Below are 115,343 nucleotides of genomic sequence, written 5' to 3' on the forward strand. Positions count from 1 at the left end.
GCGTCCGGACATGCGACGACCCCCGCCGGGGGGGAGAGCGGGGGTCGTCCCCACGGCCGACTCGGGGGGGGAGGAGCCGGACCGGGTTAGCACGGTCGCGAACGATCCGTGACTTCCATGGTGTACCCGAGCGCCTTCTCAGGCAAACCCGCCGACCGGATTTTACGCCGAATGGCGGGCCCCTATGCTCACCTTTGTGGAAAATAGCTTCTCGCCGCGCACGGCAGCCTTCTTCGACCTGGACAAGACAGTCATTGCGAAGTCGTCGACACTGACCTTCAGCAAGTCCTTCTACCAAGGCGGGCTGATCAACCGCCGCGCCGTACTGCGCACCGCGTACACACAGTTCGTGTTTCTAGCCGGGGGTGCCGATCACGACCAGATGGAGCGGATGCGCGAGTACCTCTCGGCCCTTTCCAAAGGATGGAACGTCCAGCAGGTCAAGGACCTTGTGGCCGAAACACTGCACGACCTGATCGACCCGATCATCTACGACGAGGCCGCAACCCTCATCGAAGAGCATCACACCGCTGGACGCGACGTCGTCATCGTCTCGACCTCCAGCTCCGAGGTCGTCGAACCGATCGGTGAACTACTCGGCGCCGACCGGGTCGTGGCAACCCGGATGGTGGTGGGCGAGGACGGATGCTTCACCGGCGAGGTCGAGTACTACGCCTACGGACCCACCAAAGCCGAGGCGATCAGAGCTCTCGCCGAATCGGAAGGTTACGACCTCTCGCGCTGCTACGCGTACAGCGACTCGGCCACCGACGTGCCGATGCTGGAATCGGTCGGGCACCCCCACGCCGTCAACCCTGACCGGGCGCTGAGGCGTGAGGCCACCCTGCGGGAATGGCCGATTCTCGTCTTCGACCGGCCCGTCCGCCTCAAGCAGCGCCTGCCCGCCTTTTCGATGCCGCCGCGGCCGGCGCTCGTCGCCGCAGCCGCCCTGGGCGCGGCTGCCGTGACGGCCGGGCTGGTCTGGTACGCCAACCGTCGCCGCGCCACCGCGACGGCCACCGCCGGCTGATACCGCCCCGCCTGGCGAGGTGCCGTTCCTCGGCAGGCCACCCACTCGACCTCAACCAACACCCGCCGGACGACACCAAGTCCCAAATGCCTGGCGGGATACTATTTGAACCAAAAAGTAAAGAAGTGAGACCAGGCCTTCCGCTTGCCCTCGCCCAGGAGTACAAAGGATGCAACGGCCCGCGAGACCAAGGACATCCGAGAGGATCACCTTTCACGCACAGACGGCCAGACGGACCGAGCATGAAAGCCGAGTACCCACGCGACGTCGACCCGTCGATTACGGGCCAGCCGCACCAGGTAACGGGCAGAGAACCTGACCTGATGGGCACACATCGAGGACGCTTGGTAACTGGGCGGACATGCCAGCGGCGGTACCGGAACCGGTACCGCCGCACACTTCTGCGGAAATCCGCCAGAGCATCCGAGCAGCTCCCGGCTCCCGGCTCCCGGCTCCCGGCTCCCGGCTCCCGGAAAAGCCTGCCTAGGCGGCGCCGCGCTGCATTGCCTCACACACCGCCGTGGACTCCCTGACACCCAGCTCCACCGAGCGCCCGCAGTGGGCGATCCAGGCCGCCATCCCCTCGGGCCTCCCGGACAGATACCCCTCGAACGCGGCAACGTAGGCCGCGCGCCCCTGTTCCGCGTGACCGACCTCGGCGGGGCAGACCGACTTGGGGTCGAGCCCACTGTTGATCAGCACGATCCGCTCGGCGGTCCGGGCGACCAAGCCGTTGTGCGAACCGAAGGGGCGCAGAGCCAGCAGTTCACCGTGCACCACCGATGAAGTCACCAGCGCGGACGCCGCGCCACCGGCAATGATCAGCCGCGAGAGGCCTTCGAGCCGCCCGGACACCTCGTCCGCGTCGGGGACAGGCGCCTCGATCAACGGTTCCTCGACGGACTCGCCCACCAGCCGAGGCCTGCCGACCGCATCGTCGGGAGTCGCGCCGCCCGCCGCCACGAGATGCAGCCTCGCAAGGACGCGGAGCGGTGACTGCCTCCAGATGGAGAGCAGCTGCCCTGCCTCAGCCGTGAGCCTCAGGGCGGCACCGATGGTGCGAGCCTCGCCCTCACCGCTGAAGTCGGTGCGACGGCGAACCTCTTCCAGGTTCCAGTCGGCACCTGAGAGCGCCGCCGACCCGCGCGCTCCACGCAAGGCCGCCTCCGCGGTGACCTCGTTACTGCGGCGCCGCATGACCCGGTGCCCGTAGACCCGGTCCACGGCCTTGCGCACGGAGTCCACCGCATCGGGGACCCCCGGCAGCTCTCCTAGGGCGGAAAGCGGGTCCGATGAAGTCTTACTCATAAGTACGGAGGCTACGCGCCCCCGGTACGGATACCGCCCGGGAGTGGCCTTCTTCACGAAGAGTGACAGCAGCGAGCGATCGAGCAGCTACCCTAAGTGAATATGAAGATCGCTTTCGTGGGGAAGGGCGGCAGCGGCAAGACCACGCTGTCCTCGCTCTTCATCCGCCACCTTGCTGCAAATGAAGCCCATGTCGTCGCGGTGGACGCCGATATCAACCAGCACCTCGGGGCCGCCCTCGGCCTGGACGAGGACGAGGCCGCCGGACTGCCCGCCATGGGCGCCCAGCTGCCCCTCATCAAGGACTACCTCCGCGGAAGCAACCCCCGCATCGCATCCGCCGCCACGATGATCAAGACCACGCCGCCCGGTGAGGGGTCCCGGCTCCTACGCGTTCGCGAGGACAACCCGGTCTACGACGCCTGCGCGCGCACGGTCCGCCTCGACGACGGAGAGATCCGGCTGATGGCCACCGGGCCGTTCACCGAGTCCGATCTCGGAGTCGCCTGCTACCACTCGAAGGTCGGGGCGGTCGAGCTCTGCCTCAACCACCTGGTCGACGGCTTGGACGAATACGTGGTGGTCGACATGACGGCCGGGTCGGATTCGTTCGCCTCCGGATTGTTCACCCGCTTCGACATGACCTTCCTCGTCGCCGAACCGACCCGGAAGGGCGTCTCCGTCTACCGTCAGTACAAGGAATACGCCCGGGACTTCGGTGTCGCGCTGAAGGTGGTGGGCAACAAGGTGCAGGGCCAGGACGATCTCGACTTCCTGCGCGCCGAGGTCGGCGACGACCTGCTGGTCGGCATCGGCCAGTCCGACTGGGTCCGGACCATGGAGAAGGGCCGGCCTGCCCCGTTCGAGTTGCTGGAGGCGGACAACAGGATGGCACTGCAGGCCCTGCAGAACGTCGCGGAGGACTCGTACGAGCTGCGCGACTGGGAGCGCTACACGCGCCAGATGGTGCACTTCCATCTGAAGAACGCGGAAAGCTGGGGAAACGAGAAGACGGGCGCCGACCTGGCTGCCCAGGTCGACCCCTCCTTCGCCCTGCACGAGCACTGTGCGGAGTCGGGCGCCGCTCAGCCGGCCTGAGAGTCGGACGGCGCGGCACCGATGAACGGTCGCTACTCCGCGCTCCCGTCGGCCCCCTTGCCCGCCGGCTGATCCGCCGGCTTGGCGGGCACGGGGCTGCCTGCGGGCTTGCCCGGGACCTTACCGGCGAGGAACGCGGCCCAGCCCGGTTCGGGTTTCTGGCCCACCTTCAGCGTCCCGAGCTTCGCGAGCGTCGCCGGGTCCTGCGCGTCCAGCCAGTCGGCGAGCTGGCGGAACGAAACGCATTGCACATCCCGCTGTGTGCACACCGTCTTCATGGTCTCCTCGATGGCGCGCATGTAGGTGCCGCCGTTCCAGGACTCGAAGTGGTTGCCGATGATCAGCGGGGCGCGGTTCCCGTTGTAGGCCCGGCCGAACGCCTGAACCAGACCGTCACGCATCTGGTTGCCCCAGTACTCGTGCTTCTCCGGGTCGCCCTTGGTCGTACCGGACTGGTTGAACATGAAGTTGTAGTCCATCGAGAGCGTCTCGAACGCGCGCCCCGGGACGGGGACGAGCTGCAGGGGGAGGTCCCAGATGCCGTTCTTCTTCGCCGGCCAGACCTGGTTTCCTACACCGCTGGAGTCGTAGCGGAATCCCATGGTCCGCGCCGCCTCCACCATGTTCTTCTGCCCCTCGAGGCAGGGTGTGCGGGCACCGATCAGCTCCTTGTCGTAGTCGAAGGGCAGGGGTGCTTCGCCCTTGAGCGCCGGAGCGTTGGTCTTCCAGCCCTTCACGAACGATTTCGCCTGACTGATCTCGCTCTTCCACTCCTCGACCGACCAGGTGCCGACGCCCCCGTCCGGCCCGCAGAAGTGCCCGTTGAAGTGGGTACCGATCTCGTTGCCGTCCAGCCACGCGGCACGCAGCTCCGTCAGGGTGTGCCGAATACCCTTGGTGTCGTTGAACCCGATGTCGGAGCGGCCGGCCGCGTGCTGGGGCGGGTCGTAGAGCTCCTTCTTCTCCTCCGGCAACAGGTACACGCCGCTGAGGAAGTACGTCATTCTGGCGTCGTACTTCTTGGCGACCGCGCGGAAGTGCGAGAAGAGCTTCTGACTGTCCTCACCAGCACCGTCCCACGAGAACACCACGAACTGCGGTGGCTTCTGACCAGGCTTCAGACGCTTGACCGCGGGGAGATTCGGCTGAACACCCGTAAAGGCGGTGGAGCCGTCCCCGATGAGATTCACCGGCCCTTTCGGCGCCGCCGCTGGAGAGTTCCCCTCCGCGCCCGGAGCCGTCTTCTTCCCAACCCCGGCCCCCGGGCCATCAGTCCCCGGCCCGGAACCCGAACAGCCGGCCAGTCCGGCGATCAGCGCCGTGACCACGGCACCCAGGGCAATCCGCTTCGCGGCGGCCATCATCCGTCCACCCTCTTCCTTGCAGAATTCGTGCGTCGAAGTCCCGACACGGCGCGGTCAACCTCACACGTAGCTCTGCCGGAATCAGTACGACAAGCCGAATGAAAAGATGCTTATTCACTTGAAGGGGTGACTGATTAGGCTATTTGCTCGAAAGCATGGACACGCTTCTTTACTCTCCATTACGATTCATTTACGGAGAGTTGAGAAATCCCGCCGCTTTACCCCCACCGCCGCACGCCGTGACCCACGGCCGCCGTCACTCACATACCGCGACCGCGCTGCCCCGGAGGAGACGGGAAACATGTCTGCCTGCGTCCCTACCCGCAACGACCACTCATCCCGAGGCTCGAGCCCTCCCCGCGCCTCGGGAATCAAGCGCCCACACGGTCCGCCACCACCGCCCCGCCGCGGACGTTTCCGCGTCTCGGGTGCGGATCTGTCCGCATCGATCACCGTCTTCCTGATCGCCGTCCCCATGTCGCTCGGTCTCGCCGTCGCCATGGACGCACCCCTCGCTGCCGGGCTGGTGTCCGCAGCGATCGGCGGCATCGTCGCCGGACTGCTGGGCGGTACACCACTCCAGGTCAGCGGCCCATCCGCCGGACTGACCGTAGTCACCGCCGAGTTGATCCAGCTCTACGGTTGGCGCACCACGTGCGCGATCACCGTCGGGGCGGGACTCCTGCAGATTCTGCTGGGCTCGCTGAAAGCGGCCCGCAGCGCCCTTGCGGTCAGCCCCGCCATCGTCCACGGCACTCTCGCGGGCATCGGTGTGGCGATCGCTCTCGCTCAGCTGCACATCGTGCTCGGCGACACTCCGCAGAGCTCCGCCTTGGAAAACGCCCTGTCGCTCCCCTCCCACCTGGCGCGGCTCGAGCCTGCCGCCCTTCTCATCGGAGCCCTGACGATCCTTCTTCTCGTCGTGTGGCCGCGCCTGCCCGGCAGGATCGGGGCGTCACTGCGCAGAATTCCCGCCGCACTTGCCGCAGTGGCCATCGCCACGGCTGTCGCCGCTGCGGCCACCCCCGGCATCGCCAGGGTGGACCTACCGTCATGGCGCTCGCACGCACTGCCTGAGCTGCCTCACGGCCCGGTAGCCGCGCTGGCGACAGCGGTGTTCACCGTCATGCTCGTCGCCAGCCTCGAATCCCTGCTCGCCTCGGTCGCCGTGGACAAGCTCGCCGCCGACCGTTCAGCGGCCGGCCCCAGGCAGGGGTCGGCGCCGACCGCGCCCGTGAAGCGATCCGACCTCGACCGTGAGTTGCGGGCCCAGGGTGTCGCCAATGCGGTGTCCGGACTGGCCGGAGGTCTTCCCGTGTCCGGGGGCGCCGTGCGCAGTTCCGCGAATGTGCGGGCGGGCGCGGAGAGCCGGGCCTCCACGGTGCTGCACGGCGTCTGGGTACTACTGGCGGCCGTACTACTGGTCACGGCCCTGGAGTGGATTCCCCTGGCGGCGCTCGGCGCACTGGTGATGGTGGTCGGCATCCAGATGGTCAACTTCGTCCACATCCGCAAGGTCCACAAACACCGGGAGTTCCTGGTGTACGGCGCGACGATCAGCGGAGTGCTTCTCGCCGGAGTCCTCGAAGGAGTGGCGATCGGCATCGTCGTGGCGGTGGCCGTCGCCCTGCACCGGCTGGCTCGCACGCGCATCACCGTGACGGAGCAGCATGACGGCCGATACCTGGTGGCCGCCCGCGGCCAGCTGACCTTCCTGGCCGTTCCGCGGCTCAGCCGCCTGCTCGGGAGGCTTCCACAAGGGGTCGACGCAGTCGTCGAGTTGGACGGCTTCTTCATGGACCACGCGGCGTACGAGACGATCCAGGACTGGTACGCGGCGCAGACCGCGATGGGAGGCCGGATCGAGTTCACGGGACGCTCCGGTGGGCGGATCGCCGAGCCGGCCTCGGCCGCTCACTCCTGCTGCCGCCCATGGACCCCGTGGCGCAACCATCACTGCCACGACCGCGGGCAGGAAGGGTCACCGGCCACCCCCGCCGCTGCCTCGCATATCGTGTCGAAGGCTGCTGCTGCCCCAGCCGCTCCGGCAAGCTCTCCGAGCCGCCGGCGCGGTGCCCATCGACTCCTCAACGGCCTCAGTTCGTTTCAGCGCACGACGGCCCCGCTGGTCCGGGAGGAGCTGGCCCGGCTGGCCTCCGAGGGGCAGCGACCTTCGCAGCTGTTCTTGACCTGCGCCGACTCCCGCCTGGTCACCAGCATGATCACCGCAAGCGGTCCGGGCGACCTCTTCACCGTGCGGAACGTCGGCAACCTGGTGCCGCCGCCTGACGCGGGGGGTGCAACGGGCAACGACGACTCCGTGGCTGCCGCCATCGAGTACGCGGTGGATGTGCTGGAGGTCGAGTCCATCACGATCTGCGGCCACTCCGGATGCGGGGCGATGCAGGCTCTGCTCGAGGCCGACCCGGAGACGCCCCGGACCCCTCTGTGGCGCTGGCTGCGACACGGACTCCCGAGCCTGGAACGCATGCGTTCCCGCGACCACTCCTGGGCTCGCATCGCCGGCCGACTGCCCACCGATGCCGTGGAACAACTCTGCCTGACCAATGTGGTGCAGCAGTTGGAGCACCTGCGTGCCCATGAATCGGTGTCACGTCGACTGGCCGCAGGCACACTGCAGTTGCACGGCATGTACTTTCACGTCGGCGAGGCACAGGCCTATCTGCTGACCGAGGGCGCCAGTTCCGGCACGGGGCCCGACGAGGTCTTCGCCCGGGTCGCGCCCGGCGCGGTATGGGGTGCGGAGCCAAGCACCGAAGCACTGCCCACGGCCCCCGGCACCACGGTCGGTGCCTGAACCACTCACCTTTGCGGTCCGTGAGACCTTGTGGTCCCGCCCTCGCGTCGCGCAGCGCCGCTCGCGGAGGCGGGACCTGTGTCTCCTCACGAGATACAGGTCTAAACCAATTCCCGGCAGACACTTGTCACCTGGCCCACGGCCTGATGAGCTGTCCCCGGGACACAACGGACACCCTGGGAATGGGAGATGTCGTGAGCAACGAAAGCCTGGCCAATCTGCTCAAGGAGGAGCGGCGGTTCGCACCGCCTGCCGATCTGGCCGCGAACGCCAACGTGACAGTGGAGGCGTACGAGAAGGCCGAGGCGGACAGGCTGGGCTTCTGGGCCGAGCAGGCCCGCCGCCTGACCTGGGCCACGGAGCCGACCGAGACGCTCGACTGGAGCAACCCGCCCTTCGCGAAGTGGTTCGCGGACGGCAAGCTCAACGTCGCGTACAACTGCGTGGACCGTCACGTCGAGGCGGGCAACGGCGACCGGGTCGCGATCCACTTCGAGGGCGAGCCCGGCGACAGCCGAGCCATCACCTACGCGGAGCTGAAGGACGAGGTCTCCCGCGCGGCGAACGCACTCACCGAGCTCGGTGTCGTCAAGGGGGACCGGGTCGCCGTCTACCTGCCGATGATCCCGGAGGCTGCCGTAGCGATGCTGGCCTGCGCCCGCATCGGCGCTGCGCACTCGGTGGTCTTCGGCGGTTTCTCCGCGGACGCCATCGCCGCGCGCATCCGGGATGCCGACGCCAAGGTCGTCATCACCGCCGACGGCGGCTACCGCCGCGGCAAGCCCTCGGCGCTCAAGCCCGCGGTGGACGACGCCGTCTCCCGCATCGACAGCGTCGAGCATGTGCTCGTGGTCCGGCGCACCGGGCAGGACACCGCCTGGACAGAGGGCCGGGACGTGTGGTGGCACGAGATCACCGGCAGGCAGTCGGCCGAGCACACCCCTGAGGCCTTCGACGCGGAGCACCCGCTCTTCATTCTCTACACCTCGGGAACCACGGGTAAGCCCAAGGGCATCCTTCACACCTCCGGTGGCTACCTGACCCAGACGGCGTACACCCACAACGCGGTCTTCGACCTCAAGCCCGAGACGGACGTGTACTGGTGCACCGCCGACATCGGCTGGGTGACCGGACACTCGTACATCGTCTACGGCCCGCTGGCCAACGGCGCGACCCAGGTCATGTACGAGGGCACGCCCGACAGCCCCCATCAGGGACGCTTCTGGGAGATCGTCCAGAAGTACGGGGTCACGATCCTCTACACCGCGCCGACCGCGATCCGCACGTTCATGAAGTGGGGAGAGGACATCCCCGCCGGGTTCGATCTGTCGTCGCTGCGTGTCCTCGGTTCGGTCGGTGAGCCGATCAACCCCGAGGCCTGGATGTGGTATCGCAAGCACATCGGCGCCGACGCCTGTCCGATCGTGGACACCTGGTGGCAGACCGAGACCGGCGCCATGATGATCTCGCCGCTTCCCGGGGTCACGGCGACCAAGCCCGGGTCGGCGCAGCGGGCCCTGCCCGGCATCAACGCCACCGTGGTCGACGACGAGGCGAACGAGGTACCGAACGGCGGGGGCGGCTATCTCGTCCTCACCGAGCCGTGGCCGTCGATGCTCCGGACCATCTGGGGCGACGACCAGCGTTTCATCGACACCTACTGGTCGCGCTTCGAGGGCAAGTACTTCGCGGGCGACGGGGCCAAGAAGGACGAGGACGGCGACGTCTGGCTGCTCGGCCGCGTCGACGACGTCATGCTCGTGTCCGGGCACAACATCTCGACCACCGAGGTCGAGTCGGCTCTCGTGTCTCACCCGTCGGTGGCCGAAGCCGCAGTGGTGGGTGCCAACGACGAGACGACCGGTCAGGCCATCGTCGCCTTCGTGATCCTGCGTGGCACTGCCACCGCTTCCGAGGAGTTGGTCGCCGAGCTGCGCAACCACGTCGGCACCACGCTCGGGCCGATTGCGAAGCCCAAGCGCGTCCTGCCGGTGTCCGAGCTGCCGAAGACCCGGTCCGGCAAGATCATGCGCCGTCTCCTGCGCGATGTCGCCGAGAACCGCGAGCTGGGCGATGTCACCACGCTCACGGATGCGGACAGCGTGCGGCGCATCATGGACGATCTGAACAAGTGATGCGGGCAGGGCCGGGCAGGAGGACTCCGACAACGCGTCGGGGTCACACCCGCCCGGCCCTTCTGTTCGCCCGCCTGCGCCCAGCTACGTACCGGTGTCCCGCTGTGCACGGGCAGGACACGTCCCCCGGCGACGATGCCCGACGCAGGGCCTGGCATTCACTGCCCGGCAGCCCGTCGCCCGGCCGCGCGTAACCGGGCCACTCCGAAGGGTCTCGGCACCGCGTCAGTGGTCCTGAGCCAGGATCCGGGCGAGTTCACGCGGCTGCGAGAACATCGGCCAGTGCCCGGTGTCCATCTGGACCAGCCTCCAGCGCTCGCTCTTCAGCAGTTCCGCGACGGTGTCGTTGGGCTCGGCGCCGTCGAGCAGACACTTGATGTACGTCGCGGGGAGCTCACCGAGAGGCCGCGCCAGGACCGCCGGCTCGGTGAGCGTCCGGCCGGGGTGCGGCGTGCAGCCGGCGACGATGCGGGCGACCTGGTCGTCGGTGAGCCCCTGTCCCTCGAATTCGGGGGCGGTCAGCGGGGCCCAGAACCCTCCGTTCCCGGCGAGCGCCTCCTCGAAGACCGCCTGCCCCTGCCACCAGGCGGAGGACATCGACGCCCCGTGCGTCGGCACCTCGGAGTCGACGAGTACGACCCGCTTCAGCCGGTCACCGATCCGCTCGGCCGCCTGCCCGACAGGGATGCCGGCGTAGCTGTGTCCGACGAGCACGACTTCACGCAGCCCCAGCCGTTCCACCTCGTCCACGACGTCCCGCACGTGATCCTGCTGCCCTGCGGGCTCTCCCTGCCGCTCCGCGAGTCCGGACAGTGTCAGCGCGTGTGCGCCGTGCCCGCCCGCCCGAAGCTCCCGGACGACATCGGCCCAGGCCCACGAACCGAGCCAGGCGCCTGCTGTGAGTACGAAGTCGGTCATGTCGCGACCGTAGCGGAGGGGACCGACAACGAGGATGTGCGGACGTCCCCCGCAACGGGCCTCCGGTTGTCTCGGTCACGGCTCGGCCTGCGTCACGTTCGCCATTCCGGCAGCCCGCGGTTCAGCCGGAGCGGCACTCGGCCGCAGGGCGGATACCGACGAATTGCGGCACACACCGCCTGGCGGCGGCCATGGGATCCGGATACGTTCGCGACAGCCCGGGTAGAGTGGTGATCACGTCAGCGGACCGTGTCAGCGCACTCAGGTGCACGCCGGTGCGCCGGCACGAGCACTGAGGACAACTACACAGATATCTCCACAGGGGCGCCGGGAAGTCTGGTCGGCATGCGTGTCCGCCATGCCACCACTGCCGTAAACCGACCCGAAGGTCTCCCCCGTGACCCCGCCGTTCCCCCCTTCCGGCCGCCGTACCGTGCTAGGCCGCCTCCCCCTCCCCGAGCGCAACTACGTCGCCGAGGCGCTGCGCACCGAGACGGTCGGCGGAGTCCTTCTGCTTGCCGCAGCCGTTGCCGCGCTGATCTGGGCCAATGCCTTCGGCTCGGCCTACGCCTCCGTGAGCGATTTCCACTTCGGCCCCGAAGCTCTGGGACTCCACCTCTCGGTGTCCCATTGGGCTGCGGACGGTCTGCTCGCCGTCTTCTTCTTCGTCGCGGGCGTCGAACTCAAGCGTGAGCTGGTAGCCGGCGAACTCCGTGACCCCCGGGCCGCGGCTCTGCCCGTCGCCGCCGCGCTCTGCGGCATGGCCGTGCCCGCGCTCGTCTATGCGCTGACCGCCGTGTTCCGTTCAGGGTCCCTCGCCGGCTGGGCGGTCCCCACCGCCACCGACATCGCGTTCGCGCTCGCAGTCCTCGCGGTCATCGGAACATCGCTCCCGGCAGCTCTTCGGGCCTTCCTGCTGACGCTCGCGGTCGTCGACGACCTCTTCGCCATCCTCATCATCGCGGTCTTCTTCACCGAGAACATCGACTTCCTGGCACTCGGCGGCGCCTTCGCCGGCCTGGTCGTCTTCTACGTGCTGCTGCGCACGGGAGTGCGGGGCTGGTACGTCTACCTTCCGCTCGCCCTGGCCATCTGGGGCCTGATGTACAACAGCGGCGTCCACGCGACGATCGCCGGCGTCGCCATGGGCCTCATGCTGCGCTGCACCCGGCGTGAGGGTGAGGCACGTTCCCCGGGCGAGCACATCGAGCACCTGGTGCGCCCCCTGTCCGCCGGCATCGCGGTTCCGCTGTTCGCTCTGTTCTCGGCCGGTGTCACTCTCAAGGGCGACGCCCTGGCAGGCGTCTTCACCCGGCCCGAAACGCTCGGGGTGGTGCTCGGTCTGGTGGTCGGCAAGACCGTCGGCGTCTTCGGCGGCACCTGGCTCGTGGCCCGTTTCACCAAGGCCGAACTGAACAAGGACCTGGCCTGGGCCGACGTCTTCGCCGTGGCCACGCTTGCCGGTATCGGCTTCACCGTTTCGCTGCTCATCGGGGAACTCGCCTTCGCCGGCGACGAGGACATGATCAACGAGGTCAAGGCGGCGGTCCTCGTAGGTTCCCTGATTGCCGCCGTACTCTCCGGTGTACTGCTCAAACTGCGGGTACGCAGATACAGGACGCTGTACGAGGCCGAGGAACTCGACGCGGACGCATCGGGCATACCCGACGTCTACGAGCAGGACGACCCCGAGTACCACCTGCGTATGGCCGCGATCTACGAGAGAAGGGCTGCCGAGCACCGCCGCCTTGCCGAACGGGCGGGGGCAGCGAGCAGCAAGCCGGACAGTCCGGCATGATCTGACATCGGATGTACGGAAGAGAAGAGGGAGTCAGGGATGAGCGACCCCGGCAACTATGCGGGCAGCACCGACCGTAGTCTCGGCCAGCTGTTCGCTTCGGCCACAGCCGAGATGTCCGCGCTGGTGCACGACGAGATCGCCCTGGCCAAGGCCGAGGTGCGTCAGGACGTCAAGCGCGGCGTGATCGGGAGCGTGGCGTTCATCGTCACGGGCGTGCTGATCCTGTTCGCGATCCCGGTGCTGAGCTTCGCCGCGGCCTACGGGATCCACAATCTCGGGCTCGGTCTCGCCTGGTCGTTCCTGATCGTCGGCGGTGCGTTCATCCTGCTGGGGATCCTGCTCGCCCTCTTCGGGCTCGCTAAGTTCAAGAAGGTCAAGCCGCCGGAGAAGTCCATCGCTTCGGCCAAGCAGACCGCGGCGGTCCTGCAGGGCGTCAAGCCGCATCCCCGCCCCGCCACCGGCGCGCGTGCGATCGAACAGGCACAGGGCAGCACGCTCGCGGACACGGCCGTCGAGAGCCGTCCTGTCCAGGACAAGGCGGTCTCTGTGACACGCTCGTCCACATGACCGACCCCGATCTCAGCACATCCGGCCCGATGGGGCCTCTGGGGCCGGCTGCCGGTTCCGGCGGCCCTGTCCGCCTCGACGGACCGTGGACCCACCGTGACGTGGCGGCCAATGGCGCGCGTTTCCACATCGCCGAGCTCGGCGACGGGCCGCTGGTGCTGCTGCTGCACGGTTTCCCGCAGTTCTGGTGGACCTGGCGCCATCAGCTGACCGCCTTGGCCGACGCCGGGTACCGGGCGGTCGCGATGGACCTCCGCGGGGTCGGCGGAAGCGACCGTACGCCGCGGGGCTACGACCCCGCGAACCTGGCGCTCGACGTCACCGGGGTCATCCGCTCGCTCGGCGAGCCTGACGCGGCTCTCGTGGGGCATGACATGGGGGGCTATCTCGCCTGGACCGCCGCGGTGATGCGGCCCAAGCTGGTCCGGCGGCTCGTGGTGTCGTCCATGCCGCATCCGCGTCGCTGGCGCTCCTCGATGCTCTCGGACCTCGCGCAGTCCCGGGCCGGCTCGCACATCTGGGGCTTCCAGCGGCCGTGGGTTCCCGAGCGTCAGCTCGTGGCGGACGAAGCGGCCCTGGTGGGCCGTCTGATCCGCGACTGGTCGGGCCCGCGCACCTCTGACTTCCCCGATGACCGGACCATGGACGTCTACCGGCGCGCGATGTGCATCCCGTCGACGGCGCACTGCTCGATCGAACCGTACCGCTGGATGGTGCGTTCCCTGGCTCGTCCGGACGGCGTCCAGTTCAACCGGCGGATGAAGCGCCCGGTACGCGTGCCGACGCTGCACCTTCACGGCTCACTCGACCCGGCGATCCGCACCCGTAGTTCCGCAGGGTCCGGTGAGTACGTCGAGGCGCCTTACAGGTGGCGACTTTTCGACGGTCTGGGGCACTTCCCCCACGAGGAGGATCCGGTCGGCTTCTCGGCCGAACTCATCAACTGGCTCAAGGACCCCGAGCCCGATCGGTAGGCGGCGGGCACAGGTGTCCGACGAACAGCCAATTGCCTTCCGCATAAGCCAATTGGCTGACTCGCGCACGATTACGGACCTTGGGTCAGGGGCAGACGTCGGGGTATGGGCTGGACGCGCGACTTCAATGACGCAGCACGCAATGACACAGCACGCAATCGCCGCTCGACCGCTCCCGCCGGTCAGGGCAGTCACGAGGGGGACGGCTCACGGAGCCGGGTGCGCGAGGTGAGCGATTTCCATGATCTTCGACTGGGCATTCCGCGCATCCTCCACCGCCGGGCCCGCTGGGTCTCGGCGCGGCTGCGCCATCCCCGTGGATGACCCGGAGATCGCCGGAGAACACGCCACGCGCCGGGTTTCCGGGGGCCGTTGAGCCACAGGGCCCGCACGTGGCCCCGTAGGGCGGCAACCTGTACTCACGGCCTGCGCCGCGCCCGGCCGCCGAGCCGGGCGCAGGATCTCAGAGCGCGCAGCCCTCGCTGTCGACCTCCTGGGCCGTGGACTTGCCGAGCTCGATGTCCTCGCGGATCTCGTCGGCCGTCAGCGCGTAACCCGTGTCCGGGTCGTCGAGCGACTTGGCGAACACCACTCCGTACACCTTGCCGTCCGGAGTGAGCAGCGGACCACCGGAGTTGCCCTGGCGGACGGTCGCGAACAGCGAGTACACGTCGCGGCGCACGGTGCCCCGGTGGTAGATGTCCGGGCCGTTGGCGTCGATACGGCCCCGGATGCGGGCGGGGCGTACGTCGTAGGCGCCGTTCTCCGGGAAGCCCGCGACGATGGCACCGTCACCGGTCCCCGCGTCCTGGTCGGCGTCCATGAAGCGCAGCGGCCGGGCGTCCAGGTCCGGGACGTCCAGTACCGCGATGTCGCGCTGCCAGTCGTAGAGGACCACCTTGGCGTCGTAGAGCCGCCCCTCGCCCCCGATCTGGACCGTCGGTTCGTCGACGCCGCCGACCACATGGGCGTTGGTCATCACGCGACGGTCGGAGAAGACGAATCCCGTGCCTTCGAGGACCTTGCCGCAACCGGGCGCCATGCCGACGACCTTGACGATGGACTTCTTGGCACGGGTGGCGACGGGGCTTCCGGCCAGCGCGGGGTCCGGAGGTTCGACCTCGGTGATGGGCTCGTTGGCGAAGGGGCTGAAGACCTGCGGGAAGCCGTTCTGCGCGAGGACAGAGGAGAAGTCCGTGAACCAGTTGGAGGCCTGATCGGGCATCACCCGGGAGACCCCGAGCAGGACCGAGGAGCTACGGACCTCCTTGCCTAGCGTCGGCAGTGACGTGCCGGCCAGCGCGGACCCGATCAGCCAGGCGACCAGGAGCATGGCCACCACGTTGACCAGCGAGCCGCCGGTGGCGTCCAGAGCACGTGCGGGTGACCACGTGATGTACCGGCGCAGTCTGTTGCCGAGGTGGGTGGTGAACGCCTGCCCCACGGAGGCGCACACGATCACGATCACGACCGCGACGATGGCGGCGGTCGAGGAGACTTCCGATCCGTCGGTCGCCCGGTCCCAGATGGTCGGCAGCAGGTAGACGGCCACGAGGCCGCCGCCCAGGAAGCCGATCACGGACAGGATGCCGACGACGAAACCCTGGCGGTAACCGATCACCGCGAACCACACGGCGCCCACGAGCAGCAGGATGTCCAGCACGTTCACCGTCTATAGCCTCGCAGATTCGTCACCTGGCCCGTCCGGTTCGACGGGGTCCGGGCGAGGCCCGGAACAGCGCAGCACGGGAGTCAGCCTGTCATGCGCGCCAGTCGAGCGGCACCTGTCTGGCCCTGTCCCAGGGGCGTTCCCACCCCGCGTAGTGCAAAATCCTGTCGATCACACCGGCGGTGAATCCCCACACCAGTGCGGATTCGACCAGAAATGCGGGCCCTTGGTGGCCGCTCGGGTGGACGGCTGTAGCGCGGTTGGCGGGATCCGTGAGATCCGCCACGGGGGCGGTGAAGACTCTGGCGGTCTCGGCCGGATCGACGACACCCACCGGACTCGGCGTCCTCCACCAGCCCAGCACGGGCGTGACGACGAAACCGCTCACCGGGATGTAGAGCCGGGGCAGCACCCCGAAGAGCTGGACACCGGCCGGATCGAGACCGGTTTCCTCCTCGGCCTCCCGCAACGCGGCCCTGAGCGGCCCGGTGGTCGTGTGGTCGCCGTCCTCGGGATCGAGGGAGCCCCCGGGGAACGACGGCTGCCCCGGGTGGGAACGCAGGGAGCCGGACCGCTCCATCAGGAGCAGCTCGGGGCCGCGCTCGCCCTCCCCGAAGAGCACCAGGACGGCGGACTGTCGCCCCGCACCGTTCTCCGGCGGCAGGAAGCGGCTGAGCTGCCGTGCCTGAACGGTCCGCGCCGCTCGGTCCACGGGCTCCAGCCAGGCGGGCAGGCCGTCGGCGGAGACGGTGAGCGCGCTGTCGTGGGTTGCGCCCGTCCCGGTGTCGGCCGCGTCGGCCGCGGCCCGTGTGCTCTGTGCGTGCGTCATGGGCACCCCCGTCGTTCCAACGCCTGTCGTCGGCCATTTCGTTCCGCCCGGCCCCGGGCCGCGAGCAGGGGCGGTACCGCTCGCCCCCCGGCCGCGCCGGACACCGGCGACGTCACGGCCCCCGACGCGGTGAACGACGCCGTACGACGGCCACTCACCCGGCTCCGAGCGGCGGGGCGGGGCTGCCCGGGTAGTCCGGGGGTGGGCTCAGGCGCTGGCCGGGGTGGCCGCCCATCTCGTACTTCAGGAGCTTCTTCGCCTTCTCGGGATCCGTCTCGCCCTCCCCGTAGGAGGGACAGAGGGCGGCGATCGGGCAGGCGCCGCAGGCGGGCTTGCGGGAATGGCAGATGCGGCGGCCGTGGAAGACCACGCGGTGCGAGAGCATCGTCCACTCGCTCTTCGGGAAGATCGCGGCGATCTCCGCCTCGACCTTCTCCGGATCCTCCTGCTCGGTCCACTTCCAGCGGCGGACCAGCCGCCCGAAGTGGGTGTCCACCGTGATGCCGGGCACCCCGAACGCGTTGCCGAGGACGACGTTGGCCGTCTTGCGTCCGACGCCGGGCAGTTTCACGAGATCCGCGAGCCGACCGGGGACCTCACCGCCGAAGTCGTCCCTCAGGGCGGCGGACAGCCCCATCAGGGACCGCGCCTTGGCCCGGAAGAAGCCGGTCGGCCGGATGATCTCCTCCAGCCTCTCGGGTACGGCGGCGGCCATGTCCTCCGGCGTCGGGTAGGCGGCGAACAGCGCCGGAGTGGTCTGGTTGACCCTCAGGTCGGTGGTCTGGGCCGAGAGGACCGTGGCCACCAGAAGCTCGAAGGGATTACGGAAATCCAGCTCGGGGTGGGCATACGGATAGACCTCGGCGAGCTCGCGGTTTATCCGGCGGGCCCGGCGGACCATGGCGAGATGCGATTCCGGCTTCGCGGGCTTGACCGACACTGCTCCCGTCGGACGATTGGCGGCTTTTTTCTTACTTCGTGCGACCTGTTCGCCCACAGCGGAATTCCTGTCTCCCGACACCCCATCAGCCCCCTCGGCCTGCGCTCTCACCGGCGTTCCGGACACTCGCCCAGCCTAGAGCCATGGACTGACATCCGCCCCGGTCACCGCGCATCCACGCCCGATCGGCCCCCTGCCGTAGGGTCCGGCACGCCCGTGCGTCAAACTGGTTTGTGATCGATCGCACGGTTTTACCGTCCGGCATCATGGAAACCACGCTTCCCTGAACAGGCCGACAAGGAGAGAACTCGTGGACGACGTTCTGCGGCGCGCCCCGCTTTTCGCGGCGCTCGATGACGAGCAGGCCGCGGAGCTCCGCGCCTCGATGAGTGAGGTGACCCTCGCGCGCGGCGACGCGCTGTTCCACGAGGGCGACCCGGGCGACCGCCTGTACGTGGTCACCGAGGGCAAGGTGAAGCTCCACCGCACCTCGCCCGACGGGCGGGAGAACATGCTGGCCGTCCTCGGCCCCGGCGAGCTGATCGGGGAACTGTCGCTCTTCGACCCGGGACCGCGCACCGCGACCGCGAGCGCGCTCACCGAGGTCAAGCTCCTCGGTCTCGGGCACGGAGACCTGCAGCCCTGGCTGAACGCGCGCCCCGAGGTGGCCACCGCGCTGCTGCGCGCCGTCGCCCGCCGCCTGCGCAAGACCAACGACCAGATGTCCGACCTGGTCTTCTCCGATGTGCCGGGCCGTGTCGCCCGGGCGCTCCTCGACCTGTCGCGCCGCTTCGGTGTGCAGTCGGAGGAGGGCATCCACGTGGTGCACGACCTGACCCAGGAAGAGCTGGCCCAGCTTGTCGGTGCTTCCCGCGAAACGGTCAACAAGGCACTCGCGGACTTCGCGGGCCGCGGCTGGCTGCGCCTCGAGGCGCGCGCCGTGATCCTGCTGGACGTGGAGCGGCTGGCCAAGCGGTCCCGCTGACGCCCCGGCCACGTACGCGGCAGCGGAGAAGGCTTCACCTTCCGGTGGGGCCTTCTCCGTACCCGCAGCAGGAGCGGCCCAGGTCAGATAAGGCCGTGTTCGGTCAGGTACTCCAGCTGGGCCCGCACCGACAGCTCCGCGGCCGGCCACAGGGAGCGGTCCACGTCCGCGTACACCGCCGCCACCACACCGGCGGGCGTCCGGTGTCCCGTCTCCACCGCCGTCTCGACCTGGGCCAGACGGTGGGCGCGATGGGCCAGGTAGAACTCGACGGCGCCCTGTGCGTCCTCCAGCACCGGCCCGTGCCCGGGGAGCACCGTGTGCACCCCGTCGTCGACCGTCAGCGAGCGCAGCCGCCGCAGGGTGTCGAGGTAGTCGCCGAGCCTGCCGTCCGGGTGGGCGACGAGGGTGGTGCCACGCCCGAGGATCGTGTCGCCCGTCAGTACGGCCCGGTCTGCGGGCAGATGGAAGGACAGCGAGTCCGCCGTGTGCCCCGGGGTGGGGACGACACGGAGCTCGAGCCCTCCTGTGGTGATCACGTCGCCCGCCGTGAGCCCCTCGTCGCCCAGGCACAGCGCCATGTCCAGGGCGAGCACCTTCGTCCGCGTGAGCTCCGCGAACCGGGCGGCGCCCTCCGCGTGGTCCGGGTGTCCGTGTGTGAGGAGGGTGAGGCCGACGCGCCTGCCCGTCCTCTCCACCGTGTCGACGACGGCCCGCAGATGTACGTCGTCGAGCGGCCCCGGATCGATCACGACCGCGAGGTCGGAGTCCGGTTCCGCCACGATCCAGGTGTTCGTGCCGTCCAGGGTCATCGCCGAGGCGTTGGGCGCCAGCACGTTGAACGTGCGGGTGGTGGCGGGCCCGGAGAGCACACCGCCGCGGGGCTGTCCGGGCAGTGCGGCCGCGTCGCTCACGAGAGGGTCCCGTCCGTGCCGTCGTCGGCGGAAGGGGACTCAGCCGTGGGAATGTGCTTGGTGAACTCGTCATGCCCCGGCCAGCTCAGCACCAGCTCGTCACCCTCCATACGGGCCTCTGCCAGCACAGGGGCCAGGTCCTGGGAATCCGCCGCCGCCAGCGCCTCCGCGGCCGTCCCGTACGGCCTCAGCGCCCGCAGAGTGGCCACAGTGGGCGGCATCATCAGGAGTTCGCCCTTGTCGTAGCCGTCCGCGGCCTCACCGGGACGGATCCACACCGTCCTGTCGGCCTCGGTGGAGGCGTTCCGGGTGCGCTGGCCCTCGGGGAGCGCGGCCACGAAGAACCAGGTGTCGTAGCGTCGCGGTTCGAAGGCCGGGGTGATCCAGCGCGCCCACGCGGCCAGCAGGTCGGAGCGCAGCACCAGGCCCCGGCGGTCCAGGAACGCGGCGAAGGACAGGTCCCGGGCCACGAGCGCCTCGCGGTCGGCCTCCCAGTCGGCGCCCGTGGTGTCGCTCACGACGGTGTCGGCGGTCGGACCGGCCAGCAGGACGCCCGCCTCCTCGTACGTCTCACGGACCGCGGCACAGACGACGGCCTGCGCCTCGGCGGCCGTGTCCACGCCCAGGCGGCCGGCCCAGGTGTCCAGGGACGGTCCCGACCAGCCCACGAGGTGGTCGTCGTCCCGCGGGTCGACCCCGCCACCCGGATAGGCGTACGCGCCGCCCGCAAATGCCATGGAGGTGCGTCGGCGAAGCATGTGGACGGCGGGACCGGCGGCGCCCTCCCCCGGCACGGCGTCCCGGAGCAGCATCACCGTGGCCGCCCGCCTGGGGGCCACGGCTGTCAGCTCGCCGCTGGCGAGGGCCCGGATCCGGGCGGGCCATTCCGGTGGGTACCACTGACCGTTCGACATGGCCGGAGGCTATCCGGAACCGCGCCGATGTTCGAGGGGCCCGGACATCAGTGTCCGCCCCCTACGCACATGACCCGAAGCGATCGTGCCGGACGCGAGATCCCGCCCGGTCCAGGACCGGGCGGGATCGGGGAGGTGCGCGGGTCAGGCGTCGACGAGCTCGACCTGGACCTCCACCTCGACCGGTGCGTCCAGCGGCAGCACCGCGACGCCCACGGCGCTGCGGGCGTGCACGCCCTTGTCGCCGAGGACGGCGCCCAGCAGCTCGCTCGCACCGTTGATCACCCCGGGCTGCCCGGTGAAGTCGGAGGCCGAGGCGACGAAGCCCACGACCTTCACGACCCGTGCGATCCGGTCCAGATCACCGGCGACCGACTTCACCGCCGCCAGGGCGTTCAGCGCGCAGGTCTTGGCCAGCTCCTTGGCCTCGTCCGGCGTCACCTCGGCGCCGACCTTGCCGGTCACCGCGAGCTTGCCGTCCACCATCGGGAGCTGGCCGGAGGTGTAGACGTACACCCCGGACCGCACGGCCGGCTGGTAGGAGGCCAGCGGCGGTACGACGTCCGGGAGCGCCAGGCCGAGTTCGGCGAGCCTCGCCTCGACGGCGCCCGCCACTACGGCTTCACCCGCTTCAGGTAGGCCACCAGCTGCTCGGGGTTGTTCGGGCCAGGGACGACCTGGACCAGCTCCCAGCCGTCCTCGCCCCAGGTGTCCAGGATCTGCTTGGTCGCGTGCACGAGAAGGGGCACGGTCGCGTATTCCCACTTGGTCATGAGCCGACTGTAATGCCTGGCACACACGGTCCCGTGCGTAGCCTGCCTGCTGACTGGTTAGGCTCGAAGACGTGAGCAGGTTCCAGGTCGTCAGCGGCAAGGGCGGGACCGGTAAGACCACGGTCGCCGCCGCACTCGCGCTCGCCCTCGCGACCGAGGGCAGGCGCACTCTCCTCGTGGAGGTCGAGGGCAGACAGGGCATCGCCCAGCTCTTCGAGTCCGATGCCCTCCCCTACGAGGAACGCAGGATCGCCGTGGCGCCCGGCGGCGGCGAGGTCCACGCCCTGGCGATCGACGCCGAGCGCGCGCTCCTGGACTACCTCCAGATGTTCTACAAGCTGGGCAGTGCGGGCCGGGCGCTGAAGAAACTCGGCGCCATCGACTTCGCCACGACCATCGCCCCGGGCGTCCGGGACGTCCTGCTGACCGGCAAGGCCTGCGAGGCCGTACGCCGCAAGGACAAGCAGGGCGCGTTCGTCTACGACTACGTGATCATGGACGCGCCCCCCACCGGTCGCATCACCCGCTTCCTCAACGTCAACGACGAGGTGGCGGGGCTGGCTCGCATCGGCCCGATACACAATCAGGCACAGGCCGTGATGCGGGTCCTGAAGTCCCCCGAGACCGCGGTCCACCTGGTGACGCTGCTGGAGGAGATGCCGGTCCAGGAGACCGCGGACGGCATCGCCGAGCTGCGGGCCGCCGAACTGCCCGTGGGCCGGGTCGTGGTCAACATGGTCCGGCCCCACCTGCTGGACGAGGACGCGCTGCGTACGGCGTCGGGAGGCCGCCGCAAGGAGATCGCGAAGGCCCTCACCCGGGCCGGCGTGACAGGTTCCGCCGGGCTGGTCCGGCCGCTGGTCGCGCAGGCCGCCGAGCACGCCCAGCGGGTCGGCCTGGAGCGTGAGCAGCGCGCGGTGCTGGCCGGCCTGGGGCTGCCCATGGCCGAGCTCCCGCTGATGGGCGAGGGCGTGAGCCAGTCCGCGCTGTACGAGCTGGCGGAGGAGTTCCGTAAACAGGGAGTCGGCGACGAGACCGCGGACGCGGCGGGGCAGACGCCCCGGGGCGGCAAGCGACGCGGCTCCGGACGAGGGGTGGTGTCATGACGCCGAGCACGGACGGCGCACCGGGGCTGGAGACCGACGCGCTGCTGGACGACCCGGAGATCCGTATCGTCGTGTGCTGCGGATCCGGCGGCGTCGGCAAGACCACGACCGCGGCGGCGCTAGGGGTGCGGGCGGCCGAGCGCGGCCGCAAGGTCGTCGTCCTCACCATCGACCCGGCCCGCCGGCTCGCCCAGTCCATGGGCATCGACCGGCTGGACAACATCCCGCGCCGGGTCGAGGACATCGCGGGCGAGGGCGAACTGCACGCCATGATGCTCGACATGAAGCGCACCTTCGACGAGACCGTCGAGGCGCACACGGATGCCGAGCGGGCGCGCGCGATCCTGGAGAACCCCTTCTACCAGTCGCTTTCGGCCGGGTTCGCGGGCACGCAGGAATACATGGCGATGGAGAAGCTCGGACAGCTGCGGGCCCGCGAAGAGTGGGATCTGATCATCGTCGACACCCCGCCGTCCCGCTCCGCACTGGACTTCCTGGACGCGCCGAAACGTCTCGGCTCCTTCCTGGACGGGAAGTTCATCCGGCTGCTGATCGCGCCGGCGAAGATCGGCGGACGGGCCGGGATGAAATTCCTCAATGTCGGCATGTCGATGATGACGGGCACGCTCGGCAAGCTGCTCGGCGGACAGTTCCTGCGTGACGTACAGACCTTCGTCGCGGCGATGGACTCGATGTTCGGCGGATTCCGTACCCGGGCCGACGCGACGTACAAACTGCTCCAGGCGCCCGGCACGGCGTTCCTCGTGGTGGCGACGCCGGAGCGGGACGCACTGCGGGAGGCCGCGTACTTCGTGGAACGGCTGGCCGCCGAGGAGATGCCGCTGGCCGGCCTGGTCCTCAACCGGGTGCACGGCAGCGAGGCCGCACGGCTCTCCGAGGAGCGGGCGCTGGCAGCCGCAGAAAATCTTGAAGGCGTCGGCATTGTGGATCAGACGGCAGGGAAGGCTGGCCTTGGTGACCCGGCGGACCCGGTGGCCGCCACCTCTCCCGAAGCCCCGGAGTCGCCGCTCCCTCCCGAGCCCAGCAACGGACCCTCCACGCACGAGCCGCCACAGCAGGAACCCCACGAGCACGACCGGACCCCAGGCACCCCAGCACCTCACGGCCGTGGCCGAAAGTCCCCTGACCCGTCCGGGCCACCCACGCACACGGAAGCAGACAGGCACGGCACGAACGCCACGGACGCCGTGTCCGTCGAGCAGTTGACCGCAGGTCTGCTGCGACTGCACGCCGAGCGGATGCAGGTGGTGGCACGCGAGCAGCACACCCGCGACAGCTTCACCACGCTCCACCCCGAGGTCCTGGTGACCGAGGTGGCCGCACTCCCCGGTGACGTGCACGACCTGGCGGGCCTCAGGGCCGTGGGAGAACTGCTCGCGACCGGTTCCGCTTCCGCCCCGGCCGGAGCTTCGTAGCGACCCTCCCGGCGCCCCGGGCGGCCCGTGCGGCTACCCCACGGCGGCGAACGTCTCGTGCAGTTCGTCGTCGTGCAGTCCGTCGTCGTCCAGACCCACCGCTGCCGGCAGCATGCCTGTGGACCGCTCGTACTCACTGCGTGCGGTCTCCAGCAGGCGGCGCCAGGACGTGACGGTGGGCCGCCGGCGCAGCAGTGCGCGGCGCTCCCGCTCCGTCATTCCACCCCACACGCCGAATTCGACGCGATGGTCCAGCGCATCGGCCAGGCATTCGGTCCGCACCGGGCAACCGGTGCACACCGCCTTGGCCCTGTTCTGCGCTGCCCCTTGTACGAACAATTCATCCGGATCGGTAGTGCGGCAGGCTGCCTGCGCACTCCAGTCGGTTACCCAGCCCATCCCGGCGCCGTCCTCTCCCGAATCGAGGCTCCCCCACGGCGACAGCGGCATATTCACCGTTGCCAGTTGAGGACGTTACGGAAGGTGGCGACAGCACAACACCCCCTTCGGGCCCAATCTTGAATGGCCCGAACGGACTATGCGTACGCGGCAGATCACCCAGAGGAGTGACGGGAGGACATGCGGGACCATCCCGACTGAATCGGGACAGAAACCCCAAGCCGCAACGGACATTCAGCTACACACGAGGCGAATTCGGGAGCGCCTCGGCAGGTGGCCGAATTGCGTTGAGGACTGTGCAGGGGGGTTGTTGCACATTCGGACTGCTGTGACAGTTGAGAGCAGCTTAGGCCAACGCCTGTACGCATGTCCGGCGAATGAGAACGTAGGCTGCCCCCATGCCAAAGAAGCGCTCAGGCGGGGGTCTCACGACGACCCAGCAGGCCGCCAAGTTCCTCGGTGTCGCCGCACTCTCCGGAGCTGTGCTGGCCGGCATCGCACTGCCGGCCGCCGGCGCACTGGGGCTCGCAGCCAAGGGAACGGTCGAGGGATTCGACGAGATCCCCTCGAACCTCAAGACCCCGCCGCTGAGCCAGCGGATCAAGATCCTCGACAACGAGGGCGGGCTGATCGCGACGGACTACTCGCGCGACCGGACCGTCGTCCCGCTCAAGAACATCTCGCCGTACATGCAGGACGCGATCGTCGCGATCGAGGACTCACGCTTCTACGAGCACGGTGCGGTGGACCTCAAGGGCATCCTGCGCGCGATGAACCGCAACGTGCAGGAGGGCGGCGCCTCTCAGGGCGCCTCCACGCTCACCCAGCAGTACGTGAAGAACGTTTTCGTGGAGGAGGCGGGCGACGACCCGGACAAGGTCGCCGAGGCCACCCAGCAGACCCTGGGCCGCAAGGTCCGTGAGCTGAAGTACGCGATCCAGGTCGAGGAAGAGCTCGGCAAGAAGAAGATCCTGGAGAACTACCTCAACATCACGTTCTTCGGGCAGCAGGCCTACGGCGTCGAGGCGGCCTCGCAGCGCTACTTCTCCAAGCAGGCCAAGGACCTGAAACTGGAGGAGGCGGCAATGCTGGCCGGCCTCGTCCAGTCGCCGACCCGCTACGACCCGGTCAACGACGCGGAGGAGGCGACCAAGCGCCGCAACATCGTGCTCCAGCGCATGGCGGCCGTCGGCAGCATCTCGCAGGACGAGGCCGACAAAGCCGTCGCGGCCCCCCTCCAGCTGAAGGTCAGCAAGCCGAACAGCGGTTGCATCACGGCCGTCAGCGGCGCCGGATTCTTCTGCGACTACGTGCGCAAGACCGTCCTGACCGACCCGTCCTTCGGAAAGACCCCGGAGGAGCGCTCGAAGCTCTGGGCCCTCGGCGGCCTGACCGTCAGGACCACCCTCTCGCCGCGCGCGCAGAAGGCTGCCGACGAGGCCGCGACCTCGAAGGTCAACAAGGACGACAAGGTCGCCGCCTCAGTGGTGCAGGTCGAGCCCGGTACCGGGAAGATCCTTTCGATGGGCCAGTCCAGGCCCTACGGCCTCGACCAGAATAAGAACGAGACGGTTCTGAACCTCGCCGCCAGCAACAAGATGGGCGGCAGCACCTACGGCTTCCAGGTCGGCTCGACCTTCAAGCCGATCACCGCCGCCGCGGCACTGGAGAAGGGCATCAACCCGGCGCAGAGCTACAGCTCCGACTGGAAGATCTCGGTGCCGATGAACTCCTACCGGAACTGTGCGGGATCGCCTGTCGGAAGCGGGAACTGGGATCTCCAGAACGAGATGGAGTCCGAGAAGGGCGCCTTCGACATGACGAGCGCGCTCGGCAAGTCGATCAACACCTACTTCGCCAAACTGGAACAGCAGGCCGGACTGTGCGAGACGGTCACCATGGCGAAGAAGCTCGGCTACGAGCGCGGTGACGGCAAGCCCCTCTCGGACAGCCACCCGTCGATCACCCTGGGCGGCACGGAGAGCACCCCGCTCGGCATGGCCGCCGCGTACGCGGCGTTCGCCAACCGCGGCACGTTCTGCACGCCGATCGCCATCGAGGCCATCACGGACGCGAACGGGAAGAAGATCGGCGTGCCCAAGTCCTCGTGCTCGCGGGCGATGAGCGAGAAGACGGCCGACACCATCAACCAGATGCTCAAGGGCGTCGTCGAGGACGGAACCGGCACCCAGGCCGGCTTGACGGACCGCGACAACGCGGGCAAGACCGGTACCACCAATGACCGCGTGGACGCCTGGTTCGTCGGCTACACCCCGAACCTGTCCACGGCCGTGTGGGTGGGTGCGGACGTGGGCAAGAAGGTGCCGATGTACAACATCACCATCGGCGGCCAGTACTACGACAAGGTCTGTGGTGGCTGCCTTCCCGGTCCCATCTGGAAGACAGCGATGACCGGTGCGCTGAACGCCTCGGAGACCCCGTCCTTCAACCCGATCTCGGTGCCGCGCGCCAAGGAGAAGGAGAAGGACAAGGGCAAGGGCCGCGGTGGGAACACGGGCGGCGGGAACGCCAACGACAAGCCCGGTGGCGACCCCATCGGCGGTATCACCCTGCCGCCCGGCTTCATCGGCGGGAACGACGGCGGGCGCGGTGGCGGGAACGGTCGCTGACCGTCCGGGTCACCCGATGACGTCGTGAAGTGAAGGAGGGGAGCCCCCGGCCGGGGGCTCCCCTCCTTCACGCATCGGCATCAGCCCGCGAGCAGCTTCTTCACCGTGGCGGCGACCCGGCCGCCCTCGGCGAGCCCTGCCACCTTCGGGTTGACGATCTTCATGACGGCGCCCATCGCACGCGGTCCCTCGGCGCCGGCGGCCTTCGCCTCCTCGACGGCCTGCGCGACGATCGCGTTCAGCTCGTCGTCGGAGAGCTGCTTGGGCAGGTACGCGTCGAGCAGCTCGCCCTCGGCCCTCTCCCGCTCGGCCTGCTCCGTCCGACCGCCCTGCGCGAAGGCCTCGGCCGCCTCGCGGCGCTTCTTCGCCTCCTTGGCGATCACCTTCTGCACCTCGTCGTCGGAGAGCTCGCGCGACGTCTTGCCGCTGACCTCCTCCTTGGTGATCGCGGTCAGGGTGAGCCGGAGGGTGGACGAGGTGAGCTCGTCACGCGCCTTCATGGCCGTGGTGAGGTCTTCCTTGAGCTTGGACTTGAGCGTGGTCATGCGGCGATTGTGACAGGTACGGGGCACCCGCCGCCCGCCTGTTTTCGTCCCACCGCATCGTTTCTGCGACGATGGGCCCATGCGCGCACGCTACGGAGTACCCCTGAAAGTCACGGCAGTCGGCGCAGCGGTCGGTGCCGCCGGTCTCGTGTACGCGGCCGGATTCGAGGCACGCTCCTTCCGCCTCCGCCGGATCGCGATTCCCGTACTCCCGCAGGGGGCACGCCCATTGCGCGTACTCCAGGTCTCCGACGTCCACATGGTGAGCGGCCAGCGCAAGAAGCGCGCCTGGCTGCAGTCGCTGGCGGGTCTGCGCCCGGACTTCGTGGTGAACACCGGCGACAACCTCTCCGACCCGGAGGCGGTGCCCGAGCTGCTCGACGCGCTCGGCCCGCTGATGGAGTTCCCCGGGGTCTACGTCTTCGGTTCCAACGACTACTACGGACCGAAGCTCCGCAATCCGGTCCGCTATCTCCTCGAGAAGACGCAGGGCAAGCACGGGCTCAACGGGAACGCGCCGGCGGTCGACGTCGTCCACAACCCCTGGGAGCCGATGCGGGACGCCTTCGACGAAGCCGGCTGGCTGAACCTCTCCAACACCAGGGGCCGGATCAAGGCCGACGGGCTGGAGATCGCCTTCACCGGCCTGGACGACCCCCACATCAAGCGGGACCGTTACGCCGAGGTGGCCGGTGGCCCCGAGGCTGGCGCGGACCTCTCGATCGGCGTGGTCCACGCCCCGTACCTGCGCTCCCTGGACGCCTTCACGGCGGACGGTTACCCCCTGATCCTGGCCGGTCACACCCACGGCGGGCAGCTCTGCATCCCCTTCTACGGCGCACTCGTCACCAACTGCGACCTGGACACGGACCGCGTGAAGGGCCTCTCCGACCACACGGTCGGCGAGCGGCGCGCCTACCTCCACGTCTCGGCGGGCTGCGGCACTAACCGCTACACCCCGGTCCGCTTCGCCTGCCCGCCCGAGGCGACCCTGCTGACACTGACGCCCCGCGACTGAGACATCCGCCCGGGCACAAAAACCGGATTTCGCCTCCGGGCGCCAGTGGGCTAAAGTAATCGATGTCGCCGGGACACTCGGTGGACATCGGGGTGTAGCGCAGCTTGGCAGCGCGCTTCGTTCGGGACGAAGAGGTCGTGGGTTCAAATCCCGCCACCCCGACAGCTGAAACACCAGGTCAGGGGCCTGATCCACTTAGTGGATCAGGCCCCTGAGTGGTTTCCGGGGGCGTCTTGGGAGCCGTTTGGGAGCCGAGTCCGCGAGGCGGCTCCCAAACGGCTCCCTGCTGGGCCGCTGGAGGCCAACCGCGGAGCCCTACTCCGATCGGACACGTCCTTCGACTTATGCCGCAGGGCGGGTGAGGGGCAGAGCGGCCCACCTCTTGATGGTTACCAAGCAGTAGCGTCGATTCCGCCCTCCGGGCTGACCGACGAAGGGCTGCGGCTCTCTCCGACAAACCAGGGCGCCCTACCTGGCCCTGTGGTGACCACTGGCAGGGCCGCGCGGCTGCTGCGGTATTCACCGCGCTCAGTTGTCCGGCTGCTCCTCGAAGTCGGACGGGGTAGGCGTCGGCAGAGCATCCTCCTCCCGGAGCAACTCCATCACGCCGATCGCGTCATCATCCTGCGCAAGGCCGGCGTCGCCGTAGTTCGGACCATCGGTCAGGTCGCCGTCTGACTTCTCGATCAACAAGCGCTCGCGATACGCGTCGCGCGCCGAAACAGCGATCCGATCAATGAGCATGTAGCTCAGCCCTGCGCCGACAGCCATGCCCGCGATGGGCACGAACTGCCCGAGCTTCCTCTTCGGCAGCTGCTGCGAGAACTTCGCCGCGAAGGTCTGGGCGATCTTGGTGAGGACCTTCTCGTTCAACTTGGCCCAAGGAGCATTCCTGACAAGCAACTGGGTGAGTTGCGACAGTTCGGCGTAGGCGGCCGTCTTCGCCGATGTACCCGTGGACATTCCTAGAGCAATCACGGACATCACGAAGAGTTCCTCTTCGGGATCGTTCGGGTGGTAGCCGTAGTAGAGAGCTGTGGCGGCGACCGTTCGAGTGGCAAGGCTGAGCATCATCGCAGTGTCGGCAACCATCGCCCCGGCTACGGTTCCGATTCCAGGTGCGGCGCCCGCGCCCGCGCCCGCGATTGTTCCGGCGCTGGCGAGCACCTCTCCCCCTGTCACGACTGCCGCCGACCCAAGCCCTGTAGCCGCTGCGGAGAGGGCGTGGCCGTACCGAACCAAGTTGTGTCTTGCGACTTCGTCGAGGACCCGCAAATCGAGCTCACGAATCTCGTCCAACCCGGCGATGTCGTGTCCGGCACGTCGATACTGCCCAACGACACGCTTCTCGCTCACTGTCCGGCTCGCGGTGCCTCCCACGGCCTTGCCGAGCCCCTTTGCGGCTCCGCCGTAGGCGGCAGCCACTTTGTCGGCGCCCGGGGCGCTCCTAGCCTTCTCTCCCAGCGAAGCGAGGCGTTCCCGGGCCTGCGGCGGGAGGAAGATCCTCGCCCGCTTGCTGAGAGCAGCTGCCTTTCGCTCCTGGAGCCGGTCCCACTCGCGTAGTTCGTAAGCAGAGAGAGTCATGTCGTCGCCTCGGTATCAGAGTGCTTGGGAGCAGTCCCGGGTGAACGCGGCCATGAGTCTGCGCCGCTGGACGAGGAAATCTTGTAGCTTCCCTCCGTGGCCTCGGCCAGATTCGCCGGGTCTTTGCGGTGAGAGGTGCAACCCCCGGACTGGAAGCGCTAGTTAGCGCCGACGAGCCTTCTGGGGAGGAACATCATGAAGCAGAATACGCGTCCGGCGAGGTCCGTGGAGGGTGCGAGGGACATCCTTAGGCTGTGGGTCGGCGAGGGTGGTGAAGGCACCAAGTACTGGCAGCAGGCCCTACTCGAAACTCAAAGACCGGGGGCCCGCGCTGCTCACCCGTCCTCCGGGGGGCCTGCAAACTCGCCCTACTCTCAACGCCAGTTGGGCGCGAGGGTTGCCCGTAGTTCACATTCACTCGCCGACAGGCTGGAAGAACAGCGCCACGGTCAGTCCGGAAGGCGAGGTGTGCCTGCGTGCGGCGCGAATGACGCCTCCTCCCTTGTGGCGTTGCTATCGTCAGCGCCACTGGCGAGCCCGAGTCCTTCCGGATGGCCCTGTGGATTCCGTGCGGCCGGTGCCGTCATACAGATCGGCCCTCCTGGCGAGCCCGGCCATCCATGAGAGGACTGCAGTGAGCAGCCAAATACCCCCGATGCCTGAACGACTTCCAGGTCCCAGCAAGGACGTCAGGAACCCGTGGAAGACGGCCACGTTCTGCCTGGCCGGCGCGCTGACGGTGACTGCTGCCGCCCTCGTCTATACCGCTACCGAAGGCCGAGGAGGTACTCCCCACGCCTCAGCCGACCCATCGCCCTCGATCTGGCAGGACGACCGCCCCCGCGCTGACACCACACCCGTCGCGACGACATCCCCCGCCCCGAGTCGACCGGCCGACTTCAAGATCGGTGACGAGGCCCGCAACGGCGGCGCCGTCGTCACGGTCGCCAAGGTCCGGGAGACCGAGTCGATCAACGTGGCCGGCGCGGTGAAGAAGGCAGGAGGCGGCGCCAAGTACGTGATCCTGGAGACCGTGGTGTTCAACGACACCAAGGCCAGCATGGACCTCACCTGTTCGCTGCCCATCGTGAACAACCTGCTCGACGAGCAAGACCGGCGCTACGACACCATCGATGACCTGTACGAAGTCGCGGGCAATCCCGAGTGCAACGAACAGCTCCAGCCGGGCTTCAAGGATGAAATGCTATTCGTCTACCGGGTCCCGGAGGACGCGAAAATCATCGCCTGGGAGTTCTCCGAGTACGACCTCACCTCTGAGCGGGAGCCATCGGCCATCGAACTAGACAGTGCTTGAGGCTTCAGGGGCTGGGACGACATGCCCAACTGGCGATTGTCCCCTGCTCCGGCCCCGGCTGGGCCGGGGCATCCCTGCCGTGCGAGCGCGGCCGTTCCCCCACCACATGAGCGATTGCGGTAGTCGCGGCGTCACTGTACGTTTCCGCGTACAGATCGGTTTGGCTCGGAGGGGGCGGGATGCCTGGGTACGGCCGCGCAGACAACGAGTGGGACATGTTGGTGGAGGCCGGGCGGGGATTCCTCGTCGAACGCGCGAAACTTGGCAAGCTCACCTCATACACAGAGCTCAGCGTCACTCTGGCCAGGCGAACCGGCTGCCGTGCATTCGACTTCGAGCGTGCTGATGAGCGGGCGGCCATGGGGCATCTGCTGGGACGGATCGTGGGCCAGGATCGGGAGATCGCACCCTCCGACCCTCCTGTCATGCTCTCGGCACTGGTGAATTACCTGGGTGCCAACGACGCTGGACCCGGTTTCTATCAGTTGGCCAAGGACCTGCAGCTTCTGCCCATGAGTGCCTCCTCGGACGAGAAGTTCGAGTTCTGGATCAAGCAGGTGAAACGGCTCTACGAACGCCATGGGGCCAGTCCGGCCGTGGCCTGAGCATGGGCCATTGCAGCACATGCGCAGCACAGCACCCAAGGTCGGCCGCAGGCCCAACTGCTTCCGGCGGAAGAGGACGGCGCCGACCCGTCGGTCAGGGCTGGCGCCGGTTCACTTCGGCTTCGAGCGACTGCCCGGCTTCGGAAACGTGCCGTAGGCCGAGTTCAACGAGGGCAACCATCGGATCGGTTCGGCAACTCGGCGCCCCATGAACCGTACGGGCGCCTCCGCGCCCGTACCGCCCGATGAAGCCGGGATCGGTACGAGCACATTAGAGGCCCGTCAGACGTCGGCTCCGCCGAAGCGCGCACGATAGGACTCCAGGTCCTCCTCCGAGATCTTCGCGAAGAGCACCGGCGGCACGGTGAAGGCTGTACCGGCCGGGACAGCGTCCAGGGACTTGGCCTGCTCGGCGGTCACCCAGGTCGCGGTGTCGCTATCCAGGGCGAAGGCACCGCGCATGGCGGCGGCCGAGGCCGGGATGAACGGCTCGGAGACGATCGCGTAGAGGTGGATGAGGTTCATCGCCGTACGCAGGGTCAGGGCCGCACCCTCCGGGTCGGTCTTGATCTCCAGCCAGGGGGCCTTCTCCTCCAGGTAGGAGTTACCTGCCGACCACAGGGCCCGCAACGCCGCCCCAGCCTTGCGGTACTGGAGAGCCTCCATGTGCTCCTCGTACTCAGCCAGCAGCCGCGCGATCTCCTCGCCCAGCCGTGCCTCCGCCTCGCCGGCCGCATTGCCCGCAGGGACGTCGTCCCCGAAGCGCTTGCGGGAGAAGGACAGCACCCGGTTGACGAAGTTGCCCAGAGTGTCGGCCAGGTCCTTGTTGACCGTGGCGGCGAAGTGCTCCCAGGTGAATGAGGAGTCGTCGGACTCGGGGGCGTTGGCGATCAGGAAGTAGCGCCAGTAGTCAGCCGGCAGCATCTCCAGCGCGGCGTCGGTGAAGACGCCCCGCTTCTGGGAGGTGGAGAACTTGCCGCCGTAGTACGTGAGCCAGTTGAAGCCCTTGACGACGTCGACCTTCTTCCACGGCTCGCGGACACCGAGCTCCGTGGCCGGGAACATCACCGTGTGGAACGGGACGTTGTCCTTGGCCATGAACTGGGTGTAGCGCACGGTGTCGTCAGCCTCGTACCACCACGACTTCCAGTCGCGGGTCTCGCCATCCGGGCCGGCGTCCGACCACTCCTTCGTCGCACCGATGTACTCGATCGGGGCGTCGAACCAGACGTAGAAGACCTTGCCCTCGGCCGCGAGCTCCGGCCAGGTGTCGGACGGAACCGGGACGCCCCAGTCCAGGTCACGGGTAATCGCCCGATCGTGCAGGCCCTCGGTGAGCCACTTGCGGGCGATGGAGGAGGACAGCTGCGGCCACTGCTCCTCGTGCCGCGCGACCCACGCCTCAACCTCGTGCTGAAGCTTGGACTGGAGCAGGAACAGGTGCTTGGTCTCGCGGACCTCCAGCTCCGTGGAGCCGCTGATCGCCGAACGGGGGTTCAGCAGGTCGGTCGGGTCGAGGACGCGGGTGCAGTTCTCGCACTGGTCGCCGCGGGCCTTGTCGTAGCCGCAGTGCGGGCAGGTGCCCTCGACGTACCGGTCCGGCAGAAAGCGGCCGTCGACCGGCGAGTACACCTGGCGGATCGCACGTTCCTCGATGAAGCCGTTCTTGTGCAGCTGGCGCGCGAAGTGCTGCGTGATCTCGACGTTCTGCTGAGAAGAGCTGCGTCCGAAGTAGTCGAAGGCCAGCTGGAAGCCGTCGTACACGGCCTTCTGCGCGTCGTGGGCCTGCGCGCAGAACTCCGCCACCGACAGTCCGGCCGCCTTGGCCGCCAGCTCGGCCGGTGTCCCGTGCTCGTCGGTGGCGCAGATGTACAGGACGTCGTGACCGCGCTGGCGGAGGTACCGGGAGTACACATCCGCCGGAAGCATCGACCCGACCATGTTGCCCAGGTGCTTGATCCCGTTGATGTAGGGAAGCGCGCTGGTTACCAGGTGTCGAGCCATCCTTGGATGCTCCATTTCGTACGGCGCCGGTGACAGTGCCACGGCGGGCCCAGGTCGGGAGAGTGCAGCAGGTGCGACCGCTCAGGTCGCTCAACCGTGTCACGCGTAGTGAGGTCGGCTCTGCAAGCCGTCGCAATCGTATGGCACCCGGGTGCTTCCCCGGCGAGCCGTTTTATCCCTCGGCCGGGCACGTACGGAAACGCGCTCGGCCGTCTGAGACAGGCGGCCAAGCGAGTCTCGGACGGCCGAGGCGGTCCTCATATTAGGGCCCGTATGTCCGTGGTTGCGCACCCCTTGTCCTCATGCGAGACCGAAGGGTGATTCATATGATCCGAGAAGCCTCTTCCAGCAAGCCAGGCGCTCCGGACCGGCGCCACCCTGCGAACAGCGAAGTCCGGGTGCCTCTCACCGCCCAGGCTTCGCCTCGGCCTGTGCTACCTGCGTGCACGCAGGAGGTCGTCGAGCACGTGCACGGGCGAGGTAGGGCGCATCGCCAGGCGGGCAGCGAGTGCTGCTTCCCACTGCTCGGTCAGGCCGAGCATGAGGCGCTTACGCATGCCAGGGGTGACGTGGGCATAGCGCGCCGAGACGGAGCCGTCGATGTGCCCCATGCGCTGGTCCATGAGGACCTTCTCGGTGCCGAGGTCCTCCATCACGGTCCTATGGGTGTGGCGCAGTCCGTGAGGGGTGAGGCCCTTGGCAATCGGGAGCCAGCAGGCGTCGGCCCGTTGGCCGGCGCCGCGCCCTCGCGCGGGGACTCCTGGCCACGGTTCGCCGAGAAGCGGCACGGGTCGTGCCTCCTGCGGGGCCTTCTTCGGATACCAGCCCGATACCGCTGGGGTGAACAGCCACGTTGCGAAACCGTTCCTGCGCCAGTGGGCCGCAGGTTCCACCACTGCGCCGCCTCGTACGAACCCGAGGTCCGTGATGGCCTCCTCCACCCGTATTCGCGTCGGCTCGGCGACGCGATCGGGGTGGTTGAGAACGTTGGACACCGTCCCCGTGGAGACTTCGGCACGGCGTGCAACGTCGACGAGTTTCGCACCGTGGTGGCCGCCCGTACGAGCCGTGCCCTGCCCGCGGAAGACGTAGGTCCTACCGTGGCAGGGGCAGGGCGTCGGCTTCGTGCGGGCGACGTGATTGGCGACCAGGGCGGACAGCCAGTCCATCGAGTCGAGGGTGCGATAGCTGTCGTCCTTGGGCGGGCAGCGCACCATCTCGCCCGAGTCCAGTTCGTACAGCTGCCATTCGACACGGACGGAGCCAGGTCGAGCGAACTCGGTCTCCAGGCCGACTATTTCGCCCCAGCGCATGCCCGTGTATCCCTTGAGGACTACGGCGACGAACTCGTCATCTCGGCCTGACAGCAGTGCTGCTCGTTCGGCGATCAACAGGATGCCGAGCGGATCGGTGACGACCTTCTCCGGGCCTCGGTCACGGGAGCGGCCCGCGCGCTTGCCCCGCCCACGCCGCCTGGTCGCCGGGTTCGACGTGATCAGCCCTTCATCGATCGCGTCCTCGTAGATCAGGTGGAACGTCGAGCGCCAGGTCTTGACGCTGGAGGCCGCGTACAGGGCCCTTTCCTTCTTCTCCCACCGGTCGACGTCCGAGCGCAGGATGCCGGCGAGCGCTTGGTCCCCGAAGTCGGGAAGCAGGTGTTCCTCGATGTGGCGCTTGTAGTTCTGCATCGTCGATGCGGCCAGGTCCTGGGTGTCGTACCAGCGGCTCGCGTACTCGCCGAAGGTCTCCTGGCCGAGTGCCGGGTCACGCCAGTCGCCGCGCCGGTACTTGTTCTCGGCCTCGCTCGCGGCGCGCTGAGCCTCGCCCTTGGTGGCGAACTTGATCGCCTTGCCGCCCTCGTCGACGACCGTGAGGTGCTTCCCAGGTGCGGTCTTGTACCGGCCACGCCAGTAGTTCGCACGCTTCTCCGCGAAACCCACGCTCCTCCTCTCCCTTGATACGCGGTCGCGTCAGACGACGATGCTGAACTGGCTCTGCCTGGCGCGGACCGGAGGCCGCGCCCGCAGACGGGTTGTGGGCGCGGCACGCTGCGGCGCGTTCGCCTGCTGGGCATCGGCCTTGACGGCGGTCCGAGCTGGGACGGGCTGGTGTGCCCGTGCGGGCCGTTCCTCGTGGAGGCGGATGATCTCTGCGAGGTGCTCTGCGGTGAAGCGGTACGCGCGGCCGACCCGGGTGAAGGGGATCAGTCGCCGGCGGGCCCTGTCCTTGACCCACCAGGCAGAGCAGCCGAGAACAGCAGCGATGTCCTCGGGACGGTAGAGGCGGGGCGGCGCTACGCCGGTGCCTGGCTGCTCAGCCATGCGAGATCGCCTCCTTCGCGGTACGGAGGCGGAACGTCAACAGGGCAGGGGGAATGGCCTCTCGGCGCAAGGAGGTTCCTTCTCTGGCGCGGCCGTCCGGAGACGGATACGCCGGTCTTGGTGGTTCAGGTACGGGCGAGGTCATGTGCGCAGCGACGGCCGGGTGTTGGCCCACCCGGGGAGCGCTGTTGGGGGGCTCGTTCCGCTAACTCGTCTCGGCGAGCAGGGCGAGCGGGGAGAGGCCGAGAGCAACTGCGATGGCGACGAGGTCGTCGACATCGCAGCGGCGCTGTCTGCGTTCGATACGGGACAGCATCGTGATGGTCATGGGTCGGCCGAGCGCGGTGACCCGTTCGGCCAGCTGGCGCTGGGCGAATCCGCGTGCTGTGCGGGCACGGGTAATGGCGCGGGCGGTCAGCACGCCGGCCGGACCAATTCCCAAGGGACTTTCAGGCATGGGTCAGTTGTAGCTCTGCATTGCCGGTTTGGGTAACCGGCGATGTGCTGCTATGTTGCGCATCTTTTTTGTCAGATCTGGTCCCCAGGCGCCTTGCGAGCGGCGCAACATAGACCGGAATTGGCGGATGACCAAATCACCTGATGCCGTCATGCTGGTAGCACGTACGTGGTGCTCGACGTGGGCATCTTGCATCGCGCGCTCACCAGCGCCGCCCATGGATTCGCTTGCCAACTGCCCGATTTATGCAACTTCTTGGTCAACCGGCGATTCGGGTCTACCGTTTTAAGGAAGCCGCGCACGACACGTTCGCCGACAGCTGTTTGCTTTCTCGGCGGAATGCTGGACTTGTGCGGGGAAGATGTGGCTGTCTTGGCCATGCGCCCGGAAACCCCTGCGGCTCCGGGCACATGAAGAAGCCCCCGGCGGGCCAACGCCGGGGGCCAAGAAGTCCCTACCGATATCGCCTGTACCTGAACGATCAAGACGGTGGCGGTCATAACGCCACCGGGTGAGGAACTGTGCATGCCCCAACAAGCTACTGCCTTCACGGCCGTAGTCGCATCCCCGTCGCCGAACTCGCCTGCTCGGCCCGCGAAGGCGGGGCGATAGACATGGCGCGGATACGTACCATCAAGCCGGAAGCCTTCATCTCCGAGTCGCTCGCCGCGGTGAGCGTCCATGCCGAGCGGACCTTCTTCGGCCTGCTTACGCAGGCGGACGACCACGGCCGCTTCCGCGACCAGGCTGCCGTCATCGCTGGCGCCCTGTGGTCCCTGCGCCCCGAGCACGGCCCCCTGGAGGTCGAGGACGACCTCACGCAGCTCGACAGTGCGGGTCTGATCTGCCGGTACGAAGGCGACGACGGCAAGCGGTACCTGCACATCGCCACCTGGGCCCGCCACCAGAAGATCAACCGGCCCAGCGGCAGCCGCTGCCCGGCCTGCCCGCGCCACCAGGGCAGCCGGTCGGACGAGACGACCTCGTCTGTTCACGGAGCCCTCCCTGAACAGGCCGTGAGCCCTCACGGTGGACGCCCTGGTGCGTCACGCGGACGCAGCGAGCCCTCCGTGAACCGGGAAACCGCAGGTCAGGGCAATTTCAGTGAGCCCTCACCACAACGCTGGGAGACTGCGCTGAGGACTCAGGGTCCGGATCTAGGACCTAGGATCCTGGATCTAGGATCACCTCCGGTGGGGAGCGCAAGCGCCCCCACGCCCCCTGCCGTCTCGGGTTCGGTCTCGGCCAAGGACCTGGTCGCCGAGCACGTCGCCGCATGCCAACACCGCCCGCCCAGCGACGTCCTCGGCCACCTCGGCAAGGTGGTCAGCAAACTGCTCGGCGAGGGATTCTCCCCCGACCACATCAGGGCCGGGATGGACCGCATGCGTAGCAAGGGGCTGTCCGCTGGGCTGCTGCCGAGCCTGGTCGACGAGGCCATGAACGCTCCACGGGCAGCTGCCGCCCCGCACCGGGCATGGACCAATCCGGCACCCGCTGACGTCGAGGCGGCCTACGGGGGTCAGCTGTGACCACAGCCATCACCAGCCGGGAGCCGCAGCGCATGAACACCCTCGCCGCCCGCCTCGGCACGATCCTCGCCGAACGGGGCATCGATCCAACTACGTCACCTGCCGAGGCTCCTTCGGAACGGGTGACCGCGCTGGAACTGGCCGCGGCCCGCATCCCGCCCCGTTACCGCCACGCGCTCGCCGGCCACCAGCAGGTTGCCGCCTGGGTCGACGAAGTGGCCCTCGCCGCACGGCCCGGCCCGAGCGGCACCCGGGGCATCGCACTCGGACCGTCCCTGCTGATCGCCGGGCCCACCGGCACCGGCAAGACGCACCAGGCGTACGGCGCGGTGCGCTCGCTGCTGACCGCCGGGGTACGGCTGCGGTGGGAGGCGGCCACCACGGCCGACCTGTTCGCCCGCTTGCGCCCACGCCCCGGCCACGACGCCGAGCGCGACCTCGCCACCCTCAGCACCTGCCCGCTGCTGATCCTGGACGACCTCGGCGCAGCCAAGCAGTCGGAGTGGACCGAGGAGATCACGTACCGGCTGATCAACCGCCGCTACACCGACCTGCTCCCCACCCTCCTCACAACCAATCTGCCGACCTCCGCGCTCCGTGACGCCGTCGGCGACCGCGTCGCCTCCCGTCTCGCCGAGATGACCACCACCGTCGTCCTCACCGGCGCCGACCGCAGACGCCAGCTCTCCGCCTGACCGCACGGCGCCGTCCCTCACCAGCTCACGTTCACCACACCGCCCGCCCGCGCCCACGCCTGCCCACACGGCGCGGCGGGCCCTTTGGAGACCCCTGCATGACGGAACTTGCCATGCCCGCACTCGGGTACTGGAACGCGATACCTATCGCGCTCGCCGCTCTCCTGGCCGCTCTCCTGGCCATCGGCACAGTGCTGCTGGTCAGGTGGCTGATCTACCGACACGCTCCCCGAAACCACGCCAAGCGACAGTCCGGAACGCCCGCGGTCAGGGTCGCCGCACTGGCCGCGGTCGGATGTACCGCCTACAGCGCCGACACCAGCTGGAGGTTCGCCGCCGACTACCTCGACATGAGCGGCACCACCGAGCGCACCGCGATGTTCGCCGCCGCGGAACTCGCCCTCTTCGCCTCGGCCCTGCTGGCGCGGCAGAACCTGCACGGCCCCAAGCAAGCACCCGGCCTGCCCGGCGTCCTGACCTGGGTGATCACTGCCGTACAGGTGATCCCCGCGTACGCCGAGTCAGGTGTGGTCGGCGGGACGGTGCGGGCCTTCGTGGGACCGGTCATGGCCGCACTGCTGTGGCATCAGGCCATGGGCATCGAACTGCGCATCCACACGCCCGAGGCGGCGTCCCACAGCCTCCTCGCCCGGATAAGTCGCGAAGCACGCGAACGCGGCCTCTCGCGCCTTGGGGTCGCCGAACACGATCGTGACGCCGCGCAGATCAGCCGCGACCGTGCCACCCGCAGGGCCGTCGCCCTAGCCGCGCACCTTGCGGAGCGAACCCCGAAGCAGCGCGCCGGCTGGCGAGGCCGGCGAACCGCGCGACGGCTTTCCCGCGCCGTCGCCCAAGCCTCTGTGGGAAGCGACCAGCGCCAGCGCGACGTGCTGCTGCACCAGCTTGCCGTCCGCCGTCACGCGACAGCGCTGGCCACGATCGAACTGCCATCGCCTTGGACCGCCTTCACCCCGAGCGAAGGCACCCTGCGCCATGTCGAGACCACTCCCCCGCTCGGCCGATCGGGGGCAGGCTTCGCCTTGACGAGCGAGGAAGCCACGGAACACGCCGACTCCAACCTTCGCCTTGAGTCCCTGCCTCCTCGTTCCGTGCAGAACCAACTTCCCCTGCACGATTCGGTCCCCGCTCGCGAGATCACCGAGCCGTCCCACGAGGGCGACGTCCCCACGACGCAACGCTACGGACGTCCTCCCGGTGCCGAAATGGACGAACTGCTCGCGATCGGCCGCGCGGCCATCGCCATGCACGGAACAGCGACCCGCGCCGTGCTACGGAACGCCATCCGCAGGGCCGAACTCACCATCTCCGAGGACCGGCTCACCGAACTCAAGGCCCTCCTGGCCGCAGAGCAGGGTTCCGAGACCGCCGTCCCCACGGGCTGACCGGATATCCGGTCAGCCCTGAACGCCGCACGGGGGCCGTGGACCAGCAACCCCGTCTGGTCCACGGCCCCGCCCCCTTCGCGCCGCTTGACCAGGCACGCACGGCCCTCCCCTACGGCTCTGCGCTCGAACCAGCGGGAGGCGGGGCTGCTGCCCGTACGTCGACCTGGTCCGCCGCCCTCCCCCCTCAACCAGGAGCTGCTCTCCATGCAGGATTCGTGCACCAACAGCCCAGAGCATCAGAACGTGAACCGAGCCACGCCAGCCCAAAGCGCAGCAAGTTGTCGGGTAAGGAGTCCTTACCCGGCGTCCGCCCCAGGGGAGGCGGAGGCTTCCGGCGCCGAGGCGGCACCGGAATCGGGCGGCCCGGGGGTGCCGACCGTGGTAGGGACCCGCGCCCCGTCGCCGCTCGTCCCGCACAAGCCCGCGCCGCGCCGTCGACTGCGTGATCGACAGCTGCGCAAGCGCCGCGTCCACCCTCGCTACAACGACCACGAGTTCGACCTCGTCCAGCGCGCTGCCGCCGTCAGTCAGATGGCACCCGGCGGCTACGTCGCCGAGAGCTCGCTGGCCGCCGCACGCGCCGACGACCCCACTGCGGCCGTGGCCGACTACCGCGCCACCGTAAAGGCGCTGCTCGCCGCCAACGGGCAGCTCGGCCAGGTCGGCAACAACCTCAACCAGCTCACCGGACACCTGAACAAGGACGGTGACATGCCCGCAGCCGACACCGTCCTGCGGATCCTCCACCGCGTCGAGGCATCCGTTCAAGCGCTGGATGGTGCCGTCGCCCGGGTGATGGAGGGGCGGTGAGACGGTGATACCCAAGATCATCCTCGGTCAGGGCGGCACCCGCGGTCTGATCCGCTACCTCTTCGGCAAGGGGCAGGCCAACGAGCACGTCGATCCACACCTGGTGGCGTCCTGGAACGACTTCGCCCCCGACCCTGGCCGCAGCCCGCATCGCGACCCCAAAGAGGTGGAGAGGCAGCTCGCCACCCAGCTCGACCAGCCCGTGCGGATGCTGGGCGAACGCGCACCGCAAACAACCTTTTGGCACTGCCCCATCCGCGCCGCCCCCGAAGACCCGAACCTCACCGACGCTCAATGGGCGGACATCGCCCGCAGGATCGTGGCCGCCGCCGGCATCGCCCCCGGCGGCGACGAGAACGCATGCCGGTGGGTGGCCGTGCGCCACGCGGACGATCACATCCACATCGCCGCCACCCTGGTGCGCCAGGACGGCCGCCGTCCCCAGCGCGACCATGACAAACGGGCTGTGCAGAAGGAAGCCCGGCAGATCGAAGTCGACTACGGGCTAAGGCGGTTGAAGGCGGGCGATGGAACCGCCGCCAAGCGGCCGACCAGCAAGGAACTCTTCAAGGCCAAGCGCCTGGGCCAGGACACCACGGCCCGCGAAGTCCTCCGCATACGTGTACGCAGGGCAGTCGCCGCCGCAGGTGACGAGGCAGAGTTCTTCACTCTGCTGGAGGCGACTGGCGTGACCGTGCGCCTCAATCGTGCGCCGTCCGGCGACGCACTCGGCTGCAACTTCGCGCTGCCCGGCAACACCAACGAGAACGGCGAACCCGTCTGGTTCGCAGGATCCACCCTGTCCCCCGACCTCTCCCTGCCCCGGATCCGCGAACGTCTCACCACCACCAGCCCTGAACCTGTCACCGTCCGGCCGTGCAACCCGTGGCACCAGGCCACCTCCGCCACCGAACGCATTCCCCACCACCTCTCCGCCGACGACGACCACGCCGCCCAAGGCCAGCTGGTGGCTCTCGGTGCGGCACTCGACCTGTTGCCGATTACCGCACCGACCGCAGCCAGGGCCGAACTGCAACAGGCCGCCGTCCTCTTCGAGCGCGCCACCCGCTCCCGCATCACCGCCGACCTCGACAGCACCCGGGTCCTTCGCCGCAGCATCCAAGCGATCTGGCGCGACCGCCCCCAGGACAAAGACGGTGCCGGGTTCGCCATGCTCCTGGACGCCGCATTCACCGCGGTGGCCTTCGCCGCCCACTGGCACCGCACTCGCCAACACGCCCAGCAAGCAGAGGCCGCCGAGCGGACCCTCCTGCACCTGCGGGCCGCCTACGAACAGGTCGCCGAGCCAGTCCTGGCCGGCCTCGCGCGACGCGCCCCCGCACAGCAGACGAAACACCGCCTCGCCCACCACCTCCAGCAGGCAGTACCGGAGTACGCCGAGCGCATCCTCAACGACCCCGCCTGGGACGCGCTCGCCACCGTCCTGGCCGAAGCAGAAACAACAGGACACAACGCGGCCACCATCCTCAGCCAGGCACTGAGCCAGCGCACCCTGGAGGACGCCCACAACCCCGCCCGAGCACTGACCTGGCGCATACGCCGCCTCAGCCAGCGCCACACACCCAGCCCCCGCGCCCAGGCGGCCAGGGCCCGCAGCGCCACACAACGCTCCGGTGTCCCAGCCCGTTCGCCGGCCGCAACCCCTCCCCCGCAGCGCTCACCGGATCGGCGGCGCTGACCCACAAGCGGGGCAACATAGCCGACGATCGCCGGTTAGCCAAACCGGCGATCTTCCGGAGAGTTGATGCCTCAACCCCCTCTCCGGAAGGACCCCCTGTATGGCCCAGACCGACATCCGACCCCGCGTAATCGTTCTCATCACCGACCTAGACGTCTCCCGCGGCGACGAGCCCGATCGGCTTTTCCATCACGATGGGCGCCCGTTCACCACTGCCGAATGCGATCTGATCACCACCTGCACCCCGGCGGAGATGGACATCGCAGTCGCGTACATGCGGTCGATGGGCGACTGGATGAGTGAACCCCAGACGGTACAAAAGGCCCTTATCGGCCTGTACATGAAGTACGCATACCAAGTCCCCGATGGCTTCTCGGGCAGCGTCTACGACCTGATGACTGACGAGGACTACGCGGAGTTCGACCGCCTGGTCGAGATCTTCAAGGCCGACGATGCCTTCGAAGACCGCGCCGGACACGAACAGGACTGACCGGCTACACGCCAACGGGCGGCGCTTCAGGGCTCCGTCCGTCGCACAGCCCCCGCAGGGCCACCCGTCAATCTACGTGAGCCCTGGCCCCGCACATGCCCGCAGGCCCGGCCGGAAACACCGGCCGGGCCTGCGGCATGCACACACGAACTCAAGTAGTCACACGAGCCGTCGCCACTGCCTTCCCGAGGTGGACATCGACCAGCGCGGAGCAGGACCTACCGACCGGGAGGCCCTGCTTCATAGCGCGGAGTACTGCTCAACTAGCCGGGGCACCCAAGAGCCGGTCCCGCGTGCTCTCCGGCAGCACCCGGCGGAGTACCGGTGCGGTGGAGCTGAGCGAGGAGGCGAACGCGGCAGCAAGGCTGTGGGGCATGCTGGCACTGAACGATGCGGCCCACAAATATCCGGCATGCACACCGAGTTCAGCCCACGCCTGCCAACCTGTTGCACCTGGTTCTTCCGCCTTGACGCTAAGGGCGCGGGGATCGGTGTCCTGAATGAGCGGTGGGACCTCACCGAAGCTGAGACGGGAAGTGAAGGTGGGGTGCATCGCCACCGAGTCGGGCTGGTCCGCGTCACGGAGCCAGCCGTGCTCCGCGACAACGTCCATAACGAGCTCGGGATCCATGAGCGCCGTAGTGGGCTGTTCGTCGGCGTCGAGCGCGAGGAGAAAGTCGGAGAGGACCTCACCAGGGATGCCGGTGGTGAAGTAGGCCGACCAGCTCGCAAGCGGGCTATCTGGGCACCCCCGGGCGGAAATCTGCCACGCGATCGGCAGTTCACCCAGGTGAAATGGCTCATCCGGCAGCACCCATTGGGCCCATCGGAGGGTGTCGGGGCTGATGTGGAGGACCGTGCTGCGCACAACTTGTCGGTCCTCCGGTGCCTCGTTCAGCTCCTGCCTTCCGCGGACGATCACGAGGCTCGTCCAGCCGAGGCCGGCGAGCGTGTCAGCGACAGCATCGTAAAGACGTCCGTCATCGCCGGCCAGGTGCCGGGGGCCGACCCAGTACGCAGGCAGGGCACCGCGTTTCGGGGTCGACGGGTCAAGCAGAGGGTCGGGATACAGGAGCGCCTCCAAGGGCTGGGTGCGGGTGTACGTTCCGCCAGCAACGCGGCGAGGGCGGCGCGGCAGCGGACGGGAGCCTGCGGTTCAGAGCTACGGCTACCTCGAGCGGCAGGCGCCCGAGCCAGCTGGCGGCATCTCGCTCTCAGCCAGACAGACGAGCGGAGCAACCGCGGCTAGTGGGAGCCGTGGGCACGCCGACCAGCTCTCTGACCTGGGCTTCTGGAAGGTCATCTACGTTGACATCCCTCTGCACCCGTTGGCCAGTCTTTCGCGACTCCTTCTTGTCTGCCCCCGGCGAACTGGGACGCGCGCGACGCTCCTACGTCGCCCAAAGCGCCGCATAGAAGCCGTCAACACCAGCCACGCCCCTCGGTGAGGCAGCAACGTGAGCCGCGTCAAATGTCACCGCCGACCGAGGCATGGCCAGGCCCAGGCCGCCCGCCGCCTTCTCGACCGCAGGCACATGCCCTCCGACCTAGCGCATGCCAAATGCAGCGGCAGCCGACCCCGGGGGCCAGCCTTGCCGGATCACCGAAGAAACCCCGTGCGCACGACAAGCAGAGTGCTGAATAGTTGCCGCATGGATGCGATCGACGCGGCGCGTGCCGTTGTAGAGGAACACCACCCTGACGCTCGGGCTGCGTTCCTGGGAGGCAGCGTCTTGACGGGCCGCCGCACGGCGATGTCGGACCTCGACATCGTGGTGCTCCTCCACGGATCCCCGGCCCCGTATCGGGCAAGCCTCCGGCACGGTGAGTGGCCGGTGGAAATGTTCGTGCACACCGAAACGACGTGGCACACGTTCGTCGAGCGGGAAGTACGCAAGCGCCGGTCCCCGCTGCTCTGGATGTGTGCCGACGGACTGCTGCTCTTCGACGCCGATGGTGTCGGGACGCACCTCGCAGCGGAGGCCCGCAAACTGACTGTCGCGGGACCGCCCACGGTGTCGGCTGAAGAGATCGACGACTGCCGCTACGCGATCACCGACCTCCTCGACGACCTCGCAGGGAGCACCGACCAAAGCGAACGGCTGTTCATTGCCACCGAACTGGTCAGACGAACTGGCGAGTTGGCGCTGGCTGTCGGCGGATCCTGGAACGGAGGCGGAAAATGGCTGGCACGCCGTCTTGAGACCACGGCGCCGGGGCTCAGCATGCGGCTGCACGATGGCCTGCGTGAAGTGTTGGAGGGGCGAATTGAGTCCCTCGCGGTAGCCGTGGACGAAGTGCTGGAGCAGGTCGGCGGCCGGTTGTGGGTCGGGTACAAACGCGGTGGGACTCCATGAACGAGGTCGCCATGGGGCGGCAGGCCCGCGCTGGAGTGGTCGCGCATCGCGCACGGACAGCTCGACCTCACCGTGTCGCACAGAAATCAAACGGGCCGGCGCCGACCCACCAATGTGGGCCGGCGCCGGGTTTCAGTCTCAGGCGTCGATGCGGGCCACCTTGCGACCCACCTTGAGGTACAGATCGGCGCCGTCGAGTGCCCCGACCTCGCTCACCACTGCGCCGAGCGCCTGCTGGACGGACGCCTCCGTGAGCTGAGTGGTCTGCTGCTCTCCGTCTGCCTCACGGATAAGGCGCAGGCCCTTCTGCTGAGCGACACGGCGCACGGCGGAGATGCTGGGGGCGAAGTCCAGCGTGCGGCTGATCAGGGCCCCGAGGGTGTCCTCGGAGTGCTCCTTCATGGATACGACGGGGAGGTTCTGGGTGTCCCCGAAGGACCGCTTGGAGAAGCGGGCCGTGAACTCCGCGCGGGCGGCGGCGGCAACATGCGGGCCGTGGAGAGCGGCTACGACCTCACCCGCGAGGATCCGCTTGACTGCCATCGGATGCGCGGTTCCCTCCTCCAGGCGCTTGGTCACCACGCGGATCTCGTCGTCCGTCCACTCGGTGAGGAGCTGGAGGTACGGCTCGGTCAGGTGGTCGGGGATGGACATCAGCCGACCGTAGACATCATCAGGCGTTGCCGTCAGACCCACGTAGTTGCCCTTGCTCTTGCTCATCTTGGAGCCTGTGCCGTCGGTCCCCTCGATGAGCGGGGTGGTGATGACGACCTCGGGCGTCTGCTCCGAGATCTCCATGACCTTGCGGCACATCTGGAGGTTCAGCAGCTGGTCGACTCCGCCCAGTTCGACGTCAGCCGTGATGGCCACCGAGTCCATCGCCATCACGACGGAGTAGACGAACTCGGCGATCGACAGCCCCTGTCCCTCTGCGAGCCGGGTGCGGAAGTCTTCACGCTGCAGCGACATGGAAACAGGCACTCGGGCGAGGATCTCGACGAGCTGCGGCAGGCTGACCTTGTTGAGCCACTCACCGTTGAAACGCAGATCGGCACGCTCGAAGTCGATGAACGGCGTGACCTGCTGCTGGTACGTGCTCAGGTTGCGGGCGATGTCCTCGTCGGTGAGAGCCGGCCGTTCCGAGGAGCGTCCCGAAGGGTCACCGATCTTCGCCGTCACGTCGCCGATGATGAAGACGACGTGGTGGCCCATGCGCTGCAACCGGCTGGCGATGATGATCGGCACCGCGTGGCCGAGGTGGACATCGGGTGAGGTCGGGTCGATGCCGTACTTGATGACGAACTGACGTCCCTCCGACCGCGCGGCCTCGATCTTCTCGGCGAGTACCGCCGCCGACGGAATGAGGTTGATGGCGCGCCCCTCGACCAGCGCGGCCTGCTCCTGGGGGGAGAGGTCGGAGAGGTCCAGGGAGCGCCGGGCTGTTGTCTCGTCGAGCAGCTGCGAGACCGTATAGTCCGCGCCCAGGTCCGCTCCATCGAGGATGTGCATGACACTGGTGACGGACTCACTCAAACGGCTCATGGCGCGTATACGCTCCTGCGTCGGACAACTGGCCTGGCCAGTAGGGATGGGAAGCGGCGATTTTATCACCGCTGCTCTGGGCGTGCGGCTGAAATGATCAAGAATGCGCCGACTCCCCTTGGCCCGTCGTGAGCTGAACCTGCGGCCGTCCCATGATGACACTGGAAAGCGACCGGACCCACGGAGCTAATGGGTCCCGCGCCCAGATGGTGTCCTTGAGCATCCCTGGAATCAGAAACAGGGCGGAAAGTTGCTCCCCTCGCTGTAACGAGGATTCCACTCCGTGCCTTGAAGCGAGTGCTCGAAAATGCCGCGAGATTCTTCCGAGCCGGCGGCCATTAGCCCATGGGGGAGGATTTCCACGCATCGCACGGAGCCGGTCCGCAAGCGCGAAGCACACCTCAGCCCGATAGTCCTGTGAGACCCCTGGCGTGCTCCGGTCAGTCATGCTGCGCGGGTGGACCCTGTAGAAGGTCACTGGGTCCTGGAGAACGAGACCTCGGCCGGCCTCGCGCAAGGCATGGAAGAAGATCTCGTTGCTCACCGGCAAGAGGCTGAGGGCCGCCTCTCGGTGCACAAGGAGAGTGCTTGTGTTGCCGCCCGGATGCGGTTCTTTCAACTTCGGGTGGCCGAGGGAGTCGACGACGTTCTCCCAGTGCTCGATGAACAGCGCTTCCCTCGCCGATGCCATCGCCTCCGCGCACGTGCGCAGCTTCGCCGGGTGGAACCAGTCGTCGGCGTCGAGCGGAGCCACCCAGTCGCCGCTACTGAGGAGAGCGGCGTCGGTCAGGGTTCGCCCGAAGCCTTGTCGACTTCTTCGGATTACTTTGATGTCGCCTTTTCGGCGGCGGCACACTTCTTCGGTCTCATCGGTAGAGCCGTCGTCGATGACGATGACTTCGTGAAGGATGTATCGCCCGGGCTCCTGTTCCAAGCAGCTGGTTACGGCCTGGTCGAGATACCTGCCGTAGTTGTGGCACAAGATCACGCACGAAATACGTGGCAGGGAGTTCACAAGCCGCTCCCGTACACAAGGGCGTAGTCGTCGAGGATCGTCTTGTGCTCGTGAGCTCGGTACTCCAGGAAGTCACGGTCAAGAAGTCGTGAGCCGGGGCTGAGACGAGCAGTCGCGTTTTCCAGGGCAGTCAGAAATTTCTCGCCGAACAGGTTCGGGTGTCCGTGCGACCAGTCGAACCATTCAGGTTCCTCAACCATGCCCTTGTGCCGCTCGTACTGCTCGGGCAGGTGCCCGGTGCGGGAACAGACCGGAAGCAGGTTCAGGTCGAATGCCAGCTCCAGCTGCCCGGAATGGCTCCCCCAGAGGTACGGAAGAAGGAGGGCGTCCGACGCCAGCCCGGCTTGGGCCACCTCCTCGTCTGTGGGGTAGGGACGCATGGTCAGCCGGATTCGAGGATCGCGCCGGGCAGTCTCCAGGAGTAGCGGGGCACGGCCGCCCTCGGCGAAGTCGGCGGGGCTGAAGGCGCGGAGCAAGAGCTGGAGCGTGCCGCGCGGGTCAGTTGTCCCGAGGCTCCAGTTCGCCATGGTGGACAGCTGGTCGCGGCTGGCTCGTGAGGCTCCGAACATGAGATACCGGCCTGCCGAGCTGGACGGCTCCCGTTCCAGGTCAACCAGCGACTCAGGCGCTGCGACGTACCCGTGCGGGATAACAGCCGCCTCCGGACACTCACCAATCAGCTCCGTCAGTTTCGTGACGGAGCCCTCTGTCAGGCACACCCAACCGACCTCGGCCGAGTGAAGCGTCCGCAGCCGGTCCACGAAGTCGCCGGCGCTACCGACCATGGGACGCGTGTCGTGGGCCGTGCAGACGACGTTGACGCCCTCCTCCAGGCACGCGTCGAGCAGGCGTTCCAGAGTGGTGACGTCTTCGAAATCGATGTGGTGCAGATGCAGGACATCGAGCCAGTTAAGAGGGCGGTGTTCGAGGAGCCACTGGGCACCGACTGCTGCCGGCACCGTCTCACCTCCCCGGATCTCCGTCTCGTTCAGGATGTGGAAGTCCCGACTCCGCAGCTTCCACGCATATGGGGTCCGGGCCGGCAGGTGCACCACTCGCATGCCCTTGCGTCGGGGAGGTGCCATCACGGTCGTCCCCCCTCTGCTCCTTCCGCGCCGACGAGGAGCAGCTGGGTGGACAGCCCGTTGGAGAAGTCGTCGCTTCTGGTGAGGCCGGTGTGACGGATCGCGAACCCCGACGCGCGAAGCAGCGCCTGGAACTCGTCGCTCGCCCACTCACGCACATGGCTGGGGTTACGGGGCGGGCCGGGAGTGTCATAACCGCTACGGCACTCGCGAGCCGGCGTGGACAGTACGGCTTCGGCGCTGCCTTCGTGCAGCAGGCCGCGGATCAAAGACAGAACGGGCATCGGATTCACCAGATGCTCGACCACGTCGGAGCAGATCACTAGGGATCGGCGTACGAGTGAGGGGGCGATGGGCAGCCCCTCGGTCGACTCGAGATCCGCCTCGACCCACTGCCCGAAGGAGTGGTTGTCTCGGCACCAGAGGAGGTTGTCTCCGAAGTCCACTCCGATGAAGGTCCATGCCGGGTACTCACTGGCTAACGACGCCAGCTTGCCCGCCCTCCCGCAGCCGATGTCGATCAGAACGTCGCGGCCGAGTTCCTTCGCCCGGGCGGCGGCGTAGGGGTAGACGTCGGGCTGCCAGGTAATAGCGTCGTCCGCCTCGTCCAGGAAGTACTCCACCTGGTTCCGACTGCGGTAGCCACTCCGGATGAAGAAGGAATCAGCGCCCCCGAGGGGCTGGCGGGAGATCGCCGTGTCAGCGTGCATGGGAAGGCTCCTTGCTTACTTGGGCCAGTGGGAGAACAGGTGGAGCATCCGCTCGACGAGCTGCTCGCGCACGGCGTGCCACTCGGTGCCTCCGGAGCGGCGCGCGGTTGAGGCACTGTCGTAGGCCCGTCCGTCGACCTCGGGCAGACAGGCGTACATCTGGAGCAGCGCCGAGCCGTCGTCGGTGGGCGCGCCGTCGGTGTCCGCCTCGAGCAGTGCCCGGATGTCCTCGACATACATAGAGGCGTCGATTCCGGATCCGGGGATGCTTTTGCTCATCTTCGGGAGGCCGCCGAGGCCGGGGATCATCTTGGTGTAGATGCCGGACAGCCGTTCTGCGGGAAGCCCCCAGCGCTCCGCCCCACGCCGGGCGAGGGCCACGTACTTGTGCTCGTCGACGCCGAGGGAGACCAGGACGTGGCGCCCATCGCGGAGAAGCTGCACGAAATCCGCGGCCATGAGCAGCGTGGCCTGCTTCATGCCGTAGTTGAGGTCATCGAAGACACCGTGGTTGCGGTAGAGCCCTGCGAGGTCCTCCTCCGCCCAGTGGAAGTCGTCGTCCTCCAGATAGCGCGACAGCAGGAAGGCGGTCGCCAGGACGTCGGTCTCGCCCTCCTGCCTGCGGAGAACACCGCGCCCGGCATCGAACCCGAGGCGCAGGACGAACTCCTCGTACTGGTCGGCGAGTCGCCGCACCGAGTCCATTGGCTTGCGTCGCGCGTTGAAGGAGTCGAGATCCCCCAGCACGATCTGTACGTCGAGGCCGCACTGCTGCAGTTTGACCGCGCGCAACAGCTGGAAGAGGGTGCCGGCGTGGGGCGGTCCCCCAAGTCCGATCCCGGTGGTGACGATGGCGGGCTGGTCGGCCGCGACCGCCTCAGCGAACTGGCGCGCTCCGGTGTGGCACACCCATTTCGTCTGCAGGTCGTCAGGGCTCATCCCTGCGAGAGGGAAGTCGATGGCTCCGAGGCCCAGCCGTTCGTAGTGGTGCTGGTCGATGACGTTCTCGTAGTACGCGGCGTCGAACTTCATGCGATCCCTTCCAACTGTGATTGCTCCCGGAGGTCGAAGGCCCGACGGACCAAGGGCTCGAAGCCATCGACCAGGAGGTTTCCGAGCGCCGCGTTGCGCGGCGCCGACACGCTGCCGAGGTCCGCTGTGACCGTTCCGTCCGCGAGGACCCAGACTCGGAATGGGTAGGGGTCCAGCGGAGCTCGCGTCGGCTGGGCGTAGATCGTCACGCCTTCGACGACGTCACGCACGCCCTCCACAGCCCGAACGAAGTCGTCTCGCTCGTAGCCATAGACCTCCGCCTTGCGTGTGCTGGCGCGGCCGATGGGGCGGTACTGGGAGATGAGCCAGTACTCGACCTCAGTCCGGTGGGCCACCCTGGCGATGAGCTGCGCGAGGCGGGGCAGTTCCTGGATCGAGCCGGCCGTGGTGAAGGTGTTGAACGCGAGTCGGCGCTGGTCGGCGGTGAGGAACTCGACATTGGACTGGAACCGCTCGAAGTAGCCCTTCCCGCGGAACCAGTCGGCCGTCTCCGGGTCCGGACCGTCGACCGCCAGGGAGTAGACGGTCACGTGGTCACGAACACCGGCGTAGCGGTCGCCCAGGAGCAGCCCATTGGTGTGGAGGTTCGTCTCGAAGCCGACCTCCTGGGCGTGCTGGAGGGCGACCTCCAGGTGGTTGTCGTACGGCATCACGGGGTCACCGCCGGTGAACACACACCGATGGGCCTCGGACTCGGAACGGACTCGCTCGATAACGCGGCGGACGGTGTCCTCGTCGGTCCTGACCCGGTTGCGCTCGCGATAGCAGAATCTGCACACGCCCGGTGAGGCACTCGTCGGCTCAAGGTCCCAGGCGTTGCAGTCGGTGTTGAGAACCAGGTGGATGATCGCGAGCTCGCCGTGCGTCAGCATGGAGCCTTCTCCCTCTTCCCCGGGCTGACCAGGACAGCGGCCGGAGCGGCCAAGTGCATGAGTGCACGCAGCCTGTGCGGAGCGCCGCCCGTGAGACGTACGAACTGCCGAAGCGTGTCCAGTCCCGCGCCGGCGTCGATGAGGTCGAGGGCCCTGTCGATGCCGGACTGGATGGTGGGGGCCGCCTCGGACATCACCAAAAGCAGTGCCGCATTGAGGGCGACCGCGTTGCGCGCCTGGCTTCTGTCCTGCCCGGCCAGGACGCGTATGGCAGCGGCGACGTTCTCCCGTGGGTCGTCGTACTGGGCGACGGACGTCAGGTCCTGCGGCATCGAGGCAGCGCCTCTGCGCACGTCGTCGTTGAACATCAGGTCCTCTTGGCCGGAGTTGATCCGACAGGCCCGCACCTGGCTCCCAGGGAGCAGTTCGTCGACCTGGGCCGCCCTACCGAGACTGGAGTTCATGACCGTCACGTCGGGCAATCCAAGCTTGGAGAGCAACCGGGCGGAGGCACCCACCGCAGGGTGCGAAAGGCCGTACGCGTAGGCGGGACAGGTAACCGGACTGAGGAGCGCGGGAAACGCCAGACTCAGGGCGTGTACCGCCTGGAACCTGCCTCCGTAGCGGCGGTCGAACTCGGGTACACGGTTCTCGATGGAGAAGAACCCGAAGCCGATCTCCGCCGTGATGTCGACCATCTCCCGGTGCGACACCGTGTCACTCGTCGCACCGATCTGGTCGATGAAGTCGCGCGACCCAGTCTTCGACGACGCACTGCGAGATCCGAGTTTCGCGATGTGTGCTCCGCCGGCAGCCGCCACCAGTGCGGCGGCGGTACTGAGGTTGATCGTCTTGAAGGTCTTCTTTCCGCTGCCGGTGTAGCCAACGAACCGCACGCCGGACGGCGGACGGTGAAAGTCCCATCCCTTCCGGTCCAGGTCTGTCGCGGCCCTGATCGCGGCCTCCACCTCCTCCAGGCGCGGCCCCCGCAGGAGCAGCCCCGTCAGGACGCTTCCCAGCATCACGTCGCGCGTCGGGCCTTCCGGTAACGCGAGGATGCGGGTGATCCCCTCGTGGACGTCCTGGGGTGCGATATCGGCCGGTGAGTTGATCTTGTGGGCCAGCAAGGGCACTGTGACCGCCACGGCGTGGGCTCCTTTCATCAGAATCCGGATGTGAGCAGGACCTTGAAGGGGCGATGGCGCGATCCATCTCGCAGGGCCGCAAGCCCCTGGGGCAGTTCACCGAGGGGGTACCGGTCCCGGGTCAGCAAGGCAGCCCAGTCGCCGCCCTTGGCGATGACGTCGATGGCGTCCCTGAAGTCGTCGCGGCCGTCCGCGCGGCAGTACGAGAAAGAGCCGCGAAGGGTGATCGAGTGACGGAAGACGTCCCGAAGGGGGACGGAGAGAACGACGCGTGGGGCGTACGCGTTCTGTACGAGGATCGTCCCGCCGTCACGGACGGCGTTCAGTGCCTGCCGTATTGGGGAGTCGCTGTGGCCGGACGCGGCGTCCACGACGGCGTCGCACTGCGGGAGGCCGGCGGTATGGAGGGTTATGCGCGGGTCGAGAGTGTGCCGCAGGTGATACGCCCGCGAGGGCTCCCTCACCATCATGTGGACGTCCCACCCCGCCTCGGCCGCACAGATGGCCGTGCACACGCCAACGACGCCGCCCCCGATGACGCCAAGCCGCCCCACGGGCGTACGAAGCCCGCATCGGACTCCGTGGACAGCCACCGCCATCGGGTCGGCGAGGACTCCGTGCGCGGGGTCGTGTAGATGGGGAAGCGGGACAACACTGTCGCGCGGCACTCTCACGGTGTCCGCGAGGCCACCCGGAAGATCCCATCCGATACGCCGAAGCCCCGGGCAGAGGTGGGCATGGCCCCGATCGCAGTATTGGCACGAGAGACAGGGCACCAGCGGGTCGACCGCGGCCCAGTTCCCGGTCTCCGTATCGATCCCGACGATCTCGTGCCCGGGGTACCAGGGTTCGGGTAACGGTCCCGGCCACGGGTGGTTGAGCTTCGCGACGTCGCTCCCGCACAGCCCGGCGTAACGGGTCTCAATGATCGTCGTGCCGCAGGCGGGAGACCTGACGTCAGGGGTGGGTAACTTCCGGAGGGAGCCCTTCTCGACAGCCCACGCGTACGTGTCGCTCATCGCGCCCCCCACCCGCCGAGCAATGAGGGGAGGAGCTCCACGGCGGGAATCGTCCTGCCGGACCAGTGAGCCTCGCCGAACGCCAGACCGGCCGGTCCGCCCCGGCGCGCCACGCGTAACGCTCGCATCCCGGCTCGTTCCGCGCCGGCCAGCTCGTCACCGCCGCCGTCTCCGCAGTACAGGACCTGACCGGATTCGGCAGCAAGCTTCCCGAGCATCCCCTGGAAGAGGCGACGATCAGGCTTCACGGCACCGGCCCGGCAACTGAATTCGACCGCGTCGAAATGCGATGCGAGCTCGCTGCGGTCCCACGCCTCGGCAATGTCAGGAGAGGCATCGCTGAGGACGGCGAGCCTGATCCCTCCCTGACGGAGCTCTTTGAGGGCCTGCAGGAGAGTCCTGTCGGCCTGCAACCGTTGGCGTGCCAGCCGAGCCAGGACCGCTTCAACTTCGTTCGTGCAGGCTGCGGAAGCACCACAGCGTTCAATGAGGTGCGTTGCGACGGCGGTACTGGAACGCAGCTGACCGTCGTGTCGCGGTTGCCAGCTACCGCACAGAGCAGCCTCCGCGATCGCCATTGGCAAGCGCATGGCCCAGGCCAACTGGGCTGACGCAGCGCTCCGTTCTGACGAGTCAGGGGCCGAGACGAGCGTGCCGAAGAGATCAAGAATCACGGCCGTCGGACGCGATTCCACCACTGCCGGGGCCCAGGGCGGGTAAGCGTCGGACACGGCGTCGCATGCTGCTCCGGTGCCGGGCGAGAGCCCACTCGTCGCCAGGTCAGTGTTCGTCGGCGGACAGCGCATGTCAGAGCTCCATCAGTAGGACGGCGATCCTGTGCGGATCCGAACTTTCTGGCCGAGCGGGCATCCACTCCCGAACGACTTCCTGGTCGTCGCGCAAGCAGGGAGCGGGGGGTGGCTATTTGCGGAACTGGGCTCCGAGCAGCGTGCGTTGTGTACGAACAATCGCAGCGAGGAGGACCAGGGAGCGGACAGACTGTCCTGGCTTTCTCACGCATAAGCCTTGACCAGTCGCATGCGCATTGGTAATGAGCCGACCCCGTATGCAGCCCTGCCGAGTAGACGCAAAAGCGGCTTTTATGGCGGTCTCAACACTTTTGGCGACTCGGGCAGCTTGATGTCCGACCCCTCACCTGCTGGCGGCGAGGCCGTTAACAGTTGGCGAGCGCATCCGCGAGGCTGGACATTGTCCGTACGCTGAACTGAGTGCTCCGTCGCGAAGGGATCGATCCACCGATGAGTGAAAACCTGACGCTGGGAGACCGCCTCCGTATAGCCCGCCGGACACGGAAGCTGTCTGCCGCCCAACTGGCGCAAAAGGTCGCGATATCGCCCAGCTACGTCCAGAAGCTCGAGTCCGGCGCCCGCAAGGCTTCTCCATCGCTGGCTCTGGCGCTCGCCAAAGCGCTCCATTTCGGCCCGGAGGTTCTGACCGGCCAGCCGTACTACGGTGAGCCGGAGGCCGAGGACGGAGTGCACGCCGTCGTGCCCGAACTCCGCAGGATCATGCTGTGTTACGACCTCCCGGACGAACTTGAGATCGCCCCGCGAGCACTGCCCGTACTTGCCTCCGAGGTCGACCAGATCGCAGCTCTACGCCGGGATGCGCGCTACGCACCCATGGGACCGCTCCTTCCGTCGATCATCACGGAACTGACGCATCTCGCCCTCGGTGGCCGCAATGGTGACCAGGCACAGGCGTTCTGGCATCTCGCGCGCGCCTACCGAGCTGTTAACTCACTGGCCCACAAGATGGGGCACCACGATCTGTCCAACACCGCTTTGGAACGCGTGCGTTGGGCCGCGGAGCGGTCGGGTGATCCGCTGATGAACTTCACCGCGGGCTACCTGGTCGCCGGCGCAATGCTCCGCCAGGGCGCCTACGCTTCGGCACGCCGCAAGCTCCACGGCCTGCGCCAGGAACTGGAACGACTACAGCCCGAGCGCTCTTTCACCAACGACGCCCTCGCGGTCGACGGCGCCCTACTGCTAAAGCTCGCTGTCCTGGAATCCAGGGAGAACAACCCGGACCGGGCAGACGACTATCTGCGCGAGGCTGAGGCCGTGGCCGCGATGGCCGGCAACCGTGACTCCCTCGCCTACGAGATGTCCTTCGGGCCAACCAACATTCGTATCCACGAAGTGCACGCCATGATCGACACGGGAGACACGGAGCAGGCCCTGGCGCGCCTCACGGAGTGGTCCGACGCGCCGGGCCAGGAATGGATGCCCCCGGCGGCAACCGTGGGTGAGAGGTCGAGCCACCACTTCATCGATGTCGCATCCGCGAAACTGGCGATGGCGGACAGGACAGGTGCGTTCGCGGACCTTCGCCGCGCGCGGAAGGTCGCTCCGAATCACACAAGGTTCCACCCGTCCGCCCGCGAGACGACGGCCGCGCTCCTGCGTGCGGGCACCCACCCCTCCAACGAGCTTTCCGGTTTCGCCAGTTGGGCGGGAGTTATCACAAGCTGAGACGGCGTCAAGGGTGTTCGCGAAGGGAACCCGCGGACAATCTGTCCGCTCGCGGGCGCCGACTGAATGGAATGGTCTCCTCACCGATGGTTACGAGGAGGCCGTTCTCATGTCCGATGCCAGCCCACGTTTTCCTGCCCTGCCGCCTCGTTGGATGCCCATAGGCGAGGGGCCCGAGCTGTGCTCAGCGGGTCAGTGGTGGGACGCAGTACGCGCCGTTGAGGTCATCGGCCGGCGCGCGATCGAGCTCCTCCACGACGGCGGTGTACCAGTCGGCCCGGTCGTCCTTGATCCTGGAGGTCCGGAGCCCCGCCTGTACTTCCTGGTGCCGCCCGGTACGGCCGACGGCTGGGAGGAACCGGGAACGGTACCGCTGGGGCAGAAGTGCCACGTCGTCGTTCCGCCATCCACAGCCACGGAGCCGCCTGGGCTGCACTGGCACGTCTTCCCACGCGGGCCCAGGTCACTGACACAACCCGGTCCGCTGCGTAGGGCACTCGCCCAAGCACGCCAAGAGCTGCGCGGACCCGAACAAGCCACGGATTCCGGATACCTCTGAGGATCTACCTCATTCTGTTTCTCGGGATCGCCCTGACGGTCCTGATCCGAGGCGGCTCCCTGAAGGGCGCCCCTGCGGTCATGAGGACCCGAGCGCTCGAGCAACCGCGCGCGCGACAGTCTTGTTGACGTCGCCAACGCAAGCGCTATCGGATTCAATCGCAATTGCGTGTACGGTGGAGATATGAACGAATCGACTCCCCAGGCTTCCGAACCACTGATCACCGGTGCAGAGATTGCCAGGCTGGCGGGGGTGACGCGCGCCGCTGTCTCCAACTGGAGACGGCGGTACGGCGACTTCCCGACACCCGCCGACGGCGGAGCGAGCACGCCCCTCTTCTCGCTGGCCGAGGTCCGTTCCTGGCTGGCAAAGCAGCAGAAGGGTAAAGACTTTTCGGACGATGTCCGTCTGTGGCAGGCACTGCGGGGCGCCTTTGGCGACGACATAGTTGCAGGCATCGCGGGCGTTGCCCGCTTCCTCGCACGCGATGACGCTTCCGCGCTGGACGACAACCTGACTGAGCTGGTTGCGAGGCTAGAGGCGAAGGAATCAGCAGCCCACGCCATCGACCAGTTGGTCGAGCGTTTCCTGGACTCCTCGCGACGTGCCGGCTCCGACCAAGTCACGTCGTCGCGGCTCGTCAAGGCCGTAAGCCACTTCGCGGGGCCAGTACCCGACGACTCCGTGATCTTCGATCCGGCCTGTGGCATCGGGACGCTCCTCCTCTCCATCGGACCGGCCGAAGGGCCGATACGTCGGGGTCAGGAGATCGATCCAGCGGCTGGGGAACTAGCCCAGGCGCGAGCCGAGCTCGCCGGATCGCAGGACACCGCCATCGAGACCGGGGACTCCCTCCGCGAGGACCGCTGGCCTGACCTGCGGGCCGACCTCGTCCTGTGCGACCCCCCTGCCGCCGGTCCGGACTGGGGCCGGGAGGAGCTGCTGCTCGACGCCCGTTGGGAACTGGGTACACCTTCCAAGGCGGAGGGGGATCTGGCCTGGCTCCAACACTGCTACGCCCATACTGCTCCCGGCGGCCGGGCACTGGTAGTCATGCCCGCTTCCGTGGCCTACCGCAAGGCGGGCAGACGCATCCGGGCCGAGATCGTCCGCCGCGGCATCCTGACGGATGTCGTCGCACTTCCGCCCGGCATGGTGGCATCACACGCTCAACCCGTACATCTGTGGATGCTGCACCGCCCGGATGACGTCTCCGGCAGCGTGACTTCGGTTCGGATGGTTGACCTCACCGCCAGCGCGCCCGACGGCCCCATGGAGCCGACAGCCGAGCAGGTCGCCGACGTACCGCTGATCGACCTCCTGAACGACTCTGTCGACCTCACGCCGAGCGCGCACGTGGACGCTTCCCGACAGGACTTCCCTGCTGAGTACCGCGCCTTGCAACGAGGCATCGAGGAGCGGCTCAATCGGTTGACCGCATTGCTGCCCGCCCTCACAGCGGGCGAAGGGCCGGGGACGATGGACAGCGCGACGATCAGTCTGGCCGAGCTCTCCCGCGCCGGGCTCGTCGACCTCGCCGATGCTGAACCAACTTCTAACAGCGCACAGTTGGACACCGAGTATCTACGGGGGTTCCTGCGCAGCGCTTCCAACAACCGCCGTTCAACGAGTAGCAGCGGCTCCTATCGCCTCGACGTCAAGGGGGCGCGCATCCCGCAGATGCCCGTGGAGGAACAGCGCCGTTACGGTGCCGCCTTCCGCGCGCTCAAAGAATTCGAGGAGCACATCGGCGAAGTGACCCGGCTTGCAGAGCAAGCCAGCACTCTTGCCCGTGACGGCCTCACCAGCGGGGCACTTATGCCTCCCGAGGACGGCGCCTGACAGGTTCCTCAGCTGCCCGCGTCGTGACCGCGCCTTCGGCCATCAAACGGGCGATGGACGCGATCGAGGCGAGCAGTTCATCGGGCGATTGCTCCAAAGCCAAGGCGTGCTGGTGGATGCGGATTCCCGCGTGCCGCACCCGGTGCGTCGTGCTCGGCTCGTAGCCCCTCGCATAGACGAGGTGGCCGTCGGAGAGGCCGAGCGCCGTGCAGTAGGCGAGCATCTGATAAAGGTCGGCGTCCGGAAATCCTTCGGGCTTCTCCGCTTTGTATTTTGCGTCCGCGACAGCTTGTGGGAGGCCATGGTTGCCGTACCAGACCAGGTCCGGACGCATCCGAACAGCCTCGGCCTCATCGAGGTGTACGCCCCGCGCCTGAAGTGCGCTGCGCCCCCCGTATTGCGCCAGCGCCTCGCGCAGTGCGGTACATACGAAGTCCTCGAAGATCTTGTGCGTGTCGAAGAGGTATCCGTCGATAGTGATCCGACCGCTCAAGTGCTCGACGGACAAGCCGCGCAGCACCATCTCGGCCAGCCGTAGCGCGGGCTGGTAGCGGAGGTTGAGTCGACTCGCCCTCCACAGCGGCAGATCACGACTGCCGGGGATCAGCGGCTGTGCGTCCAGCAACCGGCCACGGTGGTGGCGCAGCCGACGGCGTACCCTGTCGGGCGCCCTGGGCAGGGTCAGCAGCCGCTCCGCGGCAGCGCGCAGCAGCCGGTTCTCCGCGATGTCGGTCCCGTAGTCGTCGTAGGCGACCTCCACCGGGAACGCCCGCCCATGGTGCCGCCGGACCTGATCCGCCTCCCTAATACGTCCTCGGACGACCGGTGCGGCCTCTTCCGTGTGCCGGTATCCCTGGAGCACTCCCTGCCGCAGGGCACGTTCGAGAGACCTCTCGAATCCCTGCGCCAGCGCGGGAAGCAGCTCGTCCTGCTCGGCAACGCTCACCTCCCCGTCCCGGTGGATGTGGGGGTTGGATGCGTAGCCGATGAGGAAGAACAGCCGCGCTACCGGCACCTTGGGGGCGATGCGGAGGGTGACAGGACTGTGCCCCGGTGACCTCAGGGCCACCGCGCCGACCTTGCCGCCGGCGCGCAGCCGCCAGCAGCCCGACCGGTAGGGATCGGGGGCAGCCTCGACGATCCTGGAGGCAGCGAGCGAGCGCCCGACTTCGTCCGCGAGAGGAACGGTGACGGGCGGGCCGTACTCGGTCAACTCGACAGTCGTCACAGCGAGGGCTCGTACGATTCACCGTCGCCGATGGACCGGGCCAAGGCGTCGAGACCATAGCGCTTCTCGATGTCGAAGGACTCCCCGTAATGATGCTCCTCCAGCAGCGGCAGGATCTTGGTCCGCCAGGTGCGCTCCAGACCGCCCTGCCGATGGGCCCCCTTCTTCATCAGGTAGGAGGGACCGATACGGAATTCCGCTTCCTCGATACGGGAGTTGAGCGCGTCCAGCAGGTCCGCGGCCCGGATGTCGAGCCCCTCCCGGTCGAGCCAGCGCCGTAGCAGGCCGCTGGTGGGCTCGGTGCGGGGTGACAGCTCGACGAATGCGAAGCGCCGTCGCATCGCCGCGTCCACCAGGGCGATCGACCGGTCGGCGGTGTTCATCGTGCCGATGACGAAGAGGTTCGGCGGGAGTGCGAAGTCGTCGCCGGAGTACGTGAGCCGTACCGACTTGTTGCGGTACTCCAGGAGGAAGTACAGCTCGCCGAAAACCTTGGCCAGGTTGGCCCGGTTGATCTCGTCGATGATCAGGAAGTGCGGGATGTGCCGGTTGCCCTCGCGGGACGCCAGGTCGGCAAGCTCACGCAAGGGGCCGGCAGTGAGGCGGAAGGCGACTTCCCTTGTATCCGGGTCCTCGCGAGGGCGGAACCCCTCAAAGAAGTCCTCGTAGGCGTAAGAGGGGTGGAACTGCACGAGCTTCACCTGCTCGGGCCCGCCGCCGAGGTATTCGGCCAGCTTGAGGGCCGTGTACGTCTTGCCGGTTCCGGGCGGGCCATAGAGGATCAGCTGCCGTTCGTCCCACAGCAGGTCGCGGATCTCCCGCAGCCAGGCCACGTCGTGCACCAGCAGTTCGTCGGCGAGGCGCTGTTCCGGCACGGGTAGTTCCAGCTCACGTCGGGCGGTGAGGGCGGGTGTCGTGCCGCTGGGGTCACGCTCTATCGCCTCCGCCTCGTCGGCCAGTTCCTCATCGGAGAGGCCGAGCCCTTCGATGAGCGGCTGGACCGCGGTGAGGTCCACGACGTCGTGCTGGACGGAAAGCCGCTGCTGGATCTCCTCGGGCAGTACGTCGTACGGGTGGCCGGTGCTCTGCCACTCGACGGGCCGCCGCAGATTGGACCTGCCGTTGTCGGAGGCGGTCTGCTCGGCAGGGCCGGTGATCTCACCCACGTAGAACCGTCCACCCGAGAGTGTGCACACGGTGTCTCCGGGCTTCATCCGGGATAGGAACGCGTGCAGCTCCTCGACGAGTTCCAGCTTCTGGTTGTACGTGGCCGTAGCGCCCCAGTCCTCCTCGACGACCGCGCGCAGGCGCTCCTTGCTCGTCCCCTGGCCGATCCCCTGGCGCAGGCGAGGGGCGGCGAGAGAAACCCGCTCCTCGGGAAGCCACAGCTTCTGGACGAGATCGGCCCCGGATACGTTGGAGCCCCGGACGAGCCAGGCCCTGGCGGGGCCCGACCAGACCCCCTCCATGAAGTCCGAGAGCGGCGCCCCCGCTTCCGTCTTCCAGTCGACCCAGCCGTTGCGTGGTGCGCCGACCAGCACGCCCGCGGCGAAGGACGGAGAGCCGCAGTCGACGTCTTGGGCCAGCTCCAGCCATCCGGGCCACCGGGTGGACGGGCGCAACACGTCCGTCTTCTTCATCAGCTCGCGCACTTTGGTCGTAGCGGAGAAGTGCTTGGAGAAGGACGGCATCTCCCGGTCTCGGGCGGGCGAGCCCGCCAGGATGCGGAACTTCCGGCTCCCGTTGGTCCCCACCTCATCCAGCAGCACCCCGCGCGCCCGATCGACCCCGCTCGCCCCCGGCAGTCGCAGCAGGAACTGCGGCGGCTCCCCCGAGCCGGGAGTCCCGTCTTCGGTCTCGGTCATGTCCGCTCCCCCGTTCCGGGCGGCACAGGCATTGCCGCCTTTCCCAACAACCCTATTTTTTGGCGTAGTTAAGCGCACAATCTCCCGCCAGGGGAGCACAGTGTGTGTCACCCCACGGGTGGAGGGACACAGTCGCCGTGACCATCATGGATCAGCTCACATTGCGACGGGACGGCACGACGCCGAAGGACTACGCGGCCACGTGTTCCGGTGTGCAGTCCAGGGGCGTGGTGGGGGTGTGGCGGGTGCAGTTGGCCGGCCGGCCCGGTCTGACGATCCACGACACGCGGTGGGAGAACGGGGAGCGTGATCTCGTCCTGTACCAGCCCGCCGTCCTGCCGGAGATGCCTGCTCCGCTGTCCAACCTGCACAACCGGAGGCGTGCCGGTATCCAGGAGTCCGAGCTATACGACGAGGAACTGCGGATCATGGGCTGGGTCGCCGTCCCCGGCGACCGCCCAAGCTTCAAGAAGACGTTCACCACTGCCGACTTTGCCGACCTGTGTGGTCTCGACGATCTGCGTGAGCTGACCGATCGCCCCGGGGTGGTGCTCGACGGGGCCTTCGAGCGGCCGGACCCGCTGCTCATCGACCTGGACGAGCCGCAGGACACGGATTCCGTTCAGCACGCTCTCTTCTTCCCGCAGGACGATGACGAGACGCCGGTCGTGTTCTTCCTGCTCAGTCGGGTCGCGCCGACACTGCGCCACATCGGCTGGCTGCCGGATCTCGTCCGGTCGTAACCGCAGACGACGCGGACGGCTCCCAGTACGTTCACGGACCGCCGACGACCGGAGGTGCGACCCGCCGTCCCGGCGGCGGGCAGGGCTTCGGTACGGAGTGGCCCGCCAGCAGGTCCCCCGCCGGGGGCACGGCGGGAGTCGCGGCCAGGGTCGTGGTTCGGCCGGTCGGGGGGACCGGAGCCGGGATGACCACGGCAGGTGTGGCTGTGGGCGCCCCGTCGAGTGCGTCGAGCAGGGCGTTCACCTCCAGCAGACGCGCCTGGATCTCGGCGGGCATGGGAGGCAGTTCGGGCACGCGGTGGTGGCAGACACCGCTGAGCGCGGACCAGGTGAGGCGCCAGCGCCGGGCGGTCCCCCGGTCCGTGTACGCCTCCAGGCACAGCATGCGGTGCTTGGCGTTGCGCGTCATGGCAGGGGCCACCCTGTGCCAGAAGTCGTCCAGCCGCTGGTCGAGGGCGAGGCGCAGCAGCACGGCGGCGGCGCGGGCCCGTACGCCGGGGCCGAGCGGTCCCGGCGTACCCGCCGGAGGCCGCAGGAGGGCCTCGGCCGCGGAGACGAGTTCGCGGGCGTTGTCCGTCATCGGGGACCGCCCTGCGACACGGCCGTTCCCCGGCTACGCCGGATCGCCCCGGCCAGCCTCTCCGTACGCGTCACGAGCTGCTTGCGGTCGTCCAGGGTCGGCAGCCCCAGGTGAGAGCCTTCGTTGAGCTCGTTGATCAGCGCCCATCCCCCGGTGTACAGGCTCTCGACCACCGTCTGCGGCTTCCCGGAAGAGTCACCGAGCAGGGCGAGGGCCACATGCTCCTTGGTGCGCACCAGCGGGGAGACACGCTCATCGATTTCCGCAAGGCCGAGGCCGTGGTCGTCCCGCAGGGTACGGCGCGCGGTCTCCATGCAGGCGACTTCCAGTGCGTGCCGGCACATCGCCGGAATCACCCGGTCGGCGACGCTCTGGGGAAGATGCTGGTCGTAGGAGAGGTCGCGGGCCTCCTGGAACGCCTGCTTGACGGGATCGCTCCTCTTCTCGACGGTGACGACGGAGTCGCTCTCGCGGGAGATGTGGAGGATCGTCGCCTCGATGCCCAGGTGGGAGATGGCCTGCTCCAGCCGGGTGTCGTGGGTGAAGACGACCACCTGCCGGTGGCGGGCGCAGTCACTCAGGACGGTGGCCAGCCCTTCCACCTTCTGCGTGTCCATCGACTGCACCGGGTCGTCGATGACGAGGAAGCCGAACGGGCTGTCGTCGTGCGTCGCGCGCGGAATGAACAGCGACAGGGCGAGCGAGTGCAATTCACCCTGGCTCATCACGCTGTACGCGGGCGCCTCGTGGGCGTCCACGGAGACGCCGAGCTGCACACTCCCCTGCCGGGCCGTGCCCTTCAGCTCGATGTTCCCGAGCGACACGCTGCTGCTCTCGCAGAGCTTGTTCCACACATCCTGCGACTGCTTCTCGAACTTCGCCATCCGTACTTTTCTCAGGTCGTCCGTCTGCGTCCTGAGCCAGAAGCGAGCCGCTTCGGCCTCCTTGCGCTGGTCCTTCGCCTCCGCGGCCTTCTCCGTAGCGTCGAGCCACTCGGCGAGCCGCACGGCCGCGGGCCGCCAGGCGGTGTTGCGGTCGGTGAGCCTGCGGGCGGCCTCCTCGCTGGTCTGCCGGCATGCCGCGCCCAGCGTCGGGGCCACGCGTTCGACGCGGTTCGCCAGCTCGGCGGGGTCGGTCAGGCTCCGGCACAGGGCCCATTCGCGCCAGAGACCCGCCAATTCCGACTCCTCCGCCCGCAGCAGGTCGGGGACCGGCTGCACCAGGTCGTGGACGGCACGCCGCGCGGCGCCGAGCGCCCGGCGGGCCGTTTCGGCCCCCGCCGCCTCCGACTGGAGCCGCTCGATCTCCGCTCGCGCGCCGTCCGCCCAGGCCGGGTCCAGACGGTCCGCGGTGCCACAGACGGGGCAGTCTGCGTTCTGGGAGCGGCGACGGTGTTCGAGGGCACTCTCCAGCAGCCCGGCGAGCCGCCGCGCGTCCTCGGCGTCGGAGTGCCGTACGTCCTCGGCTGCGGCAGCCGCCTCCCGCAGCCGGGCCAGCGCCCCGGCGACCTCCTGCTGGTCGGGGCCGGTCAGGGTAGCGAGTGCCCGGAGGCGGCCGTCCGCACCCGAGTCGGTGACCGCGTCCCGGTCGAGCAGGGCGCGGACGGCGTCCGCATCGGGGGTACGTCCGCCGAGTGCCCGAGCAGCTCCGACGGCACGCTGGTCGTCGAGTCCGGTCAGGGCGTCGACGGCCGCGGTCTTCAGGGCGCCGGGCCGCTTCTCGACGTCCTTACACGCCTTGATGCGGGCCGCGAGCCGGTCATCGATGTCGCCGAGCTGGCCGAGCCCGATGAACCGGGCCAAGGTGTTGTGCAGGGCGCTGAGCGTCCCGTCGACCATCGAGCCCAGCTCGCTGTAGGGCAGGAACGGGCGGTAGAGGGAAAGCGTCGAGGCGTCGAGGCTCTCCTCCAGCTTCTGCTCCGTGCCGTCCGCCCGCTCCACCGTCGTGCGCGCCTCGTCCACCTTCGCCCCGTACCACGTGCGGCGCACGGTGACCGGGTCGCCGGTGTCGTCCAGGGTAAGCCGTACGGAGACGGTCGGGACCGTGGAGTCGTGCAGGTTGCGCCACCCTTCCTTCCACACCGCCGTACGAGCCTTGCCGTTGCTCCCGTCCCAGCGGGCGTTGAAGCCCGTCAGCGCCATCTCGGCGGCTTCGGCGAAGCTCGACTTGCCGGTGCCGTTGCGACCCGCGACGACGGTCAGCCCGGGTCCGGGCGGAAGGTCGAGCGTGGTCTCGGGACCGACCCCCCGCCAGCCCGCCGCCGTGATGGAGCGCAGGTACACGGGCCCGGCGCGTCCGGTCCTCTCCGGCGTCGGCTCGGGAAGCATCCCGCGCAGCAGGTCGGCCGCCTCCGGGGCCAGTTCGGACGCGGCGAGGCCCGCAGTGAGGCGGTCGTCGAGCAGCTGACGCAGAGGGGTGTCGTCGGTCATGGCGGTGCTCCTTGCACGATCAGGCGGAGAGCACGACGGGACCGCCGCGCTGTTCACTCCTCGATGTTCCACGGTGCACGTTGGCGATGTCAACAGACTTCGCCCTGTTCGGAAACTCGAAAACGTGTACGGCATGGATCCCGGCGTGGCCACGTAGGCGGTCCACTCGCCCGGAACCCGCGCGCGGGAACTCGAAGACCACCTCACCGAGTGGGACACCGGTGCCGTGCCCGGCATCCTCGACGAACTCGACACCCTGGCGTCCAAGGTGGCCGTTTCCGAGGCTGAGCGGCAGGTCGTCCTGCGCATCCTGGGCATGGAGGACGCTGGAGCAGGGGTCGAGCGGACGCCAGCGGACGACCGCGATCCCGTACCCACGCTCACAGCAGCCGGGCTGCCTCGGGTGCCCTCCCTGTACGACGCCGAACAGCCCGGCTACGGCACGTTGACCGACATGATGGCCGCCCGGGAGAGGATCGTCGCCCAGCGCGCCGCCGCGCACGCCCGCCGCTCAGCCGTCGTCACCGAACACATGACGGAGATCGTCATGCGCCTGGCCAACGTCTCGGTCTCCGACCCGGCACTGAACGAGGAAGCTCTCACCGAGCTGCGGCACTCCTATGTGCTGTGGCTCGCGTGTGCGGACGAACGGCGGCGGGACAAAAGCTGATCCCGTCGGCCGCCGCATTTCGACCGACCGGCACCCGGAGGCCCGTGCGGGCACCACGACATCGAGGGCGGCGGCGGAACGGCTGTATGGTGTCAGGCCACTCGCTCACGCATAGTGTCCGGCCCCGAAGGAATTCGCGGGACGTGTACGAGCGTGGCCCAGGTGCACGCACAGGCGGCAACGCCATGCTCGACATCACGCGGAAAGAGCCCTTCGGTGCGAAGAGCTCCAACTACTTCCGCGTCGGCACCGCCGCCGATAACAACGCAAGTCGCGGTGGCAGGGCAAGAGGCGGCGTACCTCACGGACACCGGCGAGGCCCTGCGAACATGATCCAAAGCGCCAAGGCCGGCCGATCACCCGCTGTAGGAGTCCGGACCGGCGGGCAGCGGTGGAACCTGCCAGCCCGGACCATTCGTCAAACTGCCTCAGGCTCGGCGGGGTGACGCGGGCCACGGCCGGGCGGCGGGGTGAGCGTGGAGATGTAATTCTCGCCGTCTACGAGGGGCATGGTCGGGCTTACGCCGGCTGCGGCCATGAGGTCGTACTCGGCGAGGACGAGATCCTTGGTGCGGTAGTGGCCGTACTTAGCGATCTCGTTGTGCTTGAGCCCGCCCTTAGGCTCAGTCTGGAAAGTTTCCAGAATGTAGTCCGCATCGTCGCGACTGATCTCGTAGAGGTGGAAGAAGTACGCGTCCAGCTCGGCGCGGATCTGAGTCCGGCGGGCCTCGTCCCACTGGAAGGGGGCTCCGGTGTCACCGAGGTCGCGAGCAAGGGGGGTCATGTCGCGGGTGGTGCAGACCAGTTCGAGGACACGAGGGGTCAGGAAAGGGGTATGGAGGGCCAGAGCGTCAGGATGGGGAACGGGGAGCTGCTTCCAAGTCATGAGTGCCATGTCAGCGCCACCACTCTGGCGGCCCACAAAGTCGAAGACAAGGGAGCTCTGGGCGGCTGTGAGGGCCGCAGTGAGGGGCGGCGAGACACTTGGGAGCATCAACGGGTACGTGTTTCCGACGGCCACGCGGGGGAGGAAGGCAGGGATAGCGGTGCGTTCATCCGTCGCGCGACCAATACGGCGCCATCCGAGGAGCCATCCGTGTTTCCAGTGCGCCTCCTGGAGGCGCAGGTCCACCCCAGGCACCTCAACATTTTTGTTCTTTCTGCGGACACTGATGAATCCATCTTCCGCAATCCAGTAGCGTGGGATGGCTGCCCCTTCTGGATCCTCCTTCACGGAGATAGGAACCGCCTCATAGTCGGTGTTTCCCGTACCATAGTAACGATTCCAGCGGTGGTCGAAGAGGTGGGCCATCTTACCTTCATACACCGGAAGCATTCGCTTCCCGTCCCGGGTGAAAACGCCCCCTTGGAGCCCCCACCCTTCCGCTTCCAGCTCCTCCCTCGTACGAAATAGGTCGGAGTCATCGGTCATATCAAAGAGGCGTTTGGAAGTCAGACCCCAGGGGTTGCCCTGCTCAACAACCTCATTCCATAGCACCGGAATTCGACGATAGACCGACACCGCGAGGTCGGCGTTCCGTCGGCTCCGAAAGACAGGCAGTGTTCCCGTGTTCGGGTTGATCAGAGCGATCTCCTCTGGACTAAGAGAGAAGACTCGGTCCGCGTCATCGAGTTCCGCAGGATCAGAAAGAGAGAAGGCGAATCTGGCGACCGATTCGCGAATATTGCGCCCCGCCAAGGAGAGCAGGCAGAATTCATAACTGGCGTGCACGCCGATGAAAATCGGCTTTCGATTCTCAAAGTCGTACAGATGCTTTACAGCGCCCCGCCGGGTCATATCCTGGAAGAGGAATTGCGCGCCCGCCCCTGTAGCCACGGCGGTCGGAAGGATAGCACCGAAGCGCCCCTCGGGTGCCGAGATAGAAGCGAACCTCTCCATAAACAGATGATCAATTTGGAGCGAATTGACGCCCTTGACCGCTAGCCCTCTGCCACACAGCGGATACGCCCCCGACTGTCCCAGGAATAGAAACGACGATTTCACCCGTCGTCGCGCCATGCGATAGCGCCCACCTTCCTCTGGGTTCTCTCCAGCCCACTGTGCAATTCTCGTGCGTCGAGCCACACCAGAGAGCTTGGCGATCGAAGGCTCGACTACGCTGAAGTGCTCCTGGTCTTTGAAGTCGACCTTGTCCCACGGGGGGTTGCCCACGACACACGAGAAGCCGCCCGCCCACCCCGTGGCCGGGTCCACAGCGTCTCCGGCCTCGGCCTGCTCCGAGACCGTGAAGACCTCCGGGAACTCCAGGTGCCAGTGGAAAAAGTGGTAGAGGTCGCGCAGCTCGTTGATCTCGTCGTGGGTCGCCTTCGAAGCCGATCGGGCCTCGGGGTCCCGCAGGGCCTGGAATACCTCCTGGGTGACGGGGGCCGGGGCGTCCTTCGTCTTACGCCACATGAACGCGGCGCACCAGGCGTCGGCGATGTGTCGGGCGTGGACGTACTCCTTCTTCTTTAGCCAGTCCTCGTACGCCGCCTGCTGAGCGTGCACCTCCCGCAGGCTGCCGGACGGGGCCGTGATGATCCGGCGGAGGCCCGAGGCGAAGGCGGTGTTGGAGACCTTCGTCTCAACGACCACCTCGAAGAGTCCGCTCTGGCCCTTCCGCTCCTGGTCGTTCTGCTTCTCCAGGAACCTGGCGTACTTCTCGTCGTCGCCCTCGACCGCCTTGAACGCCTTGTTCGGGATGCCGTCGAGCATCAGCGTGGGGGTTGTGCCCACCAGGCCGTTCCCGTGCTTGATGTGCGCGTCCAGAAAGCCCAGCGCCTTCCCCGGCTCCAGGGCCTCCAACCACAGCGAAACCTTGGCCAATTCGACCGCCATCGGGTTGAGGTCCACACCGTAGACGCAGCGGGCGACGACCTCGTGCAGGGCGGTGCGTACGGCGACGGGGGGCGGCTCCGGGTTGCTCTCCCGAACCGCCGCCACCCGCTTGGCGATGCGGCGGGCCGCCGCGACGAGGAAGTGACCCGATCCGCAGGCCGGGTCGCAGACCGTCAACGACAGCAGCTCGCGCACGATCGCTTCCGACGGGTCCGGCTCCCCCGCCGCCGTGGCGGCCTGCTCGCCGCGCTTCTGGGCGTCGTCTATCACCGGGTCGAGGGTGGAGTCGAGCAGGGTCTCGATGAGCGAGGCGGGGGTGTAATAGGAGCCGGTCTTCTTGCGGTCGTTGCCGAGCCGGTTGACCAGTTCGAAGGAGCGCTCGGTGGCGCTGTGCTTAGGGACCAGCTCCAGCAGGGACTCGTAGATGGATCCGAGCTCCTCCGAGCCCATGTTGCGGTAGTCCACCGGTCGCCAGCGCGCGGTCTTCTCGTCGCGTACGCGGGAGAGGTGGCGCACCGCCTCCAACAGGGAGGCGTTCGATAGGGAGCACTCCCGCAGAGGGGCGTCGGCGCCGATGTCGTCGAAGAGGCCGCCGAGGCCGGGCAGGCCCAGCTCGGGCCGGCCGTCCTCACGGCCCAGGGCGTCCAGGACGATCCGCAGCGCGGCATACTGGTCGGCGTGCGCGGTGCCCTGGCGGCGCAGGGCGTGGCGGCGCAGACGGGCGGAGCTGAAGTACTTGGCGTACCGCTTGCGGGCGTCGTCGCTCGTGTCGGGGTGGTGGAGGGCGTCGCGGTCCTCGGCGACGAAGAGGAAAATCATCCTGTAGGCGAGGCGTAGCAGCGCTGCGTGGAAGCGGTCAGCGTCCAGGTTCTCCCGCAGGTCCGTGTTGGCCGGGTGGCGCAGGAAGCCCGTGCCCAGGGTGGTGATGGCCCGCTGGACGCCGTCGCGGTGGTGGTCGAGCGCCCGGGTGCCCGAGGCGATCGCCTCCGTACGCCACCGCTCCAGCCAGCATGCGGACGGCACCCCCGCTTCTCCGGTCTCGAAGCGGGAGACGTGCAGCAGCCGGTAGAGCAGGATGAACTCGCTGAACAACTCACCGTCAAAGATGGCTTCGAGGTCGAACTCGACGTACGAGGCGGTGGCCAGGGCGTTCGAGTCGCGCAGTAGGCGCAGCTGCCGGCCGTTGGTGAGGACGCCCCACAGGTGGGCTTCCCGCCGGTTCAGGCACTCCTGAAGGAGGGAGTGCGGGGGTACGGTGCCCACACCGCCGGGCCGCTTGTCGAGCAGGGCGTTCCAGGCGGCCATGTGGACGGGCACGTGGTGCGAGCGGTGGCTGATGGGGAAGACGCGTTCCGGGTCACTGTCGGCGCGGTACTCGCCGGCTGCGACCGTGGTGAGCCGGCCGAAGCCCAGCTCGTTGAAGAGCGGTGCGAGCCACTGGTCGACGGCGAGGCCGGTCGGGTCGGCGGGCAGGTCGGCCTCGGCGCTGACCGGCAGCTTTTCGCGGAGTTCGCGCCAGATGGCCTTGAGGTAGTCCCAGTGGCGCTCGGCCTCGTCGCGGACCGACCGCCGGGGGCCGATCACGTGGTAGTCGGCGGGGCCAGAACCTGGGACGTCCTTGCCCTCCTTGCTCTCCGAGATGCGGACGAGCATGTCGGCGGGGAGCAGGCCGCCGACGGTGTGGACGGCGGAGAAGACCTGGTTGCGGGTGGTGGCGGACATCAGGCGTCCTCTCCGTCTGCGGTGATCGGGGGCAGGTAGACGTAGACGCCAAGGATGTCGGCGGGCTGCTGGGCGGTCACCTTCAGGCCCTGCACGATTTCGTCGGATGCGCGCCTGACCCGCCGGTGGGACTCGTGCAGTTCTGTGGCGAGTTCGTCGCCGTAAGCCATCATGTGGGCCTGTACTGATTCGAGTTGACCGAGGGTGCGGCGCATCGTACGTTCCTGGAAGTAGTCGTCCGTATTCTCCGCGGCCTCAGCGGACAGCAGGTCCAGGGCCTGTTCCTCGGGGAGCCAGACCGCGTTCTTCGCTGAGCCCTGGTAGGCGAGAAGGCGGGCGTCCTCGGCGACGATCCTCTGTTTTCCCTGCCGGGAGGGCAGGGTGAGGTGGAAGCGGTAGCGGACCAGGAGCAGAGTCGTGGGGACAGTCACGGCTTCCGTGGAGACCACCCCGCAGCGGCGGGCCGGGCGACGGCCCGCCGCCTCGGCGTCAAGGGCTGCGTTGAGGACGTGGGCCGCGACCGCTCCGACGACTGGGTCGGTACGAACGAGGGCGGCTTCGCCCCGGGCCACGGCCGCCGTCGTGCGGAACGGGATGGGCCGCCCAGACTCGACCGCCTCGGCGCCCGCGACGGGTGCGAGGGCGTCGCGCAGTCCGGCGGGGGCTCCACTGACCTCGGCGGTGAAGTCGCCCGAGCCGTCGCCGGCTTCGACGACGTGTGCCTCGAGGGCTGCCAGTGCGTGGCGGACGAAGCCGCTCACCTCGTCCGCACGGCCCAAAGTGTCGCGGATGGCGGCGACCTCGCGGGCAACTTCCTCGGGGTGGATGGCGCGCTGGGCGAAGCGGGAGCGGGAGGTCGTCTCGCGTTCCGCAGCGGAGTTCCACTCGCTCTCCAGCGCGGCGGCCCTCGCGTCCACGGTCTCCAGCGCCTCGACGCCGAACAGGCCCTCCTGCTGGGGCTGATGGCCGCGCATGAGGAGCCATTCGACGATCGCGTCGGTGACGCCGGAAGACGCCTCGTCGGGCACGGAGACCGAGATGCCGAGGTCCTTGCGGATCTGCCGGTGCTTGGCGATGAGGACTTCGAGGACCTTGCCGTCGATGCCGTTGTCGATGCCGTACAGAGTGATGACGCGGACCTCGTCGCGCTTCTGTCCGTACCGGTCCACACGGCCTTCGCGCTGGTCGTGGCGGGTGGGGTTCCAGGCCAGGTCGTAGTGGACGACGGCATCGAAGTGGTGCTGGAGGTTGACGCCCTCGGATAGACAGTCGGTGGCGACGAGAACGCGGCGGGCGGCCGGGTCGTCTCCCGCGAGCGTCGCCAGCTCCTCGATGCGGGTGAGCCGCTGCTGCGGGGAGAGGGTTCCAGTGACGGCCTTGACGACCGTCCTGGAGCCGAGCTTCTTCTCCAAGTGCTCGGCGACGTATTCGGCGGTCGGGATGTACCGGCAGAAGACAATCGGGTGATAGCCGTCCTTCAACAGCGCCTTGAGGTGCCGGACGAGAGCCGCGAGTTTCAGGTCCTCCTCCGGGCCCTCCAGAGCGGCGGCCCGCTCGGCGAGGTCGGCCAGCCGGGCGCCGGCGCCCTCGGTCTCCGCACCCGGAGCCGCGTCCAGACCCTCTAGGGCGTCGCTGTCGGCGAAGTCGCGGGTCAGCGGGGCGGCGAGCCGGTCGGCCTCCTCGGCACTGGCGGCGACGGCCGCGGCCGAACGGGTTGAGAGGGTCTGGGCGGCGGCCCTGGGCGAGGAGACCAGGGAACGCAACAAGGCGATCGCGGACCACCAGGCGATGCGCGCCTCGCGCCGCCCCTGCTCACCGGCCGCCTGGACACGTTCGCTCGCGTAGGCGATGGCGTCGTCGAGCAGCGCCCGGTAGGCGGGCGACAGCTTGTACTTCTCGTCTTTGGACTTACGGTCGGAGGGGAACGCGGTCTTCTCGGCCAGACTGTCGTCGGCGAGTCCGCTCTCCTTGGTGAGGTATTGGCGTACGTCGCCGCGCTTGCGCTGCACGAAGTGCTGGGCGAGGAGCCGTCGTCCACGGTCCGTCTCCAGGTCCACGTCAGCCAGTTCAGGACGGACCAGGCCCAGCAGGTTCCGGAAACCGGACTCCTTGCCGCTGTGCGGGGTCGCGGTGACCAGCAGCAGATGCCGCTCGGTATCCTTCGCGATGCGCCGCAGCAGCTCGTAGCGGAGCTGGTTCTGGGTCGAGACGGTGTCGTCGGCGGCGACGCAGGTGTGGGCCTCGTCGACGATGACGAGGTCGGGGCAGTGGTCTACGAAGTCGTCTCGGTGCCGGGTGGACTTGATGTAGTCCGTGGAGATGATGACGTGCGGGTACCGGTCGAACAGGGACTGGCCGAGGTCCAGGCCGCGTTCCAGGCGGGAGACCGTGGAGGCAAGAACGAGCTCTGCGTCGATGCCGAACTTGGTGCGCAGCTCCTCCTGCCACTGCTCGGCCAAGGCGGGCGAACAGAGTACGGCCAGACCCTTGGCCTCACCCTGGGCCAGGAGTTCCTTCGCGATCAGGCCCGCCTCGACGGTCTTGCCGATGCCGACGTCGTCGGAGATCAGCATCCGTACGGTCTGCTGCCGCAGCGCCATTAGGAGTGGCACGAGCTGGTACGCGCGGGGCTCCACAGCGATGCCCGCGAGGGAACGGAAGGGGCCCGCGCCGGAGCGGAAACCGATCCTCAGGGCGGAGCGCAGCAGCCCGGCCGCCCGCTGATCGCCGAGGTCAGCCGGGGACGGGGGTGCGAACTGCGCGTCCTGTACCTGCTCGAACGCGGGGAAGACGGCGGAAATGTCGTCGTCCGAGCCACCCAGGGGACGCAGCACCAGCAGATCGGGGTCGCTGTCGGGGAGGACGACCCACTCCCGGCCACGGGCGGTGACCAGGGAGCCGGGGGTGTAGGTGCGCGTCATCGGAGCTTCCTCGTAACGGTGTCAGCCGGTTCCACGGCCGGACGGGGCGGACAGTTCGGGCGTGCCGTCATGAGGACGGGCCGAAGCCGAAGTAGGGGGCGTGCTCGGCGGCGATGGCTTCCCAGTCGCCGCCCTCCGGGAAACGGATGACGTCCCACCGGGCGAGAAACAGCCGGTCCTCGGCGTCCTCGTCCCGCCCCGCGTCGTCCTCGCCGCCCACGAAGACGGCGAGGTTGACCCCGGGCATCCGGTAGACGAAGTCGGGTCGGGCGTCGGCCTCGGAAACCGTGATCCCCGCCTCGTCGGGCAGTCGGAGGCCGCGCTCCCTGAGCCAGTTCAGGAACTCCGCCTCGACCGATGTGACCGGACTGGTCTCACCGGTGCCGGAGGCGGGAGTATAGACGGGGGCGGAGACGGGTGTGGACGCTGCCATGAGCCTCAGGTGCTGTTCCGTGGTGGTCTCGCCGCGCTTCTCGCTCGTCGCCTCGGCGGAGGCGAGCCGCAGCAGCACGTCGGTGACATCGTGGCGGTTGATCACGCCGTGGTGGAGCTGGTTGCCGTAGGTCAGCAGGCACTCGTAGCAGCCACGGGCACACGGCCGATCGGGGTGCGGACCCTTGTCGTCCCCGCCGTGCTCGTCGAAATGGCAGATGGCCAGCGCCTGCAGGGCAGCCTTGGCCAGCGCCCCCGGTTCGGCCTGGAGGCGGCGCAGGACGCCCGCACCGCCCTCGGCGGCCTCGGTGAACAGCAGCCGGTCCCGCGGGCCGTCGGCTGGCGGCAGCAGCTCGCTGGTCAGTTCGGAGTCCTCCAGCTCGAAGGCCGTCTCGATGCCGCGTTCCAGGGCGTACATGAGCGTCAGGGCGACCGGTTCCGGCAGCGGCTCGTCGAGGGTGACGACGAGAATGTTGCGGCGGTCTTCAACGAAGGGGATGACTCGTTTCTTGCGGCGCTTGTCCTTGCCGTCCGCGTCGACGACGGGCATCTCGCTGGAGTCGCCGGAGGCGTCGGAAGCATCCCGCTCGTTCATCCATCGCCCGTCGGCGGGGTCGAGCCAGTAGCCGGGCGGCTCGTTGTCCTTGGCGCGCAGCCTGCCGACGTTGGTGATGCGGACGGTGGCGGAGTCACCGTAGGTGAGCGTGGCGAGCGGACCGGTGGAGTCCGCGACTCGGGCGTCCTGCCGCCCCTGGCGCGTACCGTGCCGCCGGAAGCGGTAGGACGTCTCCAGCCGGTAGCCGGCCCGGCGGCGCTCCTCCTCGTCCGAGGAGATGCGCTCCCGGCGCTGGGTGTAGACGGTGTGCAGGTGGAGCAGACCGTAGGTGGGCGCGCCCAGCGGCTTATCGCACATCTCGCACTTGTCCCGGCGCTGCTCGGGTTCGTCGAGGTAGCCGCAGTGGGCGCAGCGGCGGGCCTCGCTGGTAGAGATGTCTCCGGAGGAGTCGGGCGGCAGCTGGATGCGGGTCACCTGGTAGCGGGCGCCCTCGTGGTAGATGAGCGCGCCGGGGCCGAACTCGCGGATCGCGAGGAAGCGGGGCCGCTGGAGGTAGTCGCCGTCGCCGTGACGTCCGCCCCGGGTGGGAATGAAGGCGGCGAGCGGCAGCCGAGGGAAGGAGTAGCCGGGCAGGAAGCCCTCGGACGCCAGGTAGCGGTAGGGGTTGAAGTCGGACAGGACGGAGCGGTTGTCCGGGCTCTCGTTCTTGAGCAGGTTGAGCTGGGTCTCGGCCTGCGTGCGGCGGCGGAACGCCTGTCGGCGGTCTCCCTCGGTCAGGGTGTGGTCAAGGACCCGCTTGTTCTGGACGTACTGGTCGACGAGGGCCGACCGGTACAGGTCGCGCCAGCGATCGAAGGCCCGATCGAAATTGCGCGGCGCCTTGCGCACGGCATCCTCGATCCACCGCTCGTCCCACCAGGTGGTCGCCCCGAACTGGGGCAGCAGCGGGCCGAGGATGCGCCGGGCGGCGTCCACCGTGCGGGTCTGCGCGCTGGGCTCGTGGGAGGCGTCCCGGATCACGTCGAGCAGAGCGAGCCCAGGAGCCGGGCTGCCGGAGTTCTCGCCGTTGGCGATGTCGAGGACCTGAGGAATCGCCCGGCCCAGCGTGAGCCCGGCCTCGGCGAGCCAGATGCCCTGGAGGTGTGAGCGGACCAGGTCCTCGTTGGCCAGGTCCAGGCGCGGCGGAGCGACGGCGCCAGCGACCATGCGGTCCGAGCGGCGGAAGTAGTACTGGTCGTGGCTGTTGCCGGTGGCACAGTACGTAGTGACGAGGGCGGGCTGGCCGCTGCGCCCGGCACGGCCGCTGCGCTGGGCGTAGTTGGCCGGAGTGGGAGGGACGTTGCGCATCATGACGGCGTTGAGCGAGGAGATGTCAACGCCGAGCTCCATCGTCGGGGAGCAGTAGAGCAGTTTGAGTTCGGCCTTACTGAAGGCTTCCTCGCGCTTCTGTCGATCCTCGGGGTCGACCTGGGCGGTGTGCTCGCGGGCGAACAGGCCGGACAGGCCGTCGGCCGTCTCACGGTAGAGCTGACGGAAGAAGGCGTTGACGCGCGGGCCGTCGCCACTGGCGTACGTACGGGTGAGGGGATCATGGGCACCGGTTTCGCCCGTGCCGGCCCGCCAGATGATGGAGGCGGCCGACACCCGGTAGCCGGTGGCGGTCGTCGACGGCTTGCGGAAGCGCCCGGCCCCCTGCGGGGCCACGGACACTTCGGTCACGAGGCCGGCGTTTCTGAGGACCTTCAGCAGATCCTCGATGACCGTCTGGAGATCGGCGGGGTCCATCTTCTTGTCGAACCCACGGTGCGTGCGACGCAGATATTTCCCGTATTTGCCACGCGCGGACAGGAACAGTCCCGCGCGGTCCATCCCGGGCCTGGACGGCTGGGGGTAGGCGGTGGCCACCTTGGGGCTATCGCTCTTGGAGAGCCTCCAGGGGTCCACGAGCCGCTCCTCGCTGGCGCTTTGGAGCGAGTCGAAATCGTCACGAAAGTACTGCACGTCGATGGCGAGCGACCGGCGCATCTCGTCGAGCAGCGCTTTCATGATCTCGGCACGCAGAGAGGCGTCGGCCTCGCGCAGCGACGGATGCACCTGCTCCCAGCGATCCTGGCGCTCGGCGACCCACTGGAGGTCGGCGTAATCGATCTCCAGCAGTCCTGTCTGCTCCAGGTTCGGCATGGTGACGCGCCAGCCGCGCTCCAGGTCGAGATAGAGGCGAAAGGCGATCACGTCCCGCAGGGTCCTGGCCGCAGCAGCGGCCAGACGCGGGGGCAGGTCGTCCTCGCCCGTGTACACGAAGGGGTCCAGGGCAAGAGCATTGGCGACCCGGGAAGTCAGGTCCTCGTGCTGAATGCCTTCCGGGCCTGCGTCCACTGCGGCCCGATACAGCGCGCCGCGCAATTCGGTGACCTGGACGAAGTCGTTGAAGTGGCCGGCTTGGAGAGAGGCGTCCTGCCGGTTGTCGACGAACGTAAGGAGCTTGCGTGCCGCCTTGGGAAGCGCCGCTTCCGGCACGCTGTCCAGCGAACGAACGACGGAGGCGGAGATCAGCGAGGTCGCGGAGGAGCGGCCTTCCTGGTCCAGGGTAGCCAGCTTGGCGAAATCCTTGCCGCGGGTCTGCTCGTAAGAGACGGAGCAGTGCAGGCAGAAGAGGAACGGGGCGGGGATGAACGCCGCGTGCAGCTCGCCCTTGGACTCGTTGCCGTACGGATCAACGGTAATCGCCCGCGGCATCCGGTCCCGGTAGGACTTCTTGACGACCTCCTGCTCCCTGTCGTCGATCTCCAACCAGGACTCCGGCAGCCTCCGGTCCGCGATGGCCTCTTCTGGGGTGCGGGGCCAAGGGTTGGTGTGCGGGTAGCGGTCCGTGTCGACGTAGAGGTAGCCGTCGCCGGCGCGGCCCCCGGTAGCGGCAGTGTCGCGGCGCGGTTCGTAGCGGATCTCACCGTCCTTCTCCGTACGCCACACGGTCAAGTACTCCTGACCGCACTCGCGACAGAAGGCGAGCGGCATCAGGACGTGCCCGTCGGTCCCGGGCCGGACCCGCTGATAGTCGCGGGTGGGGTAGCGGTCGGCCTTGCTCTCCAGGGTTACGTAGACGGTGTCGCCCTTGGACAGGAACTGATGCAGCCGGAAGGCGAACAGAGGACGTTCGGTGACAGGGTGGTACGCCTGCGAGCCCGCTTCCAGCGTGTCCCGGAGGGCGTCCGCGCACCGGTCCTCCGCCACCCCGCTCTGCCCTGCGAGTTCGGCGGCGGCCTCCTCGATCTTCCGCGGCTTCTGGCGCACCAACTGCCCCGTGGCATCGTCGGTGCCGAGGCCGAAGTACGTCTCGATCCAGCGCGCGAGAGGGTCAGTGACGAGGTCGGCGTAGGCGCTCGGGGCAACGGTTCCTGTAAGTCGCTCGGCGGGGACCACGGTCGGAGTCTCGCCGATGGCGCGAACCAGCGTCTCGCCGATGATGTGCTCGGGCCCGACCTTCGTGCCGAAGAGCTTGGTCGCCATGTCGGCCACCACGGTCTTCTGCCTTTCCAGGCTGCCTTCGGTGGACATCGTCGCGGAGGTGCCGATGCACTGCACGTCGTCGGCGCGACAGGCGTCACGCACCCGGCGAATTAGCAGCGCCACGTCCGCACCCTGCCGGCCGCGGTAGGTGTGCAGTTCGTCGAAGACGAGGAAGCGCAGGCCCTCGGCCATGGCCACGAGGCTGTCGCGGTCGTCGGGCCGGGTGAGCATCAGTTCCAGCATCACGTAGTTGGTGAGCAGGATGTCTGGCGGATTCTTGCGGATCTTCCTGCGGGTCTCGTCGTCCTCCTGGCCCGTGTAACGGGCGAAGGTGACCGGCTCGTTGCCCACGCCATAACCGTTGCGAAGATACTTCTCCAGCTCCTTGAGCTGGCTGTTGGCGAGGGCGTTCATCGGGTAGACGATGATGGCCCGCACCCGCTTGGGTGCGTCGGGCCCGGCCTGCTGCCGCTCCTTGAGCACCCGGTCGACAATCGGGACCATGTAGGCGAGGGACTTGCCGGAGCCCGTGCCGGTGGTCAGGACGTAGGAGACGCCGGCTGCAGCCGCGTCGATCGCCGCGCGCTGGTGACGGTGCAGGGTGAGGGAGCGGCCGTCGCACACGGTGGAGTGTTCGGACTTCCCCGCCTGGAAGATCTTCGCGCACTCGTCGTGCAGGACCTTCTGCGCGGCGAGTTCCGCGACCGTTCCGGCGGAGGCGAAGAAGGGGTTGAGCGACAGCCAGGGGTTGGGCCACTGCGACTTGTCGTCGAGGTCCTTCTTCACGAAGTCCTTGATGCGCTCGTCGCGAATCACGGTGCCGCCCTCGGTGAACGAGCGGTAGTCCTTGATGAGCTGCTCGTGCACACCGAAGACATCCATGCCGGAGCCAGTCAGGGAACGCTTCGCGGGCTCCGGTGCCGTCGGCTCGTAAAGCCGCGGCTCGGTGACCGAGGCGGCCTCGTTGGCAGGCCGCAGCAGCCACTTCACCGGGTCGAAGTCCTGCCAGACAGGAAGAGCGCTGCCCTCCGCCACAAGAGGAAGCAGCGCATCCCGGACGGCGACCGCGTCGGCCGGGCGATCGGCGGGGTTCTTCGCAAGGAGGCGGTCTACAAGGCGGGCCAGCGCCTCCGACACATCCGAACGGAGCAGACGCACCGGCGTCGGCTCCTGATTGACGTGCTTGTCGCGGAAATCGAAGGCGGTGTTGCCCATGAAGGGCGGGTTCCCCAGGAGCATCTCGTGCAGCATGCACCCAAGGGCGTACAGATCGGCGGCCTGGGTGACGAGGCTGCCCTCGAACTGTTCCGGCGCCATGTAGCGGGCAGTGCCGACCGTCACTCCCGTGCTGGTCAGCTTGGTGCCGTCGGGGTCGTCGACAATCCGGCCGATACCGAAGTCGAGGACTTTGACGGCGCCACCGCGGGTGAGCATCACGTTGCGGGGCTTGAGGTCCCGATGGACCACGCCGGCAGCGTGAGCGGCGGCCAGAGCGTCGGCCATCTGTGCACCGATGGCGGCGACCCAGGGCACCGGAAGCTGCCCTTCCTCCGACACGAGATCGGCGAGTGGATGCCCGTCCAGGAATTCCATGACCAGGAAGGGAAGGTCGCCGTTGGTCTCGTCCACCCCGCCGTCGATCGTGCGGGGCAGGTTGGGGTGGCTCAGCAGATGCATGATGCGCACCTCGCGCGCGAACCGCTCCACCGCCTGCGGGTCGGTGCGGGTCTCCACCAGCGTGCCCGAGCGGCGGCGGCGGATGAGCTTGAGGGCGACGACGCGGCCAGGAGAGTCCTCAGCCTCATCCAGGTCCTCGGCACGGTGAACCTCACCCATGTTTCCCGAGTCGACGTAACTCAGCAGGCGGAACCGCCCTGCGACCGTCTCTGAACCTTCACTCATGCTGCTGCCTCCCCGTGCGGCCCCGCCGAGGGGGCACGCGGTTTCCCCATGCGGCGGGCGTGCTCATCGTGACAGACGGGAACACCCACAGGGGGACCGTACACGAGAATCACAGCGTAAACAATCATTGTTGCGTTAACGTCGTCAACGCACTAAGCCCATCCCGGCTCCACCATCCCACCCCATACGACCACGGGCGCAAAGTGATACGGGCGCAGACCAGCAAGATCCCCTGCCCCACACATGTGTCGCGGTATACGGGAGGGGCCGACGCAGCGGCACCGGGGCAACCGCCTCCGTGACCGAATGACGATGGACCGCGCGACCTTCGTAGTTAGTGTGCTCGCGAAGACAGATCATGGCAGCCGGAACGGGGAGACGAAATGGGCAATCTGGCCAAAGCCGTGGCGGAACTTGAGGAAAAGGTCGAGGCCGTCCGCGAGCTGCGAAAGATCGTGGAACGACTCGACACCGAGATCGCTACCCGCATGGAAGAGATCGAGGCCATCGGTACTGAGCTCCTCGACCTCCATGGCGATCTTGACAACCAGATCGCCGAGTACGACTACATGGCCGTCGAGCAGTCCGTCGCGTCCGTGGCACGGCTGGTGGACGTCGAAACAGTCCTTCCGGCGATAGACGCCGTACTGCTCCTCACCGCCCTGCGCGACGACGAGCCCATACCCGATCTCAGCCTGCCCCTGTCATCGTTCGACGAGGATGATTGCTGGGATCATCCTCGGCTCACGCAGGAGGACCTAGACCGCGCGTTCAAGGCCGCGCTGGCACGGGCGGATCAGCGGTGGGAAGAGATCTGGGGTGACCACTCTTGGGAGGTACTGGACGAACGGGACTCCCAACGGGCTGAGGACCACGCCGATGCCGAGCAGGAAGCAATCAAGGACAGGGCTGGCCGAGCCGGGGCTCATGTCATGGAACTCATCGACTACATCGGTGACACGCTGTGGCCCGACCTCGTGGAGGCAGTGGAATCCGGCGCCCGCGAGCGCGCGGTCCGGGCGCTGGCAGCCGCGTGCGCTGCAGCACGGGAAGCCGAGCCTGCCTACAAGCTGTACGAGGTCAACCTGTCGGTCCAGTACGAGTCGTCGCCAGCCTCGCTCGGTGCCATGGGTGAGCTTCTGGGCAACTTCGAGACATGGTTGACGTCGCCCAAGGCCGAGTGAAGGGTGCAGGTCTCGCCTGCCTCCGCATTTCGCGCTGAAGCGTTGGCGATCGGGGTCAGGGTCGTCACCTCCGCATGTACGGGGAGCATTTCGAGCTATGTCCCAACGGCAGTCGAATGCTCCACGTAGCCTCGCAGACATGGAGGCACCCGCACCCGGAGCACCGCCGGAACCCGGCGACGACGAGACGCGCAGGCGGCTGGACGCGTACGCCTACCTGAGCGCGCCAGAGCGGCTGGAGCACATCGCGATTATGCGGGTCTTTTGCGGGACGCTCCTGGCGGACCTGGCCGGCCCCGACGTCATGGCGAAGCTGCGCGAGTCCAGCGGACCAGGTGCGCGGCTCGACGCCGACACCCTCACGGCCCGGCTCGAACAGCTGGAGAAGTGGGGCAACCTGCTGCGCGGCAGCCACACGGTGAAGGCGTCCAGCATCACCGAGTACCAGCGTTCACGTGCGCGCTACCAGCTGTCGAGGCTCGGCGAACGCATCCAGCGGGACGCCGACGGGGTGGTGGCCGAGGCCGACGCCGCCCGTGAAGTGAGCAATGAGCTGCTGGCCCTGGTCGAGCGCGGGCTCCGGGAGCTCGCCGAGCTGGTGTCCGAGCCGGGCGGTATCGCCCCACAGGACGGGCTGGAGCGGGTCAGCACGCTGTTCGTGCAGTTCGCCGAGTTCGCTGAGTCCATCCGGGACTTCTACGCCTACCTCGGCCAGGTGCTCGCCCGGTACGACCTGAACAGCGCCGAGTACCAGGGCTTCAAGGAACTGCTCCTGGACTACGTCGAGGCGATCACGGAAGACGTGGCCTTCCGAGCGCCCCGGATCTCGGCGGCACTGGACACGCTATGGCCACATCTTCCGCCCCTGTTGGAACGACTGGACGCCCACGCCCAGGGCCTCGCCGGGCTTACCCCGCAGGGCGAAGGCCACTCGGAGAATCGAGTACAGCGCAGCCGGGGGCGCGAGCTCGCGGACTGGGAGGGGCTGCGCGGCTGGTTCAGTGACACCGCCGGCCAGGGCAGCCAGGTCGATCAACTGCGGGACGCCACCCTGCGGGCGCTCCAGTCGCTGCTGGCCAACGCCAAGCGAATGCTGCGCTCGGCCACCGGGGAGATGTCGCGGCGCCGGGACCTGCTGCGGCTGGCCCGGTGGTTCGACGAGGCCGCACCGCAGGATGCGCACGACATCGCCGTCGCCGCCTTCGGGCTGTACGGTGCCCGCCACCTGGGGATTCCGCCCTCCACCGATGAGGTGGTGCCTGCCTACACCAGCTGGTGGACCGGTCCGGTGGTCGAGGTCCCGGTCGCGCTGCGCGAGAGGGGCAGCCGCGCGCAGCGAGGCCGGACGTCCTCGGTGGAGGACCACTCCGCGCAGAAAGAGCGCCTCCGGGTGGCAGCGCGTGAGCGGGCGGCAGGCCGGAAGGCGGCGGCGGACGAACTGCGCAGCGCCTCGGGCCGTTTCGATGACGTACGGCTCACCTCAGCGGCGCTGAACCTGCTCCTGGAGCTGCTGGCCACGGCGCTCGGGAACGCTCAGCTCAAACGGCGCGCCAGTGCGGCCGGGGAGCGGGCATCGTGGTTCGGCCTGGACGCGGCATGGAGCGAGGACGCCGATCTGGCCATCTGGCTCACCGTGCACCGGACCGCGGGCGCCCGGACGCTCCTCCACTCGGCCGACGGGGACCTGCTCCTGGACGACCTGGAGCTGGTCATCGGCCGGACCTCGGCCACCGCCGACGATGAGGCGGAGGTGAACGTGTCATGACCCTCCCCTCCGCCCACGACGTGGACCTGGCAGCCGAACGCCGCACCGCTGCTCGATTGCTGCTTGCCCATCCGCTGGTCACATCGGACGGCCCGCACGCCGATCTCTTCCCGCTGGTACGCAGACACGCCGACTGGCTGGGCAAGCGGTTCCAACAGGTACTCGGCTACCGCCTTCTGGTCGACAGCTCCTACGCCCGACTGTTCAAGGCCGGGCTGGGAGCACGGGCGGGACATCGGCTTGTGCGGTCCACCGGCACTCCCTTCACCCCACACACGTACTCCTGCCTCGCGCTGGCTCTATCCGTGCTGGTAACCGCGCCCGAACAGATGCTGCTGTCTCAGCTGGTCGCCGACATCCGGGCCGCCGCGGCCGATGCGGACGTCGAGCTGGAGGAGACGGGCCGGGCAGCCGGAAAACGGACCCTGGCCGCGGCTCTGCGCCAGCTGGTCGAGTGGGGTGTACTCATCGAGACGGAGGGCCACGTAGCTGCCATCACACAGGAAGCCGGCGGGGAGGCTTTGATCACGGTGGACCGTGAGCTCGCACGCGTCGTCGTGGCCGGACCGCTCGCCCAATCCCGGGACGGCGCCGACCTGGTCCGGCAAGCGGCGGACCCTGGCTTCGGAGGACCTCGTACCTACGTGCGCCGGATGCTCGTCGAGACACCCGTCGTCCATCTCGACGAACTGACCGACGCCGAGCGGGACTGGCTTCGCACCCGCCAGCGCCGGGAAGCACAGGCGTTCATCGAACTCCTCGGTCTGGAAACTGAGATCCGCGCCGAGGGCGTGGCGCTGGTCGACCCAGAAGAAGAGCTGACCGATCTCCATCTTCCCGGCACGGGTACCGTCGCCCAGGCCGCATTGCTGCTGGTGGAACGGCTCGCTGAACGCCTCCGCCCATCCGATCCCGGACATCCGGCGACCGGCGGCGTCCTGGTCGTCGGAGTTGCCGTTCCGGACGGTCTGGTGAATGAGCTGCTGGTTGAGCTGGTCGCCGAGTACGGAAGCCGTAGCAACTGGCAGCGCGGCTACCTGGAAGATCTCCACGCTCTGCGGGAAGCCGTGCTGGACCTGCTGTCCCGCATGCGGCTGCTGACCCCTGTCGGTCCGCTGCGGGCCGAGGGGGACGGGCTGCCGGAGGGGTACGCCGAAGAGCTGCCGGAAGGCCGCCAGGTGACCGACGTCCGCGGAGCCCGGCCCGCTGGCGAGGGCTGGGTACTGCTCGCCGCGGCGGCCCGCTATGCCACCCGCGTCACCGTGCGCCCGGCCAGCCCGACCGGATCGGCCTTCCAAGTTACCGATGTGCAGCAGGAGTTGCCGCTATGACCACCAGCGCACAGGGCCTCATCCCGCTGCCCCGATCTCGCTCGTCGACGACGACAGCAGGTACCCGCTTCCGGCTGCACCGCGCGGGTATCCAGAACGTCTGGCAGTACGACGAGCAGGAGTTCGCCTTCGGTGACGGGCGGCTGCTGCTGCGCGGCAAGAACGGCGCGGGGAAGTCCAAGGCCCTGGAGATGCTGCTCCCGTACCTGCTGGACGGCGACTCCCGAGCGCTGGACGCGACCGGTACCGGGCGGACGACGCTCGCCTGGCTGATGCTGGACGGGTTCGAGCAGACCAACCGCCTCGGCTATCTGTGGGTGGAGTTCCGAGGTACGGACGAGGGCGGCGACCACCGCTATCTGACGCTCGGTGCCGCCGTCCGTGCCTCGAAGTCGACGCAGAAGGCGGTGGCGACCTTCTTCATCACCCCCCTGCGGGTAGGTGAGGACCTGCGCCTGGTCGAAGCGGGCAAGCCGCTTCCCGTCGACCAGCTCAAAGAGATCGTCGGTTCCGACAACGCGACCGACCGCGCGGTCGGCCACCGTGCTCGCGTGGCCCGGGACCTCTTCGGAATCACTGACACGACGCGCTACCGAAATCTGACCCAGCTCCTCCACCGGCTGCGACGTCCCACGGTCGGGGACCGCATTGAGCACGGGGGCCTGGCCGTTCTGCTGAGCGAGACCCTGCCGGGGCTCGACGAGGAAGTGGTCGAGAAGGTGGCACGCAACCTTCACGACTTGGACGCCGTACGGGACGAACTCGGCCGCCTGGAACGTACCGACACGGCACTACGCACGTTCCTCGCCGACTACCGCCGCTACCTCGCCGGAGTCCTGCGCGCATCGGCCCGGGACGTGAGCAGGGAACTGGACGTCCTATCCCAGCGACGCCGAACGGCCGGAGACGCAGCTCAGCGAACGGGCGACCTGAAGATGCGGGAGGAGGAGTCGGAAGCGGGGCTGGAAACTCTCCGCGAGGAAGAACAGACCGCCCGGACAGAACTTGCGGCTTTGCACGCCAGCCATGCCTACCGCAGCCTGCGCGAACTGTCGGAACGCCGCGCCACGGTGGAAGCCCTGCACACCACGGCCACGACCGCCTTCACCGCCCTGCGTAACACGCACGAGGCGGAAGAAGGTGCGGCGGAACGAATGGCCGAGGGTGTCGAAGACCTGGGAAGTCGGCTCACCGAACTGGGCACCGAACATCGGGAGCTGCTGTCCCAGGCGGAGAAGGCAGGGCTCCCCGCCGGACATCTCGGCGACGCGGTGGCTCTGCCGCGCACGGACCGCTCCCAGGCGACGCAGACGGAGCTGACCAGCCCGGACGGGGAACCGCAGACCGTACGACACCGGCCAGTGGTTCACGTGGACACGGTCACGACAGAGGCAGGGCTGGGATCCTGGCAGGGACAACTGGAGAATGCCGAAGCAGTCGTACGGAACCGGACACGGACTGTCCAGGAAGTGACCCGTCTCTCCTCGCAAGCCGACGAGGCTCGGACCAAGGCAGCGCAGGCCGACACAGAGCGGGAGCGGCTGGAGGGAGAGGCGGAGGAGGCCGCCGGCCGTCTCGAAGAGGGCCGCGAGAAGGTCGCCGAGGAGAGCCGTGGGTACGCCGGCGAGGTCGCCTCGTGGGTAGAGCGCACGCGGGCCGCGACGGGGCCCGCCTGTCCACCGCTGGATGCCGTCCTCGCCGAAGCCGTCAGTGAGACCTCCTCCGACGCGCCGTTCGCGGAGCGCACGCTGCCGCCCGACATTGACAGCCGCGCTCGGCAGACGGCTCATGCGGCCCTGGAACCATACGCCGATGACCTCAACCGGCACCGCGATGCTCTGGCGCTCGGCGTCGGCCGGCTCAATGAGGAGATCGACCGCCTGAGGAAGGAGAGGCAGGAATGGGAGCGGCGTCCGGACCCCGAGCCTCCGGCCCCGTACCACCGCACCGCCGAAAGGAATCCGACCGGTGGAGCGCCCTTCTACCGGTTGGTGGACTTCACGGAGCACGTGACCTCCGCCGACCGGGCCGGTCTGGAGGCGGCTCTGGAGGCGAGCGGCATCCTCGACGCCTGGGTCAGCGCGGACGGGGCTCTTCTCGACCCCCTCACCCGGGACACGCTCCTCCAGCCCGGCCCTGAGCTGCTGGGAGCACAAACTCTCGCGTCGGCCCTACGCTCGGTTCCGCAGCCAGAGTGCGGCATCACGTCCGAGCACGTGCAGCGCTTGCTGGCCGCCATCGCACTCGTACCCGCCTCGGAGAGTGCCGCTGCCAGCGCGGTCCACTTCGACGGAAGCTGGCGGCTGGGGGCCCTGCGCGGCCGACACCACAAGAGTGTCGCCGAGTACGTGGGGGCCGCCGTACGCGCCGAAACCCGACGGCGGGCCCTCGCCGAGCTAATGGACCGGCTCACGCAGACGGAACAGCGGCTGACCGACGCCCGTACCGAACTGGCGGCAGCCGATTCCATGCGGCGGGCCCTCACCCGCACGGAACGGGACTTCCCCCGAGCTCAGCAGCTCTCCGACGCCTGGAGCAGGACCGCTTCGGACGAAAGGGCGCTGCGGGACCTGACCGCCAAGGCAACCCGTGCGGCACGGCTAGCCGAAGACGCCCGCGCTCTCGCGGTGTCGGCACGCACCGAGGCGGACGCCACCGCGACCGCCCATGACCTTCCTACCGACGCCACAGCCCTGGACCGCGTACGCACTGCACTGGCGGCCCTGCTCAGCGGTATCGGTCACTTGCGCAGAGCAGTCACCGGCACGGTCGGGCGGCTCGGCGGAAGCCAGGCGGACGATGGGCGGTACGAACGCGCCCGAGAAGGCCGCCTGGAGGCGGAGGGAAACTACCGGCTTCGCCTCCACCAACTGCGCACCGCACAACAGGATCTGCGGACCCGCGAGGCGGCCGTCGGATCATCCGAGGAGGAGATCCTCGCCCGCGAGCAGGACTCCAAGCAACGCATCGCGAACACCGCCAACGCCATCCCGGCGGCAGAGCGCACACACAGCGAACTCCGCGATTTGCGCGTGCGCGCGGAAGAGGAGGAGAAGCGCCTGCGCGAGGACCTGGCGGACCAAGAGACGACCGTCATCGACACCGGCCGCGCCCTCCGCGAGGCTCTCGACCGTCCGGAGGTCATCAACGGAGCGGGGCTGGAACGGTCCTCTCTGCCCGACCACGTCTCGGACAACCCCGGTTCAGACGCCCGCGACCGCCTGCGCGCGCTGCGCTCACTGGCCGACGCGGTGGAGCAGGCCCTCAGCCGTTCGAGGGGAGAGGTGTCGGACAACACCCTGCTCAACCGGCACACCGAGCTGCGCGACCAGCTGGCGGGCGGATACGACGCACAGCTTGAGGAGCGCGACGGCATCAAGGTGTGCCGCCTGCTCGACGACCACGGTTCGCACGACGTCGCGCTCGTGGGCGAGCGGATGGCCGTACAGTCCGCAGAGGCGAGGGGGCGGCTCACCGAGCGCGAGAGCGAGGTGTTCCAGCGGTTCCTGACCGGCGAGCTCGGCGATCACCTCTCCGAGCAGGTCATCACCGCAGCCAATCTGGTCGCGGCTCTCAACGACACCCTGAAGACCGTACGGACCTCGCACGGTCTCGGCGTGGAGCTCCTATGGAAGCTCGACGAGGACGTGGACGCTGACGTGCGGGCGGCCGTGGAACTTCTGCGCAGCCCATCGAGCCTCCGAACGCGCGAGCAGACCGAGCAGCTGCGCGAGGTACTGCAACGCCGTATCGAGGACGCCCGCCTTGCCGACCCATCGGCCGGCTACACAGCCCACCTGCGGACCGCGCTGGACTACCGCGCGTGGTTCCGTTTCCACACCTTCGTGGTCGAGGACGCCGCCCCAGGGCGCAGAAGGAAACTGACCGGCCGCACCGGCCTGAGTCAGGGAGAGCAGCGCGTGCTCTCATACCTCGTGCTCTTCGCAGCCGCTGCCGCGCACTTCACCAGCCTCGCCGAATCGGCCCCGCACGCGCCTCGGCTGATTCTCTTGGACGATGCCTTCGCCAAAGTCGACGAACCCACCCATGGGCGGCTGGGCCGCATCCTGGTCGACCTCGATCTCGACTTCGTCCTCACGAGTGAACGTCTGATGGGCAACTGGACTGAGGTCCCGTCCTTGCACATCTACGAGTGCCTCCGCGACCCCCACGTGCGCGGGGTGGCCACGTTGCACTACACCTGGAACGGGCGGCACCGGCGTCTGGCATCGGTATGAGCGGGCTCCTGGCCGCCACACGCGACTGGCTGGCTGGGCCAGGTCTCGCCCGGCTCTGGGGTGCGGTACGCAAACGTCTGGAAGGCAACGGCGTGCAGTCCACCGGCTCCGTCCGGCTGACCGCGGTGAGCGCCCAGGAACGGAACGACCTGTCACTCCTGCTAGGCAAACCGCTCACGGGCACAGCCGTGACCGTGCGGCTCGACGCGCTCGACGAACGCCTGCGCACCTCGGCCGCGGGGCTCGGGCTCAGGGAGGTTCTCCAGGAACTCGGCCCTCCGCTCACCGACCGCCGCGCGGCTCGCGAGGACGGCGCGGCACAGCGCCGGCACGTGTGGTCGTCGCTCACCTCGTCTCTCGACGCCTCTCCGCTCGCCGGGCAGGCTTGGACTCGGCAGTGGTCCGATGTGCTGCGCCGCACTGGCGTTCCGAGAGGGGTGACGCCCGAAGCGACAGTGCGGACGCTTCAGCAGGCGGTCCAAGTACTCACTGTGTTGTTCGATCCGAAGCGCACCGGTACGCGAGGCCGAGGCGAGCTCGCCGCGACGGCGACCGGTTCGGCGCACGGCCTGGACGACGGCACCTGGCTCGCCCGCCTCGTCCAACGCGGCATCGCGCTGGCCCATGACACAGAACTCCCTGGCAACGCAGCCGGCCGACGCGCATTGTGGCGGCTGGTCTCCGTCACACCGGACGAGGTCTCCAGCACGGTGCTGACCTACGGCCTACGCCCCCTCGGCGAGAGCTGGCGTGCGAGGTCACTGCGAGAGCGGGCCGCCCATAACGCCGAGACCCACCTGACACCGCGCGATCTGCTCGACATGCAGCTCCAGCTGACCGCCGGAACCGTCGTTCACATCTGCGAGAATCCGCGCGTGGTGGAAGCCGCAGCCGACGCGGCCTGCGCCAAGCCTCTGGTCTGCACCTCCGGCAGCGCCGCCACGGTGGTCATTACACTCCTCGACGCCCTGGCTGCCTCCGGTTGCCGTTTCGCCTACCACGGCGACTTCGACTGGCCAGGCATCACGCTGGCCAACCGGATCATCCGCCGCTACGAAGCGCTGCCGTGGCGCCTGGGCGCCGAGGACTACGAACGCCTCGCCGCAGCCAGCCAGGCGGAGGGGGTCCCTCAACTACCTCTCGGCGGGAGCCCGGTAGATGCGGACTGGGACCCGGGCCTCGCTCCTGCCATGAATGCCCTCGGAGTCGCGCTTCATGAGGAGGCCACCCTCGACCTGCTGGTAGAGGACCTGGCCTAGCCCGAGCGCCGGACAGTGTGGTAAGCGTTGCAACCCTCAGGCCGAAACGACATCGCTCAGCACACTGCGCAGGACCTCATCGTCACCGGTCTGCGCCGCTTCGGCCAACTGCCGCAGATCGTCCCGCTTCAGGTACCGGTAACTCTGCGGCGGGTGGAAAGGGCCAGCGGCCCTGAGGGCGCTCAACGGCACCGGTTCTTGGAACGTCACAGGGCCCTCCAGAGTGAGACCGCTGGCCTGTGCCGCACCGCTCATGTAGGCGTCGTACTCGCGCCTGCTGATGCCAGCGCGGGTACGACTGGCCGACCACACATCTCGAGGCGAAGCGACCTGCACCGAGGCAATGCTGGCCATTCCCACGATGGCCATCGTCGGCGCTGTCGCATAGAGGAGCACGCGGGTGCCGGGGGGTGCCGCGACGCGCTGCCGCCGCACCTCCACCGTCTTGCTGCCGGCCAGGATCGCCGAAGCGAACCGAGGGTGGACGGACAGCAGCATTGCACGCTCCGGATCGCTCACGTCTTTCGATGCCCCTCTTCGTAGACCGCCTGGAAAAGCGCGTTGCTGATCTTGGATAGCGAGTACAGCGGCAACGGTAGCCCCAGACCCGTTGCCAACGCCTTGAAACGTCCGAGCGACACCGGCGCGGGGAAGAGTTCAGTGTCCGAGAATCTCAACGCCATCGCTTTGCCATAGGGTTCGGCCACCGCGCGGACTTGCTCACGACCATATACGCCCAGATGTTCGAATCGCGAGAAGAGGGTGTCCGGCTCGTCGATCACCACCTCGTCCAGGCGCGAACACCCGATAGCCATCTGCCCCTGCTGCCCCGGCTCGCCCCTGCTCACGTACCAGAGAAGGCGGGCAGGGACTCTTTCGCTCCGGTGGCCTGGCGAGCGGTAGTAGACATGCTCGCGGCTGATGCCGAGCACCTCGTCGCGTGGCATCAGCATGGTCGGAAAATCGAACAGGTCGGCGGACCATCGTGGCTCAATGGGCACGCTGAACGACGGCAGCTCGGAGTCGATGATCTTCGCAGGCCACCAGGCCCGCTCAGCAATGCTTGCTACTTCAGCGGGGAGTCCGGCATGTAGCTCGGGTGCGGCAAGCCCCAAGCGCTCCCCGATCCCGATTGCTGCACCAGACACGTCAGCGGCAGACCCACAGACATCCACGAGCAGTGCGATGAGGTCGCCTGATTGATCGGTGAAACCGTCCGCACCGGCCGCTGCCCGAGCTACGGGCGAGAGAAAGGGATCCGTGATCCGGATGACCTGAGCCCTGCGATCACGCCCCAAGCGTTTGAGCATCAGGAGCAGTTGCCGGGCGAGGGACTCCTCAAGCGAATGCGTCGCGGTGCGAAGCAACGAGACGTTCAGGGTTCGCCCGTCCAAGGCCCAGACGTACAGGGCGACCGGGTGCCCCTCGCCATCCCTCAGCAGTTCCCGCCGCCAAAGGATCTGATCGTTGACAAAGCCCTTGAGCCGCGCTTCGAAGGCCGATCCGTTGTCACTGTCCGCTTGGTCGAAGAAGGCGACCAGTTCTCCCTCTCCGCCCGGCGTCACCTCGCCTGCCGAGAACGGTGTGCCCAAGAGGTCCTTGGGCCGGTAGAGCTGCGCCTGACGCAGCTCATCGACGTGGAGAGTCACCACGGAGGGAACGACTACCTTGACGCCAGCAACGGCCCAGGCGGTGTCGGACAGCCGAGCCAGCACCGGGTCGCGGGTCACCAGAATCTGAAGCCCGGCGCAGGACGTCTCGGCCACGTATTTCAGCCTGCTCTGCATCTTTGCGTCAATCGGTAGTTCTGGCAGATCCTTCTCGACCGCTTCCAGAAGTTCCTTGTGGCGAGCAGCCACGGCCTCCGGAACGGGGGTGATCTGCCGCAGACCTGGCAAACCAGCGCGCTGATGTTGCCGCGCGGTTCGATCGGTGACATCTCGCACGTCGTGAAGCAACTGTGGTGTGAACGCGAGCTCAATCAGATCGGCAAGCCATCCGGCTTCAAGAGCACGTGATTCCTCGATATCGGACGCGGTGCCACTACCTCGAAGGCCGGCAAAAACGCTGTGGTCTACAGTCACCACCGCCAGGGCGTCGCTCTGGACGTCCGCGAACAAGTCCTGGTGCCCCAAGTCAAGCCACCAAGTGTCCAGGGTCTCCTGGTCTCTGCCGCGCCCCAGCCCCTCGCCAAGGGGTACAAAGCCCAGGCTGGTCCACATCCCGCTGAGTTCGTAGTCACGCCGGCACCTGGCCCTGATCCCCAGCCGCTCCGGGTGCCGCTCGCAGATGGTCTGAATCAGTGAGCGGGCGATGCCCTTGCTTCGGTGTTCCTCGGGCACGCAGAGATGCGCAAGGCGCACATGGGTGCTGCGCTTCGGCAGCCCGAACAGTGCATACCCGACGACCTCGTTCCCTTCCACAGCAACGAGAAGACCGCCATCCTCGGCAGCCGCTCGATAGGCGGGTGGCGTGAGCAGCCCCAGCCACTTGGTGTATCGGTCCCCCAGGGCCACAACCGCGCCAAGCAGATCGGTTTGCTCACCGGACACCGGCAGCACCGTGATCGCCATCGACTCCCCCTCCGTGTCGGCCCTACCGAATGTGGCCGATCACTAGCCCAGTGCATACCCACGCAACCGGGCTTGGGTAGACCCTTTTTGATCTTTTTCATAGTTGGCTACCCCTTGACTGTCCCGCTTGAATTCCACCGTTCCGTCCTGGAACGAGGCTGTGGCCGACTCCAACTCAGGAGCAGGGACACCAAAGCCACTAGGCACCAGTCCCCCTTGTTGGACGCCATCATGTTCGGACGTGCGGTCGCTCCACCCGGCCCCACTGAACCCTCCCGCCAGACAAACCCAGGCAGTCACTTTGAGTATCCGTACGGATGCTTTAAGTGCTCGACAGGCGGCATGATCGCTCCCGTGCGCCACAAACGGAGAGGAGCCGGAGTGAAGCGGTCGCGGCAGCGGCATGGCCGAAATCGGGCAAGCAAGAGGGGACACAGGGGGGTGAGCGACAAGGCCGCCCCAGGTCTCATGGCGCCCAGCCGGAACAACAGTGCGCCCCGCGTCGGCTATCTCGTTGTCCACGGAGTCGGCAACCAGCACCGGGGTATCGGCTCGGGACGTTCCGTCCTGCACCACATGGGTCGGGGCATCGTGGACCCGATCGCCAAGGCTCATGGCTCGTCATCGGTTACATGGACCGAGACACCAGAGAACAGAGGAAGTACTGCCGAATGGCCGTTGGGCACCCCTGCCCACGCTGCTGTTCGTATCACCGCTCTCGGCCAGAAGACTAAAACGGTGCTTATCGCGGAAGCAGTGTGGGCCGACCGCTTCCGTCGCCCGCCGTGGTACCTGCGGTGGCTACTGACTGTGGGTTACGTGGTGTTGAGCCTGCCCGCAGTGCTTCTACTAATAGGTCCGGACCGCCGCGACCGCAGCATCTGGGAGTCCACCGGGGCCTCGTGTAGGCGGACCTTCCTGAGATCCCTCAGCGACGGACTGCGGCCAGGCGCCTTCCTCGTCAGTCCGGACTTTCGCCACATCGCCCGCATGGGTTGGCGGTTCCTGACTTTGCTCGTACTCCTGGCCGCATTCAAAGAGCTGCTCACGGAACACCCCCGGTGGACCGTCGGCTGTGCTGCCATTCTGATCGGCCTCCTGTGTACGCGGCTGAATGTCGCAGACCACGTGATCATGGCTGCTGCACGGAGCCAGGAGCGAGAGAAACTGCTCGACTTCCTGGAAGAACGGCTGCGGTGGATGCAGGCGCATTGCGACGAGATTGTGATTGTCGCTCACTCGCAGGGAGGCTTCCTGGCCCACCAGCTCATGACTCGCGACGGGGGCCGCAACCAGTCAAAGGTGATGCGGCTGGTGGGAGTCGGATCGGGCCTCAAGCCCATCCGGCTCCTCCAGCAGCTCCGGCGCCCGCTTGTTTGGGCAGTGGCATGGATGCTGCCCACCGCGTCCCTATGCCTGGCATGGGGGGCTTCGCCGCTTATCGAGCCGAGCAGTTCCGAGATCGCAGCGGGCATGCTGATGTACTTGGAGGCGACGATGCCTGCCCTGGTAGTGCCGCTGGGCGCACAGTCCCCCGAGTTCACGTCAGCGATGCTGGACAGCGTGGCTGAATCGATGAAACAAGTTCAGTTCGGCCTTCTCCTTCTGGGTGACATGCCCTGGGAACGGTGGGCGGCGATTGCGGTGAGTGCGGCGCTAACGCTCGCGTGTGGGCTGACCATCAGGTTCCGTATCCGCCCCAAGGCGGAGACGCTCTTTGCCCTGCCACCGTCCAACGGCCCGCAGCAACTGGAGTGGGAGGAGTACAGCAGCCAGCACGACATGGTGGGCAGGATGCTGTTGCCCACACTTCCACGCGGTGTGGAGCAGGAGGCCACGCCGGTACTCGGCCATCCGCTCGGCGATCACACGAGGTACTTCGACGACGATGGACTACTCACACGCCACCTGGCAGCCCAACTGCTTGCTGACGTCGAGTCCTCAACTCACCAAAGCTTAGGCGCGGGCCGGTGGGCAGAGACCGTGGCCCGATACGAACGAGCCCTGCGGAAGCAGCATGATCGACGGCGCTGCTTCCAAGGAGTTCTCATGCTGTGGGTGGCGGCAGGCTCCCTGACTCCCCGCATGGCGCACGGAGCGACCCTCGTCGAGGCGGTCATCGGGAGCTGGCACGCGCTGGCGGCGGCGACAGTGTTACTCAGCGCCGCATTCACTTGGCAGGGACGGAGAAGCCACCGGAAACTTGTTGCGATGCTCGACGCCGAACTGCGAGGTGAACCTCAGCCAACACCATCAGTCACGATCGTGGTTCCCCAGCACAGGACGGCTGCAACCCTGGCGTTGGCGATTGGCGCCGTGGTCTCCTTCTTCGGAGCCCTGGGGTTGACCATGCTGTCAGGGCTACAGCCAGCTTGGAACGTCCGCTCACCTGGCGCGCCCATGCTCGCTGCCTTCATCCTCGCCGTCCTCGCTGCCGCGACAGGCTCTGGCTACCGGGTGCGGCGAGCCTGGGTTGGCGGCGCAGGACTCCTTGCCTGTCTCCCAGCGCTGGCCTCCAGCGGCCCCCTCAGCTCCACTGCACCTGCGTGGGCGAAAGCTCCCGGAGGGCCACTCGCTGCCATTGTCCTGCTGACATTGACGCTCGCGCTGGTCAGTTTGAGCAGGGCACGCTTGGTCCATCTCCCAGAAGCTTCATCCAACTGCTCACTCTCAGTGCCCACACACGGGAAAGCGTTGCCGCACTCCAGGCGGAGCGCAGATAACGTGGAAGCCGAAGTTCGCGCTGGTGGCAAGCGGGCGGGCCCGCCGCGGATCACCCGCTAAAAGGCGCGCCTTCATGCCAATGACGCTCCACTCAGGCTGCTCAAGAAGGAAGCACGGTGCCGGAGCATACGCTCCGGCACCGCAGTGAGGAGTCGCCCCCTTGGAACAGGATGCAGCCCCCGCAGGCCACCCCTGCCCTGGGAGCCGTTTGGGAGCCAACCCACTCCCCAAGCCCCTGCCACACCGCGCAAGACCAATCCGGACCACGCTTCTGACCAGGGCAAACGGCATCCGCGCTGGCAAGATCAGTAACCGACCCTCATTCGGGACGAAGAGGTCGTGGGTTCAAATCCCGCCACCCCGACAGCTGAAATAGCAGGTCAGAGGGCCCAGTGCGCTAGTTGCACTGGGCCCTCTGACGTTGCTGCGTGTAGTTCTGCGCGACTACCGCTTGTGATCGTGCTGGATGCCGTCCATGACCACGGCACCGGTCTGGTTCGCAGGGCGGATCTGTTCTCGGTAGACCTCTTCAGTCACGGCCGTCCCGATGCGGCCGACGAGGCGAGAGAACGCCTCCGACGGGACACCACGGTCGGACGGCAGGGACACGAAGCTGCGCCGGAGCACCTTGGGGTCCCGCCGGCCGCTTCTACCCCTTCGGCCGTCTTGAACGCCTGCCTGAGGGCACACCCGGACATGGGTCGAGTCGAGAGGCTTACCGCCGAGATTTTCGATTCCTCGTGTCCCCACCGCGCAGGCGTCGGACGTACAAAGCGACGGTCGGCACGATAAAACGGTCACCGCGAAGGCCCACAGCATCGTTGCAGTGTTGCGTGCGGCATAGGTCAGCAAGCCATGCCCAAGACGGATACCCGGTCCGGGTGGCCGTGGCCGGTGGTCGACCTATACCCGCCCGCGGCCACCGCTCCGCGTGCGAGGCAAGGTGAGTGTCCAACTGCGTGACAACGGCGATGGACAGCCGCGAACAGCTGTGGGCGTCGGCGGAAGAGCAGCGCAGGTAGATCGCCCACGGGCCCAAGAACAGCGAGCGTCCCGAGTCGCTTCGGGACGAAGAGGTCGTGGGTTCAAATCCCGCCACGCCGACAGCCGAAACACAAGGTCAGTGCCCTGGGGGTTTCCCGGGAGCCGGAAGCCGACCGCGGAGCGGCGGGATGAACGGCTCGGAGACGATCGCCTCGTCGCCGAAGCGCTCGCGGGACAGGTCCCTCCCCCGGCTGCCGTCCAGGTGCGGGGCGGCAGTTCGACGAAGGCGACGTCATCGAGAGGGGGAGTCGCCTGCGGCGTCTCGCGAGGAGGCGCAGGCTGTCGGAGCTGTCCGCTCCGGCCCGGGGAAGACGGTGCCGTCGAAGATCTTTCGTGCGGTACGCACCACGGCGGTACGGCCGGCCGTGGGGGTACCGTCCGCACCGGTCCCGATACCGGCCTCGATGTCGAGGAACCCGGTGGGGTGCTCGATGCGCAGCCGGTCCCCGTGTGCGGGGAGCCGGGCGATGCCCTCGGCGACGCTGCCCGGGACGCGCAGCCCGGCGGCGACGCCGGCCGCTCCCAGGACGCCTATGGAGGTGTGGCAGCGGTGCGGGATGAAGGTACGGGTCGTCACCGCGCCGTCACCGGCGGGCGGGGCCAGCAGGCTGATTTTCGGTACCGTCGCGTCCTGGACGTCGCCGAGGCCCATGAGAGGACCCGCTTCCAGCCGGATCCTCTCGATGCGGTCGCGGAGGACGGTGTCGTCCTCGAGCTCCTGCGGAGTCTCGTAGCCCGTGATGTCCAGGGCGTGGGCCGGGATGAGTACGGTCGGCATTCCGTTGTCGACGCAGGTCACCGACGTCCCGGCGATGAGCTCGCGGGCCCGGCCGGTGGGCAGCAGTGGACCGACGCCCTGCTCGAACTCGATCAGCACCGGCGCGGCGGTCCCCGGGACCCCGGAGATCCGTGCAGTCCCCGTGTAGTCGACGCGCCCCCCGGGAGTGGGAAAGGTCGCCGTGGCCAGGTCACCGGTGTTGACCATCCTGATGCGTACGGACGTGTGCCCGTCCACGGCGGTGACCAGGCCCCGTTCCACGGCGAAGGGGCCGATCCCGGCGAGCAGGTTGCCGCAGTTCTGACGGTCGGACACCTCCGCCGCGTCTACGGCGACCTGGAGGAACAGGTAGTCCACATCGACGTCCGGGTCGTCCGGTACGGAGACGACCGCGACCTTGCTGGTGAGCGGGTGCGCCCCGCCCAGACCGTCGATCTGGCGCGGGTCGGGGCTGCCCATGATCCGCAGGAGCAGACCGTCACGGGCGGCCGCATCCCGCGGCAGGTCGTCGGCCAGGAAGTAGGCGCCCTTCGACGTGCCGCCCCGCATCAGGAGGCAGCGCACCTCCGCCGGTCCCCCGGTCACGCCCCGGCCTCCCGCGCGTGGTCCTCGTACGAGGTGTACCGCACGCCTGGATTGCCGAGCTTCTCCCGCAGCCCGTACCGGTCCAGGCCGAGGCGGCCCTCCAGGAAGTCCGGGCGCGCGTCGGCCTCTTCGGCCTCCCGCGCCTCGGACGCCTCGGCGGTCCGGCGGGCGTGTTCGCGGGGCACGACCACCACGCCGTCGTCGTCGGCGACGATGACGTCACCGGGACGGACCAGTTGGCCCTCGATGACGACCGGTACGTTGACCGAACCGCCGGTCGCCTTCACGGTGCCCTGGGCCGAGACGGCCTTCGCCCACCCGGCGAAGCCCATGTCGCGCAGTTCCTGGGTATCGCGGATGCCCGCGTTGATCAAGATGCCGCGCACCCCTCGCCTGCGCAGTGCGGTGGCGAACAGTTCCCCGAACATGCCGTCGGTGGAGGGCGAGGTGGTGGTGAAGACGAGGACGTCGCCCTCGCCGCACTGCTCGACCGCCGCGTGGATCATGAGGTTGTCGCCGGGCCGGCTGAGCACGGTCACCGCTCTGCCCACGATCCGTACACCCTCCTGGATCGGGCGCAGTCCGGGGCCGAGCAGACCGGTGCGTCCCATCGCCTCGCTCACGGTGGCGACGCCGTATCCGGCGAGTGCCTCGACATCCCGCGCATCCGCCCTGGGCGGACCGGTGACGATGATGCCGCTCATGCCGGCCGCTCCGCGATCCGGGCCGTCTCGGTCGTCATGGCTGGACTCTCCTTGCTGGGGACAGGACTTCGTACCCACCGGCGCGGCGCGGCGCGACAGTGCACACGGTGCGCCGATCAGGCGGTGCGCGTGACCGGCGAAGTGCTTCGATCACGCTCGCCCGGTGGAGCGGACGGCCGTCTCGGCCGGCTGCGGCTCCCCGGCCCCGATCGCTTCGATCACGGCCAGGTGTGCACTCAGGGACTGCGGGGAGCGCCCGGGCCTCAGGGCGAGTGGAAGCCTGTGACGCACCAGCCGGCCGCTCGGACGCTCCAGGAGCGATACGGCCGTCTGCTGGCCGGTGGACTCCCCGACCCTGAATGCGGTTCATGGTTCAGGTCGGAGTGGAGGATGGAATCGCCACGGGTGATCGCCCTGGCCGATGGCCTCGCCGATCCCTGTGGGCCGGTCCAGCCCCCTCGTCGCTCGACGCCACGGCAGCCCTGGCCGAGCGGAGGTCTTCCGGGGCCGTGCGGCACTCGGTGATGGCGGCCTCGTCGACGCTCACCATGCGCCCCACCGGTCGGACCGGCTTGTTTCGGCATCGTCGCTCCCCTGAGTGAGTGCCTGTCGAACCTAAATCCACGCCGACAGAATTGTCAACAATCCTGTCGGCATATTGCGGCGGCTGCGACGGGAGCCGAGCGCGACCCGCGACGCGCCGTGGGCCCGGTCCCTCTCCTGGAGAGGGACCGGGCCCACGGCGTACCGGGCGGCACGAGGACGGTATTGCGGCATCCGCCGCCGGAGGTGGATCAGACGGCAGCCGTGACGCCCTCGGCGACCTGGCGGATCACCTCGGTCAGCGAGGTGACGACCTCGGCGTCGTCCGCCGGGTGGAGCTCGGCGAAGCGCGTCACTGAGCCGGGGATGGAGAGCTTGGCCTCGGCCAGGACGGCTCCACCCGCGACACCGGCCGCCTTACGGGCCTCGTCCTGCGCCCACACGCCACCGAACTGTCCGAAGGCGGTGCCGACCACGGCGACGGGCTTGGCGGTCAGGGCGCCGGCGCCGTACGGGCGGGACAGCCAGTCGATCGCGTTCTTCAGCACAGCCGGCATGGTGCCGTTGTACTCGGGCGAGAACAGCAGGAACGCGTCGGACCGGCCGGCCGCCGCGCGCAGCTGGGCGGCCGCGGCGGGAACGCCGCCCTCGACGTCGATGTCCTCGTTGTAGAAGGGAACGTCGACGAGACCCTCGTACAGCTCGACCTCGACACCCTCGGGCGCGTGCTTGACGGCCGCCTCGGCGAGCTGACGGTTGTGGGAGCCGGCGCGGAGGCTGCCGACGAGGGCGAGGATGCGTACAGACATGGGGGAAGCTCCTGGGAGACGGAGACTGCAGAAGTAAGCGGACCATGGTCCGTTTAAAGTTGTACCACCTAAACGGACCGTGGTCCACTTATCCTTCGCGGCGCTACCCTGGCGTCATGACCGCTTCCCTTCCTCCGCCGCCCGGGCCGGCCGCCTTCGGTGAGGTGCGTGCGGATCTCACGCTCGCCGCCGTCGGCGAACCCGAGCAACTGCGGGCGGACGCGGCACGCAACCGGGCGCTCCTGCTGGACGCCGCATCCCGGCTCCTGGCTCACTGCGGGGCGGCGAATCTCACGATGGAGTCGGTGGCCGCCGCCGCCGGAGTCGGTAAGGGAACCGTCTTCCGGCGCTTCAAGGACCGCACGGGTCTGCTCATCGCGCTCCTCGACCACCGGGAGTCCCTGCTGCAGGCCGCCTTCCTCTCCGGGCCGCCCCCCATGGGTCCCGGCGCCCCGGCCGCGGAGCGGCTGCACGCCTTCGGGCCCGCGGTGATGCGTCACGAACTGGACCACCACGAGCTGATCCTGGCGTCCCGCACCGACCCGCTGCGCGCCTACGCCGTGCCCGCGTACCGGCTACGCCTCAGCCATGTGGCCATGCTGCTGCGCGAGGCGCGTGCGGAGGGCGATCGGGAGCTCGTCGCACATACCCTGCTGGGTTCGGTCGACGCCACTCTCGTGCATCACCTGACGTGCGAGCGTGGCATGCGCGTCGAACGGCTGGAGCAGGGCTGGCACGATCTCGTCACCCGGCACGGGGTGGCACGCTGACGGCTGCCACGTCGTGCCCCGCACGCACCTGGATCAGGGCGTGCGTGCCGCTGGTGCGCCACGCGAGTCCGGACCGGTCCAGGGCGTCGACGGTCCCCGGGGCCAGGCCCACGACGACGTCGGACTTCAGCGTGCGCAGCGCGGCGACGGCCCCCGGGAAGTACGCCGTGAGGTCGGCGAACGACGTGGTCGCCGGCCACAGCCGGTCGCCGACCAGCCGCCGGTAGTTGAGGTCCCCCTTGAGGACGGTCAGCGCCACGGCGCTCAGCTCCGCCCGGAGATCCTCGGGCATCCGCTCGTAGGGGAACGGGGCGCAGAAGAACGCGTGCGTACGCACTTCGAGCCGACCGGACCGCATGGCCTCCTGGACGCGTCTGCCGATCGCGCCCGCCTCTCCGGGAGCGCCGCTCAGACGGCGCAGGCAGTCGACGACGTCGGCCGTCATCGCGTCGGAGACGTAGTACGGGCGGGGCTTCACATAGAGCAGCACCCGGCCTGCGCGGCCGTGGTCGAGCAGATGGTCGACGAGGACGAGGTCGGGGATCAGCTCGCGGCCCGTGTTGTCGGCGATGACGGCGACGGTGGTCCGGGACTCCGGCGGCAGGAGCGCCCAGAGCGCCGCGCTGTCGTCGGCGACCAGACCGGGGACGGCCTCGGCCGGGGCGGATTCGCCCGCCGGGCCGCGGAAGCCGAGATCGGCACGGTTGCCCCAGAGTGACCCCTGGAGGAGAGCTGTCGCCCGCTCCGCTGCGGGGACGCCCGCGAGGTCGTCCAGGGAGCGGAGTTCCTGCTCGACCAGCTCGCCGCTCAGCTCGGCGCGCTTGAAGGGGGCGAAGGGGTCGACGCCCTGCCAGGGGCCTTCGTCCAGATAGCCGACGGCCCCCAGGAGCCTGCGGTAGAAGTAGCTCTCGGCCCAGAGGAACGGGGCGTCGAACCAAGGCTGCCCGAAGTACTCCGGCCCCCGTGCCAGCCAGAGCTCACGGTCGGGGCTGCCCGGGCCGAGCGGTTCGACGACCCCGTGGGCGATCTCGTGCAGCAGGTCGTCCAGGGCGCGGTGCTGCCGAGGACCGTACGGGAAGGCCTCCCGCACCTGCTCGATCAGCGCCGGATGACGCTCGGCCATGACGCCCCGGGCGAAGCTGCCCGGCTCCCGGCACGTGATCACAGGAGGGAGGCCAAGGCCCCCCGCGGTCCCGGAAGTCGCTCGCGTATCGCCCATGCGCCCCAGTCTGCCCGGTGGGGCGGATCCGCATCCCGCAGCGGGTGCGCGTGTCCACCGCCCGTGCGCTGGGGCGGTCAACGACCGTGACCGAACCGGCACATGGGCGGCCCGGCGCCTGGTTACGATGTACAGCGGCTCAGATCACTTACCCCAGGAAAGGGAACCCGCACCCATGCCGGCCGAGACGTTCGAGTTCCAGGTAGAAGCGCGCCAGCTCCTGCAGATGATGATCCATTCGATTTACTCGAACAAGGATGTCTTCCTGCGTGAGCTCATTTCCAATTCTTCGGACGCGCTGGACAAGCTGCGACTGGAAACGCTCCGCGACGACACACTCCAGGCAGACTCGTCCGACCTCCATATCGCCATCGAAGCCGACCAGGAGAAGCGCACACTGACCGTGCGCGACAACGGCATCGGAATGTCGCACGACGAGGTCGTGCAACTGATCGGGACGATCGCCAATTCCGGTACGGCGAAGTTCCTCCAGGAACTCAAGGAAGCCAAGGACGCCACCGCATCCGAGGAACTCATCGGGCAGTTCGGTGTCGGGTTCTATTCGAGTTTCATGGTCGCCGACGAGGTCACCCTGCTGACCCGGCGCGCGGGCGAGGACACGGGCACGCGCTGGCAGTCCAGCGGTGAGGGCACCTACACAGTCGAGTCCGTCGACGACGCGCCGCAGGGCACGTCGGTCACGCTGCGGCTCAAGCCCGAGGACACCGAGGACAAGCTCTTCGACTACACGTCGCCCTGGAAGATCAGGGAAATCGTCAAGCGCTACTCGGACTTCATCACCTGGCCGATCCGCATGGCCGCGGAGGGCGAGGAGGGCGCCGAACCCGGGACCGAGACGGTCAACTCGATGAAGGCGCTGTGGGCCAGGTCGAAGGACTCCGTGACCGATGAGGAGTACAGCGAGCTGTACAAGCACATCAGCCACGACTGGACCGAACCCCTCGAAACCATTCGCATGCAGGCGGAGGGCACCTTCGAATACCAGGCGCTGCTCTTCCTGCCGTCCCACGCACCGCAGGACCTGTTCATGCAGGACCACAAGCGCGGCGTTCAGCTCTATGTGAAGCGCGTATTCATCATGGATGACTGCGAAGCGCTCATGCCGACGTATCTCCGCTTCGTGAAGGGTGTCGTCGACGCACAGGACCTTTCGCTCAATGTGTCGCGTGAGATCCTCCAGCAGGACCGCCAGATCGAAATGATGCGGCGTCGTCTTGTCAAGAAGGTGCTGTCGACGGTGAAGGATCTGAGGTCCGGCGCCCCCGAGAAGTACGCGACGTTCTGGAAGGAATTCGGCCGGGTCCTGAAGGAAGGGCTGTTCCAGGACTTCGAGAACCGCGACGCGATCCTCGAGATCTCCTCCTTCGCCTCGACCCAGGACGAGGAGGGGCTCACCACTCTGCGCTCGTACGTGGAGCGGATGAAGGAGGGCCAGGAGCAGATCTACTACATGACCGGCGAGTCGCGTGCGGCCATGGAGAGTTCGCCCCACATGGAGGCCTTCCGCGCGAAGGGCTTCGAGGTCCTCCTGCTCACCGACCCCGTCGACGAGGTGTGGGTCCAGTCCGTTCCCGAGTTCGACGGCAAGCCTCTCCAGTCGATCGCCAAGGGCGAGGTCGACCTCGACACCGACGAGGAGAAGAAGGAGGTCGAGGCCGAGCGTGAGAAGCAGCAGGAGGAGTACGCCGGTCTGCTGACCTGGATGACGGAGCAGCTCGGTGACACCGTGAAGGAGGTGCGCCTCTCTTCACGGCTGACCGTCTCGCCGGCGTGCATCGTCTCGGACACGCACGATGTCACCCCGGCGCTGGAGAACATGTACCGCGCGATGGGCCAGGAGGTGCCGCAGATCAAGCGCATCCTCGAACTCAACCCGTCGCACGGACTGATCAGCGGGCTGAACAAGGCGTACGCCCAGCAGAGCGCCGAAGCGAGTGGCGGTACCGAACTGGCCGAGACGGCCGAGCTCGTCCACGGACTGGCGCTTCTCTCGGACGGTGGCGAGCTGAGCGATCCTTCGCGCTTCAGCAAGCTGATGGCGGACCGTCTGGAGCGCACGCTCTAGCCCCGACCGTCCCATGACTGCGGCCGCCAGGTTTCCTGGCGGCCGCAGTCATGTGCGGTGCGAGGGGAGTCGTGAAGGCGGCGCGGCGACGGCAGTGTTCACACACCCGAACCGACGGACGCCCCGGCGAGGTGACTGAGCGGAGCCACCAAGAGTGTCGAGGAGTCCTGCAACTTCACCATTTCGGGGTCCCGTTGAAGGTTTATCTACGCGCGGAGCATCGTCTGCCGAACGATCCTTCGGGCATATCAGACGACTTTCCCCGCGGCCATTACCGCCGAGTACCGGAAGCTGCTACAAACGTGCTCGCCCCACGAACTCCCCACTCATCCCCCACGTTTCGAAGGGCTGGCAGCCATGTCAGTACGTACCTTCCGGGCATCTCTCTCCAGCCTCGCGATCGCCGCCGTGGCCATACTCGGCTTCGCCCAACCAGCATCTGCGGCCGGCGGGAACTACGTCGCTCTCGGTGACTCCTACTCCTCCGGAGTGGGCGCAGGGAGCTACACCTCGGAGAGCGGCGACTGCAAGCGCAGCACCAACGCGTACCCCTATCTCTGGAAGAACGCGAACGCTCCGTCGTCGTTCGCGTTCGTCGCCTGCTCGGGTGCGACCACGTCCTCCGTGTCCAGCGGCCAGCTGGGCGCGCTGAGCTCGTCGACCACGCTCGTCAGCCTCACGGCCGGCGGCAACGACGTCGGGTTCGCGGACGTCATGCAGACGTGTGTCCTGCAGAGCGAGGCCACCTGCGTGAACCGGGTGAACACAGCGGTCTCCCAGATGCAGAGCTCGCTGCCCGGAAGTCTCGACTCCCTGTACGCGGGAATCCGCTCGCGCGCTCCGCAGGCCCATGTGGTGGTCCTGGGATACCCGCGCTTCTACAAGCTGTCGGGCAGCTGCATCGCCGGGCTCACGGAGACCGAGCGCGGAGCCATCAACAACGCCTCGGACGTGCTGAACGGGGTGCTCGCCAAGCGGGCGGCCGATGCGGGGTTCACCTTCTCCAGCGTGGTCGACGAGTTCACCGGGCACGAGCTCTGCTCCGGTGACGCGTGGATCCACAGCGTGTCCATCCCGGTCACCAACTCCTACCACCCGAAGGCCGTCGGGCAGTCCAACGGCTATCTGCCGGCCTTCCGCTCCGCGGCGTAACGCGCGTAGAGCGGCCCGTCCGCCGCTCGCGGTGCCACCGCCCTCCGGCCTGTCGGAGGGCGGTGGCGCCAAGCGTGGAGGGGTCTTTCCGGGGAGCTGCGGACTCAGTACCGCTCGACCAGGTGATCCCGGCCTGCAGGGGGCTCGTAGGGCTCCGGCCAAAAGTCCGTCACTCCGGCGATCCTGCCGTCCGCGTCGAACGTGAAGAAGTGGACGGCGTGCATCTCCTCGCGCCCGACCGTCACCAGTGTCCGGACGGCGGCCTGCCGGGCCTCCCCGTCGGCCACGATCCGCTCAGTCCGGACATGCCAGTCGCCCGGATACTCGCGGTTGAACCTGACGTAGCGCTCCTTGCCGATGACGCGCTCACGGGTCTGCGGCAGGTCGTACACCACGTCGTCGGCGAGGGTGGCCGAGAAGGCTTCCCAGTCGCGGGCGTCGGCCGCGGCCCAGTAGGCCTCCACCGCTGCCCTTACCTCTGCCGCCCCCCACACCCCGCCCGCACCGCCGGCCGTTTCAGTCATGGCCCCGAGTGTGGCCCCTGCCACTGACAATCGGCCGTCCGCCGTCCCGTTCAGCCGCTGACGGGCCGTGACGCCTTGACCGAATACATCATCGGGATGCGCGGGCGGTCGACCGGGAAACGGTAGTAGCCGTCCGCATGCCGCACCAGCGCCGGGTAGCGGGCGAAGAGCGTCGCGTCGTGCTCGTGCAGGAAGTCGATCCGCAGCCCGGCCGCCGCCAACGCCGAGACGACCTCGCCCACGGGATGCTGCCATTCGACGCTGCGGTTGTGGACGGTCGTGGCACCGAAGTCGGCGTAGGTGCCCGGCGAGTCGTCCACCCAGGGGTCGCTGCTGAAGTAGTCGTAGGCGATCCTCGAGCCGGTCTCGTCGTCCAGGCAGTCGGTCACGGGATGGAACTCCGCCAGGTACAGGAACCCGCCCGGTGCGACCAGCGACGCCACGACCTCCGCCCAACGGCGCACGTCCGGGAGCCAGTTCAAGGCACCGAGGCCCGTGTAGACGATGTCGTACGCGGAGTCCGGCACCGCCTGGGCCGCGTCGTACACATCGGATGCGACGAACATGGCCCGCTCGGGCGACAGTTCCAGCGAACGGGCCAGGCCGCGCGCGGCCTCGACGGCGGGCTCGGAGAAGTCGAGGCCCACGACCTGGGCAGCACCGTGGCGCGCCCACGAAAGGGTGTCGAGGCCGATGTGACACTGCAGGTGCAGCAGTGTCCGGCCCGTCACGTCACCGACCTCCGCGAGCTCGAAGCCGCGCAAGGCGTCCTTGCCCGCCAGGAAGGCGTCCAGATCGTAGTAGTCACTGGCCGCGTGGATCGCCACGCGCTCGTCCCAGCGGGCGCGATTGGCCTCCTGCCAGTCGTCGGGGGTCGGTGAGTGCATGCCGAGAAGTTACCCACAGGCTGGGGGTGCGTGCGAACAGTTATCCACAGGCTGCCCGGCACAGTGGCCACATCGGGTTGGATGGGGTCATGAGCGACACACAGAACGACGCGTCCGTACCGGAGCGGGAGCAGGAGCCGCCGCAGTGGGAGCAGCGTTTCCGCGCTGCAAGGGTGTCCCTGCCCGACTGGGCCGAGGACGCTCCCGACCGCGCGCTCTTCGTCTCCAACGCCACCGGCACCTATGAGCTGTACGCCTGGGACCGGGTGACCGGCGGGCAGCGCCAGGTGACCGACCGGCCGAACGGGACGACCGACGGCGTGCTGACACCCGACGGCGAGGCGATCTGGTGGTTCGCCGACACCGACGGCGACGAGTTCGGCGTGTGGATGCGGCAGCCTTTCGGCGGCGGTCCGGACGAGCCGGCCGCGCCCGGTCTGGAGGCCTCGTATCCGGCCGGACTCGCGATCGGCAGGGACGGCACAGCGGTGGTCGGACGCTCGACGGACGAGGACGGCACCACGGTGCACCTGGTGCGTGCCGGGGCGGAGCCGAGCGAGATCTACCGGCACCGGGAGTCCGCCGGGGTCGGCGACCTCTCCCACGACGGGACGCTGATCGCGCTGGAACACACGGAGCACGGCGACGCGATGCACTCCGCACTGCGGGTGGTGCGCCCTGACGGTTCGACGGTCGCCGAGCTGGACGACACCGAGGGAGGCACCAAGGAGCTGGGCCTGTCGGTGCTGGCCTTCGCGCCAGTGGCCGGTGACACCCGGCTGCTGATCGGGCATCAGCGGCGCGGGCGGTGGGAGGCGATGATCTGGGACCCGGTTGCGGGGACGCAGACCGACCTGCCGATCGATCTGCCCGGTGACGTGGGAGCCGAATGGTATCCGGACGGATCCGCGCTGCTGATCGAGCACAGCTTCGAGGCACGCAGCGAGCTGTGGCGTTACGAGCCGGGCGCCGCCGGGCCGGTGCGGGTCGAGACCCCCTCCGGGACGGTGTCGGGTGCCACGGCCCGCCCTGACGGCACGGTGGAGTATCTGTGGTCGTCCGCCGCCCAGCCGCCCGCTGTACGGTCCACGGCGGGCTCCGTCGTTCTCGACCCGCCGGGCGCGAAGGCTCCGGCCTCGGTGCCGGTGCGGGACGCCTGGGTGGACGGGCCGGGAGGGCGTATCCACGCACTGATTCAGACTCCGGCCACGGGTGACGGGCCGTTCCCCACGGTCTTCGAGATACACGGCGGGCCCACCTGGCACGACAGCGACGCCTTCGCATCGGGGCCCGCCGCGTGGGTGGACCACGGCTTCGCCGTCGTCCGCGTCAACTACCGGGGCTCGACGGGCTACGGGCGAGCCTGGACGGACGCGCTCAAGCACCGGGTCGGGTTGATCGAGCTGGAGGACGTGGCGGCCGTCCGCGAGTGGGCGGTGAAGTCAGGGCTCGCCGATCCGGACCGGCTGGTGCTGTCCGGTGGGTCATGGGGCGGCTACCTGACCCTGCTCGGGCTCGGTACGCAGCCGGACGCCTGGGCCCTCGGACTGGCGGCGGTCCCGGTCGCCGACTACGTGACCGCCTATCACGACGAGATGGAAGCGCTGAAGGCGATGGACCGCACGCTGCTGGGCGGGACCCCGGAGGAGGTTCCCGAGCGCTTCGAGGCGTCCTCCCCGCTGACCTATGTGGACGCCGTGCGCGCTCCGGTCTACATCTCCGCCGGCGTCAACGATCCACGCTGCCCGATCCGCCAGGTGGAGAACTACGTGGACCGCCTCACGGCCCGGGGCGCGGTCCACGAGGTCTACCGCTACGACGCGGGTCACGGCTCACTCGTCGTGGAGGAGCGGATCAAGCAGGTGCGACTGGAGCTGGACTTCGTGCTGCGGCACCTCGGGAGGTCGCAGGTCCGGGAAGACGAGGAAGGCCGCGGATAGGGGCGGGGCCGTAGAGGGCGACGGCATAAGGTCCGGATAAATGGTGCACCCCGCTCCGGGGGCCCGGAGCGGGGAACCGTACCGTGGAGGGGTGTACCGGTTCCTGCTGACCCCGCGGTGGTGGGGGATCAACCTCTTCGTCGTGCTGGCCATCCCCTTCTGCGTGTTCATGGGTACGTGGCAGCTCGGCCGTTTCGAGGACCGCGTGCAGTCGCACGAGGAGGCCGAGAAGCGCCCCGATCCCGGCACCCGCTCCCCGAAGCCGCTCGACGCCCTGCTCCCCGTGAGCACGGAGACGTCCGGCCGCCCTGCTGTGGCGACGGGTACGTACGCCGACCGGTTCCTGGTCCCCGGACGCGAGCTGGACGACCGTAGCGGCTTCTATGTGCTGGACCTGCTGCGAACCGACAGCGGGAAGGCGCTGCCCGTCGTCCGGGGCTGGCTGGCCGGCTCACCGGGCAGCGCGAAGGTCCCTGCGGCACCGGCCGGCGAGGTCACGGTGACCGGCGATCTGCAGGCCTCCGAGAACAGCGGCACCAGCGGCGTCGACCTCAGTGGCGGGCTCCCCGAGGGCCAGCTCGGCATGATCAGCGCGGCGTCCCTCGTGAACCTCGTCCCGTACGACGTCTACGACGCCTGGGTGACCCTGCCCGAGCCGGAAGCGGGGGGCGCCGGCGGGGACATGAAGCCCGTGCCCGCGGCGGCGGCGCAGGGCAGCGGACTCGATCTGAAGGCCTTCCAGAACCTCGGCTACACCGGCGAGTGGTTCGTCTTCGGCGGCTTCGTGCTCTTCATGTGGTTCCGGCTGGTGCGCCGCGAGGCGGAAGCCGCACGCGATGTGCAACTGGGCCTCGCGGCCGACGCCGACTGACGGAGCCCCTCGGCGGACCGGCACCGACCGGCACTGCGGCGCCCGGCCAGGCCGCGGATTCGGGCAGGTTGCTGACACGAGCGGGTCGCGGATCCGGGCAGGTTGCCGATACGGCAGGCCGCGGATCCGGGCAAGGCGGGGCGGGGCGGAGTCCGGACAGTGCGCCGATACGGGTGGGTCGCGGATTGGGGCGGGTCGCGGACCCGGCCAGGCCGCGGATTCGGGGCCGCCGGGCGGCCTGGCTGGCCGGGGCAGGGAGGACGGGGCACGCGGGACGTCCATCCTGCGCGGTCGGATCGCGCCCTACCGGATCCTGCACGGCCGATCCGGCCGCGACGTGCCACCGTCCGACCATCCGAATCCTGCTAGGACGCGTTCAGTACGCCAGTGCGGTAGATCGTGCCCGCACACGCGTTGGCGATCGTCGTCTGCGCGGTCGGCGCACCCGCCTCCGGGGTGTGCGTGACGGCGATGCTGCCGTCCGCAGGGCCCCCGTCGGCGCTGCCGAACTGCGCCGCGGTGTCCGTCGTCCCCGCGGTGGTACCCGCCGCCTCACCTCCGCCGCCGCCTCCGCCGCCGCCTCCGTCGCCGTCCGTGGGCGTCGGACTCGGCGAACCGCCGGTGGTCGGGCAGGTGTCCGACGGCACCCAGGCGAAGCGCACCTCGTAGGTCATCGTCGGTTTCAGGACCACGGTCCCGGGCTCCAGCGACGGGTCGGGCAGACCGGTCGCGGGGTCTCCCGCGACGTGCTGCACCACAGTGATCTTGAGCGGGTCGGCGGCGCCCGCCGCCTGGAAGCCGACCGTGCCGTTGTTGGTCACCGAGCAGGCGGCGCCGGAGACATTGGCGATCCTGAAGGTCCCGTACACGGTGCCGTCCGCGCCGGCCGCGCCCGCGTCGGCGGAGGCGACCCCGAGCTGGCCGGGGTCACAGGTCGTGGTGGCGGTCAGGTCGGAGCCCGGAGGGTCGTCGAGGCCCGCGGCCCCGCTCCTCTCGGCGCCCGGGCCCGATCCCCGCGACGGAGCGGTGGAGTCGCCGGTATCGCCCTCGGCACCCTCGGTCCGGCGGTCGGCGGGACCTGCCGTCTTCCCGCCGTCGGCCTCCGAGCCCGCGTCCTGCCCACTGCCTCCCTGGGCCTGCTCGCCATGGCCGGCTATGGCGGGGTTGGCGGTGACCGAGCCGTCCGAACTCGCCACGTGCACGAAGGCCGGAACCGCCGTCCCGATCAGCAGTGCCGCTGCCGCGGCACCCACCACGCCCTGCCTCCGCCGGGCGCGACGGGCGGGCACCGCGCGGTGCAGATGACTGAGGGTGCCGTCGGAGGGCTCGAGGCCCTCGACAGCGCCCTGCAGCATGCGGCGCAGCGCGGCCTCGTCCATGCCCTCGCTCTCGCCCCCGGTGCGGCCGGAGGCTCCCAGGTCTCCCCCGGAAGCTCCGTCGCCACCGCCGCGGAAGAGTTCGGTCAGCGTGCCGCCACCGCCGGCCCAGACCTCATGACCGCCCGTGTCACGGCCACCCTGGTCAGGTGCGCCCACCTCAGGACGGTCCGAGTCCGCTCCCCCGGCCTCGGATCCTGGGGACACGCGTCCCGACTCGGCAGGCCCCGAGGCCGCTGACTCCGACGCGGCGGGTCCCGAGACGGCCTCCGCCCCGTCGACCGCGCCCCGGTCCCGGCCTTGGTCCCGGTCCCGGTCGTGGCCTTGGTCCTGGCCTTGCCCCAGGTCCTGCTTCCGTTCACCGTCCTGCTCCGGATCGGTGTGCGGGATGTTCTCCGGCCCGTCGTTCACAGTTCCATTTCCAGTCCGGTCATCGTCGTGCCTGTTCTCGGGCCCGCTCATGCCTGCGCCTCCATCACGACACGCAGTGCCGCGATGCCCCGGGAGCCGTACGCCTTCACCGAACCGAGCGATATCCCCAGCGTCTCCGCGACCTGGGCCTCCGTCATGTCCGAGAAGTAGCGCAGCACCAGCACCTCGCGCTGGCGGCGCTGCAGCCCTTTCATCGCCTTGATCAGCGCGTCCCGCTCCAGCTGGTCGTACGCGCCCTCCTCCGCGCTCGCCATGTCCGGCATCGGCTTGGAGAGGAGCTTCATCCCGAGGATGCGCCGACGCAGCGCGGATCGGGAGAGGTTGACCACCGTCTGGCGGAGATACGCGAGCGTCTTCTCCCGATCGCGCACCCGGTTCCGTGCCGAGTGCACCCGGATGAATGCCTCCTGCACCACGTCCTCGCAGGACGCGGTGTCGTCCAGCAGGAGCGCGGCGAGACCCAGCAGCGAGCGGTAGTGAGCTCGATAGGTCTCGGTGAGATGGTCGACCGTCGTTCCTGCCGCCACCGCCTCCTCAGCGCCCTCGCGCTGCGAAGGCAGCCGGGTGGACCGAGCAGCGGGCATGGGCGCAATCACCGGCATACCGCCGGCTGCGCGGGGCCGCCGGAGCGGGCGCACCGAAGCGCCCCGCAACGGGCCCACCACTGTGATGTCGAGAACCTCTGCCACGCCAGTTGGACACGCTTCCCCCCGTCAGGGTTGTACGCGAACGGCACCGCGTTCGATGCTGTGCGACATGCCCTCATTCGTACCTGCTCTTCCCCAAATGCCCTGAAAACACATCCCGCCACGCAAGAAGTGACAACATAGACGCGTCGCATCCGCCCAGCGGTTGCGGAGGGCCAGGAGATCATCGTCGGATATGACAACGCCCCAGCTCAAGGTGTTCAGACGGGCAAGTTACCCACAGGGCGTACACAGATCCTACAAAACAGGTTCGATCAGGTACGAGGAAATTCCCCGGCCACCGACTCCGCGATCTGGGCCACGTTGAGGGCCGCGCCTTTTCGGAGATTGTCGGCGCAGATGAACATCTCGACGGCACGTGGATCATCCATCGACTGCCGCACCCGGCCGACCCACGCCGGATCGGTGCCCACGACGTCGGACGGGGTGGGGAAGTCCCCGGCGGCCGGACTGTCGAAGAGGACCACCCCGGGCGCCGTCGCCAGGACCTCGTGCGCCCGCTCCACGGAGACCTCGTTCTCGAAACGGGCGTGCACGGACATCGAGTGCGCCGCGACGACCGGGACGTACACGCAGGTCGCGGTCACCTTCAGACCCGGCAGGCCCAGGACCTTCCGGCACTCGCCGCGGATCGCCAGTTCCTCGGACGACCAGCCGTCCCCGGCGTCGGTCCCGGCCCAGGGCACCACGTTCAGTGCCACCGGGGCGGCGAAAGGGTTCCTGTCCCCGTCGCCCATCGCCCTCCGTACGTCCCCGGGGCGGGTGCCCAGCTCCGTACCCGCCACCAGGGCGAGCTGCTCGCGGAGCACGGCGACACCGTCCCGGCCCTCACCGCTCACCGCCTGGTAGGACGAGACGATCAGCTCCCGCAGCCCGAACTCGGCGTGCAGCGCACCGACGGCGACGATCAGCGACAGTGTCGTGCAGTTCGGGGACGCGACGATGCCGCGCGGTCTCACCCGCGCGGCATGGAGATTGATCTCGGGAACGACCAGGGGAACGTCGTCGTCCAGCCTGAAGGCCGCCGAGTCGTCCACGACCACGGCGCCCCGGGCCGCGGCGACCGGTCCCCACTGGGCGGACACCTCGTCCGACGCCAGGAACAGGGCCACGTCCACCCCGTCGAACACGTCCTCGGAGAGCGGGAGGACCTCTGTCTCCTCACCACGTACGACCAGCTGGGCACCGGCCGCCCGCGGGGAGGCGATCAGTCTGACCTCGCCCCAGATGTCCGCATGCTCCGAAAGGATCTGGAGCATGACGCCGCCGATCACCCCGGTCGCACCCACGACCGCGAGCGAGGGGCGGCGTCCCGTCATCGGCCGGTGCCTCCGTAGACGACCGCCTCGTCGGAGTCGCTGTCGAGACCGAAGGCGGTGTGCACGGCGCGCACGGCCTCGTTGACGTCGTCGACACGGGTGACCACCGAGATGCGGATCTCGGACGTCGAGATCAGCTCGATGTTCACGCCGACGTCGGACAGCGCCTCGAAGAAGCCCGCGGTGACCCCGGGGTTGGTCTTCATGCCCGCGCCGACGAGGGAGATCTTCGCGATCTGGTCGTCGTAGCGCAGCGACTCGAACCCTATGCCGGCGCGGCTGCGCTCCAGGGCGTCGATGGCCTTGCGGCCCTCGGCCTTGGGCAGGGTGAAGGTGATGTCCGTGAGACCGGTCGAGGCGGCTGAGACGTTCTGCACCACCATGTCCATGTTGATCTCGGCATCGGCGATGGCGCGGAAGATCGCTGCGGCCTCGCCCGGCTTGTCGGGGACACCGACGACCGTGACCTTGGCCTCGGAGACGTCGTGGGCGACTCCGGAGATGATGGCGTGCTCCACCTGCTGGTCCCCTTGCGGCTCGTTGCTGACCCAGGTGCCGCGCAGTCCGGAGAAGGACGAGCGGACGTGGATCGGGATGTTGTAACGGCGTGCGTACTCGACGCAGCGGTGCAGCAGCACCTTGGAGCCGGACGCCGCCAGCTCCAGCATGTCCTCGAAGGAGATCCAGTCGATCTTCCGGGCCTTCTTCACGACCCGGGGGTCGGCGGTGAAGACACCGTCCACATCGGTGTAGATCTCACAGACCTCCGCGTCCAGCGCGGCGGCCAGTGCGACGGCGGTCGTGTCGGAGCCGCCACGCCCGAGGGTCGTGATGTTCTTGCCCTCCTGGCTCACACCCTGGAACCCGGCGACGATGGCGATGTTGCCCTCGTCGATCGAGGTCCGGATGCGCCCGGGCGTGACATCGATGATGCGCGCTTTGTTGTGGACCGAGTCGGTGATGACACCGGCCTGGCTTCCCGTGAACGACTGGGCCTCGTGGCCCAGGTTTTTGATCGCCATCGCCAGCAGGGCCATGGAGATCCGCTCTCCGGCGGTCAGCAGCATGTCGAACTCACGCCCGGCAGGCATCGGGGATACCTGCTCGGCGAGATCGATCAACTCGTCCGTCGTGTCGCCCATCGCGGACACCACGACAACCACCTGGTTGCCGTTCTTCTTGGCGTCGACGACTCGCTTGGCAACACGCTTGATGCCTTCGGCATCGGCTACGGAGGAGCCTCCGTACTTCTGCACGACAAGGCCCACGTGCGCTCCTCGCTCAATAATGGTGCGGTCGGCTCAGTTTAACGAGCAGCCCGGAATCGACCTGTCGGTACCGGATGGTGAGATGTCCCGCCCACCACCTGGTACGTAGGCCGTCCCGAACTGCTCGTACGAAGCTGCTGCCCGGATCCCCTCACGGCACGCCTCTTTGTGTCCCAGGACACAGCGGGCACGGCGGGTCCGCAGCGGTCACCGGAAGCTCGGCGGGCACGGCCCGCACACCCCGGGGGGCGAGCTACAGGACCGGCCGCAGACCCAGCGGTCCCGCGATCTCCTCGGCCATCACACGCCCCGCCTCCTCGGCCAGGTCGCCGTCACCGGGGTCCTGGTCCGTGTCCAGGCCGTCGAGCTCCTGGAGCGGCTGGTTCAGCCGGATGTGGGCGATCAGCGACTGGAGCGCGCGCAGGGCCGCCGAGGCGGTGGAGCCCCAGTTGGAGAAGTACGAGAACTGCCACCACCACATGGCCTCCGCCGTGCGGTCCGCCTCGTAGTGCGCGAGGCCGTGGCCCAGGTCCGTGACCAGGTCGGCCAGGTCGTCGGAGATGCGGTGGGGCACGGGGGGCTTGCGGGGCTCGTACGGGTCGAAGACCTCGGAGTAGACGTCGATGGGCTCCAGGAGCTCCGCGAAGCGCTCGCGCAGCCCGTCGGCGTCCGGTTCGGCGCCCAGGTCCGGTTCGTAGCGCTCGTCCGGGAGGATGTCCTCGTAGGCACCGAGTCTCCCGCCGGCCAGCAGGAGCTGGGAGACCTGGAGCAGCAGGACCGGGACGGCCTCTTCGGGCTCATCGGCCTTGGACACCTCGGTGACCGCGACGATGAACGTCTTGATCTGATCCGCGATCTGGACGGCGAAATCGTCCGGATCCTGCGTGACGGAGTTCAGCGTGGCGTCAGACATCGAGGGGACCTCCCGTGGGCACGGTCGCGAGCGGTGGGTAGAACATATCGCCGCCCCATATAAAGCCGCAGTCAGGCGCCGGGTCACACATCGAGAAGGCGCCTCCCCTCGAACGCGCGCCCGAGGGTGACCTCGTCCGCGTACTCCAGGTCGCCGCCGACG

The 115,343-nt window shown here is 68.3% G+C and carries 87 protein-coding genes and 1 tRNA gene (1 of these 88 cut by a window edge); 38 read left to right on the forward strand and 50 right to left on the reverse strand.

Translation table 11 applies throughout. From position 1 onward, the window contains the following. Positions 1-184 precede the first annotated feature (184 nt). Entirely contained in the window at positions 185-1,030 is an 846-nt protein-coding gene (locus JOC24_RS04865) for an HAD family hydrolase (protein ID WP_205018860.1), read from the forward strand. A gap of 483 nt (positions 1,031-1,513) precedes the next feature. Here JOC24_RS04865 and JOC24_RS04870 read toward each other — a convergent pair whose 3' ends face one another. Continuing rightward, the gene (locus tag JOC24_RS04870) at positions 1,514-2,338 is read right to left on the reverse strand and encodes a Fic family protein (protein WP_205018861.1); all 825 of its coding nucleotides are present in this window, start codon (positions 2,336-2,338) and stop codon (positions 1,514-1,516) included. 102 nt (positions 2,339-2,440) lie between these two features. Between JOC24_RS04870 and JOC24_RS04875 the strand changes: the two genes are divergently transcribed. Next, on the forward strand, positions 2,441-3,436 hold the full coding sequence (locus JOC24_RS04875; RefSeq protein WP_205018862.1) for an ATP-binding protein: 996 nt from the start codon (positions 2,441-2,443) through the stop codon (positions 3,434-3,436). 32 nt (positions 3,437-3,468) lie between these two features. Here the strand turns inward: JOC24_RS04875 and JOC24_RS04880 are convergent, their stop codons facing one another. Then, positions 3,469-4,800, reverse strand: a complete 1,332-nt coding sequence (locus tag JOC24_RS04880) for a polysaccharide deacetylase family protein (protein WP_205018863.1) — start codon at positions 4,798-4,800, stop codon at positions 3,469-3,471. A gap of 301 nt (positions 4,801-5,101) precedes the next feature. On the opposite strand from JOC24_RS04880, the gene JOC24_RS04885 reads away from it, so the two are divergent. Then, on the forward strand, positions 5,102-7,618 hold the full coding sequence (locus JOC24_RS04885) for a SulP family inorganic anion transporter (protein ID WP_205018864.1): 2,517 nt from the start codon (positions 5,102-5,104) through the stop codon (positions 7,616-7,618). A gap of 182 nt (positions 7,619-7,800) precedes the next feature. Continuing rightward, positions 7,801-9,753 (forward strand): acetate--CoA ligase, encoded by a 1,953-nt coding sequence (gene acs, locus JOC24_RS04890; protein WP_205018865.1) that lies wholly within the window; start codon positions 7,801-7,803, stop codon positions 9,751-9,753. A 225-nt stretch (positions 9,754-9,978) separates the two neighbouring features. Here acs and JOC24_RS04895 read toward each other — a convergent pair whose 3' ends face one another. Beyond that, positions 9,979-10,671, reverse strand: coding sequence for an alpha/beta fold hydrolase (locus tag JOC24_RS04895; RefSeq protein WP_205018866.1), 693 nt, complete (start codon positions 10,669-10,671; stop codon positions 9,979-9,981). Between the two features lie 397 nt (positions 10,672-11,068). Between JOC24_RS04895 and nhaA the strand changes: the two genes are divergently transcribed. From nhaA to JOC24_RS33045, 4 genes are all read left to right on the forward strand, one after another. Then, positions 11,069-12,469: a Na+/H+ antiporter NhaA gene (gene nhaA, locus JOC24_RS04900; RefSeq protein ID WP_205018867.1), complete on the forward strand. Its 1,401-nt coding sequence runs from the start codon at positions 11,069-11,071 to the stop codon at positions 12,467-12,469. 39 nt (positions 12,470-12,508) lie between these two features. Continuing rightward, positions 12,509-13,039, forward strand: a complete 531-nt coding sequence (locus JOC24_RS04905) for a phage holin family protein (RefSeq protein ID WP_205018868.1) — start codon at positions 12,509-12,511, stop codon at positions 13,037-13,039. Further along, on the forward strand, positions 13,036-14,013 hold the full coding sequence (locus JOC24_RS04910; protein WP_205018869.1) for an alpha/beta fold hydrolase: 978 nt from the start codon (positions 13,036-13,038) through the stop codon (positions 14,011-14,013). The genes JOC24_RS04905 and JOC24_RS04910 overlap by 4 nt, the downstream gene beginning before the upstream one ends. A 105-nt stretch (positions 14,014-14,118) precedes the next feature. Next, complete coding sequence (locus JOC24_RS33045; protein WP_239579756.1) at positions 14,119-14,337, forward strand: hypothetical protein; 219 nt, start codon at positions 14,119-14,121, stop codon at positions 14,335-14,337. 139 nt (positions 14,338-14,476) lie between these two features. Here the strand turns inward: JOC24_RS33045 and JOC24_RS04915 are convergent, their stop codons facing one another. The 3 genes from JOC24_RS04915 to nth all read right to left on the reverse strand — a co-directional run bounded on the left by JOC24_RS04915 (position 14,477) and on the right by nth (position 17,508). Next, complete coding sequence (locus JOC24_RS04915) at positions 14,477-15,682, reverse strand: MarP family serine protease (protein ID WP_205018870.1); 1,206 nt, start codon at positions 15,680-15,682, stop codon at positions 14,477-14,479. A gap of 91 nt (positions 15,683-15,773) precedes the next feature. Beyond that, the gene (locus tag JOC24_RS04920) at positions 15,774-16,511 is read right to left on the reverse strand and encodes an NUDIX hydrolase (RefSeq protein ID WP_205018871.1); all 738 of its coding nucleotides are present in this window, start codon (positions 16,509-16,511) and stop codon (positions 15,774-15,776) included. 154 nt (positions 16,512-16,665) lie between these two features. Then, positions 16,666-17,508 carry an endonuclease III gene (gene nth, locus JOC24_RS04925; RefSeq protein ID WP_374104475.1) on the reverse strand — a complete coding sequence of 281 codons (843 nt, stop codon included), beginning with the start codon at positions 17,506-17,508 and terminating at the stop codon, positions 16,666-16,668. Positions 17,509-17,761: 253 nt separating this feature from the next. Here nth and JOC24_RS04930 point away from each other — a divergent pair, with 253 nt between their 5' ends. Further along, on the forward strand, positions 17,762-18,436 hold the full coding sequence (locus JOC24_RS04930; protein WP_031090867.1) for a Crp/Fnr family transcriptional regulator: 675 nt from the start codon (positions 17,762-17,764) through the stop codon (positions 18,434-18,436). 83 nt (positions 18,437-18,519) lie between these two features. On the opposite strand, the gene JOC24_RS04935 is transcribed toward JOC24_RS04930, so the two are convergent. The 4 genes from JOC24_RS04935 to JOC24_RS04950 form a co-directional block, all read right to left on the reverse strand. Continuing rightward, complete coding sequence (locus JOC24_RS04935; RefSeq protein WP_205018873.1) at positions 18,520-19,350, reverse strand: MBL fold metallo-hydrolase; 831 nt, start codon at positions 19,348-19,350, stop codon at positions 18,520-18,522. Next, the gene (locus tag JOC24_RS04940; protein ID WP_205018874.1) at positions 19,347-20,264 is read right to left on the reverse strand and encodes an NUDIX hydrolase; all 918 of its coding nucleotides are present in this window, start codon (positions 20,262-20,264) and stop codon (positions 19,347-19,349) included. The genes JOC24_RS04935 and JOC24_RS04940 overlap by 4 nt, the downstream gene beginning before the upstream one ends. Before the next feature lie 144 nt (positions 20,265-20,408). Then, positions 20,409-20,879 carry a RidA family protein gene (locus JOC24_RS04945; RefSeq protein ID WP_205018875.1) on the reverse strand — a complete coding sequence of 157 codons (471 nt, stop codon included), beginning with the start codon at positions 20,877-20,879 and terminating at the stop codon, positions 20,409-20,411. After that, positions 20,879-21,037 carry a DUF4177 domain-containing protein gene (locus JOC24_RS04950; RefSeq protein WP_014155446.1) on the reverse strand — a complete coding sequence of 53 codons (159 nt, stop codon included), beginning with the start codon at positions 21,035-21,037 and terminating at the stop codon, positions 20,879-20,881. The genes JOC24_RS04945 and JOC24_RS04950 overlap by 1 nt, the downstream gene beginning before the upstream one ends. Positions 21,038-21,108: 71 nt before the next feature. Between JOC24_RS04950 and JOC24_RS04955 the strand changes: the two genes are divergently transcribed. Further along, positions 21,109-22,143: an ArsA family ATPase gene (locus JOC24_RS04955; RefSeq protein WP_205018876.1), complete on the forward strand. Its 1,035-nt coding sequence runs from the start codon at positions 21,109-21,111 to the stop codon at positions 22,141-22,143. Next, positions 22,140-23,579: an ArsA family ATPase gene (locus JOC24_RS04960; RefSeq protein ID WP_205018877.1), complete on the forward strand. Its 1,440-nt coding sequence runs from the start codon at positions 22,140-22,142 to the stop codon at positions 23,577-23,579. Before JOC24_RS04955 ends, JOC24_RS04960 begins: the two co-directional genes overlap by 4 nt. A gap of 33 nt (positions 23,580-23,612) precedes the next feature. Here the strand turns inward: JOC24_RS04960 and JOC24_RS04965 are convergent, their stop codons facing one another. Next, the gene (locus tag JOC24_RS04965; RefSeq protein ID WP_205018878.1) at positions 23,613-23,978 is read right to left on the reverse strand and encodes a WhiB family transcriptional regulator; all 366 of its coding nucleotides are present in this window, start codon (positions 23,976-23,978) and stop codon (positions 23,613-23,615) included. Positions 23,979-24,376: 398 nt separating this feature from the next. On the opposite strand from JOC24_RS04965, the gene JOC24_RS04970 reads away from it, so the two are divergent. Then, positions 24,377-26,608 carry a transglycosylase domain-containing protein gene (locus tag JOC24_RS04970; protein ID WP_205018879.1) on the forward strand — a complete coding sequence of 744 codons (2,232 nt, stop codon included), beginning with the start codon at positions 24,377-24,379 and terminating at the stop codon, positions 26,606-26,608. A gap of 80 nt (positions 26,609-26,688) precedes the next feature. On the opposite strand, the gene JOC24_RS04975 is transcribed toward JOC24_RS04970, so the two are convergent. Then, positions 26,689-27,153: a GatB/YqeY domain-containing protein gene (locus JOC24_RS04975; RefSeq protein WP_205018880.1), complete on the reverse strand. Its 465-nt coding sequence runs from the start codon at positions 27,151-27,153 to the stop codon at positions 26,689-26,691. 79 nt (positions 27,154-27,232) lie between these two features. Here JOC24_RS04975 and JOC24_RS04980 point away from each other — a divergent pair, with 79 nt between their 5' ends. After that, a complete protein-coding gene (locus JOC24_RS04980; RefSeq protein ID WP_205018881.1) occupies positions 27,233-28,171 on the forward strand; it encodes a metallophosphoesterase in 939 nt (312 codons plus the stop codon). Between the two features lie 88 nt (positions 28,172-28,259). Then, positions 28,260-28,333, forward strand: a tRNA-Pro gene (locus JOC24_RS04985). A gap of 366 nt (positions 28,334-28,699) precedes the next feature. Here the strand turns inward: JOC24_RS04985 and JOC24_RS04990 are convergent. Beyond that, complete coding sequence (locus tag JOC24_RS04990; protein ID WP_205018882.1) at positions 28,700-29,755, reverse strand: EcsC family protein; 1,056 nt, start codon at positions 29,753-29,755, stop codon at positions 28,700-28,702. Between the two features lie 655 nt (positions 29,756-30,410). Between JOC24_RS04990 and JOC24_RS04995 the strand changes: the two genes are divergently transcribed. Together JOC24_RS04995 and JOC24_RS05000 are read left to right on the forward strand one after the other, a co-directional pair. Further along, positions 30,411-31,070: a hypothetical protein gene (locus JOC24_RS04995; protein WP_205018883.1), complete on the forward strand. Its 660-nt coding sequence runs from the start codon at positions 30,411-30,413 to the stop codon at positions 31,068-31,070. Positions 31,071-31,285: 215 nt separating this feature from the next. After that, on the forward strand, positions 31,286-31,675 hold the full coding sequence (locus JOC24_RS05000) for a hypothetical protein (RefSeq protein ID WP_239579758.1): 390 nt from the start codon (positions 31,286-31,288) through the stop codon (positions 31,673-31,675). Between the two features lie 282 nt (positions 31,676-31,957). On the opposite strand, the gene metG is transcribed toward JOC24_RS05000, so the two are convergent. The 4 genes from metG to JOC24_RS05020 all read right to left on the reverse strand — a co-directional run bounded on the left by metG (position 31,958) and on the right by JOC24_RS05020 (position 36,457). Beyond that, positions 31,958-33,679 (reverse strand): methionine--tRNA ligase, encoded by a 1,722-nt coding sequence (gene metG, locus JOC24_RS05005; protein WP_205018885.1) that lies wholly within the window; start codon positions 33,677-33,679, stop codon positions 31,958-31,960. Positions 33,680-34,113: 434 nt separating this feature from the next. Continuing rightward, positions 34,114-35,619, reverse strand: coding sequence for a LacI family DNA-binding transcriptional regulator (locus JOC24_RS05010; protein WP_205018886.1), 1,506 nt, complete (start codon positions 35,617-35,619; stop codon positions 34,114-34,116). A gap of 30 nt (positions 35,620-35,649) precedes the next feature. Then, a complete protein-coding gene (locus JOC24_RS05015) occupies positions 35,650-36,000 on the reverse strand; it encodes a helix-turn-helix domain-containing protein (RefSeq protein ID WP_205018887.1) in 351 nt (116 codons plus the stop codon). A gap of 205 nt (positions 36,001-36,205) precedes the next feature. Beyond that, positions 36,206-36,457, reverse strand: a complete 252-nt coding sequence (locus JOC24_RS05020) for a helix-turn-helix domain-containing protein (RefSeq protein ID WP_205018888.1) — start codon at positions 36,455-36,457, stop codon at positions 36,206-36,208. Positions 36,458-37,071: 614 nt separating this feature from the next. On the opposite strand from JOC24_RS05020, the gene JOC24_RS05025 reads away from it, so the two are divergent. The 6 genes from JOC24_RS05025 (at position 37,072) to JOC24_RS05050 (ending at position 43,089) form a co-directional block, all read left to right on the forward strand. Continuing rightward, the gene (locus JOC24_RS05025) at positions 37,072-37,989 is read left to right on the forward strand and encodes a hypothetical protein (RefSeq protein ID WP_205018889.1); all 918 of its coding nucleotides are present in this window, start codon (positions 37,072-37,074) and stop codon (positions 37,987-37,989) included. Further along, positions 37,986-38,684, forward strand: coding sequence for an ATP-binding protein (locus JOC24_RS05030; protein ID WP_205018890.1), 699 nt, complete (start codon positions 37,986-37,988; stop codon positions 38,682-38,684). Before JOC24_RS05025 ends, JOC24_RS05030 begins: the two co-directional genes overlap by 4 nt. Positions 38,685-38,782: 98 nt before the next feature. Continuing rightward, positions 38,783-40,087 carry a hypothetical protein gene (locus JOC24_RS05035; protein ID WP_205018891.1) on the forward strand — a complete coding sequence of 435 codons (1,305 nt, stop codon included), beginning with the start codon at positions 38,783-38,785 and terminating at the stop codon, positions 40,085-40,087. 372 nt (positions 40,088-40,459) lie between these two features. Then, a complete protein-coding gene (locus JOC24_RS05040) occupies positions 40,460-40,900 on the forward strand; it encodes a plasmid mobilization relaxosome protein MobC (RefSeq protein ID WP_205018892.1) in 441 nt (146 codons plus the stop codon). A 4-nt stretch (positions 40,901-40,904) separates the two neighbouring features. Further along, positions 40,905-42,599: a relaxase/mobilization nuclease domain-containing protein gene (locus JOC24_RS05045; RefSeq protein ID WP_205018893.1), complete on the forward strand. Its 1,695-nt coding sequence runs from the start codon at positions 40,905-40,907 to the stop codon at positions 42,597-42,599. Between the two features lie 100 nt (positions 42,600-42,699). Next, complete coding sequence (locus JOC24_RS05050) at positions 42,700-43,089, forward strand: hypothetical protein (protein ID WP_205018894.1); 390 nt, start codon at positions 42,700-42,702, stop codon at positions 43,087-43,089. Positions 43,090-43,348: 259 nt separating this feature from the next. On the opposite strand, the gene JOC24_RS05055 is transcribed toward JOC24_RS05050, so the two are convergent. Further along, positions 43,349-44,173 (reverse strand): SPDY domain-containing protein, encoded by an 825-nt coding sequence (locus tag JOC24_RS05055; RefSeq protein WP_205018895.1) that lies wholly within the window; start codon positions 44,171-44,173, stop codon positions 43,349-43,351. A gap of 568 nt (positions 44,174-44,741) precedes the next feature. On the opposite strand from JOC24_RS05055, the gene JOC24_RS05060 reads away from it, so the two are divergent. After that, positions 44,742-45,446, forward strand: a complete 705-nt coding sequence (locus JOC24_RS05060) for a nucleotidyltransferase domain-containing protein (protein WP_205018896.1) — start codon at positions 44,742-44,744, stop codon at positions 45,444-45,446. A 138-nt stretch (positions 45,447-45,584) separates the two neighbouring features. Here the strand turns inward: JOC24_RS05060 and tyrS are convergent, their stop codons facing one another. The 9 genes from tyrS to JOC24_RS05105 all read right to left on the reverse strand — a co-directional run bounded on the left by tyrS (position 45,585) and on the right by JOC24_RS05105 (position 54,618). Then, positions 45,585-46,988 (reverse strand): tyrosine--tRNA ligase, encoded by a 1,404-nt coding sequence (gene tyrS / locus JOC24_RS05065; RefSeq protein WP_205018897.1) that lies wholly within the window; start codon positions 46,986-46,988, stop codon positions 45,585-45,587. A 97-nt stretch (positions 46,989-47,085) separates the two neighbouring features. Continuing rightward, positions 47,086-48,003 carry a glycosyltransferase family 2 protein gene (locus tag JOC24_RS05070; RefSeq protein ID WP_205018898.1) on the reverse strand — a complete coding sequence of 306 codons (918 nt, stop codon included), beginning with the start codon at positions 48,001-48,003 and terminating at the stop codon, positions 47,086-47,088. After that, positions 48,000-49,064 carry a hypothetical protein gene (locus JOC24_RS05075; RefSeq protein ID WP_205019318.1) on the reverse strand — a complete coding sequence of 355 codons (1,065 nt, stop codon included), beginning with the start codon at positions 49,062-49,064 and terminating at the stop codon, positions 48,000-48,002. Before JOC24_RS05075 ends, JOC24_RS05070 begins: the two co-directional genes overlap by 4 nt. 23 nt (positions 49,065-49,087) lie before the next feature. Continuing rightward, entirely contained in the window at positions 49,088-49,798 is a 711-nt protein-coding gene (locus JOC24_RS05080) for a class I SAM-dependent methyltransferase (protein WP_205018899.1), read from the reverse strand. A gap of 15 nt (positions 49,799-49,813) precedes the next feature. Then, positions 49,814-50,830, reverse strand: coding sequence for a nucleotidyl transferase family protein (locus tag JOC24_RS05085; RefSeq protein ID WP_205018900.1), 1,017 nt, complete (start codon positions 50,828-50,830; stop codon positions 49,814-49,816). Then, positions 50,827-51,723, reverse strand: a complete 897-nt coding sequence (locus JOC24_RS05090; RefSeq protein ID WP_205018901.1) for a radical SAM protein — start codon at positions 51,721-51,723, stop codon at positions 50,827-50,829. The genes JOC24_RS05085 and JOC24_RS05090 overlap by 4 nt, the downstream gene beginning before the upstream one ends. Continuing rightward, entirely contained in the window at positions 51,717-52,868 is a 1,152-nt protein-coding gene (locus JOC24_RS05095; protein WP_205018902.1) for a hypothetical protein, read from the reverse strand. Before JOC24_RS05095 ends, JOC24_RS05090 begins: the two co-directional genes overlap by 7 nt. Before the next feature lie 17 nt (positions 52,869-52,885). Further along, positions 52,886-53,887 (reverse strand): alcohol dehydrogenase catalytic domain-containing protein, encoded by a 1,002-nt coding sequence (locus JOC24_RS05100; protein WP_205018903.1) that lies wholly within the window; start codon positions 53,885-53,887, stop codon positions 52,886-52,888. Beyond that, positions 53,884-54,618, reverse strand: a complete 735-nt coding sequence (locus JOC24_RS05105; protein ID WP_205018904.1) for an HAD family hydrolase — start codon at positions 54,616-54,618, stop codon at positions 53,884-53,886. The genes JOC24_RS05100 and JOC24_RS05105 overlap by 4 nt, the downstream gene beginning before the upstream one ends. 528 nt (positions 54,619-55,146) lie before the next feature. Between JOC24_RS05105 and JOC24_RS05110 the strand changes: the two genes are divergently transcribed. Further along, positions 55,147-56,385 carry a helix-turn-helix domain-containing protein gene (locus tag JOC24_RS05110; protein ID WP_205018905.1) on the forward strand — a complete coding sequence of 413 codons (1,239 nt, stop codon included), beginning with the start codon at positions 55,147-55,149 and terminating at the stop codon, positions 56,383-56,385. A gap of 184 nt (positions 56,386-56,569) precedes the next feature. On the opposite strand, the gene JOC24_RS05115 is transcribed toward JOC24_RS05110, so the two are convergent. After that, a complete protein-coding gene (locus JOC24_RS05115) occupies positions 56,570-56,776 on the reverse strand; it encodes a hypothetical protein (protein ID WP_205018906.1) in 207 nt (68 codons plus the stop codon). A 351-nt stretch (positions 56,777-57,127) separates the two neighbouring features. Here JOC24_RS05115 and JOC24_RS05120 point away from each other — a divergent pair, with 351 nt between their 5' ends. Beyond that, the gene (locus tag JOC24_RS05120; RefSeq protein ID WP_205018907.1) at positions 57,128-58,786 is read left to right on the forward strand and encodes an N-6 DNA methylase; all 1,659 of its coding nucleotides are present in this window, start codon (positions 57,128-57,130) and stop codon (positions 58,784-58,786) included. Here JOC24_RS05120 and JOC24_RS05125 read toward each other — a convergent pair. Both JOC24_RS05125 and JOC24_RS05130 read right to left on the reverse strand, forming a co-directional pair. Then, on the reverse strand, positions 58,761-60,014 hold the full coding sequence (locus JOC24_RS05125; protein ID WP_205018908.1) for an McrC family protein: 1,254 nt from the start codon (positions 60,012-60,014) through the stop codon (positions 58,761-58,763). The genes JOC24_RS05120 and JOC24_RS05125 overlap by 26 nt on opposite strands. After that, positions 60,011-61,879, reverse strand: coding sequence for a DUF4357 domain-containing protein (locus JOC24_RS05130; protein WP_205018909.1), 1,869 nt, complete (start codon positions 61,877-61,879; stop codon positions 60,011-60,013). Before JOC24_RS05130 ends, JOC24_RS05125 begins: the two co-directional genes overlap by 4 nt. A gap of 146 nt (positions 61,880-62,025) precedes the next feature. On the opposite strand from JOC24_RS05130, the gene JOC24_RS05135 reads away from it, so the two are divergent. Next, positions 62,026-62,622: a hypothetical protein gene (locus JOC24_RS05135; protein WP_205019319.1), complete on the forward strand. Its 597-nt coding sequence runs from the start codon at positions 62,026-62,028 to the stop codon at positions 62,620-62,622. Positions 62,623-62,653: 31 nt separating this feature from the next. Here the strand turns inward: JOC24_RS05135 and JOC24_RS05140 are convergent, their stop codons facing one another. Both JOC24_RS05140 and JOC24_RS05145 read right to left on the reverse strand, forming a co-directional pair. Next, positions 62,654-63,202 carry a hypothetical protein gene (locus tag JOC24_RS05140; RefSeq protein ID WP_205018910.1) on the reverse strand — a complete coding sequence of 183 codons (549 nt, stop codon included), beginning with the start codon at positions 63,200-63,202 and terminating at the stop codon, positions 62,654-62,656. After that, complete coding sequence (locus JOC24_RS05145) at positions 63,199-65,631, reverse strand: ATP-binding protein (RefSeq protein WP_205018911.1); 2,433 nt, start codon at positions 65,629-65,631, stop codon at positions 63,199-63,201. The genes JOC24_RS05140 and JOC24_RS05145 overlap by 4 nt, the downstream gene beginning before the upstream one ends. Before the next feature lie 226 nt (positions 65,632-65,857). Here JOC24_RS05145 and JOC24_RS05150 point away from each other — a divergent pair, with 226 nt between their 5' ends. Further along, positions 65,858-66,301 carry a hypothetical protein gene (locus tag JOC24_RS05150; RefSeq protein ID WP_205018912.1) on the forward strand — a complete coding sequence of 148 codons (444 nt, stop codon included), beginning with the start codon at positions 65,858-65,860 and terminating at the stop codon, positions 66,299-66,301. A gap of 418 nt (positions 66,302-66,719) precedes the next feature. On the opposite strand, the gene JOC24_RS05155 is transcribed toward JOC24_RS05150, so the two are convergent. The 3 genes from JOC24_RS05155 to JOC24_RS05165 all read right to left on the reverse strand — a co-directional run bounded on the left by JOC24_RS05155 (position 66,720) and on the right by JOC24_RS05165 (position 80,180). After that, entirely contained in the window at positions 66,720-70,862 is a 4,143-nt protein-coding gene (locus JOC24_RS05155) for an Eco57I restriction-modification methylase domain-containing protein (RefSeq protein ID WP_205018913.1), read from the reverse strand. Beyond that, complete coding sequence (locus JOC24_RS05160) at positions 70,862-73,783, reverse strand: DEAD/DEAH box helicase (RefSeq protein WP_205018914.1); 2,922 nt, start codon at positions 73,781-73,783, stop codon at positions 70,862-70,864. Before JOC24_RS05160 ends, JOC24_RS05155 begins: the two co-directional genes overlap by 1 nt. 67 nt (positions 73,784-73,850) lie before the next feature. Then, positions 73,851-80,180 (reverse strand): protein kinase domain-containing protein, encoded by a 6,330-nt coding sequence (locus JOC24_RS05165; protein WP_205018915.1) that lies wholly within the window; start codon positions 80,178-80,180, stop codon positions 73,851-73,853. A gap of 383 nt (positions 80,181-80,563) precedes the next feature. On the opposite strand from JOC24_RS05165, the gene JOC24_RS05170 reads away from it, so the two are divergent. The 5 genes from JOC24_RS05170 to JOC24_RS05190 all read left to right on the forward strand — a co-directional run bounded on the left by JOC24_RS05170 (position 80,564) and on the right by JOC24_RS05190 (position 89,957). Next, complete coding sequence (locus tag JOC24_RS05170; protein WP_205018916.1) at positions 80,564-81,364, forward strand: hypothetical protein; 801 nt, start codon at positions 80,564-80,566, stop codon at positions 81,362-81,364. Positions 81,365-81,503: 139 nt separating this feature from the next. Beyond that, positions 81,504-83,129, forward strand: a complete 1,626-nt coding sequence (locus JOC24_RS05175) for a TIGR02677 family protein (protein WP_205018917.1) — start codon at positions 81,504-81,506, stop codon at positions 83,127-83,129. Next, positions 83,126-84,460, forward strand: a complete 1,335-nt coding sequence (locus JOC24_RS05180) for a TIGR02678 family protein (protein WP_205018918.1) — start codon at positions 83,126-83,128, stop codon at positions 84,458-84,460. Before JOC24_RS05175 ends, JOC24_RS05180 begins: the two co-directional genes overlap by 4 nt. Continuing rightward, positions 84,457-88,698: a TIGR02680 family protein gene (locus JOC24_RS05185; protein WP_205018919.1), complete on the forward strand. Its 4,242-nt coding sequence runs from the start codon at positions 84,457-84,459 to the stop codon at positions 88,696-88,698. Before JOC24_RS05180 ends, JOC24_RS05185 begins: the two co-directional genes overlap by 4 nt. Then, the gene (locus JOC24_RS05190; protein WP_205018920.1) at positions 88,695-89,957 is read left to right on the forward strand and encodes a TIGR02679 family protein; all 1,263 of its coding nucleotides are present in this window, start codon (positions 88,695-88,697) and stop codon (positions 89,955-89,957) included. Before JOC24_RS05185 ends, JOC24_RS05190 begins: the two co-directional genes overlap by 4 nt. Positions 89,958-89,993: 36 nt before the next feature. Here the strand turns inward: JOC24_RS05190 and JOC24_RS05195 are convergent, their stop codons facing one another. Both JOC24_RS05195 and JOC24_RS05200 read right to left on the reverse strand, forming a co-directional pair. Next, on the reverse strand, positions 89,994-90,476 hold the full coding sequence (locus tag JOC24_RS05195; RefSeq protein ID WP_307792632.1) for an ASCH domain-containing protein: 483 nt from the start codon (positions 90,474-90,476) through the stop codon (positions 89,994-89,996). Continuing rightward, positions 90,473-92,530 (reverse strand): GNAT family N-acetyltransferase, encoded by a 2,058-nt coding sequence (locus JOC24_RS05200; protein ID WP_205018921.1) that lies wholly within the window; start codon positions 92,528-92,530, stop codon positions 90,473-90,475. The genes JOC24_RS05195 and JOC24_RS05200 overlap by 4 nt, the downstream gene beginning before the upstream one ends. Before the next feature lie 738 nt (positions 92,531-93,268). Between JOC24_RS05200 and JOC24_RS05205 the strand changes: the two genes are divergently transcribed. Continuing rightward, the gene (locus tag JOC24_RS05205) at positions 93,269-95,314 is read left to right on the forward strand and encodes a lipase family protein (RefSeq protein ID WP_205018922.1); all 2,046 of its coding nucleotides are present in this window, start codon (positions 93,269-93,271) and stop codon (positions 95,312-95,314) included. 1,216 nt (positions 95,315-96,530) lie between these two features. Here the strand turns inward: JOC24_RS05205 and JOC24_RS05210 are convergent. The 4 genes from JOC24_RS05210 to JOC24_RS05220 all read right to left on the reverse strand — a co-directional run bounded on the left by JOC24_RS05210 (position 96,531) and on the right by JOC24_RS05220 (position 99,717). Then, complete coding sequence (locus JOC24_RS05210; RefSeq protein ID WP_307792633.1) at positions 96,531-97,661, reverse strand: 4-oxalomesaconate tautomerase; 1,131 nt, start codon at positions 97,659-97,661, stop codon at positions 96,531-96,533. After that, positions 97,658-98,365: a 4-carboxy-4-hydroxy-2-oxoadipate aldolase/oxaloacetate decarboxylase gene (locus tag JOC24_RS05215; RefSeq protein ID WP_205018923.1), complete on the reverse strand. Its 708-nt coding sequence runs from the start codon at positions 98,363-98,365 to the stop codon at positions 97,658-97,660. Before JOC24_RS05215 ends, JOC24_RS05210 begins: the two co-directional genes overlap by 4 nt. A 150-nt stretch (positions 98,366-98,515) precedes the next feature. After that, positions 98,516-98,656: a hypothetical protein gene (locus JOC24_RS34145; protein WP_374104476.1), complete on the reverse strand. Its 141-nt coding sequence runs from the start codon at positions 98,654-98,656 to the stop codon at positions 98,516-98,518. Between the two features lie 503 nt (positions 98,657-99,159). Beyond that, complete coding sequence (locus JOC24_RS05220; protein WP_205018924.1) at positions 99,160-99,717, reverse strand: NAD(P)H-dependent oxidoreductase; 558 nt, start codon at positions 99,715-99,717, stop codon at positions 99,160-99,162. A gap of 116 nt (positions 99,718-99,833) precedes the next feature. Between JOC24_RS05220 and JOC24_RS05225 the strand changes: the two genes are divergently transcribed. After that, the gene (locus tag JOC24_RS05225; protein WP_205018925.1) at positions 99,834-100,487 is read left to right on the forward strand and encodes a TetR/AcrR family transcriptional regulator; all 654 of its coding nucleotides are present in this window, start codon (positions 99,834-99,836) and stop codon (positions 100,485-100,487) included. Here the strand turns inward: JOC24_RS05225 and JOC24_RS05230 are convergent. Then, the gene (locus JOC24_RS05230) at positions 100,462-101,706 is read right to left on the reverse strand and encodes a damage-control phosphatase ARMT1 family protein (protein ID WP_205018926.1); all 1,245 of its coding nucleotides are present in this window, start codon (positions 101,704-101,706) and stop codon (positions 100,462-100,464) included. The two genes, JOC24_RS05225 and JOC24_RS05230, sit on opposite strands and share 26 nt — an antisense overlap. A 175-nt stretch (positions 101,707-101,881) precedes the next feature. Here JOC24_RS05230 and htpG point away from each other — a divergent pair, with 175 nt between their 5' ends. Then, entirely contained in the window at positions 101,882-103,792 is a 1,911-nt protein-coding gene (gene htpG, locus JOC24_RS05235) for a molecular chaperone HtpG (RefSeq protein ID WP_205018927.1), read from the forward strand. Positions 103,793-104,149: 357 nt separating this feature from the next. Beyond that, positions 104,150-104,944, forward strand: a complete 795-nt coding sequence (locus JOC24_RS05240; protein ID WP_205018928.1) for an SGNH/GDSL hydrolase family protein — start codon at positions 104,150-104,152, stop codon at positions 104,942-104,944. A gap of 104 nt (positions 104,945-105,048) precedes the next feature. Here JOC24_RS05240 and JOC24_RS05245 read toward each other — a convergent pair whose 3' ends face one another. After that, complete coding sequence (locus JOC24_RS05245; RefSeq protein ID WP_205018929.1) at positions 105,049-105,468, reverse strand: nuclear transport factor 2 family protein; 420 nt, start codon at positions 105,466-105,468, stop codon at positions 105,049-105,051. A gap of 50 nt (positions 105,469-105,518) precedes the next feature. Continuing rightward, entirely contained in the window at positions 105,519-106,355 is an 837-nt protein-coding gene (locus JOC24_RS05250; RefSeq protein ID WP_205018930.1) for a class I SAM-dependent methyltransferase, read from the reverse strand. Positions 106,356-106,444: 89 nt separating this feature from the next. Between JOC24_RS05250 and JOC24_RS05255 the strand changes: the two genes are divergently transcribed. Together JOC24_RS05255 and JOC24_RS05260 are read left to right on the forward strand one after the other, a co-directional pair. After that, positions 106,445-108,295, forward strand: a complete 1,851-nt coding sequence (locus tag JOC24_RS05255; protein WP_205018931.1) for a S9 family peptidase — start codon at positions 106,445-106,447, stop codon at positions 108,293-108,295. A 91-nt stretch (positions 108,296-108,386) separates the two neighbouring features. Further along, a complete protein-coding gene (locus JOC24_RS05260; RefSeq protein ID WP_205018932.1) occupies positions 108,387-109,166 on the forward strand; it encodes an SURF1 family protein in 780 nt (259 codons plus the stop codon). A gap of 365 nt (positions 109,167-109,531) precedes the next feature. On the opposite strand, the gene JOC24_RS05265 is transcribed toward JOC24_RS05260, so the two are convergent. The 6 genes from JOC24_RS05265 to recR form a co-directional block, all read right to left on the reverse strand. Continuing rightward, positions 109,532-110,953, reverse strand: coding sequence for a hypothetical protein (locus JOC24_RS05265; protein ID WP_374104477.1), 1,422 nt, complete (start codon positions 110,951-110,953; stop codon positions 109,532-109,534). 47 nt (positions 110,954-111,000) lie between these two features. Then, a complete protein-coding gene (locus tag JOC24_RS05270) occupies positions 111,001-111,576 on the reverse strand; it encodes a SigE family RNA polymerase sigma factor (protein WP_205018934.1) in 576 nt (191 codons plus the stop codon). Positions 111,577-111,935: 359 nt separating this feature from the next. Beyond that, complete coding sequence (locus tag JOC24_RS05275; RefSeq protein WP_205018935.1) at positions 111,936-113,000, reverse strand: aspartate-semialdehyde dehydrogenase; 1,065 nt, start codon at positions 112,998-113,000, stop codon at positions 111,936-111,938. Then, complete coding sequence (locus JOC24_RS05280) at positions 112,997-114,268, reverse strand: aspartate kinase (RefSeq protein ID WP_104787074.1); 1,272 nt, start codon at positions 114,266-114,268, stop codon at positions 112,997-112,999. The genes JOC24_RS05275 and JOC24_RS05280 overlap by 4 nt, the downstream gene beginning before the upstream one ends. A 253-nt stretch (positions 114,269-114,521) precedes the next feature. Then, on the reverse strand, positions 114,522-115,181 hold the full coding sequence (locus JOC24_RS05285) for a DUF5063 domain-containing protein (protein WP_205018936.1): 660 nt from the start codon (positions 115,179-115,181) through the stop codon (positions 114,522-114,524). 83 nt (positions 115,182-115,264) lie between these two features. Continuing rightward, positions 115,265-115,343 carry the 3' portion of a recombination mediator RecR gene (gene recR, locus JOC24_RS05290; RefSeq protein WP_031090791.1) on the reverse strand. It continues 521 nt past the right edge of the window, so only the last 79 of its 600 coding nucleotides appear in the window; its start codon lies off the right edge, out of view — the gene reads right to left on this strand; the stop codon is at positions 115,265-115,267.

It is taken from the genome of Streptomyces sp. HB132, assembly GCF_016909575.1.
Lineage (GTDB): Bacteria > Actinomycetota > Actinomycetes > Streptomycetales > Streptomycetaceae > Streptomyces.

Bases quoted from the DNA above. Each gene is read 5' to 3' on its own strand.
- JOC24_RS04965 (WP_205018878.1), bottom strand. From the start codon at position 23,978: ATGGGCTGGGTAACCGACTGGAGTGCGCAGGCAGCCTGCCGCACTACC.
- JOC24_RS05080 (WP_205018899.1), bottom strand. From the start codon at position 49,798: ATGCACGCTGACACGGCGATCTCCCGCCAGCCCCTCGGGGGCGCTGAT.
- JOC24_RS05060 (WP_205018896.1), top strand. From the start codon at position 44,742: ATGGATGCGATCGACGCGGCGCGTGCCGTTGTAGAGGAACACCACCCT.
- JOC24_RS04950 (WP_014155446.1), bottom strand. From the start codon at position 21,037: ATGACCAAGTGGGAATACGCGACCGTGCCCCTTCTCGTGCACGCGACC.
- JOC24_RS04990 (WP_205018882.1), bottom strand. From the start codon at position 29,755: ATGACTCTCTCTGCTTACGAACTACGCGAGTGGGACCGGCTCCAGGAG.
- JOC24_RS05145 (WP_205018911.1), bottom strand. From the start codon at position 65,631: ATGACCGACGACACCCCTCTGCGTCAGCTGCTCGACGACCGCCTCACT.
- JOC24_RS05130 (WP_205018909.1), bottom strand. From the start codon at position 61,879: ATGACCGAGACCGAAGACGGGACTCCCGGCTCGGGGGAGCCGCCGCAG.
- JOC24_RS04895 (WP_205018866.1), bottom strand. From the start codon at position 10,671: ATGACCGACTTCGTACTCACAGCAGGCGCCTGGCTCGGTTCGTGGGCC.
- JOC24_RS05255 (WP_205018931.1), top strand. From the start codon at position 106,445: ATGAGCGACACACAGAACGACGCGTCCGTACCGGAGCGGGAGCAGGAG.
- JOC24_RS33045 (WP_239579756.1), top strand. From the start codon at position 14,119: ATGGGCTGGACGCGCGACTTCAATGACGCAGCACGCAATGACACAGCA.
- JOC24_RS04910 (WP_205018869.1), top strand. From the start codon at position 13,036: ATGACCGACCCCGATCTCAGCACATCCGGCCCGATGGGGCCTCTGGGG.
- JOC24_RS04865 (WP_205018860.1), top strand. From the start codon at position 185: ATGCTCACCTTTGTGGAAAATAGCTTCTCGCCGCGCACGGCAGCCTTC.
- JOC24_RS05140 (WP_205018910.1), bottom strand. From the start codon at position 63,202: ATGACGGACAACGCCCGCGAACTCGTCTCCGCGGCCGAGGCCCTCCTG.
- JOC24_RS05245 (WP_205018929.1), bottom strand. From the start codon at position 105,468: ATGACTGAAACGGCCGGCGGTGCGGGCGGGGTGTGGGGGGCGGCAGAG.
- JOC24_RS05155 (WP_205018913.1), bottom strand. From the start codon at position 70,862: ATGTCCGCCACCACCCGCAACCAGGTCTTCTCCGCCGTCCACACCGTC.
- JOC24_RS04875 (WP_205018862.1), top strand. From the start codon at position 2,441: ATGAAGATCGCTTTCGTGGGGAAGGGCGGCAGCGGCAAGACCACGCTG.
- JOC24_RS05215 (WP_205018923.1), bottom strand. From the start codon at position 98,365: ATGAGCGGCATCATCGTCACCGGTCCGCCCAGGGCGGATGCGCGGGAT.
- JOC24_RS05050 (WP_205018894.1), top strand. From the start codon at position 42,700: ATGGCCCAGACCGACATCCGACCCCGCGTAATCGTTCTCATCACCGAC.
- tyrS (WP_205018897.1), bottom strand. From the start codon at position 46,988: ATGAGCCGTTTGAGTGAGTCCGTCACCAGTGTCATGCACATCCTCGAT.
- JOC24_RS04920 (WP_205018871.1), bottom strand. From the start codon at position 16,511: ATGACGCACGCACAGAGCACACGGGCCGCGGCCGACGCGGCCGACACC.
- JOC24_RS05075 (WP_205019318.1), bottom strand. From the start codon at position 49,064: ATGCGAGTGGTGCACCTGCCGGCCCGGACCCCATATGCGTGGAAGCTG.
- JOC24_RS05270 (WP_205018934.1), bottom strand. From the start codon at position 111,576: ATGCCGGTGATTGCGCCCATGCCCGCTGCTCGGTCCACCCGGCTGCCT.
- JOC24_RS05230 (WP_205018926.1), bottom strand. From the start codon at position 101,706: ATGGGCGATACGCGAGCGACTTCCGGGACCGCGGGGGGCCTTGGCCTC.
- JOC24_RS05120 (WP_205018907.1), top strand. From the start codon at position 57,128: ATGAACGAATCGACTCCCCAGGCTTCCGAACCACTGATCACCGGTGCA.
- JOC24_RS05090 (WP_205018901.1), bottom strand. From the start codon at position 51,723: ATGCTGACGCACGGCGAGCTCGCGATCATCCACCTGGTTCTCAACACC.
- JOC24_RS05200 (WP_205018921.1), bottom strand. From the start codon at position 92,530: ATGGCGATCACGGTGCTGCCGGTGTCCGGTGAGCAAACCGATCTGCTT.
- JOC24_RS05000 (WP_239579758.1), top strand. From the start codon at position 31,286: ATGTTGGTGGAGGCCGGGCGGGGATTCCTCGTCGAACGCGCGAAACTT.
- metG (WP_205018885.1), bottom strand. From the start codon at position 33,679: ATGGCTCGACACCTGGTAACCAGCGCGCTTCCCTACATCAACGGGATC.
- JOC24_RS05015 (WP_205018887.1), bottom strand. From the start codon at position 36,000: ATGGCTGAGCAGCCAGGCACCGGCGTAGCGCCGCCCCGCCTCTACCGT.
- JOC24_RS05035 (WP_205018891.1), top strand. From the start codon at position 38,783: ATGACGGAACTTGCCATGCCCGCACTCGGGTACTGGAACGCGATACCT.
- JOC24_RS05250 (WP_205018930.1), bottom strand. From the start codon at position 106,355: ATGCACTCACCGACCCCCGACGACTGGCAGGAGGCCAATCGCGCCCGC.
- JOC24_RS05100 (WP_205018903.1), bottom strand. From the start codon at position 53,887: ATGAGCGACACGTACGCGTGGGCTGTCGAGAAGGGCTCCCTCCGGAAG.
- acs (WP_205018865.1), top strand. From the start codon at position 7,801: ATGGGAGATGTCGTGAGCAACGAAAGCCTGGCCAATCTGCTCAAGGAG.
- JOC24_RS04880 (WP_205018863.1), bottom strand. From the start codon at position 4,800: ATGATGGCCGCCGCGAAGCGGATTGCCCTGGGTGCCGTGGTCACGGCG.
- JOC24_RS05190 (WP_205018920.1), top strand. From the start codon at position 88,695: ATGAGCGGGCTCCTGGCCGCCACACGCGACTGGCTGGCTGGGCCAGGT.
- JOC24_RS05170 (WP_205018916.1), top strand. From the start codon at position 80,564: ATGGGCAATCTGGCCAAAGCCGTGGCGGAACTTGAGGAAAAGGTCGAG.
- JOC24_RS04995 (WP_205018883.1), top strand. From the start codon at position 30,411: ATGCCTGAACGACTTCCAGGTCCCAGCAAGGACGTCAGGAACCCGTGG.
- JOC24_RS04970 (WP_205018879.1), top strand. From the start codon at position 24,377: ATGCCAAAGAAGCGCTCAGGCGGGGGTCTCACGACGACCCAGCAGGCC.
- JOC24_RS05085 (WP_205018900.1), bottom strand. From the start codon at position 50,830: ATGAAGTTCGACGCCGCGTACTACGAGAACGTCATCGACCAGCACCAC.
- JOC24_RS04905 (WP_205018868.1), top strand. From the start codon at position 12,509: ATGAGCGACCCCGGCAACTATGCGGGCAGCACCGACCGTAGTCTCGGC.
- JOC24_RS04870 (WP_205018861.1), bottom strand. From the start codon at position 2,338: ATGAGTAAGACTTCATCGGACCCGCTTTCCGCCCTAGGAGAGCTGCCG.
- JOC24_RS05165 (WP_205018915.1), bottom strand. From the start codon at position 80,180: ATGAGTGAAGGTTCAGAGACGGTCGCAGGGCGGTTCCGCCTGCTGAGT.
- JOC24_RS05110 (WP_205018905.1), top strand. From the start codon at position 55,147: ATGAGTGAAAACCTGACGCTGGGAGACCGCCTCCGTATAGCCCGCCGG.
- JOC24_RS05185 (WP_205018919.1), top strand. From the start codon at position 84,457: ATGACCACCAGCGCACAGGGCCTCATCCCGCTGCCCCGATCTCGCTCG.
- JOC24_RS05175 (WP_205018917.1), top strand. From the start codon at position 81,504: ATGGAGGCACCCGCACCCGGAGCACCGCCGGAACCCGGCGACGACGAG.
- JOC24_RS04975 (WP_205018880.1), bottom strand. From the start codon at position 27,153: ATGACCACGCTCAAGTCCAAGCTCAAGGAAGACCTCACCACGGCCATG.
- JOC24_RS05180 (WP_205018918.1), top strand. From the start codon at position 83,126: ATGACCCTCCCCTCCGCCCACGACGTGGACCTGGCAGCCGAACGCCGC.
- JOC24_RS04980 (WP_205018881.1), top strand. From the start codon at position 27,233: ATGCGCGCACGCTACGGAGTACCCCTGAAAGTCACGGCAGTCGGCGCA.
- JOC24_RS05225 (WP_205018925.1), top strand. From the start codon at position 99,834: ATGACCGCTTCCCTTCCTCCGCCGCCCGGGCCGGCCGCCTTCGGTGAG.
- JOC24_RS05135 (WP_205019319.1), top strand. From the start codon at position 62,026: ATGGATCAGCTCACATTGCGACGGGACGGCACGACGCCGAAGGACTAC.
- JOC24_RS04960 (WP_205018877.1), top strand. From the start codon at position 22,140: ATGACGCCGAGCACGGACGGCGCACCGGGGCTGGAGACCGACGCGCTG.
- JOC24_RS04940 (WP_205018874.1), bottom strand. From the start codon at position 20,264: ATGTCGAACGGTCAGTGGTACCCACCGGAATGGCCCGCCCGGATCCGG.
- JOC24_RS05285 (WP_205018936.1), bottom strand. From the start codon at position 115,181: ATGTCTGACGCCACGCTGAACTCCGTCACGCAGGATCCGGACGATTTC.
- JOC24_RS05275 (WP_205018935.1), bottom strand. From the start codon at position 113,000: ATGACGGGACGCCGCCCCTCGCTCGCGGTCGTGGGTGCGACCGGGGTG.
- htpG (WP_205018927.1), top strand. From the start codon at position 101,882: ATGCCGGCCGAGACGTTCGAGTTCCAGGTAGAAGCGCGCCAGCTCCTG.
- JOC24_RS04885 (WP_205018864.1), top strand. From the start codon at position 5,102: ATGTCTGCCTGCGTCCCTACCCGCAACGACCACTCATCCCGAGGCTCG.
- JOC24_RS05160 (WP_205018914.1), bottom strand. From the start codon at position 73,783: ATGACGCGCACCTACACCCCCGGCTCCCTGGTCACCGCCCGTGGCCGG.
- JOC24_RS05220 (WP_205018924.1), bottom strand. From the start codon at position 99,717: ATGTCTGTACGCATCCTCGCCCTCGTCGGCAGCCTCCGCGCCGGCTCC.
- JOC24_RS05240 (WP_205018928.1), top strand. From the start codon at position 104,150: ATGTCAGTACGTACCTTCCGGGCATCTCTCTCCAGCCTCGCGATCGCC.
- JOC24_RS05025 (WP_205018889.1), top strand. From the start codon at position 37,072: ATGGCGCGGATACGTACCATCAAGCCGGAAGCCTTCATCTCCGAGTCG.
- JOC24_RS05020 (WP_205018888.1), bottom strand. From the start codon at position 36,457: ATGCCTGAAAGTCCCTTGGGAATTGGTCCGGCCGGCGTGCTGACCGCC.